Source organism: Enterococcus sp. JNUCC 77 (assembly GCF_054819945.1).
Window position 1 is genome coordinate 1 of sequence record NZ_JBTHIG010000003.1, and the last position, 115,343, is coordinate 115,343.

Annotated in this window: 107 protein-coding genes, 5 pseudogenes and 1 riboswitch; of the genes and pseudogenes, 44 read left to right on the forward strand and 68 right to left on the reverse strand. The window is 34.0% G+C overall.

The window, feature by feature from the left end; genetic code table 11:
- Nucleotides 1-102, forward strand: a riboswitch (M-box (ykoK) riboswitch). This riboswitch is flagged as partial in the annotation.
- 218 nt (nucleotides 103-320) lie between these two features.
- From ACVWNY_RS17900 to ACVWNY_RS17935, 8 genes and pseudogenes are all read left to right on the forward strand, one after another.
- Complete coding sequence (locus ACVWNY_RS17900) at nucleotides 321-923, forward strand: MgtC/SapB family protein (protein WP_461211755.1); 603 nt, start codon at nucleotides 321-323, stop codon at nucleotides 921-923.
- An 82-nt stretch (nucleotides 924-1,005) separates the two neighbouring features.
- On the forward strand, nucleotides 1,006-1,392 hold the full coding sequence (locus tag ACVWNY_RS17905) for a GNAT family N-acetyltransferase (RefSeq protein ID WP_454072425.1): 387 nt from the start codon (nucleotides 1,006-1,008) through the stop codon (nucleotides 1,390-1,392).
- Between the two features lie 167 nt (nucleotides 1,393-1,559).
- Complete coding sequence (gene mgtA / locus ACVWNY_RS17910; protein WP_454072426.1) at nucleotides 1,560-4,247, forward strand: magnesium-translocating P-type ATPase; 2,688 nt, start codon at nucleotides 1,560-1,562, stop codon at nucleotides 4,245-4,247.
- Between the two features lie 317 nt (nucleotides 4,248-4,564).
- Nucleotides 4,565-5,683: an RNA-guided endonuclease InsQ/TnpB family protein gene (locus tag ACVWNY_RS17915; RefSeq protein ID WP_454072468.1), complete on the forward strand. Its 1,119-nt coding sequence runs from the start codon at nucleotides 4,565-4,567 to the stop codon at nucleotides 5,681-5,683.
- A gap of 753 nt (nucleotides 5,684-6,436) precedes the next feature.
- The gene (locus ACVWNY_RS17920) at nucleotides 6,437-7,921 is read left to right on the forward strand and encodes a PTS sugar transporter subunit IIB (protein WP_454072427.1); all 1,485 of its coding nucleotides are present in this window, start codon (nucleotides 6,437-6,439) and stop codon (nucleotides 7,919-7,921) included.
- Nucleotides 7,922-7,975: 54 nt separating this feature from the next.
- Nucleotides 7,976-8,680: a CPBP family intramembrane glutamic endopeptidase gene (locus ACVWNY_RS17925; protein WP_454072428.1), complete on the forward strand. Its 705-nt coding sequence runs from the start codon at nucleotides 7,976-7,978 to the stop codon at nucleotides 8,678-8,680.
- A 318-nt stretch (nucleotides 8,681-8,998) separates the two neighbouring features.
- Complete coding sequence (locus ACVWNY_RS17930; RefSeq protein ID WP_454072429.1) at nucleotides 8,999-10,789, forward strand: heavy metal translocating P-type ATPase; 1,791 nt, start codon at nucleotides 8,999-9,001, stop codon at nucleotides 10,787-10,789.
- Between the two features lie 308 nt (nucleotides 10,790-11,097).
- A pseudogene (locus tag ACVWNY_RS17935) lies at nucleotides 11,098-11,650 on the forward strand (IS6 family transposase).
- 171 nt (nucleotides 11,651-11,821) lie between these two features.
- Here ACVWNY_RS17935 and ACVWNY_RS17940 read toward each other — a convergent pair.
- The 4 genes from ACVWNY_RS17940 to ACVWNY_RS17955 form a co-directional block, all read right to left on the reverse strand.
- Nucleotides 11,822-12,148, reverse strand: coding sequence for a hypothetical protein (locus tag ACVWNY_RS17940; protein ID WP_454072430.1), 327 nt, complete (start codon nucleotides 12,146-12,148; stop codon nucleotides 11,822-11,824).
- Nucleotides 12,149-12,501: 353 nt separating this feature from the next.
- The gene (locus ACVWNY_RS17945) at nucleotides 12,502-13,440 is read right to left on the reverse strand and encodes a hypothetical protein (RefSeq protein ID WP_454072431.1); all 939 of its coding nucleotides are present in this window, start codon (nucleotides 13,438-13,440) and stop codon (nucleotides 12,502-12,504) included.
- Between the two features lie 300 nt (nucleotides 13,441-13,740).
- The gene (locus ACVWNY_RS17950) at nucleotides 13,741-14,013 is read right to left on the reverse strand and encodes an HU family DNA-binding protein (RefSeq protein WP_454072432.1); all 273 of its coding nucleotides are present in this window, start codon (nucleotides 14,011-14,013) and stop codon (nucleotides 13,741-13,743) included.
- A gap of 337 nt (nucleotides 14,014-14,350) precedes the next feature.
- On the reverse strand, nucleotides 14,351-15,142 hold the full coding sequence (locus ACVWNY_RS17955) for a type II toxin-antitoxin system PemK/MazF family toxin (protein WP_454072433.1): 792 nt from the start codon (nucleotides 15,140-15,142) through the stop codon (nucleotides 14,351-14,353).
- Between the two features lie 490 nt (nucleotides 15,143-15,632).
- Between ACVWNY_RS17955 and ACVWNY_RS17960 the strand changes: the two genes are divergently transcribed.
- The 21 genes from ACVWNY_RS17960 to ACVWNY_RS18060 all read left to right on the forward strand — a co-directional run bounded on the left by ACVWNY_RS17960 (nucleotide 15,633) and on the right by ACVWNY_RS18060 (nucleotide 44,598).
- Nucleotides 15,633-16,739: a tyrosine-type recombinase/integrase gene (locus ACVWNY_RS17960; RefSeq protein WP_454072434.1), complete on the forward strand. Its 1,107-nt coding sequence runs from the start codon at nucleotides 15,633-15,635 to the stop codon at nucleotides 16,737-16,739.
- Nucleotides 16,740-17,067: 328 nt separating this feature from the next.
- Nucleotides 17,068-17,742: a winged helix-turn-helix domain-containing protein gene (locus ACVWNY_RS17965; protein WP_454072435.1), complete on the forward strand. Its 675-nt coding sequence runs from the start codon at nucleotides 17,068-17,070 to the stop codon at nucleotides 17,740-17,742.
- A 29-nt stretch (nucleotides 17,743-17,771) separates the two neighbouring features.
- The gene (locus ACVWNY_RS17970) at nucleotides 17,772-18,188 is read left to right on the forward strand and encodes a DUF1149 family protein (RefSeq protein ID WP_454072436.1); all 417 of its coding nucleotides are present in this window, start codon (nucleotides 17,772-17,774) and stop codon (nucleotides 18,186-18,188) included.
- Nucleotides 18,189-18,306: 118 nt separating this feature from the next.
- Nucleotides 18,307-19,737, forward strand: a complete 1,431-nt coding sequence (locus ACVWNY_RS17975) for a M23 family metallopeptidase (protein ID WP_454072469.1) — start codon at nucleotides 18,307-18,309, stop codon at nucleotides 19,735-19,737.
- Nucleotides 19,738-19,747: 10 nt separating this feature from the next.
- On the forward strand, nucleotides 19,748-20,548 hold the full coding sequence (locus ACVWNY_RS17980; protein ID WP_454072437.1) for a DivIVA domain-containing protein: 801 nt from the start codon (nucleotides 19,748-19,750) through the stop codon (nucleotides 20,546-20,548).
- 25 nt (nucleotides 20,549-20,573) lie between these two features.
- A complete protein-coding gene (locus ACVWNY_RS17985; RefSeq protein WP_454072438.1) occupies nucleotides 20,574-21,335 on the forward strand; it encodes a hypothetical protein in 762 nt (253 codons plus the stop codon).
- 59 nt (nucleotides 21,336-21,394) lie between these two features.
- Nucleotides 21,395-27,124 carry a clumping factor A gene (locus ACVWNY_RS17990; protein WP_454072439.1) on the forward strand — a complete coding sequence of 1,910 codons (5,730 nt, stop codon included), beginning with the start codon at nucleotides 21,395-21,397 and terminating at the stop codon, nucleotides 27,122-27,124.
- A 167-nt stretch (nucleotides 27,125-27,291) separates the two neighbouring features.
- Nucleotides 27,292-31,677, forward strand: a complete 4,386-nt coding sequence (locus tag ACVWNY_RS17995) for a MucBP domain-containing protein (RefSeq protein ID WP_461211756.1) — start codon at nucleotides 27,292-27,294, stop codon at nucleotides 31,675-31,677.
- Nucleotides 31,678-31,749: 72 nt separating this feature from the next.
- A complete protein-coding gene (locus ACVWNY_RS18000; protein WP_454072441.1) occupies nucleotides 31,750-32,457 on the forward strand; it encodes a class A sortase in 708 nt (235 codons plus the stop codon).
- Nucleotides 32,458-32,476: 19 nt separating this feature from the next.
- Entirely contained in the window at nucleotides 32,477-34,138 is a 1,662-nt protein-coding gene (locus tag ACVWNY_RS18005; RefSeq protein ID WP_454072442.1) for a poly alpha-glucosyltransferase, read from the forward strand.
- A gap of 22 nt (nucleotides 34,139-34,160) precedes the next feature.
- Nucleotides 34,161-34,442, forward strand: a complete 282-nt coding sequence (locus ACVWNY_RS18010) for a hypothetical protein (RefSeq protein ID WP_454072443.1) — start codon at nucleotides 34,161-34,163, stop codon at nucleotides 34,440-34,442.
- A gap of 17 nt (nucleotides 34,443-34,459) precedes the next feature.
- Entirely contained in the window at nucleotides 34,460-34,840 is a 381-nt protein-coding gene (locus ACVWNY_RS18015; RefSeq protein WP_454072444.1) for an HAD family hydrolase, read from the forward strand.
- Nucleotides 34,831-36,504, forward strand: coding sequence for an aminoglycoside phosphotransferase family protein (locus ACVWNY_RS18020; RefSeq protein WP_454072445.1), 1,674 nt, complete (start codon nucleotides 34,831-34,833; stop codon nucleotides 36,502-36,504). Before ACVWNY_RS18015 ends, ACVWNY_RS18020 begins: the two co-directional genes overlap by 10 nt.
- Nucleotides 36,501-37,265: a sugar phosphate nucleotidyltransferase gene (locus ACVWNY_RS18025; protein WP_454072446.1), complete on the forward strand. Its 765-nt coding sequence runs from the start codon at nucleotides 36,501-36,503 to the stop codon at nucleotides 37,263-37,265. The genes ACVWNY_RS18020 and ACVWNY_RS18025 overlap by 4 nt, the downstream gene beginning before the upstream one ends.
- Nucleotides 37,258-39,054 carry a hypothetical protein gene (locus ACVWNY_RS18030; RefSeq protein ID WP_454072447.1) on the forward strand — a complete coding sequence of 599 codons (1,797 nt, stop codon included), beginning with the start codon at nucleotides 37,258-37,260 and terminating at the stop codon, nucleotides 39,052-39,054. Before ACVWNY_RS18025 ends, ACVWNY_RS18030 begins: the two co-directional genes overlap by 8 nt.
- 12 nt (nucleotides 39,055-39,066) lie before the next feature.
- Nucleotides 39,067-40,563 (forward strand): Mur ligase family protein, encoded by a 1,497-nt coding sequence (locus tag ACVWNY_RS18035; RefSeq protein WP_454072448.1) that lies wholly within the window; start codon nucleotides 39,067-39,069, stop codon nucleotides 40,561-40,563.
- Nucleotides 40,564-40,600: 37 nt separating this feature from the next.
- A complete protein-coding gene (locus tag ACVWNY_RS18040) occupies nucleotides 40,601-41,614 on the forward strand; it encodes a D-alanine--D-alanine ligase family protein (RefSeq protein WP_454072449.1) in 1,014 nt (337 codons plus the stop codon).
- A 180-nt stretch (nucleotides 41,615-41,794) separates the two neighbouring features.
- Entirely contained in the window at nucleotides 41,795-42,526 is a 732-nt protein-coding gene (locus tag ACVWNY_RS18045; RefSeq protein WP_454072450.1) for a hypothetical protein, read from the forward strand.
- Nucleotides 42,527-42,682: 156 nt separating this feature from the next.
- Complete coding sequence (locus ACVWNY_RS18050; protein ID WP_454072451.1) at nucleotides 42,683-43,687, forward strand: hypothetical protein; 1,005 nt, start codon at nucleotides 42,683-42,685, stop codon at nucleotides 43,685-43,687.
- Nucleotides 43,688-44,104: 417 nt separating this feature from the next.
- The gene (gene relB / locus ACVWNY_RS18055) at nucleotides 44,105-44,326 is read left to right on the forward strand and encodes a type II toxin-antitoxin system RelB family antitoxin (RefSeq protein ID WP_454072452.1); all 222 of its coding nucleotides are present in this window, start codon (nucleotides 44,105-44,107) and stop codon (nucleotides 44,324-44,326) included.
- Nucleotides 44,326-44,598: a type II toxin-antitoxin system RelE family toxin gene (locus ACVWNY_RS18060; protein WP_454072453.1), complete on the forward strand. Its 273-nt coding sequence runs from the start codon at nucleotides 44,326-44,328 to the stop codon at nucleotides 44,596-44,598. Before relB ends, ACVWNY_RS18060 begins: the two co-directional genes overlap by 1 nt.
- Before the next feature lie 706 nt (nucleotides 44,599-45,304).
- Here ACVWNY_RS18060 and ACVWNY_RS18065 read toward each other — a convergent pair.
- Both ACVWNY_RS18065 and mazE read right to left on the reverse strand, forming a co-directional pair.
- Nucleotides 45,305-45,646, reverse strand: a complete 342-nt coding sequence (locus ACVWNY_RS18065; protein ID WP_454072454.1) for a type II toxin-antitoxin system PemK/MazF family toxin — start codon at nucleotides 45,644-45,646, stop codon at nucleotides 45,305-45,307.
- 4 nt (nucleotides 45,647-45,650) lie between these two features.
- Nucleotides 45,651-45,875 (reverse strand): type II toxin-antitoxin system PemI/MazE family antitoxin, encoded by a 225-nt coding sequence (gene mazE / locus ACVWNY_RS18070; protein ID WP_454072470.1) that lies wholly within the window; start codon nucleotides 45,873-45,875, stop codon nucleotides 45,651-45,653.
- A 276-nt stretch (nucleotides 45,876-46,151) separates the two neighbouring features.
- Between mazE and ACVWNY_RS18075 the strand changes: the two genes are divergently transcribed.
- The 7 genes and pseudogenes from ACVWNY_RS18075 to ACVWNY_RS18105 all read left to right on the forward strand — a co-directional run.
- Nucleotides 46,152-46,751, forward strand: coding sequence for a tyrosine-type recombinase/integrase (locus tag ACVWNY_RS18075; protein ID WP_454072455.1), 600 nt, complete (start codon nucleotides 46,152-46,154; stop codon nucleotides 46,749-46,751).
- A 445-nt stretch (nucleotides 46,752-47,196) separates the two neighbouring features.
- A complete protein-coding gene (locus ACVWNY_RS18080) occupies nucleotides 47,197-47,382 on the forward strand; it encodes a CPBP family glutamic-type intramembrane protease (protein WP_454072471.1) in 186 nt (61 codons plus the stop codon).
- Between the two features lie 113 nt (nucleotides 47,383-47,495).
- Nucleotides 47,496-49,421 (forward strand): BglG family transcription antiterminator, encoded by a 1,926-nt coding sequence (locus ACVWNY_RS18085; RefSeq protein WP_454072456.1) that lies wholly within the window; start codon nucleotides 47,496-47,498, stop codon nucleotides 49,419-49,421.
- 12 nt (nucleotides 49,422-49,433) lie between these two features.
- Nucleotides 49,434-49,703 carry a PTS sugar transporter subunit IIB gene (locus tag ACVWNY_RS18090; protein ID WP_270501172.1) on the forward strand — a complete coding sequence of 90 codons (270 nt, stop codon included), beginning with the start codon at nucleotides 49,434-49,436 and terminating at the stop codon, nucleotides 49,701-49,703.
- Between the two features lie 21 nt (nucleotides 49,704-49,724).
- Complete coding sequence (gene ulaA / locus ACVWNY_RS18095; protein ID WP_461211757.1) at nucleotides 49,725-51,077, forward strand: PTS ascorbate transporter subunit IIC; 1,353 nt, start codon at nucleotides 49,725-49,727, stop codon at nucleotides 51,075-51,077.
- A gap of 14 nt (nucleotides 51,078-51,091) precedes the next feature.
- Nucleotides 51,092-51,733 (forward strand): D-sedoheptulose-7-phosphate isomerase, encoded by a 642-nt coding sequence (locus ACVWNY_RS18100; RefSeq protein WP_454072457.1) that lies wholly within the window; start codon nucleotides 51,092-51,094, stop codon nucleotides 51,731-51,733.
- Between the two features lie 198 nt (nucleotides 51,734-51,931).
- A pseudogene (locus tag ACVWNY_RS18105) lies at nucleotides 51,932-52,105 on the forward strand (IS6 family transposase); the annotation flags it as partial.
- Between the two features lie 34 nt (nucleotides 52,106-52,139).
- Here the strand turns inward: ACVWNY_RS18105 and ACVWNY_RS19300 are convergent.
- From ACVWNY_RS19300 to ACVWNY_RS18115, 3 genes and pseudogenes are all read right to left on the reverse strand, one after another.
- Nucleotides 52,140-52,289 (reverse strand): annotated as a pseudogene (locus ACVWNY_RS19300) (SAV1803-related protein); the annotation flags it as partial.
- The gene (locus ACVWNY_RS18110) at nucleotides 52,279-52,827 is read right to left on the reverse strand and encodes a DUF1643 domain-containing protein (protein WP_490338467.1); all 549 of its coding nucleotides are present in this window, start codon (nucleotides 52,825-52,827) and stop codon (nucleotides 52,279-52,281) included. The gene ACVWNY_RS18110 and the pseudogene ACVWNY_RS19300, both read right to left, overlap by 11 nt.
- Before the next feature lie 135 nt (nucleotides 52,828-52,962).
- The gene (locus ACVWNY_RS18115) at nucleotides 52,963-54,099 is read right to left on the reverse strand and encodes a hypothetical protein (RefSeq protein ID WP_454072459.1); all 1,137 of its coding nucleotides are present in this window, start codon (nucleotides 54,097-54,099) and stop codon (nucleotides 52,963-52,965) included.
- A gap of 226 nt (nucleotides 54,100-54,325) precedes the next feature.
- Here ACVWNY_RS18115 and ACVWNY_RS18120 point away from each other — a divergent pair.
- The 4 genes and pseudogenes from ACVWNY_RS18120 to ACVWNY_RS18135 all read left to right on the forward strand — a co-directional run.
- A pseudogene (locus tag ACVWNY_RS18120) lies at nucleotides 54,326-54,502 on the forward strand (site-specific integrase); the annotation flags it as partial.
- A 369-nt stretch (nucleotides 54,503-54,871) separates the two neighbouring features.
- Nucleotides 54,872-55,420 (forward strand): hypothetical protein, encoded by a 549-nt coding sequence (locus ACVWNY_RS18125; protein ID WP_454072460.1) that lies wholly within the window; start codon nucleotides 54,872-54,874, stop codon nucleotides 55,418-55,420.
- Between the two features lie 595 nt (nucleotides 55,421-56,015).
- On the forward strand, nucleotides 56,016-56,795 hold the full coding sequence (locus ACVWNY_RS18130) for an SDR family NAD(P)-dependent oxidoreductase (protein ID WP_454072461.1): 780 nt from the start codon (nucleotides 56,016-56,018) through the stop codon (nucleotides 56,793-56,795).
- Between the two features lie 4 nt (nucleotides 56,796-56,799).
- Nucleotides 56,800-57,255, forward strand: coding sequence for a MarR family winged helix-turn-helix transcriptional regulator (locus tag ACVWNY_RS18135; RefSeq protein WP_454072462.1), 456 nt, complete (start codon nucleotides 56,800-56,802; stop codon nucleotides 57,253-57,255).
- 884 nt (nucleotides 57,256-58,139) lie between these two features.
- On the opposite strand, the gene ACVWNY_RS18140 is transcribed toward ACVWNY_RS18135, so the two are convergent.
- From ACVWNY_RS18140 to ACVWNY_RS18150, 3 genes are all read right to left on the reverse strand, one after another.
- On the reverse strand, nucleotides 58,140-60,965 hold the full coding sequence (locus ACVWNY_RS18140; protein ID WP_454072464.1) for a MucBP domain-containing protein: 2,826 nt from the start codon (nucleotides 60,963-60,965) through the stop codon (nucleotides 58,140-58,142).
- 77 nt (nucleotides 60,966-61,042) lie between these two features.
- Nucleotides 61,043-63,988 carry a MucBP domain-containing protein gene (locus ACVWNY_RS18145; RefSeq protein ID WP_454072465.1) on the reverse strand — a complete coding sequence of 982 codons (2,946 nt, stop codon included), beginning with the start codon at nucleotides 63,986-63,988 and terminating at the stop codon, nucleotides 61,043-61,045.
- A gap of 76 nt (nucleotides 63,989-64,064) precedes the next feature.
- Entirely contained in the window at nucleotides 64,065-64,775 is a 711-nt protein-coding gene (locus tag ACVWNY_RS18150) for a winged helix-turn-helix domain-containing protein (RefSeq protein WP_461211759.1), read from the reverse strand.
- Between the two features lie 277 nt (nucleotides 64,776-65,052).
- Between ACVWNY_RS18150 and ACVWNY_RS18155 the strand changes: the two genes are divergently transcribed.
- Nucleotides 65,053-66,159, forward strand: a complete 1,107-nt coding sequence (locus ACVWNY_RS18155; RefSeq protein ID WP_454072467.1) for a tyrosine-type recombinase/integrase — start codon at nucleotides 65,053-65,055, stop codon at nucleotides 66,157-66,159.
- A gap of 782 nt (nucleotides 66,160-66,941) precedes the next feature.
- Here ACVWNY_RS18155 and ACVWNY_RS18160 read toward each other — a convergent pair.
- The 13 genes and pseudogenes from ACVWNY_RS18160 to ACVWNY_RS18220 form a co-directional block, all read right to left on the reverse strand.
- On the reverse strand, nucleotides 66,942-67,235 hold the full coding sequence (locus tag ACVWNY_RS18160) for a bacteriocin immunity family protein (RefSeq protein ID WP_454072358.1): 294 nt from the start codon (nucleotides 67,233-67,235) through the stop codon (nucleotides 66,942-66,944).
- A gap of 374 nt (nucleotides 67,236-67,609) precedes the next feature.
- Nucleotides 67,610-68,197: an Asp23/Gls24 family envelope stress response protein gene (locus ACVWNY_RS18165; RefSeq protein WP_454072359.1), complete on the reverse strand. Its 588-nt coding sequence runs from the start codon at nucleotides 68,195-68,197 to the stop codon at nucleotides 67,610-67,612.
- A gap of 36 nt (nucleotides 68,198-68,233) precedes the next feature.
- Nucleotides 68,234-68,413: a DUF2273 domain-containing protein gene (locus tag ACVWNY_RS18170; protein WP_454072360.1), complete on the reverse strand. Its 180-nt coding sequence runs from the start codon at nucleotides 68,411-68,413 to the stop codon at nucleotides 68,234-68,236.
- An 11-nt stretch (nucleotides 68,414-68,424) separates the two neighbouring features.
- Nucleotides 68,425-68,991, reverse strand: a complete 567-nt coding sequence (gene amaP, locus ACVWNY_RS18175; RefSeq protein ID WP_454072361.1) for an alkaline shock response membrane anchor protein AmaP — start codon at nucleotides 68,989-68,991, stop codon at nucleotides 68,425-68,427.
- Between the two features lie 262 nt (nucleotides 68,992-69,253).
- Nucleotides 69,254-69,418: pseudogene (locus ACVWNY_RS18180) on the reverse strand (DUF1440 domain-containing protein); the annotation flags it as partial.
- 251 nt (nucleotides 69,419-69,669) lie between these two features.
- Nucleotides 69,670-70,719 carry an ACR3 family arsenite efflux transporter gene (arsB, locus tag ACVWNY_RS18185; protein WP_454072362.1) on the reverse strand — a complete coding sequence of 350 codons (1,050 nt, stop codon included), beginning with the start codon at nucleotides 70,717-70,719 and terminating at the stop codon, nucleotides 69,670-69,672.
- Nucleotides 70,720-70,773: 54 nt separating this feature from the next.
- Nucleotides 70,774-72,483, reverse strand: coding sequence for an arsenical pump-driving ATPase (arsA, locus tag ACVWNY_RS18190; RefSeq protein ID WP_454072363.1), 1,710 nt, complete (start codon nucleotides 72,481-72,483; stop codon nucleotides 70,774-70,776).
- A gap of 36 nt (nucleotides 72,484-72,519) precedes the next feature.
- A complete protein-coding gene (gene arsD / locus ACVWNY_RS18195) occupies nucleotides 72,520-72,897 on the reverse strand; it encodes an arsenite efflux transporter metallochaperone ArsD (RefSeq protein WP_454072364.1) in 378 nt (125 codons plus the stop codon).
- A complete protein-coding gene (locus ACVWNY_RS18200) occupies nucleotides 72,875-73,222 on the reverse strand; it encodes an ArsR/SmtB family transcription factor (RefSeq protein ID WP_454072365.1) in 348 nt (115 codons plus the stop codon). Before ACVWNY_RS18200 ends, arsD begins: the two co-directional genes overlap by 23 nt.
- A gap of 245 nt (nucleotides 73,223-73,467) precedes the next feature.
- Complete coding sequence (locus ACVWNY_RS18205; protein ID WP_454072366.1) at nucleotides 73,468-73,992, reverse strand: aromatic acid exporter family protein; 525 nt, start codon at nucleotides 73,990-73,992, stop codon at nucleotides 73,468-73,470.
- A 14-nt stretch (nucleotides 73,993-74,006) separates the two neighbouring features.
- Nucleotides 74,007-74,753 (reverse strand): DNA/RNA non-specific endonuclease, encoded by a 747-nt coding sequence (locus tag ACVWNY_RS18210; protein WP_454072367.1) that lies wholly within the window; start codon nucleotides 74,751-74,753, stop codon nucleotides 74,007-74,009.
- A 141-nt stretch (nucleotides 74,754-74,894) separates the two neighbouring features.
- Nucleotides 74,895-75,050 carry a hypothetical protein gene (locus ACVWNY_RS18215; protein WP_454072368.1) on the reverse strand — a complete coding sequence of 52 codons (156 nt, stop codon included), beginning with the start codon at nucleotides 75,048-75,050 and terminating at the stop codon, nucleotides 74,895-74,897.
- A gap of 34 nt (nucleotides 75,051-75,084) precedes the next feature.
- Nucleotides 75,085-75,309: a hypothetical protein gene (locus ACVWNY_RS18220; protein WP_454072369.1), complete on the reverse strand. Its 225-nt coding sequence runs from the start codon at nucleotides 75,307-75,309 to the stop codon at nucleotides 75,085-75,087.
- Between the two features lie 129 nt (nucleotides 75,310-75,438).
- Here ACVWNY_RS18220 and ACVWNY_RS18225 point away from each other — a divergent pair, with 129 nt between their 5' ends.
- The gene (locus ACVWNY_RS18225; protein WP_461211764.1) at nucleotides 75,439-76,059 is read left to right on the forward strand and encodes a Type 1 glutamine amidotransferase-like domain-containing protein; all 621 of its coding nucleotides are present in this window, start codon (nucleotides 75,439-75,441) and stop codon (nucleotides 76,057-76,059) included.
- 68 nt (nucleotides 76,060-76,127) lie between these two features.
- On the opposite strand, the gene ACVWNY_RS18230 is transcribed toward ACVWNY_RS18225, so the two are convergent.
- The 12 genes from ACVWNY_RS18230 to ACVWNY_RS18285 all read right to left on the reverse strand — a co-directional run bounded on the left by ACVWNY_RS18230 (nucleotide 76,128) and on the right by ACVWNY_RS18285 (nucleotide 83,165).
- The gene (locus tag ACVWNY_RS18230; RefSeq protein WP_454072371.1) at nucleotides 76,128-76,433 is read right to left on the reverse strand and encodes a DUF3850 domain-containing protein; all 306 of its coding nucleotides are present in this window, start codon (nucleotides 76,431-76,433) and stop codon (nucleotides 76,128-76,130) included.
- A 41-nt stretch (nucleotides 76,434-76,474) separates the two neighbouring features.
- On the reverse strand, nucleotides 76,475-76,777 hold the full coding sequence (locus ACVWNY_RS18235) for a hypothetical protein (RefSeq protein WP_454072372.1): 303 nt from the start codon (nucleotides 76,775-76,777) through the stop codon (nucleotides 76,475-76,477).
- A 31-nt stretch (nucleotides 76,778-76,808) separates the two neighbouring features.
- Entirely contained in the window at nucleotides 76,809-77,546 is a 738-nt protein-coding gene (locus tag ACVWNY_RS18240; protein WP_454072373.1) for a DUF2786 domain-containing protein, read from the reverse strand.
- 192 nt (nucleotides 77,547-77,738) lie between these two features.
- Nucleotides 77,739-78,185, reverse strand: coding sequence for a hypothetical protein (locus ACVWNY_RS18245; protein ID WP_454072374.1), 447 nt, complete (start codon nucleotides 78,183-78,185; stop codon nucleotides 77,739-77,741).
- A 12-nt stretch (nucleotides 78,186-78,197) separates the two neighbouring features.
- Nucleotides 78,198-78,413 (reverse strand): hypothetical protein, encoded by a 216-nt coding sequence (locus ACVWNY_RS18250; protein WP_454072375.1) that lies wholly within the window; start codon nucleotides 78,411-78,413, stop codon nucleotides 78,198-78,200.
- A gap of 14 nt (nucleotides 78,414-78,427) precedes the next feature.
- Nucleotides 78,428-78,898, reverse strand: a complete 471-nt coding sequence (locus ACVWNY_RS18255) for a JAB domain-containing protein (RefSeq protein ID WP_454072376.1) — start codon at nucleotides 78,896-78,898, stop codon at nucleotides 78,428-78,430.
- A 556-nt stretch (nucleotides 78,899-79,454) separates the two neighbouring features.
- Entirely contained in the window at nucleotides 79,455-80,780 is a 1,326-nt protein-coding gene (locus ACVWNY_RS18260) for a PcfJ domain-containing protein (protein WP_454072377.1), read from the reverse strand.
- Nucleotides 80,777-81,538, reverse strand: coding sequence for a Cas9 inhibitor AcrIIA9 family protein (locus tag ACVWNY_RS18265; RefSeq protein WP_454072378.1), 762 nt, complete (start codon nucleotides 81,536-81,538; stop codon nucleotides 80,777-80,779). The genes ACVWNY_RS18260 and ACVWNY_RS18265 overlap by 4 nt, the downstream gene beginning before the upstream one ends.
- A 68-nt stretch (nucleotides 81,539-81,606) precedes the next feature.
- Nucleotides 81,607-82,056 carry a single-stranded DNA-binding protein gene (locus ACVWNY_RS18270; RefSeq protein WP_454072379.1) on the reverse strand — a complete coding sequence of 150 codons (450 nt, stop codon included), beginning with the start codon at nucleotides 82,054-82,056 and terminating at the stop codon, nucleotides 81,607-81,609.
- 57 nt (nucleotides 82,057-82,113) lie between these two features.
- On the reverse strand, nucleotides 82,114-82,443 hold the full coding sequence (locus ACVWNY_RS18275) for a hypothetical protein (RefSeq protein ID WP_454072380.1): 330 nt from the start codon (nucleotides 82,441-82,443) through the stop codon (nucleotides 82,114-82,116).
- A gap of 10 nt (nucleotides 82,444-82,453) precedes the next feature.
- Nucleotides 82,454-82,627 carry a hypothetical protein gene (locus tag ACVWNY_RS18280; RefSeq protein WP_454072381.1) on the reverse strand — a complete coding sequence of 58 codons (174 nt, stop codon included), beginning with the start codon at nucleotides 82,625-82,627 and terminating at the stop codon, nucleotides 82,454-82,456.
- A gap of 16 nt (nucleotides 82,628-82,643) precedes the next feature.
- On the reverse strand, nucleotides 82,644-83,165 hold the full coding sequence (locus ACVWNY_RS18285) for a hypothetical protein (protein WP_454072382.1): 522 nt from the start codon (nucleotides 83,163-83,165) through the stop codon (nucleotides 82,644-82,646).
- A gap of 617 nt (nucleotides 83,166-83,782) precedes the next feature.
- On the opposite strand from ACVWNY_RS18285, the gene ACVWNY_RS18290 reads away from it, so the two are divergent.
- The gene (locus ACVWNY_RS18290) at nucleotides 83,783-83,926 is read left to right on the forward strand and encodes a putative holin-like toxin (RefSeq protein ID WP_454072383.1); all 144 of its coding nucleotides are present in this window, start codon (nucleotides 83,783-83,785) and stop codon (nucleotides 83,924-83,926) included.
- Nucleotides 83,927-84,157: 231 nt separating this feature from the next.
- Here ACVWNY_RS18290 and ACVWNY_RS18295 read toward each other — a convergent pair whose 3' ends face one another.
- The 16 genes from ACVWNY_RS18295 to ACVWNY_RS18370 all read right to left on the reverse strand — a co-directional run bounded on the left by ACVWNY_RS18295 (nucleotide 84,158) and on the right by ACVWNY_RS18370 (nucleotide 99,267).
- A complete protein-coding gene (locus ACVWNY_RS18295) occupies nucleotides 84,158-84,565 on the reverse strand; it encodes a hypothetical protein (RefSeq protein ID WP_454072384.1) in 408 nt (135 codons plus the stop codon).
- Nucleotides 84,562-85,017, reverse strand: coding sequence for a hypothetical protein (locus ACVWNY_RS18300; RefSeq protein ID WP_454072385.1), 456 nt, complete (start codon nucleotides 85,015-85,017; stop codon nucleotides 84,562-84,564). Before ACVWNY_RS18300 ends, ACVWNY_RS18295 begins: the two co-directional genes overlap by 4 nt.
- A gap of 51 nt (nucleotides 85,018-85,068) precedes the next feature.
- Nucleotides 85,069-85,236: a hypothetical protein gene (locus ACVWNY_RS18305; RefSeq protein WP_454072386.1), complete on the reverse strand. Its 168-nt coding sequence runs from the start codon at nucleotides 85,234-85,236 to the stop codon at nucleotides 85,069-85,071.
- 35 nt (nucleotides 85,237-85,271) lie between these two features.
- The gene (locus tag ACVWNY_RS18310) at nucleotides 85,272-87,341 is read right to left on the reverse strand and encodes a type IV secretory system conjugative DNA transfer family protein (protein WP_454072387.1); all 2,070 of its coding nucleotides are present in this window, start codon (nucleotides 87,339-87,341) and stop codon (nucleotides 85,272-85,274) included.
- 10 nt (nucleotides 87,342-87,351) lie between these two features.
- Complete coding sequence (locus tag ACVWNY_RS18315) at nucleotides 87,352-88,071, reverse strand: hypothetical protein (protein WP_461211760.1); 720 nt, start codon at nucleotides 88,069-88,071, stop codon at nucleotides 87,352-87,354.
- 608 nt (nucleotides 88,072-88,679) lie between these two features.
- On the reverse strand, nucleotides 88,680-89,243 hold the full coding sequence (locus ACVWNY_RS18320) for a hypothetical protein (protein ID WP_454072389.1): 564 nt from the start codon (nucleotides 89,241-89,243) through the stop codon (nucleotides 88,680-88,682).
- Between the two features lie 246 nt (nucleotides 89,244-89,489).
- Nucleotides 89,490-90,419, reverse strand: coding sequence for an LPXTG cell wall anchor domain-containing protein (locus ACVWNY_RS18325; protein ID WP_454072390.1), 930 nt, complete (start codon nucleotides 90,417-90,419; stop codon nucleotides 89,490-89,492).
- On the reverse strand, nucleotides 90,416-90,724 hold the full coding sequence (locus ACVWNY_RS18330) for a thioredoxin family protein (RefSeq protein ID WP_454072391.1): 309 nt from the start codon (nucleotides 90,722-90,724) through the stop codon (nucleotides 90,416-90,418). Before ACVWNY_RS18330 ends, ACVWNY_RS18325 begins: the two co-directional genes overlap by 4 nt.
- A 67-nt stretch (nucleotides 90,725-90,791) precedes the next feature.
- Nucleotides 90,792-91,412 (reverse strand): hypothetical protein, encoded by a 621-nt coding sequence (locus ACVWNY_RS18335; RefSeq protein ID WP_454072392.1) that lies wholly within the window; start codon nucleotides 91,410-91,412, stop codon nucleotides 90,792-90,794.
- A gap of 21 nt (nucleotides 91,413-91,433) precedes the next feature.
- Nucleotides 91,434-92,585, reverse strand: coding sequence for a phage tail tip lysozyme (locus ACVWNY_RS18340; RefSeq protein WP_454072393.1), 1,152 nt, complete (start codon nucleotides 92,583-92,585; stop codon nucleotides 91,434-91,436).
- A gap of 12 nt (nucleotides 92,586-92,597) precedes the next feature.
- On the reverse strand, nucleotides 92,598-94,457 hold the full coding sequence (locus ACVWNY_RS18345) for a CD3337/EF1877 family mobilome membrane protein (RefSeq protein ID WP_461211761.1): 1,860 nt from the start codon (nucleotides 94,455-94,457) through the stop codon (nucleotides 92,598-92,600).
- Nucleotides 94,458-94,513: 56 nt separating this feature from the next.
- Nucleotides 94,514-97,003, reverse strand: coding sequence for an ATP-binding protein (locus ACVWNY_RS18350; protein ID WP_454072395.1), 2,490 nt, complete (start codon nucleotides 97,001-97,003; stop codon nucleotides 94,514-94,516).
- A gap of 17 nt (nucleotides 97,004-97,020) precedes the next feature.
- Nucleotides 97,021-97,419, reverse strand: a complete 399-nt coding sequence (locus tag ACVWNY_RS18355) for a TcpE family conjugal transfer membrane protein (protein ID WP_438721398.1) — start codon at nucleotides 97,417-97,419, stop codon at nucleotides 97,021-97,023.
- Between the two features lie 15 nt (nucleotides 97,420-97,434).
- Nucleotides 97,435-97,701, reverse strand: coding sequence for a TcpD family membrane protein (locus ACVWNY_RS18360; RefSeq protein WP_454072396.1), 267 nt, complete (start codon nucleotides 97,699-97,701; stop codon nucleotides 97,435-97,437).
- 13 nt (nucleotides 97,702-97,714) lie between these two features.
- A complete protein-coding gene (locus ACVWNY_RS18365; RefSeq protein WP_461211762.1) occupies nucleotides 97,715-98,740 on the reverse strand; it encodes a hypothetical protein in 1,026 nt (341 codons plus the stop codon).
- A 38-nt stretch (nucleotides 98,741-98,778) separates the two neighbouring features.
- Nucleotides 98,779-99,267: a hypothetical protein gene (locus ACVWNY_RS18370; RefSeq protein ID WP_454072398.1), complete on the reverse strand. Its 489-nt coding sequence runs from the start codon at nucleotides 99,265-99,267 to the stop codon at nucleotides 98,779-98,781.
- 233 nt (nucleotides 99,268-99,500) lie between these two features.
- On the opposite strand from ACVWNY_RS18370, the gene ACVWNY_RS18375 reads away from it, so the two are divergent.
- Nucleotides 99,501-99,701 (forward strand): DUF4177 domain-containing protein, encoded by a 201-nt coding sequence (locus ACVWNY_RS18375; protein WP_454072399.1) that lies wholly within the window; start codon nucleotides 99,501-99,503, stop codon nucleotides 99,699-99,701.
- 70 nt (nucleotides 99,702-99,771) lie between these two features.
- Here the strand turns inward: ACVWNY_RS18375 and ACVWNY_RS18380 are convergent, their stop codons facing one another.
- From ACVWNY_RS18380 to ACVWNY_RS18450, 15 genes are all read right to left on the reverse strand, one after another.
- Complete coding sequence (locus ACVWNY_RS18380; protein ID WP_454072400.1) at nucleotides 99,772-100,695, reverse strand: hypothetical protein; 924 nt, start codon at nucleotides 100,693-100,695, stop codon at nucleotides 99,772-99,774.
- 36 nt (nucleotides 100,696-100,731) lie between these two features.
- Nucleotides 100,732-100,938 (reverse strand): hypothetical protein, encoded by a 207-nt coding sequence (locus ACVWNY_RS18385; RefSeq protein ID WP_454072401.1) that lies wholly within the window; start codon nucleotides 100,936-100,938, stop codon nucleotides 100,732-100,734.
- 114 nt (nucleotides 100,939-101,052) lie between these two features.
- The gene (locus tag ACVWNY_RS18390; protein WP_454072402.1) at nucleotides 101,053-101,346 is read right to left on the reverse strand and encodes a hypothetical protein; all 294 of its coding nucleotides are present in this window, start codon (nucleotides 101,344-101,346) and stop codon (nucleotides 101,053-101,055) included.
- 67 nt (nucleotides 101,347-101,413) lie between these two features.
- Nucleotides 101,414-101,737: a hypothetical protein gene (locus tag ACVWNY_RS18395; RefSeq protein WP_461211763.1), complete on the reverse strand. Its 324-nt coding sequence runs from the start codon at nucleotides 101,735-101,737 to the stop codon at nucleotides 101,414-101,416.
- A gap of 413 nt (nucleotides 101,738-102,150) precedes the next feature.
- Nucleotides 102,151-102,492 carry a hypothetical protein gene (locus ACVWNY_RS18400; protein WP_454072404.1) on the reverse strand — a complete coding sequence of 114 codons (342 nt, stop codon included), beginning with the start codon at nucleotides 102,490-102,492 and terminating at the stop codon, nucleotides 102,151-102,153.
- Nucleotides 102,493-102,570: 78 nt separating this feature from the next.
- The gene (locus tag ACVWNY_RS18405; RefSeq protein WP_454072405.1) at nucleotides 102,571-103,941 is read right to left on the reverse strand and encodes a M23 family metallopeptidase; all 1,371 of its coding nucleotides are present in this window, start codon (nucleotides 103,939-103,941) and stop codon (nucleotides 102,571-102,573) included.
- A gap of 29 nt (nucleotides 103,942-103,970) precedes the next feature.
- Nucleotides 103,971-104,942 carry a class A sortase gene (locus ACVWNY_RS18410; RefSeq protein WP_454072406.1) on the reverse strand — a complete coding sequence of 324 codons (972 nt, stop codon included), beginning with the start codon at nucleotides 104,940-104,942 and terminating at the stop codon, nucleotides 103,971-103,973.
- Between the two features lie 118 nt (nucleotides 104,943-105,060).
- Entirely contained in the window at nucleotides 105,061-107,727 is a 2,667-nt protein-coding gene (locus ACVWNY_RS18415) for a VaFE repeat-containing surface-anchored protein (protein WP_454072407.1), read from the reverse strand.
- 77 nt (nucleotides 107,728-107,804) lie between these two features.
- Nucleotides 107,805-108,587, reverse strand: coding sequence for a hypothetical protein (locus ACVWNY_RS18420; protein ID WP_454072408.1), 783 nt, complete (start codon nucleotides 108,585-108,587; stop codon nucleotides 107,805-107,807).
- 125 nt (nucleotides 108,588-108,712) lie between these two features.
- Nucleotides 108,713-109,873 (reverse strand): peptidoglycan amidohydrolase family protein, encoded by a 1,161-nt coding sequence (locus tag ACVWNY_RS18425; protein WP_454072409.1) that lies wholly within the window; start codon nucleotides 109,871-109,873, stop codon nucleotides 108,713-108,715.
- Nucleotides 109,874-109,884: 11 nt separating this feature from the next.
- A complete protein-coding gene (locus tag ACVWNY_RS18430) occupies nucleotides 109,885-110,022 on the reverse strand; it encodes a hypothetical protein (protein ID WP_454072410.1) in 138 nt (45 codons plus the stop codon).
- Between the two features lie 601 nt (nucleotides 110,023-110,623).
- A complete protein-coding gene (locus ACVWNY_RS18435) occupies nucleotides 110,624-111,025 on the reverse strand; it encodes a type IV conjugative transfer system protein TraE (RefSeq protein ID WP_454072411.1) in 402 nt (133 codons plus the stop codon).
- An 805-nt stretch (nucleotides 111,026-111,830) separates the two neighbouring features.
- Entirely contained in the window at nucleotides 111,831-112,970 is a 1,140-nt protein-coding gene (locus ACVWNY_RS18440; protein ID WP_454072412.1) for a replication initiator protein A, read from the reverse strand.
- Between the two features lie 692 nt (nucleotides 112,971-113,662).
- Complete coding sequence (locus ACVWNY_RS18445; RefSeq protein ID WP_454072413.1) at nucleotides 113,663-114,193, reverse strand: hypothetical protein; 531 nt, start codon at nucleotides 114,191-114,193, stop codon at nucleotides 113,663-113,665.
- A 17-nt stretch (nucleotides 114,194-114,210) separates the two neighbouring features.
- Nucleotides 114,211-115,071 (reverse strand): ParA family protein, encoded by an 861-nt coding sequence (locus tag ACVWNY_RS18450; RefSeq protein ID WP_454072473.1) that lies wholly within the window; start codon nucleotides 115,069-115,071, stop codon nucleotides 114,211-114,213.
- Between the last annotated feature and the right edge of the window lie 272 nt (nucleotides 115,072-115,343).

The window sequence follows — 115,343 nt, forward strand, 5'->3', positions numbered from 1 at the left end:
ATGGGTAGAACAGGGATTGTCGAATACAAGGCTTTTCTTAAGGTAGCTAAGATGTTTGTCTTTACGTTGTATAGTGCCAAAACTCAACGATTAGATCGACGTCTTATTTTGTCATGTGATTTGATGATTTTAGAACGGTTTTTCGCGGAGTTTTTGTGCGGAGAACCGTTTTTTTTATTTAACATATTCATTTTTATTTTTGATAACCTAGAGAGGAAGGGATGCTATGGATTTTTAATTATGTTGTTTATGAGTGTACTGGCAGGTGGATTGATTGGAATTGAACGTCAATGACGAAAAAACTAGCTGGAGTACGTACGATGGTTTTAGTTTCACTTGGGGCAACAATTTTTGTTTCTTTGTCTTCGACATTTACGATAGATACTAGCCCAACAAGAATAACAGCACAAGTAGTTAGTGGTATAGGTTTTTTGGCAGGGGGGATCATTTTACGGGATGGTTTTAGCGTTACAGGTTTAAATACTGCTGCGACACTTTGGTGTACAGCTGCAGTAGGAGTAATGATTGGTGCGGGATCGATTAAAGAAGGTTTCTGGGCAGCAATTGTGATCACTTTTGTTAACATTATGATACGTTTTATTTCTCATCGATTTGATCAAATTGCGGAAGTATATCGACCTGATACTATAGATAACGTGCAAAATTCCTTTTCGATCATTATAGGTAAAAATTCGTCCGAAGTTTCGCTGAGAACAGAAACTATCGCTCAATTAGATCGGTATTATTTATCATTCTGTCATTTTGTATGTCAAGACCTTGTCGGAGATATGGTTCAACTACAAGTTGAGCTTGAATCCGCTTCAAATATGGATCTGGCAATGAAGGAAATCATTGCTCATTTATCGAGAAACAAAGAGGTACTTGAAGTTTATCAACTAATAAAGGAGGAAGAAACGCGGTAAAACAGTGTTTACTATAGTTAGATGGGATAGTCGAACTTATCGGGAAGCGATTATTCTGCGAAACGAGTTATTGAGAGCTAGCGTGGGGCAACCCTATTTGACAGCCTCGCCTATTAGTGAGATAAACGACATTCACTTGGTAATCAAGCGGGATGGCGTGACAGTAGGTACTTTACTAATGCATCCTTGTTTTTCAAACTGCATTCAAATAAAGCAAGTGGCTATTCATCTAGATTATCAAGGAAGAAGTCTGGGGAAAAGATTGATTGTGTATGCTGAGCAGGTAGCTAGAAATTTTAGCTTTTCCATCATTTTTTTAACTGGAAGAAAGCAAGCTTGGGGATTTTATGAAAAAATGGGGTATTGTGATTTAATGGATGCTTATTATGAAAATGGGTTGACATTAAAGGTATTTAAAAAAGAATTAGTATACTTTTCGAAAAAAAAGGAGATGAAAACAAATGGATGACAGTAGTTCGAGGCAGTTGGGTTTGCAGAAAAAGATTGAACTAAAAACAAATCAATTATTATTGTCTATTTGTTTTTAGTTCCTGAACTCTCCAAACCCTAGCAAGGAGGAAGTTTTATGAAGATGCTAGGAAATATCATTCTATACCTAATGATTGGGATAGGATTATGGCGAATTTTTTTGGAGAGAAGGAAAGAAGAGTGGAAACTAGAAAAAATGGAAATCATGACGTAAATTATGGTTTAATAGCACGAAAAACAATTGAAAATCTTTTTGATACATTTCAAACATCAAAAAAAGGACTGTCTGAGGGGCAAGCAATCAGAGCAAGAAATGAATATGGGGATAATAAGATTTCATATGGAAAGAAAACACCCTTTTTCATTGAAATAATAAAAGCCTATATCACTCCCTTTACGTTAGTTCTGATTGGATTGGGGATTACTTCTTTTATTACAGATGTTGTTATTGTAGCACCGGAAGATCGGGATTTTTTTGGTAGTAGTATTATTTTCGCAATGGTTTTGATTAGCGGAACAATGACTTTAATTCAATCTGTACGATCAAATCAAGCGGCGGAAAAACTAAAATCGCTTGTAAAAGTAACTGCAACCGTAAAACGGAAGAATAAGTATGATGAAATTCCTATGGAAGAAATTGTCTGTGGAGATATTGTAAAATTATCGGCTGGGGATATGATTCCGGCTGATATCCGACTCATTACGACTAAGGACTTGTTTATTTCACAATCCGCACTAACAGGAGAAAGTTACCCAGTAGAAAAAAGATCAGATATCATTGTTACACAACATAATTCAGAAACTAGTTACGAGAATATGGTGTATATGGGTAGTAATGTTATTAGCGGAAGTGCCGAAGGTGTGGTAATTGGAACTGGTAATCGTACTCTATTTGGAAATGTTGCGGGATCATTATCAAGTAAGCCGATTCAAACAAGTTTCGAAACGGGCATTCGAAAAACTTCTTTTCTCTTTATCAAGTTTATGGCTTTGATGGCTCCAACAGTTATAGTCATCAACGGATTTACTAAAGGGGATTGGATGGAAGCTTTTCTATTTGGTTTATCTGTAGCGGTTGGTTTAACGCCGGAAATGTTGCCTATGATTGTAACAACCAATTTGGTTAAAGGGGCGACAGCTATGGCGAAGAAAGGAACGGTTATAAAAAATCTCAATTCGATTCAAAATTTCGGTGCTATTGATGTGTTGTGTACCGACAAGACAGGAACACTGACACAAGATAAGATCATTTTGGAGTATCATTTGGACTTATCTGGCGAAGAAGACAACCGTGTATTACGCCATGCTTATTTAAACAGTTTTTATCAAACAGGATTAAAAAACTTATTGGACGTTGCTATTATTGATGCGGCAAAAGAGGAACTGGATACGAAAGAAATACATTACAAAAAGGTTGATGAGATTCCTTTTGATTTTGAACGTAGACGTATGAGTGTGGTAGTAGATGACACTAGTGGAAAAACCCAAATGATCACTAAGGGTGCAATTGAAGAAATGTTGAGTATCTCAAGTTTTGTAGATTTTAGAGGGACCGTTACAGAATTGACTGATGAGGTTAGACAAGAAATATTGAAAAAGGTAAGTGAATTAAATGAAGATGGCTTACGAGTGATTGGTGTTGCACACAAGACAAATCCTAGCGTTGTAGGAGAGTTTTCAGTAGCAGACGAATCTGAGATGGTTTTAATTGGCTATTTAGCCTTTTTAGACCCTCCAAAAGAAACAACTAAACAAGCATTAGAGACTTTAAAAACGCATGGAGTTGGTGTGAAAGTGTTGACTGGGGATAATGCCTTGGTAACACAATCAGTTTGTAAACAAGTTGGCTTGGGGGCAGAAAAGTTAATTAGTGGTGAGGATATTGCAAACATTTCAGATCAAGAACTCAGCTATTTAGTAGAAAAATACAACGTATTTGTAAAACTAAATCCACACCAAAAACAACAAATTACGCGGATTTTACGCGAAAATGGTCATACTGTAGGATTTCTTGGTGACGGAATCAATGATGCACCAGCTATGAAAGCAGCAGATGTTGGTATCTCAGTGGATACCGCAGTTGACATTGCCAAAGAATCTGCTGATGTTATTTTATTGGAAAAAGACTTGATGATTTTGGAACGAGGGATTATTTCTGGACGAGAAACATTTGGAAACATCATGAAATATATCAAAGCCACAGCAAGTTCAAATTTCGGAAACATGTTTTCAGTTTTAGTTGCCAGTACATTCTTACCATTTTTACCGATGTTACCTTTACAAATTCTCTTTTTAAATCTTATCTATGATATTTCCTGTGTATCGATTCCTTGGGATCACATGGATAGAGAATATCTAGATGAACCGAAACGTTGGGAAGCTTCTAGTATTGGGAAATTTATGATTTGGTTAGGACCAACAAGTTCCGTGTTTGATATTACGACCTATTTACTCATGTATTTTGTCATTTGTCCGGCTGTTATTGGCGGAGAATTTCATACTCTGACACCAGCTCAACAAGTCGCGTTTATTGCTGTATTCCATGCTGGTTGGTTTGTGGAATCCTTATGGTCCCAGACTTTAGTACTACATGCATTACGGACGCCGAAGATTCCGTTTATTCAAAGCAGGGGTTCATTTATCATGACAGCTATTACTTCACTAGGTATTGCTGTAGGGACAGTCTTGCCATTTACAAACTTCGGACAAAGTTTAGGGTTAGCAGCTTTGCCGACCGATTATTGGTTATGGTTAGCAGCTACTATTGTGGCGTACTTGGCTTTAGTGACCATCGTGAAACGATTCTATATCCATCGTTATAAAGAGTTGTTATAAAATGGATTATCTTACAGTATACAGTCAAGTAGGCAATTTTTCAGATTACCCGTCATCAAAAAAATAGTGTGTTTTTTTTACGAAGGGAACAACGAAAGAAGTGAGAAGAGTGAGATTGTTAGTGGTTTTTATACTTTTCTTGTTGTATATGTGTGTGTCTGTACTGGTCGTTTGTGATTCAAAGCAACAGAAATATTATGAAGACTCCATTTCACAATTTATTTATAATTAATGATTTTAATGGAGACTTGTCAATAATATTCTGGTGAAGAGATCATTAATCTCGAGGGAGGGAAAAAAATGATTCGAGGAAAAAGATAAGGCTATATCCCACGAATGAACAATTAATGAAGCTATGGCAATCCGCGGGAACTGCTCGTTGGGTCTATAATTATACAATAAGTATGCAACGTATGAATTATCGATTTAATAATGGGGGACTTCTTTCCGACCAGATGATTCGAAAACATATTACAAAAATGAAAAAACGACCTAAGTACTATTGGTTAACCCTAGTGTCGAATAATATTGCAAAGCAAGCTGTTAAAGATGCTTGTGATGCTTACAAAAAATGGTTTCATGCAATAGATGGTTCAAGTAATTTATATGTTGAAATTCCGAAATATAAAACTAAGAAGAAAACAACTCCCTCATTTTATAATGATTCAACACGTATAAAGTTTAAGGATAAGTCTGTATTGTTGGAAAAAATAGGTTGGGTAAAAACGAATGTAAATTTGCCGGTGAATAAGAAAGTATATAATCCTAGAATCTCTTTTGACGGAAAGTATTGGTATTTAGCTGTGGGATTAGAAGTTGATCAAATAACTTATCCAATAAGTGGTACTTTGGGAATTTGCTTGGATGGAACTTATCCAGTTGTGTTGTCTACAGGAGAAAAATTTACTTCAATAAACCAAACTAACACAATGAAAAAACTTGAGAAAAAACTAGCTAGGCTAAAACAACAACATCGTCGAAAGATAAGAATGAACGAAGATAAATTATTTGTTGAAAAAAAGAATCTTCACAAGTTAGAGATAAGAATTCAATTGATCTACAGGAAAATTTCAAATATTCGTGAAAACTATTGGCACTATGTTACCACAACCATTCTCAAGAAGCGCCCTGATAAAATAGTGATATCTTATTTACCCCTTCATGAATTAATGAAAAAACAAGAACATCAGAAAAGGTTATCAAAGGAGTGCTATTATGAATTAAAAAGGCAACTCCACTACAAATGTGAAGAACTAAATATTGATTTTACCGAAGTGGCCCCAACTTATCCTTGTAGTAAAATATGTTATAGATGTAAAAGTATGAACTTTAATCTTTTAGAATCTGGAGTTGTATACCAGTGTCTAGAATGCAACAACACAATTTTAAAGGATAGAAACACTAGTTTAAATTTAATCGACTATAGTATTAATTAGATAATGTAGGACGCGTTGCATCCGAATATACGCCTGTGGAGTGTTATGTTTCTATTCGTTTTTATAATTAATAGTTTGGCTTCAACACGATGAATCAGGAAATAAACAGTATTTATATTGAGTTTGATAGATATTGGCAACGACTCCTAGAATGCACGTTAGGGGGCATAATATTATTGTTTATGTATTTATATCAATGATTTTTAGTCAATATTTTTTGGAAAGTATGTAAAAATCATATTTCTATGGTGGGAAAAGATATTTTTATATCTTGTGCAATGAAATATTTTAAAATAATTTCTATTTTAAAACTCAACAAATTATTGCAGTGAAAAAAAGCTTTACTAATAAAAATATGTAGTGAATGGTCAGAAACTTAATGTTTTTGACCTTTCTAATTTACTCCAAATGTATTAGTCTACTCTAGTATCTAAAATTTATGTCCATAAAATAAATTGGTCTTCTTGTAATTATAATGCGGAATTATTAAATAGAAAAAACTCATATGCACCTAAATCTGTATTAGATTAAGAACTATAAACAATGAATTTAAAAGTGTTAGTGAGCTTGCTGTATAGCGTTATTCAGAATTATTTTAATGTAACTTATGTATGAATATTATTTAAAATGGAAACAGTCTATTAGAGTTACGCATATAATGGCTTTTTTAATGAGCTTTTTTCTTTGAAATAAAAGCTTTTCACACTATAGTTACCACATATGGAGAATATAAAAAAATTCGGGGGTATAGTTATGCCAAGTAATTTATTAAACAAGGATGTTGATAGGAGATTGCGCTTGTTAACGATTCTAAGTCAGAATAGGTGGGTTCAAGTTGACTCGTTAGTTTCAGAAATAAAAGCTTCAAAGCAGACAATCATAAAAGATATAACATATTTGAATGATACTTATGCAGATACCTTTAAAATAAGTACTGACAAAAAAATGGGCGTGAAATTTCAAGAATTAAGAAATCAGAATATTCAATCTATTTATATTTCTGCTTATAAAAATTCTAGGAAAACTAGTTTATTAATAGAGTTGCTTTTACAGCCTGTACAAGATTCTGTGAAATGGGAAGAAAAATTATATATCAGTCATTCTACTCTTTATAGAGATTTAGTAGACATAAAGTCTTTTCTATCTAGTCGACAAATTAATATAAACATGGATCCTATTGAGATTATTAGTCAAGATGAACGGCAATTAAGATTTTTCTTCACACACTATTTACTTAATACCACTTCTGAATGGCCTTTTGAGTTAAATGAATCTCAAATTTCAAAATTATCTATAACATTAAGCACACAGTTCAAATTAAATCTTTCAAAATTTGAATTGACAGAATTAAACTATTTGATTGCTTTAACACTGACAAGACAAATGCATGGATATTATATTGATGCTGTTGATATAGAACGTGTTGAGGCTTTTCACCATCGGTATATTTTTAGCGATAAACTAGATGTCTTAATCTTAGATATGATCAATGAATTAAATATTTCTAGAAGCGATTTTAATCTTACTAATTTTTACTACACTGTATTTTGGTGGTATTTTGGATGGGAAAGTGAATTAGAATATAGTAAGTTAGACAGTCAAGCAAATGAATTTATCTGTAGTTTACAAAAAAGATTTGATTGTGAGATGCATGATGGTATAGATACTAATATAAAAAACTACTTCCTTTCTATTTATCTGAAACATAAAATTTATCCCACGGATCATTTAAATTTTTATGATCGACGAATTATGTTTTCTCACTCATTAGAAATAACCTTTAAATCCTATCATGAAGAGATTCTAGAATTGCTACTAACAATGGAAAAAAAATATCATTTTCCTTGGTACACCATGTATAGAAATCAAATGATGGCGTTCATATTTATACATTGGAGACATCTCTTTCTTTATTTAGATAAAGAAAAAACCATCTTGAAGGTTGTTGCTGCGAGTGATCTCGGTGAAGGACACACTCAAATGATTTGTTACTTTTTAGAGAAGCACTTTGGACGAGAAATTCAAGTGACTACCTCTTCTCCAGATGAAATAAAAAGAGTATTGACTGCAGATAATTTTGATGTTTTGGTAACGAATATCAGAGATATCTTTGATATAGATATTAATCTGTATATTATTGATGATGTGCCTACTTTACGTAATCTAGAAAATCTTAGGGATTTATTTACTCAAGTAACATATGAAAAGGCTACTAATCGTTCTTTTTTAGTAGGATAAATACTAGCACGACATATTTAAAATAAAATATTTCTAATAGTGGATGGTGTTTTTATGGCAAATATTAAGAAAAGTGGATTAGTTATTGCAACTGTTATTTTCTTAGGAACTTTATTAATTTTAACTATTGCAAGGAATATTGCAGGAAGTAATCCATATATATATTTCTTATTTCCTACAATATGGTTTCTACTACTATTTATAAGAGATGTACAGACAAAAAGAGATATCTTACTGAAGGATTGGAGGGCGTTTAAATCAAAGAAGTGGGTCAATAGTTTTCTTGTATTAATTATTGTACTATTGCTTTTCTTAATCATACAATTATCTCGTCCTTTTTTTAATCAATTTATTCCTGAAAAAAATATAGAAGCTTATAACTTTTCAGTAGATACAATAGCAGGGTTATTTTTTACTTTCTTAGCTGGAATGCTCAACCTTTTAGTAGCTTTCATTGAAGAAATTACTTATAGATATGAGGGATTATATACTTATAGATCTGACAAGAAGAAAGCAGTATTGATGTTAATTATTTCTAGTATTTTATTTGGTTTTTCTCATTACTATAATTTTAATGCAAGTTTTTTAGCCAGTGGACCTTATGTTCTTGCAGGGTTAGTGCTGGGAATAACATATTTAGTAACTAAAAATATTTGGGTACCGATTTTAGCACATATGTTGTTTAATAGTACGGATGTTATTTCCTCTATTTTTCTGATTGTTTTTAAAATCTTTAATACTATCCGTCATACTTTATAAATTTGTGTTTGTTGTATTTAATTACAATTAAATAATATATAAATTTAAACTGTCCGTTATAGGTGTGCTTATAATGGACTTTTTAAATTGTTGATGGTTGGTGTTGCTTCAGCTTTCACTGTTTATTATAGCTATCTATTAAATATATCATCTTAAGAAATACGAATCACTTAATAGACCAGAATGTAAAATTAAAGTAGTCCCTTATTAGATTGATTCATTCCCTGTTAAAGATTATCGTTATCATTTAAGGTATAAATCACTAGTAATTAAGTATATTGTGCTATCTTATGCATATATAAGAAATTAGGTGATTATATGTCAAACTTAAAAAAATTAATTATTATTTTATTCGTAGGTATTTGTGCATTATTTAGTCAATTTGTATTCCATTCACCAAAGATAGCATATTATATCATTGCCATAGTTGGTGGTATAATGGCCATCATCATGTTTATTTCAATGATTAAGACGATTAAGTCTGGAACGTATGGTGTTGATATTCTTGCGATTACTGCAATTATATCTACTTTAGTGGTTGGTGAATATTGGGCCAGTTTAGTTGTACTAATAATGTTAGCTGGGGGGGATAGTTTAGAGGATTACGCCAGTAAACAAGCCAGCAAAGAACTAACTTCTTTGCTAAATAATTCTCCAGAAATAGCCCATAAAATAGAAAATAATTTTATCGAAGATGTTTCAGTAAATAATATTAAAATTGGAGATAAAATTTTAGTTAAATCAGGTGAGATTGTTCCAGTTGATGGTTATCTTTTAACCGAGAACTTATCTTTAGATGAATCTTCCTTGACTGGTGAATCTAAACCCGTAGAAAAAAAGACTGGAGATACATTGATGTCGGGATCGTTAAATGGTGAGGGTTCATTTACTTATGAGGCGACGAAAACGGCAAAAGACAGCCAATATCAATCACTAGTTCGGTTAGTCCAAGAATCGAAAGAAAAGCCCGCTAAATTTGTTCGTTTGGCTGATCAATATGCAGTACCTTTTACCATTATTGCCTATGTCATAGGTGGAATCTCTTGGTTTATATCGAAAGAGCCTATTAGATTTGCAGAGGTAATGGTTGTTGCTTCCCCATGCCCATTGATTTTAGCGGCTCCCATTGCCTTAGTTGCAGGGATGAGCAAATCCAGCCGTAATGGTATAGTAGTAAAAAATGGGACTGTATTGGAAAGAATGGCTCAGGCAAAAACTGTTGCTTTTGATAAGACTGGGACTTTAACAGAAGGAATTTTAACTGTACAGAACATTCAAACTTATCAGGACTTAATAGAGCCCGAAAAATTATTGCAATTAGCTGCCAGCGCTGAACAAAACTCTTCTCATATTTTAGCAAGGTCACTTGTTGAATATGCAAAAAAACAAAATATTGATCTTTTATCTTGCGATGATTTTGAAGAAACAACGGGGCAAGGTGTTTCTGGTAAAATAAACAAACAAATTATTCGGGTGGGAAAAGCTAGATTTGCATATTTGAATGAAGAACAAGGTGTTAATCAAACAACAATTTATATTGCTATTGCAAATAAATACGTTGGTAAAATAGTGTTTGCTGATACAGTTCGACCGGAAACTAAAGATACCGTTGCAAAGTTAAAACTATTGGGTATAAAAAAAATAATTATGCTAACGGGTGATAACCAGCTAATAGCAGATTCAATAGCAAAAGAAGTAGGAATAAATGAAGTTTATGCTGATTGCCTACCAGAAGATAAAATAAAAATTTTAAATAATATTCCCCCTAATATGCGCCCAGAAATTATGGTAGGTGATGGTGTAAATGATGCTCCAGCATTATCTACAGCAGATATTGGGATCGCTATGGGGGCTCGAGGCTCCTCAGCAGCTAGTGAAAGTGCCGATATTGTCATACTAAAAGATGATCTATCCCGCGTGGCTACTGGTTTAAAAATTTCAAAAAGAACAATGAAGATAGCAAAACAGTCTGTTTTAATTGGTATTCTTATTTGTACTATTTTAATGTTAATTGCTAGTACAGGAGTATTACCAGCATTGCTAGGAGCTGCATTGCAAGAGTTAGTAGATGTTACGTCAATCTTATCGGCTCTAAGAGCAAGAAAATAAAATTAACCATAAAAAAATAAAGCACCGCATAATATTTTACGCGGTGCTTTAACACTATTGTTAATTATTTAGCACTGTAAAAGGCAATACCTTCATCTGTCCAACCTTTATTATACTACCTGCTAGCTTTATTTAGTTCATTATTAGTGGTAGTTATCTTAGCAACTTTTAACAGAATCATTCACTTTCAAGGTTCTATTGCAAAATATTATCTAACCGTTTATCTAGTGTAAAATGGATAGAAATAGAGTATGAGGAGAATAATAATGTCCCATTTTAAAGGCAAATGATCTAAAAATGATATCATAATGAGGCTACTATTGAGTTATCGTGATATTTCAGAAATCCTTAATGATCATGGAATCAACGTTTGCCACGCGACTGTTTATCGATGGGTACAAGAATATATTCAGATTATCAATTGCTTTTGGAAGAAAAGAAATAAATCTGTTGGCGATTCCTGGAGAATGGATGAAACTTATATTAAGGTAAAAGAAAAGTGACATTATTCGTATCGAGCTATTGATTTTTCGGGTATAACATTAGATATTTAGTTACGAAAAAATCCTTGCAAACAAGCAGCCTATGACTTCTCCAAACGTTTAATCGACTTCAATCTCAATCTGAAGGATTGTTTTCTGAGACTGAACATCGAATGAGTAAGTACCTGAGTAACATCATTGAACAGGATCATCGTTTCATTAAGAAAAAATACAAAGTATATCAGTCCATAAGGATTGCCTCCTTGACAATTAAAGGAATTAAAATCATACATACTCTTTATATAAAAAAAGCCAAAGAGAAAGAAATTTCTTTGGCTTTTCAGTAATTAATGAAATGAATACTTTAATAGGCATCTAAGCATAAAATCAATAAAAACTTGAAATCTTTTTTTTAAAACCTTTGCAACAGAACTTTTTTTCTTAATTACCCCAAAATATTTCTATTTTTTTTCTATTATTACAATCACATTTATATCAAATCCTAGTGAGTTAAAAAAAGGGTAAGGAATTATTGGATTCTTTAATTTTCCTAATGTATCTGTTGTGCATTTTTTAATTCCCGCATATTTTTTCGGTAAGTAAGTAATCCTAAAATAAAATAACTAATGAAACCTATAGAAATGAGAATCATTACAATCGTAGTTGGAATAGGTCCAAACTTATCAAAAAACCATTCTAAAATCTTAGGAACAGAATAGTACTGATAACCAAAATAACTTGTTTTATTCATTTCAATTAAATTATCGATACTATAACCTAAAATCATGATACCAATTAACAAAAAATAAGACCGGTTAAATAAATGTTTCCTGAATATTCTTTTCTTCCTGATGACTTCTTCATTAGATATTTCCATTCTTAATTTCCTTTTCATTTAATAGTATTACCAGTAGTATAGTAAATAAATACATTGTAATTAACTGTGCTATTTTACACACTTTGTGCGGCCATGTGTACCTAGCGACAACGTAACTCATTGTGAGATATTATACGGTAGCGTATATGAATTTTTTCATTTCGGATAGTCTGCTTATTGATTTTCATAATATATTATAATTTCTTAGTTCATTTGTTTTTTCTCTGTAATGAGATTTACTCCATTATTGTCATTTATCATTAGATTAAAATACAATTAGTACCGGATAGTTATACTGTTTTATGCTACTATTCATACTAATAAAATAATCTAAGGTAATATAAGTTCCATTCCTACATCGTTATTTCCTCATTAAGTAACTCTACTATAATTTGTTTAAGTTTGTCTTTATCATCTATGCTGGATGGAAGAATATGAATAATATTATCACCTAATCTAATACTACTTTCAATAATTGTCACTGGATAATTATTCGGTATGTCTGTCCTTTTAGTATTATCTGGTTTTTCCATTAAGTCCTTTGAATACACATTGCATTCTGTAATAACCATTCCATAGGGACCTGCTAATGTTGAATCTGTTACTGCAAATTGAATACGTTCACTATCCGGTATAATAAATTTTTTATGAATTTTCTTGAAATGTTTTTTATATTTGTCATAATCACCAATTTTAATACAAGAATCATTCATCAATCCTAAATCAATAAGCCTACCTTTTAGATTATTGGATTTTTTGACTTCTAGGTGCTCTATATTTAGATCCTTTTTTAAGGTTAAAATATCGGTTACTGATTCTAAAATAAGCTGTTTTAATTCTTCCTTACCATTGATTGGTAAAATAGGCTGTAAATAATCCCAATCAAAAGAATTGATTGCTTTATTTATCGCTTTAGTAGCTTCCTCTATTGAGAAATCATAAGGGATTTTTTTAGGAAGAGTGTCTGAAAACATACTAGCTTCAAGAACATAAATTGTATGGTCTGTCACAAAAAAACCTACAGGTTGATTTTTTCTAGTAATTTTATTTTGAGATCTTCCTCCCAAGAATATTAACGGTATCTCATCGTCTAAAAATGAGATTGAGGTAACAGTTTCCTCATAAACTTTAGGTGCGTCTTCCCAAATATCAGGAGAAAAAAAAGCACTGAATATAAATTGGCGTATGTCTGAAGAGTATTCTTCATAATGCATGGCTATTTTTCTACAGTACATTTGTTGTAATTTAATATTTTCTTCACTAAAATCAAGAATTGTTTTTGAATTAACCATTTTTTTACAAACTCCTTTATAGATTTTTGTCATGTTCCTAAATTAATTTATAGAAGTATCAAAAATTCATATCGCAACATGGCTTTTTTCTATATTATTTTTTTCGTTCGAATATATCTGGTGATTACTACATTTAGTTACTAAAAAAAAATAATAGCATACATATAAATGGACAAATTGTTAATAGAATGAGTTGTACCATCCTATGGTTATGCTAGAAATAATAAGTGAAAGAAATCGGATGTTTTTTATAACACATAAAAAATCTCCCGTTTTAAACGAGAGTGAGTGAAGATGTTCTTATTTAACAGAATCCTTTAGTTGTTTTCCTGCTTTAAAAGCAGGAACCTTGCTTTCAGGAATAGTCAGTTCTTCTCCAGTTTGAGGATTCCGTCCTTTGCGAGAAGCCCGTGTTCTTACTTCAAAATTACCAAACCCAATGACTTGAACTTTTTCCCCGTTGGATAGCGCTGTTTCAATAGCTTTAAACAATTCATTGACAACAGCCAATGATTCTTTTTTAGTTAAGTCTGTTTTATCTGCTACATTTGACGCTAAATAATCTTTGTTCATTAATTTTAATTCTCCTTTATAAAAATATTTACGGTTCCTCTATTTTATGAATTATTTTGAGAAAAAGCAATCACAAATTATTTAAAAAAAATTTCAGATGTTCCATCTCTATTTTACTAAATATGTCCATCATAATTATTTAGTAAAGAACTGGCTGCGTTTTAATCAACGATCCTTATTTTATAAGACTAACGATTATATAAGAAAAAAGCCTACTTTAATCAATAAAGTAGGCTTTTGTGTAGGCGCATACGTCCTCATGTCGTTTGTCGGTGGGCGATTCAGACCCTATATATTAGTTATCATATAATGGTTGAGGGAAGTTGTCAAATACTCTTCAGTGCTTGATAAACTTGTCCATAAGTGCCTGGTCAATTTTATCCAATACGTTGGCAGGTGCTTTAATTTGACCCACAGGATCAAATTTATTTAATCGTCGAATTCTATTTTTACTAATCGATTGGATATTCAAAGGCATAATATAGGATTCTTTTGTATATTTCTTGTAAGTGTCAAATACCTTTCTAGACTGATGGATCTCTTTTAACAGCTCATTGGTTTTTTGTTTGAGCTCTTGTGGTGTATAACTAACTAGATTGAGTTTTTGGGCCTTTTTTAGAACGTCTTCTTTATTTAGCGGTGCCCCTTTATCAGCAATATCAATCAAAATAGGTGATAGTTTATTTGGATTTAATAGCCCAGTAGAAAGGGCTGCCAAGATAAGAATACGTAATTTTTCTTGTTGTTTGTCAGAATAGTTAATGACATGGCGGATACTTTGAGTCCCTAGAATGACCCCAACGGGGACATAATTCTTTTTCTCTTTAGAAGAAATAGGAAGCACAGTTAATAAGCCATTTTTAGCATTGTCATAATTATTTAAAATAATCGCAAAATGGTTCCCAGATAATTCATGACCGACATTAATGCCAAAATCTATGTAAACAATGGTGCCTCTTTTATACACTTTGTAATTTTTTTTAGGTTTTATTCTATCATTTGTGAGATATTGACTGAAATTAGTCAGCCATTGGGGGAGATACTTGTATTTAGGGTAGCCAGAAAGAGATTCAGAAATAAATCGTTTATTGGCTTCATTACAAGTATCTTCAACACTTTTTTGATGCATATAAACCTCCATAAAAGATGAATATTATTTAATGCAATGTTATTTTTTTCTGTTAGTAACATAAATTGGATAGTATGAATGATGCAAGATTAGTTTAATAGATTTTTAAAGTAATGTAAAATTACTTAAAATAGTTCATTTTTATCAGAGGGAAACTTTCATATTTTTAGTTATTTAATTAAACTAAATAGATAAATAAAAAAACCTGTTATACAGTCTTCGAGAAATAGAGAAGACGATATAACAAGTTTTTTTTAGTTATCTTATCTTGGTATTACGTATACCAAGTAAACCTAGCGATACCACTACCGATTTTTCTAAAAAATTTTTCTAACACTGTATATATTAAACAATATTCCTTTTTTTTACAAGTTTTTTTCTAAAAACGTTATATTTTTAACGTGAATTCAAAAAAGAAGCAATAAAAATTGAAATATATCGTTGTTTTATGAACCGTCAGATGAGCCGTCAAATAAAGGAGCTGATTCTCATGGCAAAACGAGGCGAAAATATTTATAAACGAAAAGATACACGATGGGAGGGACGTTATAAAAAGGGGTATAAAAGTAATGGATCTATTCATTATGGTTATATCTATGGGAAAAGTTATCGAGAAGTCAAAGAAAAGCTTTACTATTACAAATTAAAGTACCAACAAATTACACAACAAAATGGTCTTTGTGTCCAGTCCTATGAGGACTGGGTCTGTCATTGGTTAAGAAGTAGGCAAATGATGATAAAAGAGAGTACTTATGCCACTTATTTCTATAAATTAAAGCATTATGTCTTTCCTATCATTGGTGACTATCCGCTGAACCAACTAACGACTGAGAGCATTCAAAAATTAATTAATCAATTGAACGAACAACAATTAAAATCTTCAACGATTCATGTCATTTATCAAATCGTAAAAAAAAGTCTGCAAGATGCGTTAGATACTGACAAAATTTTACAACAACCTTGTCAAGGTGTTCAGTTGCCTAAGAAACAAAAAAGTCAGATCTCTTCCCTAACAGAAAAAGAAGAGAAACAAATTGAAGATACAGCTAAAAAAGCCCCCTTAACAGAAGGATTACCAATTATTTTAGCATTACATACAGGTTTACGTATTGGTGAAATAGCCGCTTTAAAATGGAGTGATATTGATTTAAAAAATAGATTGATCCACATTACCCATTCTTACCAAAGAATCCCCCTAAAACAAGGGACAAGACAAACTACGTTAATCTTTACTTCTGCAAAAAGTAAAGAATCTGTTCGTAGAATACCTATTGGTAGAAATCTTTATAAATGGTTGAAGAGAGGGTATAGAAAAGCACGTAGCCCTTACGTTTGTTCCACGCAAACACAGCCTAGAGAGCCACGATTAATCACCTATTATTTTCATCAAATACTCGCCAAAAGTGGATTAGACTCCATCCACTTTCATCAATTACGTCATACTTTTGCCACAAGATGTATCGAAGCCAATGCAAGTATTACGGCTGTAAGTGCATTGCTAGGGCACGCCTCTACTCAAATGACTTTAGATGTGTATACAGATGCTAATTTAGCTAGTCGAAAAATGGCTATTTTAAAGCGAGAACAAATGGCTTAATGTTAATATTCAAATAAATTAAATAAAAAAATGACCAATGGATAAAATGGGTTCCTTTTTTTTCTTTTTTTTGATCAATCAATAGTCCTATACATGTTGTAGAGGGCTATTTTTTTACCTATTTTTCATTTTAATCTCCTTCTATTTATCATTTATAGCCGTCATAAATCGTCAGGTTACTCTCAATAAAGGCTGTAACAGCAGCTTTTTTCAGTGATGCTTGGTATACGTAATACCAAGTAAAAAAGAACGGCATTAGTTTATCATATTTCGTCTATTACATAAATAAAAAGGAAATGAGATTTAGTGGAGAAATGGGGGAAAGTGTATGGTTCGTGTATTGGTTTTAACGAAAAATATTGAGAATGAATTGGACTTGTATCGACAATTACGCAACCTAGGTTATGAAGTTTTTTTATCTAGTGGGTTACTGACTGATTGGACAGAAACTAAGATGTTGCCTTCTTGGACAAAAGGATTTTCTATTGTCATTTTCAGCGAAACATTAATCAAAAATGAAGTTACACAAGTGACTGCTTACTGTAAAAGGCAACAACAACTTTGTTTTTTAAAATTAGATACGCAATGGTCTGAAGAAAAAGCAGATTTTTGGCAGGAACAAGGCATTGAGACATGTTTTTCTAAAGGAATTACCACTTCTGAATTGGGAGAGTTATTGAATAATGTAGAAATTTCCTGTTCTAACGGCACTTTTTCTGAAGTAGTTTCTGTAGACAAATTTCAACTGCAGTTATCTAAAGTAAATAAGCGCTTATTTTCAATCTTACTTGATGAAAAAGGGAACAATATTTCTAGAGAAACTCTTTCGAGAACCTTATGGGGGAAGTCAGATCCTTCCACCCATAGTCAATTATCTTATCGGGTAGGGAAAATTAATCAACAGATATTCACTTCTTTAAACATTCAACCGGGAATAGTGACAGATTGGGGAAAAGGTTATCGCCTAAATGAGGCTTTTTATGAGCTTTGGATGGCTATATAAATAAGTCACCATTGAAAGGATGTGAGGATATGAAAATTAGGAGAAGTCGTTCTGTTGTAGATTGGTTTAAGTTTGAGAAAATAAACCCCTTAAAACAAGAACCTGTAGAAACGACTTTGAAAACAGATGTTGTGCTATTAAATAATGATGTTCGTGACCAACAGACAGTCAACACCATAGGTGTACAGTTAACCTTTTCGCTAGTATTAAAACGTTTTGTGATTACAGGGAAAGTCAGTCAAATCAGTTACATTGTAGAAAAAGAAATCAATAGTGAGGCTGATTTTTCAGAAAAAGAAATGCATGAGTTATTGGCCCCATTATTTGATATGATTCACCGCATGACTTATGAAATTACAGAAATTGCTTTAGATGAACCTGGCACTAGTTTAGATTTTTCACCTATCAAAAAGGAAATAGGAAAGAGGGAAAAAAGTGAGACATAAGCAGGTATATCAATTATCAGAAACAATCAGTGACCCCATTTTATTTAGAACAACCACTAAGAGAAAGAAGAATAGTCTTCATAAAGGGGTTGTTGGGGCAACAGCTATTTTTGGCTCTATGTCTATGATATTAAGTGTGGCTCCTATCCAAACCTTTGCGGCGGTAGCCACTCATCATGAGACAAGTGAAGTTGCCCCAGATGAGGTGAAGGACAAAAAAGAACGCGAGAATGCTTCTAAGGATGAGGCAGGGACAGTTGAAACGACGAATGAATCACCAACAGAAAATACGTCTTCTACCACAGATACCATAAATACAATAGAAAATCCTACGACACCACCTACTGGTGAAAGTACGGATACCGAGAACCCAGGAAATGGGGAAACAGATACACCAAAATTACCAGAAACACCGACAGAAGTACCAAAGGAAGAAGAAACAACGACTGTTCCTCCTACGATTGAAGAAGAGGTACCAGAAACACCAGAAACAGGTGGGGTGGAGACGCCTGTACCAGATACGCCGCCAGCTGTTACTGATCCAGCACCACAGCCTTTGGAGAAAGCTGATTTTAATACTTATTGGGAAAGTAGTCAGACCCCTACAGGGGGCTATACAACGACTGGTTCTATTCAATATGCTAAAAATCAAACGACTGAAGCTTTTATTGAAGAGATTGGTGAAAGTGCAAGAAAAATTGGCCAAGAACAAGATTTATATGCCTCAGTTATGATGGCACAGGCTATTTTAGAGTCTGGCTCTGGTAGCAGTTCTTTATCTCAAGCTCCCCATTACAACCTTTTTGGTATTAAAGGGGCACATGAAGGGGCCTCTGTTTCTTATAGTACGCAAGAAGATGATGGTAGTGGCAATTTAAGTACGATTCAAGCAAGTTTCCGTTCGTATGAAGATTATGAAGATTCCTTCAATGATTATGCCGAATTAATTAAAAATGGTATTTCAGGAAATAGCGAATTTTATTCTGGGGTATGGAAATCCAGTACGACTTCTTACGAAGATGCCACCGCCTTTTTAACAGGAAAGTATGCGACAGATACCCAATACAATCAAAAGTTAAATGGACTGATAGAGACTTACAATTTAACTCAATATGACCGTGAATCAGGGGATGTTACTGTAGGAAACAATACGATTTCTGGTTCAGGTTATATGGTTCCAGTGGGGAACTACACACTCTCTAGTGGGTTTGGTTCACGAGGAGGAGAATTCCATCGGGGATTAGACTTAGCCGCTGCCAGTGGAGAAGCGGTCTCCGCTGCTAAAGGAGGGAAAGTCATTATTGCAGAAGCCCATCCATCATGGGGGAATTATGTCGTGATTCTCCATGAAGATGGATCCACCACATTATATGCTCATTTAAGTGCTTTTCAAACCAGTGTGAATCAGGAAGTGTCCCAGGGACAAGTGATTGGTTTAGTAGGGAGCACAGGAAATAGTACAGGCCCTCATTTACATTTTGAAATTTGTTCAGATGCTTCCTTATTACAAAGTAAGTTAATTGACCCTGCACCGATTTTATTTGGATAGGAGAGAGACCATGGATTTAGATTCAGAGAAAGTCAAACGTGTGACCTTCCCTTCCGCTTCTGTGGGGGGATATAAAAAGCAAGATGTCGATGATTTTTTAAAATTAATCGCTCGAGATTATCACAACTTTGAAAAAAAAGTAGATGAATTACAAGAACAGTGGCAACAGGCGACAGAAAAAGCCGATCGATTAAGAGAAATATATATGAATCGGGAGCAACAATATCTAGATGAGCTGAAAAATAGTCAAAAAGAACTGAAAATATTAAAAGAAGAACGACGTTCTTCAATGACTACACCGAAACCTACGCCACAGGAAACTTCGTTTCAAAAGGCGATCATGATCGCCCAGGATACTGCATTTGAAATTGAAAAAGCAGCTGAGAAAGAAAAAGAACAGATTCTAGAAAAAGCGGCCTTTGATCGGGGTCGGATGATTAAAAAAGCCCGTACAGAAAGTGCAGAAATTCTAGAAAAGGCAAAGCAACAGGAGCAACGAATTTTACAAGAAGCCAACATAGTGAAACAAAATGCCGAAAATCATGCGAGATCTGTAGAAAAGCATTATCAAGAAACGTTACAGGAATTAAGTATGAAGAAACAAAAACAAGAGGAACAAGCCAAAAGTGAACTCTCTAAGTTGTCTTATGAAAAACGTCAGTTGGAACAGGATTTGGTAGCTAGTCGTCAAGAAGAAATGACCTTTTTGGAAAGTCAAATCTATGAGCATCAAATGTCTTTGAGTCGTTTAGACAAACAAAAATGGCAACAATTAGCGAAAGAGCTGACAGATCGATTAGAAAAAATTTAAATGATTCTAGAGAAAGGAGGATCCTATGAACTTTAAAGCGATAGATATTCGTAAATTGACTTTTAAGACGACTGTCGGTGGGGGGTTTAGAAAAAAAGATGTGGAAGATTTTTTATCTAAGGCTGCTTCAGATTATGAAGTCTATGATGAGCGTTTGAGAAAGTCGGCTTTAGAAAAAGATGATTTAGCAAAAGAATATGAAGAACAGTTCCAATGGCAAACAGAGCGGATTACCCGACTAGAAGCTATTAATTCTGATGTGACTGAAGCGAATCAAGAATTAAATGAGGAGAATCAAACCCTTCAAAAGCAACTTTTAGAACTAAAGGAAGTTCAAGAGTTAAATCTTAGTTTTGGCGAAGTGAAAAAATTAAGAAAAATAGCAGAAAATAGCTTATCTGCAGCAGAAAATGCCGCAAACCGTTTGATTGATGAAGCAGAAAATCAAAAGATGGAAATGAAGGAAGAAGCAGAAGACGAAAAGAACCAATACTTATTAAATGCGCAATTGGAAATCAACGAATTAGTGAAACAGCAAGAAGCGAAGGAACAGCAGTTGCGAGACCGAGAATTGGCTTTAGAACAACGTCAGGAGATATTGAATCGTGCAAAAGCTGATTTTCGAACAGAGGTATTGGAAATGACCGAAATGATGTATGGGGTTCAAAAAGAACTAACGGAGGAGTATAGCCAAGAAATCCAGTTGTTGCAAGAGAAAAAAAAGCACTTCAGCAAGACCTCGGTGAGTAATAAAGTGACCTTTCTGACAACGAAGGAAACAGGTTAAACTCCCTAAAGGATAGGGTTTATATAGATAGTTAGGAATGAATAAGGAGGACGTAGCAAATGAGTTCAAAAAATCGGCCATTGATTTATAGAAAAGAGCCAGTGAAGCGTTACAAGATGCATAAAGTGAAGAAACATTGGGTAGTGAAAAGTGGCGTAGCCAGCATGATGACAGTGGCTTCTGTGGGATTGCCAGGAGTGATGAGTACAGCTATGGCTGCAGAGAACGATGTAGACACAGAAATAGTGGATGACACATCCAATGAGAAGAAAACAAAGAGTGCAACAACAGAAGGTCTTTCTACAATATCTGATTCAAATGAGTTAACTGACGCAACACTAGAAACTAGTGATAATACTGAAAAATTAGAAGAAAATAATGGAAATACAGAAGAGAAAACAACGACATCGACTGCTGTAGATGAGACTAGCGATGTGACTTATAAATACACCGCAGGAATTGATGATTCGGTTAATGTTTCAAACTTATCTAGAATTGATACTTCTGGAAACACAGCTCCGAGTGCTTATTCCGGATTATTTTTTGATAATGGACTTAAAATGAATTTAAGTCTAAATACTGATAAAGGTACGTTTAATACGGGAGATCACATAGCTTTAAAAATATATTTTAGGGATCGCCCCTCTGTATTTAGATCTTCAAAAACGAATATTCCAGATATAGGAAATCTAAGTTATGATTTGGAAAATCAATGCTTTGACTTAGAATTGACTAATAATGTTACAGAGAATAAAAATATTTCTATATCTCTAGGAAGTGTAGGGATTGATGGCGGAGACACAGGTAGCTTTTCTATGATTTTTGACAAAACAACAAATAAGCTTACAGGGCAACCTGCAATCATGTGCCTTAATGATATCGACGTTGAAACTGTAAAAACAACTTATGTAAGAAATGTCGATTACAGCAATGGTTATTTTGCGGGTATACTTCAATCAGCAACTGCATCAAAAGCCACTGTTGTTGAGAATTATTATACGTATAATCCCGTTGTATATCCTTCTAATCCATATACAGATGCGGGTAGTTTTGTTCAAATAACGAGATCAAAAATTACAACTGCTAATAGTAATTTGATAGATTACACAGGGAAAAACAAAGAAGATGTTCCTCTTAGTACACAATATTATACTCCTTCTCCTGATGGGAAGGGCATAATAAATTTTGAATCATATTCACAGACCACTTTGTCATTAAAATATGTTGATGTACCTACTGATTCAACGGATCAAGAAATAAGAACTGCTTTGGAAACTGCGGGGGACAATACTTATACTGTAATAAAAAATACAGATGGCACATATTCGACTGCTAGAAATATTGCAACTGTCGGAGAAAACTCAGTATTGTTAAAAAATACTACTGAGTATATTAAATTAGAAGCTACCTCGCCAGTAGATTTTTTTGAAAAGAAATTTGGATTAACATATGAAGAAGATGTTAAAGAAAAAATTAATCAAACATATGAAAAATATGGCATCAGAAGCGCAATGAATAATAACTTTACTTTTTCTGATGACAGTATAGTTAATACGGTTACTCATAGTACTATTAGCTATCCTCATGGATCAAATGGAATAAGCCAGACTCAAAACAATAATATATCTACAAAACCTAATAATGTAACAGTTGAAGGACAATCATATCTGACAGGAGGCTTTAAAAACAAGACCACAGGTGGAACAATTTCTACAGTTGAGCGCTATTATAATTTCCCTACCCAAACAAATGTGATTACACCAAAAGAAATACCTGGATATAAATTTGTAGGGGTTGAAAATGCACCTGAAGGATTCGTAGACAATGGTGATGGTACGTATACCTATACGCAAACAGATGTAAGTACCAACACTGTTGATTTCATGTATGAACCATTATCTTATGAGGTGCCAGTAAATTATGTTCAGAAAAATAGTGATGGTACCACTACGGCATTAGGAAGTGCCACTACTAATTTAAATGGAGTAACAGGGGCAACTTCATTAGTACGGGCAAAAGATTATAGTACATCTAATCATCTAGTATTAGTTGGAAACAATCTGAACAGTTCAGCTACGGCAAATCTCCAATATGCCTTTGGCCCAGATGCACCAAATCCACTAGAATTCTATTATCAAGAAGCCGGTGCGTACACGTATGACACAAGCGCCTATACAGGAACAACCAGTCTACAAGATACGCCATATACGATTAATTCAAATATGACAACAGTAGCTGATTTAACAGTAGCTGACGTACCTGCAGGTTATCACTTAGAAGATGCAAATGGTACTTCTTATAAAAATGGAGATACCGTTAAAGCAACAAGTGCAACTGCAAATACAACGTTAACGCTAGTCGCAAATGATGCAACGATTACCTATAACTTTGTTGACGAAACAGGAACTGCTTTAACAGATGTTGTACCTATTACAGATCAAACAAAAGTAGGCGCAGCAATTCCAGACAAAGCAAGTGTCATTAATGGTTATGTATTAAGAAAAGATCAAACAATCACTACTGGAGCAACCACTGAAAATACAGTAGGAACAGATGGTGCAGTAGTAGTTACTTACACATATGTCCCTACTGGTAAGTATGAAATTTCTAGTACGGATCCTAACTTTACGAATCCAGGGAATATTAATTATACAAACAATACAGAAGATCCAACAAAAGTAACTGATTCTGATGGTACAACAATTATTCCTTATGTGGAAGGCTACACACCATACTACAATGGGGAAAAATTAGAACTAGTTGATCCTTCTGATGAAACTAAGGGCTACAAAGCACCTCAGGTGGATATCGGAGAAGAAGATCAAGATATTAAAATTGACTATGTAAACGATGACGATTCGGATAGTGACGCTGATTCAGATAGTGATTCAGACTCAGACAGTGACTCCGATTCAGATAGTGATTCAGACTCAGACAGTGACTCAGATTCCGATAGCGATTCGGATTCAGACAGTGACTCAGACTCAGATAGCGATTCAGATAGTGATTCAGATTCCGATAGTGATTCAGATTCAGACAGTGATTCAGATTCAGATAGTGATTCAGATTCAGACAGTGATTCAGATTCAGATAGTGATTCAGATTCAGACAGTGACTCAGATTCAGACAGTGACTCAGATTCCGATAGCGATTCAGACTCAGACAGTGACTCAGACTCCGATAGTGATTCGGATTCAGACAGTGACTCAGACTCAGATAGCGATTCGGATTCAGACAGTGACTCAGACTCAGATAGTGATTCGGATTCAGACAGTGACTCAGACTCAGATAGCGATTCAGATTCAGACAGTGACTCAGATTCCGATAGCGATTCAGACTCAGATAGTGATTCGGATTCAGACAGTGACTCAGACTCAGATAGCGATTCGGATTCAGACAGTGACTCAGACTCAGATAGTGATTCGGATTCAGACAGTGACTCAGACTCAGATAGCGATTCAGATTCCGATAGTGATTCCGACTCAGATAGCGATTCGGATTCAGATAGTGACTCAGACTCAGATAGCGATTCGGATTCCGACAGTGACTCGGATTCAGACAGTGACTCCGATTCAGATAGCGATTCGGATTCAGATAGTGATTCCGACTCAGATAGCGATTCGGATTCAGACAGTGACTCAGACTCAGATAGTGATTCCGATTCAGATAGTGACTCAGACTCAGATAGCGATTCCGACTCAGACAGTGACTCAGACTCAGATAGCGATTCGGATTCAGATAGTGACTCGGATTCAGACAGTGACTCAGACTCAGATAGCGACTCGGATTCAGACAGTGACTCAGACTCAGATAGCGATTCGGATTCAGACAGTGACTCAGACTCAGATAGCGATTCCGACTCAGACAGTGACTCAGACTCAGATAGCGATTCCGACTCGGACAGTGACTCAGACTCAGATAGCGATTCAGATTCCGATAGTGATTCCGACTCAGACAGTGACTCCGATTCCGATAGCGATTCGGACTCAGACAGTGACTCAGACTCAGATAGCGATTCAGATTCAGACAGTGATTCCGATTCAGATAGTGACTCAGACTCAGATAGCGATTCCGACTCAGATAGCGATTCAGATTCAGACAGTGACTCAGATTCCGATAGTGATTCAGACTCAGACAGTGACTCAGACTCAGATAGCGATTCGGACTCAGACAGTGACTCAGACTCAGATAGCGATTCAGATTCCGATAGCGATTCAGATTCCGATAGTGACTCAGATTCGGATAGCGATTCAGATTCAGACAGTGACTCAGACTCAGATAGCGATTCAGACAGTGATTCAGATTCCGATAGTGATTCAGATTCCGATAGCGATTCAGATTCAGACAGCGACTCAGATTCAGATAGTGATTCAGACTCAGACAGTGACTCAGATTCGGATAGCGATTCAGACTCGGACAGTGACTCAGATTCCGATAGCGATTCGGACTCAGATAGTGACTCAGATTCGGATAGTGATTCGGACTCGGACAGTGACTCGGACTCGGACAGTGACTCGGACAGTGACTCGGACTCAGACAGTGACTCGGACTCAGACAGTGACTCGGACTCAGATAGCGATTCAGATTCCGATAGTGACTCAGATTCGGATAGCGATTCAGATTCAGACAGTGACTCAGACTCCGATAGCGATTCAGATTCAGACAGTGATTCAGATTCCGATAGTGACTCAGACTCCGATAGCGATTCAGATTCAGACAGTGACTCAGACTCAGATAGCGATTCAGATTCAGACAGTGATTCAGATTCCGATAGTGACTCAGACTCGGACAGTGACTCAGACTCAGATAGCGATTCAGACTCGGACAGTGATTCAGATTCAGACAGTGACTCAGATTCCGATAGCGATTCAGACTCAGACAGTGACTCAGATTCCGATAGTGACTCAGACTCAGATAGCGATTCAGATTCAGACAGTGACTCAGACTCAGATAGCGATTCAGATTCAGACAGTGATTCAGATTCCGATAGTGACTCAGACTCGGACAGTGACTCAGACTCAGATAGCGATTCAGACTCGGACAGTGATTCAGATTCAGACAGTGACTCAGATTCCGATAGCGATTCAGACTCAGACAGTGACTCAGATTCCGATAGCGATTCAGACTCAGACAGTGACTCAGACTCAGATAGCGATTCAGATTCAGACAGTGACTCAGATTCGGATAGTGATTCAGATTCAGACAGTGACTCAGACTCAGATAGCGATTCAGATTCAGACAGTGACTCAGACTCAGATAGCGATTCAGACAGTGATTCAGATTCCGATAGTGATTCAGACTCAGACAGTGACTCAGATTCGGATAGCGATTCAGACTCAGACAGTGACTCAGATTCGGATAGCGATTCAGACTCAGACAGTGACTCAGATTCGGATAGCGATTCAGACTCAGACAGTGACTCAGATTCGGATAGCGATTCAGACTCAGACAGTGACTCAGATTCGGATAGCGATTCAGATTCAGACAGTGACTCAGACTCAGATAGCGATTCAGACTCGGACAGTGACTCAGATTCGGATAGCGATTCAGACTCAGACAGTGACTCAGATTCGGATAGCGATTCAGACTCAGACAGTGACTCAGATTCAGACAGTGATTCAGATTCGGATAGCGATTCAGACAGTGATAAGAAAAAAGTATTACCAAAAACGAATACCAATGACGATACAATGATGTATGCCATTTCTGGTTTAGGTATGGTAGGACTGGGATTGACTTTCTATGATGCTTCTAGAAAGAAACGTAAAAAAGGACACAGTAGTAAATAGGCGTTAAATAAATGAAGTAAAGGCTACACAACTAGATATAACTAGACTGTGTAGCCTTTTTTAATGAAAAAATGAAAAGAGTGAAGACATCATTGAGAAATAAAAAATTAGAATACATCATAGAGGATCCTCAAAAAATCATTTATCGTACTTCGGGGAAACGTTTGATGAAGACGACGAGTCCTTTTTTAGTATTATTTGTTAGTACCATGGGCTTTTCAACGGGACAAGCGGCAACTGTGACAGATGTCACGACAGAAGAGGATAACAATCTTTTCACCTTCCAACAAGTCAGTAATATGACAGACATTGCTCAAATGCAAGCACGATTAGGTATGAGTACCCTATGGCCTATGCCAGAAGGACTATCACCTAATGAACAAAATGTATGGTTGAAAACAGTTGATCCTGCTTTAAGTGATGCGGAACCTTATGACAATGAATCTGCCGTACACACACAAGTAGAAAATTTATTAGCTGCACAAAAAGCAGCTACTTTAGATTTAGATGGTTCAGTGACAGCTGCCAAAAATAGTTTGAATGCTGCTGTTGCACAAGCAAAAACTGCCAGAAATGCCGTAATTTCAAAAGCAGACAATATTCTTATGACAAAGGACAATCGAGATCCTTTTAAGAATGGGTCTGTCACCTATCATGGATTGATGGATGAAGCTTATACGGCTTTAGTAGCGGGGATTTCGGGAGCCACTACGTTACCTACAGCAACAACTACCACGGCTGAATTAGATGCTTTAGCAGATCATTTTGCCGCATTAGGGGATCAAGCATTAGATGATGTCATGAGCAATGATTTCGGTCCAGGCCCTTTATCAGATCAATGGGTAACAGAGGCAACTGTAACGTATAGCTATGTAGATAGTGCCGGTAATAAAATTAGTGAGGATACAATAGCTGAAGCTAAAGTAGGAGAAGCGATTCCTGAAAAGCAACAAGCCATTCATGGCTATACCTTTAAAGAAAAAGCCAGTACTTCAGATACAACAGTTAAAAAAGATGGGACGTCTAAAGTGACCTATATTTATGAAGGGAATGCCGCGACTGTTAGCTATCGTTATGTTAGTGATACTGGAAAAGTACTATTTGAAGATGTGGTAGATGGTTATAAAGTAGGGGAATCTATTATGGATATTCCTAAAACCTTTGACCATTATAACTTTGTGAAGACAGAAACTTCTACAGGTGGAATGATTGTCCAACCGGATAATTCTTCCATCATTACGTATGTATATCAAGGAGAAGCTTCAAAAGTCACCTATAAATTTATCAATCAACATGGACAAGAAATAGCAAATTCTGTAGAAGATACACAGATTTTTGATAGTGAAATTGCAGATAAACAAATAGTAGTTAACGGGTACACGTTTAATAAGGTTGAATCTAATGCAGCAAGCAATACGGTCCTTGCGAATGACACTACAGAAGTGACTTATATATATGAAGGAAATCCTGTCAGTGTAACATATAACTATAAAGATGAAGCAGGAAATACTTTAAAAACAACTGAAACTACATTAAAAGTAGGGGATATGCTACCTGAAAAAATTGAAGTGATATCTGGTTATCTTTATAAAGGAAAACAAGAAAGTTTCTTAGAAGATACAATCACATCTGAGAGTCCAGTGGTGGTGACCTATTTGTACAATACTTTAGGCAAATATCAAATCACCAGTAATGATCCGGAATTTGTGTCACCAGGAGATATTACCTATGGGAACGATGCGACAGATGCCAGCAAAATATCAGATACAACCATTATTCCTTATGTTGAGGGGTATACACCATACTACAACGGAGAGAAACTAGAATTAATTGATCCATCAGATGAAACAAAAGGATATAAAGGACCACAAGTGACTGTTGGAGAAGAAGATCAAGACCTGAAAATTGATTACGTACGGGATAATGAATCCGATAGTGACGCAGATTCGGATAGTGATGCCGATTCGGATAGCGATTCGGACTCAGATTCGGATAGTGATTCAGACTCGGACAGTGACGCAGATTCGGATAGCGATTCAGACTCAGATAGTGATGCCGATTCGGATAGCGATTCAGATTCAGACAGTGACACCGACTCAGATAGCGATTCGGACTCAGATAGCGATTCGGACTCAGATAGTGATTCAGATTCAGACAGTGACTCAGATTCAGATAGCGATTCGGACTCAGATAGTGATTCAGACACAGACAGTGACTCAGATTCAGATAGCGATTCGGACTCAGACAGTGACTCAGATTCAGATAGCGATTCAGACACAGACAGTGACGCAGATTCGGATAGCGATTCAGACACAGACAGTGACGCAGATTCGGATAGCGACTCAGACACAGACAGTGACTCAGATTCAGATAGCGATTCAGACACAGATAGTGACTCAGATTCAGATAGCGATTCGGATTCAGATAGTGACTCAGATTCGGATAGCGATTCAGACACAGACAGTGACGCAGATTCAGATAGCGATTCAGATTCAGACAGTGACTCAGACTCAGATAGCGATTCGGATTCAGATAGTGACTCAGATTCGGATAGTGACTCAGATTCAGATAGCGATTCGGATTCAGATAGTGATTCAGATTCAGACAGTGACTCAGATTCAGATAGCGATTCGGACTCAGATAGTGATTCAGACACAGACAGTGACTCAGATTCAGATAGTGATTCAGACACAGACAGTGACTCAGATTCAGATAGTGATTCAGACACAGACAGTGACTCAGATTCAGATAGTGATTCAGACACAGACAGTGACTCAGATTCAGATAGCGATTCGGATTCAGACAGTGACTCAGATTCAGATAGCGATTCAGATTCAGACAGTGACTCAGATTCAGATAGCGATTCGGATTCAGACAGTGACTCAGACTCAGATAGCGATTCCGATTCCGACAGCGACTCAGACTCAGATAGCGATTCGGACTCAGATAGTGACTCAGATTCAGATAGCGATTCGGATTCAGACAGTGACGCAGATTCGGATAGCGATTCAGACACAGATAGTGACTCAGATTCAGATAGCGATTCGGATTCCGACAGTGACGCAGATTCGGATAGCGATTCAGACACAGACAGTGACTCAGACTCAGATAGCGATTCGGACACAGATAGTGATTCAGATTCAGACAGTGATTCAGATAGCGATTCGGATTCAGACAGTGACTCAGATTCAGATAGCGATTCGGACACAGACAGTGACTCAGATTCGGATAGCGATTCAGACACAGACAGTGACTCAGATTCAGATAGCGATTCGGATTCAGACAGTGACTCAGACTCAGATAGTGACTCAGATTCCGATAGCGATTCAGACTCGGACAGTGACTCAGATTCAGATAGCGATTCGGATTCCGACAGTGACTCAGATTCCGATAGCGATTCCGATTCAGATAGTGACTCAGACTCAGATAGCGATTCAGACTCAGATAGTGACTCAGACTCAGATAGTGATTCGGACTCGGACAGTGACTCAGATTCGGATAGCGATTCAGACTCGGACAGTGACTCAGATTCGGATAGCGATTCGGATTCCGACAGTGACTCAGACTCAGATAGCGATTCGGATTCCGACAGTGACTCAGATTCCGATAGCGATTCAGACACAGACAGTGACTCAGATTCCGATAGCGATTCAGACACAGACAGTGACTCAGATTCGGATTCCGACAGTGACTCAGATTCGGATAGCGATTCAGACACAGACAGTGACTCAGACTCAGATTCGGATAGTGATTCAGACACAGACAGTGACTCAGATTCCGATAGCGATTCAGACACAGACAGTGACTCAGACTCAGATTCGGATAGTGATTCAGACACAGACAGTGACTCAGATTCAGATAGCGATTCGGACTCAGATAGTGATTCAGACACAGACAGTGACTCAGATTCAGATAGCGATTCAGACACAGACAGTGACTCAGATTCCGATAGCGATTCGGACTCAGATAGTGACTCAGATTCAGATAGCGATTCCGATTCAGATAGCGATTCGGACTCGGACAGTGACTCAGATTCGGATAGCGATTCCGATTCAGACAGTGACGCAGATTCGGATAGCGATTCCGATTCAGACAGTGACTCAGACTCAGATAGCGATTCGGATTCCGACAGTGACTCAGACTCAGATAGCGATTCGGATTCCGACAGTGACTCAGATTCGGATAGCGATTCCGATTCGGACAGTGACTCAGACTCAGATAGCGATTCCGATTCGGACAGCGATTCAGACTCAGACAGCGATTCCGATTCGGACAGCGATTCAGATTCAGACAGTGACGCCGATTCGGACAGTGATTCAGACTCAGATCAGGGGACCACAACGCCAACAAACAAAACAAATGGATCAAAAGCTACTGGTGGTACTGGATCAAATAAGAATGGAAAATCTAAAAACGGCACATTGCCAAAAACAGGAGCAGAATCTGGTTTATTAGGAATGCTTGCTGGGGTGCAAATTGCAGGTGCGTCAGGATTAGGTTTAGTGAGAAACTTTTTCAGAAAAAAAGACCGTCATAAGAAAGATAAAAAATAAACATGAATAAAGTGAATGGATGGAGAAGGAATGACCATCCATTCACTACACTTACATAAGGGAGGGCCTACAATGAAAATAAAATTATTAAAAATTATAGGGGTGCTTATTATCCTTGTGGGGCTTCTTTTTTTAGCAAGCAAACCCCTGAAAAATTATTCAATTGAACATACTGGAAAAAAATATGGCATAGAAAAGGTCACAAAAAAGGAATTAGAAAAGAATGAAGCTACAGAGGTAAATTTTGACTTTGACCAAGTTCAGCCGTTAGATACAGCTTCTGTAGCAGCTGCTCAGGCAAGACAACTTAGTGGAGATGAGCTACCGGTCATTGCTAGTGTTGCTATTCCTAGTGTGGCGGTCCGTTTGCCCGTTTTTAAAGGCTTATCTAATGACAATCTCCTTTATGGGGCAGGAACAGTTTCTGCCAATCAAGAAATAGGCACAGGTAATTACGCATTAGCTTCTCATCGATCAGATCAAGCGGCGTTACTATTTACACCTATTGAAAACATGTCTACAGGAGAGCAAATATATCTGACAGATTTAGAAAAAGTCTATGTTTATACGGTGTACAGCGTGAAAAAAGTAGCGCCAACAAGTGTAGAAATATTAGATTACCAGCCAGGAAGTACACCAATGATTACCTTATTCACTTGTGGTGATTTGTATGCCCGTTCTCGTATTGTTGTGCAGGGATCTTTAACAACAGAAGTTCCTATGGCCGACATGACTGATGAAATGGCAAACGCATTTAAATTAGATAAAAATTCGTATTAACTACTTAAGGAGTCCATTTATGACATTAACGAAGATTGCATTACTGGAAAAAATCAAAACAGAGCTTTATCAGCAAGCCCCTCCTGGAGAGGCCCATATATTCGTTACCACTTGCGGGAGTAATAATAGAGGCGTGGTCTGGCAGACAACTGGAGAGACTATTCATAAAGCTTGGGTGAAAGTTGAGAGATATTTAAAGAAATTTTCTGTTTTTCCCAAATGGTTGAAAATAGAATGTATGGATGAAAAACGACTATTGTCTGCAGAAGAAGGAAAAGACCTATTTTTCCAAGTAGAGAGAAATAATTACTTTAGATATGGCATCCAGTTTAAGCAGAGTAAATCATATACTTTTTTACCAGAAGAGATTGTAGGAAATGCTTTATTAAGCCCTCACCCAGATCATGAAGTCAGACGACAGGACGCACGACTACGCTTAAATGAACCAAATATTAGAGGTTATTTAAAAAGAAGAAATAAAATCAATATCTCCAATCCTGTAGCATTTTTTGATAAGCAATGGGTCTTTTTTACAAAAAAAGGCATATTTGTAGAGGAGCAGCAAATCTATCCCTTAGAAACGGAAAAATATGGACAAGGTATGAGAGAAATTACTGCTACTAATCAAGTAGAGAGGTTAGAAGAAGGGATTGAGCGGGGAGCTAGATATTTGATTAATCAGTTAACAGATACTGGAAAATTTATTTATGGCTACTACCCTGCCTATGGAAAAACTTTAACTAGTTACAATAGCGTTCGACACTACTCTAGTTTGTATGCCCTATTAGAAGCGTATGAATATTTAGAAAAGGAAGGAAAAGCGTCGGAAGTATTTTTAGAAAAAATAGAAAAAGGGATTCAATGGGGATTGGAGAATCTCACTTTAGAAAAAGAAGAGAAATATTATGTAATAGAACATTTATCTGATGGTATAGAACTAAAATTAGGTGCCCAGGCAATGGTTATTTTAGCGCTTACTAAATACCAACAGGTAACAAATAATGAAGAAATTTTACCTATTACAGAAAAATTCTTACAGGGAATGACGTCGTTTGTAGCCCCTAATGGTGATACAACCCATGTATTAGATGAAAATCTAGAAGAAAGAGAAGCATTCCGAATTATCTATTACGATGGTGAAGCCTTGTTTGCGATTATGCGGGCGTATCCATTGATTCAGGATACCAAATGGTTGGATCTTGCGGAACTCTTAATGAATCGTTTTATAGAAAATCATTATGAAAAATACCATGATCATTGGTTAAGTTATTCTGTCAACGAATTAACAGCTTACGTACCAAAACCAAGCTATTTTGAGTTTGGTGTAAGAAACGCGCTAGATAATTTAAATTTTATAAAAAATAGAGATACGGCTTATCCAACGATGTTGGAGTTATTGACGGCAGCAGTAAAAATGTTCGATCGTATTGAAGAAATAGCTTTGCCAGAAGAGTTATTTACGAAAGAAGAGCAGAAACATTTGGAACAAACAATGACCCATCGAGCGCTACATGAATTAAGGACAGGCACCATGTGGTCAGAACTAGCCATATTTTTTGCAAAACCAGAGACGATTGAAGGCGGATTTTATTGTCGTCATGATCGTTGTCGTATGCGTATAGATGATGCAGAACATTTTTTATCAGGATTAATCAATTATAAAAATTTGATCGATAAATAAAGTTCATTGAGGAGGATTATCTGTGGATAAATTAAAATTCATTTACGATATTTTTCATGCTATCGGAGTCAGAAAAATTTTATTTATTTTCTTTATATTAATTGTAATTATTCAGTTCTTTAGGGAAAATAAAAAACGAGATTATAGGAATTTAAGTGATACGGAATTAGAAGAAATATATCAGAAAGATGATAATGGGCTATTTCCGTGGGAAGTAGATACAGATGACTCTCCAGATAGAATATCTAAGGATGCAAAAAGACATATATATAAAAAAGCAGGGCCTAGAAGAGGCCGCTGGTAAAAGTAAGGAGATTTATTTTGAAATCAATTGTTTTAGATGTTGATAATACGATTTGCGAAAAAAAAGAAATGAAAGAATATGCAGAATTAAAGCCCTATCCTGAAATGATAGACATGATAAAAGCATACAGAAAAAAAGGATATTATATCATTCTGAATACAGCTCGACAAATGAACACGTATCAACACAACTTAGGAAAAATTAATAAAAACACTTTACCTCAGCTAATTAATTGGTTGGACAAGTGGGAAATTCCTTATGATGAAATTTATGTAGGAAAACCATGGTGTGGAACAGAAGGTTTTTATGTAGATGATCGTGCGATACGACCTAGTGAGTTCTTAGAAATGAGTGAAGGTGAAATTCTAAAGAAAATAGAGGCGGAGCCATGGAGATAGTTCTTTTATTAAATACAAAAAAAATCCCACTAGATATGCAAAATAGGTTTGGAAATATTTATCCTTTAGATATTCCCTTTAAACAAAAAAAAATAAGAGATTATTTGTTTCATCAATACAAAGAGGCGGATAAAATATTTATTGTTAACGAGACTAATAGCAAAGAAGAGTCTCAATTAGTTAAAAAGGTTTCTGATCATCATGAGATATATGAGATTGGATTGCTCCCAAAAGAAAGTGTGACATTGTTAAATGTTGTTACAAATACTCTAAACAATGTTTTGAAATGGCTAGGAACAGATGTTGCAGTTACTATTAATTTTGGAGATACAATTATTCAAAATAGCCCTATAGAAGTGAAGAATGATTATCTGTTTGTAGGAAATAAAGTAAGGCAAACGCCATGGGATAGTGTTTCTCGAGAGAAAGGCAATCTCCTCTTCACCTATAGAAATACCCCTGTCTATAAAAGACAAGAGATGGAAGCAGTTGCAGGTGTTTTTCACTTTACAAGTGGGATTGATTTATTGGAATCTTGTGAAAATATTAGTAAAAAGGGTGATTCTTCATTAGAAGACGAAGATATTCACGATTTATATAGTGCTTTTAGTTTTTATGATCAAAAATATCATAAAATGCAGATAAAAAAAACAAGCGATTGGTTAGATTTTGGTCATACCGAAGAATACTTAGAAACAAAAAAAATTGTTCAAGCACGTTTTTTTAATGAGATTTCAATAGATGAAAAAAGAGGAATTCTTACGAAACAGAGTCAAAATAGTGAAAAATTTATAGGAGAAATCAAATGGTATTTAAATCTACCAAGTAAACTACAATATCTTACTCCTAGAATCTATGACTCTCAAATAGAGGATTCAGTCCCCTCTGTAAAAATGGAATATTATCCATATGAGACGCTTCATAATCTCTATATATATGGACAACTAGATCTTGGTTTTTGGGAACAAAGCATTGAAAAATTATTATTTGTTCAAGATGAGCTACGGGAACATTCTAGAACAAATATTGTCCTAAGCAATAAAGATCTATCAGACATCTATTTAGATAAAACAATTTCAAGATTAGTAGATTTAACGAAATCAAGTCAATTTAGTCATTTAGAACAACAAGCAACTATTATTAATGGAGTGAAATATTCAAGTATATCGGTTATGAAACAGTGGCTACCTCAAATTTTACAACAAAATGCTTTATTAGAGGAACGATCTGGAAAAATTATACATGGTGATTTTTGTATCAGTAATATTTTATATGATGCTGAAAGTAAAATAGTAAAATTAATAGATCCTAGAGGGAAATTTGGAAGTCAGGATATCTATGGAGATGAATTTTATGATATTGCTAAACTTTTGCATAGTTTTGAGGGGTCATATGATCATATAATAACTGATAATTTTTCATTAATTGAAGATTCTCCGGAATCTTTTCAATATGAAATAAAAAAAACACCATTACAAGAAAAAATCACGGAATTAGTGATATCTAAAATTACACGATTTTATGATATCAAAAAGGCTCGTTTGGTGGAGGGAATTCTTTTTTTAAGCATGATTCCTTTACACTCGGATTATCCAGATAGACAAAAAATAATGTATGGACAAGCGATGAAATTGCTACAGCCATACATAGGAGAACTATTATGAAAATAATTATCACAATGGCAGGAAATGGTTCGCGATTTAAAAAAGCTGGATATAAGGGACCAAAACATGAACTATTAGCAGGAAATAATAGCTTATTTTGGTGGTCAATCCAGTCTTTAAAAGCTTTTTTTGAAGATGAATTCTATTTTATCGTGAGAAAAAATAATTTTTCAAAGTATAAATTAGAAACGGAAATAAAAAATCTAGGGATAAAAAAGTTTAAAATTGTCGTTCTACAAGAAGAAACAGAAGGACAAGCATCTACCGTAATGTCAGTAGATGCAATGATGGATAATTCAGACGCTTTTTTAGTATTTAATATTGATACTTCAATAAAATCAAATTATATAAAAAAAGAAGAAATAATTCAGATGTCTGGCTCAATACCACTTTTTTTTACAGAAGGTATACACTGGTCCTTTGCAAAAATCGACGAAAAAACTGGCTTAATTTCTGAAGTAGCTGAAAAAAGACCTATTTCAAATTGGGGTTCAGTAGGCCTCTACTATTTTTCCAATTGGTATGATTACAAAACAGCTTATTATAAAAAGAAACATGAAATACAGGAGGCTTATGGAGAAGTATATATAGCACCCTTGTATAACGAATTAATTCAACAGGATAAACCAATAAAACCAATTATATTGCCTAAAGAAAGTTTTGCCGTTTTGGGAACACCAAGAGAGTTAGAGGAATTCAAGAGAAACCATCTTTCTGAATTCGAAAAAAATCAAAGTAAAGGTGGGTTTGAAGGTGCGTAAGGGAAAACAAGTATGGGCTGTAGTTTGTGGTGCAGTTAGAGACGAATTAGAATTACGGCTAACACTTAATGAATTACTTCAACTAAGAGAAGCGGGTGTCATAGAAGGGATTATCATAAGTACCTGGATAAATGAATTTAATCAATTGACAGATTTAAGAAATGAGATTGAAGAAAATAATATTGAAGTTATTGAACAGCCACCTTTAGAATCGAGGATGAATATCTCTAAAAGTAACTCAGTTAATTATTTCCGACAAGCTTTACAAATGCAGGTTGCGTTGGATAAATTGCCTGAAGACTGTTTCGTATTGAAGGCGAGAACAGATAGAAGCTTGAATCATCTAAAAATGATTCGCCCCTATCTAGATAAGCCTTTAAATAAAATAAAATATCCTACAAAACGAGAAATATTTGGACAGAAATTACCTAAAATATTTGATTATCCCATAGTTATTTTTAATGCCAAGACACAAAGAATTCTTCATTTTAGTGACTTTGTGTTTTTAGGGCATAAAAAAGATATAAGAACCCTTATAAATTTTGATCTTCCAGAATTGTATTTAGGAAGAGATCTTGTAGCAAATACGCAATGGTTCGTTTATCCTTTTTTAAAAAATTTTCCCGTTATAAGAGATTACTTTCGACTAATTAATTTTAGACCTTTGATAAAAGATATGAAGAAACAAATAGAAACCGATTTATTTCTAGATTTACTACCAACATTTTTTTATCGAGCTTATGGGACTTACCTGATGATTCTCAACTATTATTTTGAATTAGTTCCATTAGTAGATTGCCAATTTGATGTGATGAACTATAATTTCAATGATTTATTCACTGATTCTAGAGAAAAAGGAGTATCTTTTACCAATCTAGGAAGTGCTCTTCAGTCCAACCAAGTTGTTCAAAATTTTTTATCTGAAGAAAATTTTGAACATCAAAAATCAACAGGATATTTTTTTGATATTTTAAAAAATCAAGATATTACAAAAGCCTGCAGCAATGAAGAGTATTTAGAGTTAAATAATTTTAAAGAAACAGGATGGTTTAAAAATAAACATTGGCTAAGAGAAAAAAATTGGCAAGAAAAAGTTGAAAATCAAAAAAATATATATAAAAAAAATATGCGTGTGTATTCTTTTCAGGAATTAAATTTGGTAGAGACAGAACTACTATTGAAGGAATTAGAAACTTCTGAAAATAGTGATCGGACATTATATAATTATTGGCTTAATAATTCAAAATTAGGAGCACTTTCAGCAGAGCAAATGGTTTTACCTTTTGCAAGAACACAAAACCAAGATAGTGTGATGCTAGTTTCTAGACTATTACGAATGAATCTCATGAAAAATGAGCAAAATAAAAAAAATATGCAACATCTAATTGAAGTAGTTTCGAATGTTCAACTTCAAAGAGGGACAGCGAATATAAAGACTGTTCAAATGATGTTAAATCTATTATTGTTTCAAAAAAATGATTTTGAAAGTATATATGACGATGTAAAAGGTAAGATTGTACTGAGAAAGTATTTAACGGAAGAAGAGTTTAAAGTAGTTATAACAAATAAATACTCTCAAGAACAGTTAGTAAAATATTTATTGGATTTAGCAAACCACTACGAACATATTGGAAAAAAAGTGCTGGCGCTCCGCTTAAATGAGTTGGCTGCTGAGATAAAGCTATCAAAAAACTCTGTTGAAAAAATAGCTACGATTTATGAATATACAGATAATCATAGAAACTATTTACTAGCAAAAAAAACTATGACTTTTTTCGATAAGCATTAAGGAGATAGATTTATGAAAAGTGTAAGAGAACATAATATTAAGGCTAGGCCTTTAAAAAAAATAGATTTTAGTTGTTTCACCGGAAGGTTCTTAAATGAAGTATTAGCTGAAAAGATATGGATTACAGATTTTGAATACACTGCAGGTGGTGTTAAGCAAACAGAGGACCCTAACTTAGCATTTATTTCAATTTCTGCTGACAGACTTAATAAGACGCTTGGAGGGAACAGAGCCCCGCATGATAATAATGTGGTTGTACGGAACCAACCCAATCGATTTGAATTGCTGGTTACAGAAAAGCCTATAGATGAGCTAATCGATGAAGTTCCTCAGTTTATTGTTCCAAACACGTGGGAATTTATGTATGAAGTCGGCGAATATTTAAGATCCAGCACTAACATTCCAGTGATTGCTATTACTGGATCTGTTGGCAAAAGTTCTACAAGAATGATGATTGAGCATCTTCTAAGTGAAAATTATTCAGTACTATCAAATAAGGGGAATCACAATACACGTTTTGCAATGCCTCTTTATATGACTAGACTAGTGCAATCACCTGATTTATTAAACTTAGAGGTCTCACTAAATGCTTTAAATTATAAAGACAAAGGACCACAGACTACGTTTATAAAACCGACTATTTCTTTAGTCACATCTGTTGGATATGCCCATATGAGTGGTATGAAAGACTTAGACGTTTTAGCGGAATTCAAAGCCAATATATTTAAAGGGATGGAAGAAAATGGTGTTGCAATTATCAATAAAGATATCCCAGAAGCTCCCTTACAAATATTGATAAAGGAAGCTGAAAAACAAACCACTAACATTAGAACATATAGCATGAAAAAAGACTCTTTAGCCGACTTGTATTTAGTTTCTGTAAAAGAAATTAAATATGTTACTGAAGTCACGGTTTCTTTTGAAAATCAATTATATACGTATTATTTAAAAATGCCTAGTTTAGGAATGGTAGAAAACTCTTTAGCAGCACTACTCTCTATTGCTAGCCTAGGACTAGATTTTGAACAATTTTTACCAAAATTTTTAAACTATCAGTCATTACCAAAAGTACTCGAGTTAAAGCAAGGGTTCATTGAAGGTAATAAAGTAGATATATATGACGATACTCATAATGCAGCTATTCCTTCTATGATAAATGCAATTACTAGTTTTACTAATAAAGTACCTTATTATAGTGGCACAAAAATTCTTGTATTAGGCCAAGTAGCTGACTTAGGTAAACATTCGGAACCGCTTCATAAACAATTATTACCGTTCATTAATCACTCAGGTGCAGATGTTTTACTAGGTTATGGTGAACATATGGAAAAGGTTGTAAATGAAGTAGATATTCCTAGTTTTTGGTTTAATAATTTGGAAGAATATCTACAAGCCATTTTATCTAGAGTATCTGAAAATAGTTTAATCTTACTAAAAGGATCAATATCTGGAAGTGATTATAAAGATATTAGTCCTATGCTAGCAAAATTATTAAATAGAAAAAACTAAAATAGAGAAATCACTATATTTAAAAGGAGCCGTTGTTTTGAAAATTATTATCTTAGCGGGTGGGTTAAGCCCAGAACGGAATGTTTCGATCTCATCATCAGTTAAAATACAAGAAGCATTAAATGGAAATGGACATCAAACTATTTTATTAGATATTGCCGAAAATATAAAAGAGTATTCTTCCTTTGAAGAAGCTTATAGCATATATAGTAAAAGAATTTTTAATGTTTTAGTGTCGAAAGAAGAGCCCGATTTAACACAGCTTAAAAAAATTTATCCTAATGAAATTGGACAAAATATTTTATCACTTTGCAAAAAAGCTGATTTATGCTATTTGGGTTTACATGGAGGGATTGGCGAAGGTGGAAAACTCCAAGCCCTATTAGATATTCACCAAATAAAATATACTGGATCAGGTTCTCTAGGTAGTGGTATGGCCATGGATAAGAATATTGCAAAACAAATAATGGTAGCAAATGATATTTTAACACCTCAATGGTGTTTTGTTTCCAAAAATGATATCCCTTCTTATCAATCACCTTGTGTCATAAAACAGGTAGACAATGGGTCTAGCATTGGAGTTGAACTGGCGGAAAATAATCAGGACTATCTATTAGCTACTGAAAAAATAAGTCGCATGGCCAATCAATTGATGATTGAAGAAAAAATAAACGGGCGTGAATTTTCTGTAGGAATCCTTGGATCAACAAAGTTACCGGCAATTGAAATCATTCCGAAAAAAGGATTTTATGATTATTCTCATAAATATCAATCGGGAGCAACAACTGAAATTACACCTGCTAAAATATCAAATGAACTTGCTTCAAAAATGGGAAAGATAGCCTTAAAAACACACAAGATTTTAAAATTACAAGTATATTCACGGATTGATTTTATTGTAACCAATCAAGGAGAGATTTACTGCATTGAGGCAAATAGCTTGCCTGGTATGACACCAACCAGTTTACTTCCTCAGGAAGCCGCTGCTGATGGAATTAATTTCAATCAATTATGTGAAACAATAGTCGATTTATCATTGAATAAATACTGAAGATTACGTTCGGTAGAGTCTAGCCTCACTCTACCGAAAAAATAAAATACTTCATAGAAAACTATTCTTAATTGGAAATTCGATAAAATGCACCAAACATATTAACTGGATATCATCAATAATTACAGATACTGTGTAATTATTTTTTGATACTATAAATACTTTAAAGGAGAAGATTTCATGAAAAAAATTATTTTAGGAACGGGATTAGTTTTAGGAATTGGAACTGGACTAATGATTGGAACAAATGCTGAAGCAACGTCACAACCACCACAAACTGAAAAAGAATTATATCGTGTATATAATCCGAATTCAGGAGAACATTTTTTTACGGAAAACCTGGATGAATATTATTGGTTAACGGAACAAGGTTGGGAACCAGAAGATGTGGCTTGGAATACACCAACTGAAGGGGAGGAGGTTTATCGATTATATAACCCTAATGCTGGGGATCACTTCTATACTAAAAGCATTGTAGAGTATGATTGGCTAAATAAACAAGGCTGGACTCAAGAAGGTACGTCATTCCTTAGCTCTACAGACAAAACAGCTCCGGTATATCGGAGTTACAATAAGAATGCTGTAGCTGCAGGTGCGCATATGTTTACCCTTAGTAAGATTGAGCATGATGGCTTAGTCAATTCAGGCTGGACGAATGAAAATGTTCAATTCTATGCTGTATCTTATGGAAAACAGCTTGGAAATCTCATAACTTACGCTAATTCTTTAGTTGAAACAGATTATGACGCAGCCGAATATGCGCAATTTAAGGCAGTTGTAACAGAAAGTCAAACAGTATTAAATGATGTTGACGCGACACAAGATGAACTAAAAGCACAATTGACTAAGTTGAATACAGCTCTTGAAATCCTGGAAGGAAATGCTCCAGATGTAGATCCAGAAGATTTCTAGATGTGCGTTTATCCTTTTTAACTGGATGCAACATTCGCATAGTTGCTAAACAACAGAAAACAAAAGATATACAAAGTAAACTGTGGGGTCACTGGGTTTAGAGTGAGTGGCCTACACAGTTTATTCTACATGCCTATTGGAATGGAGATTATTACTATGAAAGAAATAGAGTTTAATAAGATATACAAACAAGTGTATACATACGGGGTCCAATCCTTTTGGTATTTTCCTACCGTTTCATTTGTCTGTTTTCTTACGGGGTTGTTTGGATTATGTTATGTAATCACTAGTTTTTTATTTACTTCAATTAGATATTTGAACGGTCAACAATTACTTATTCTATATGAAGTGTCTATTCTTCTTTTAGCCCCATTTCTATGTTATTTGGTCAGACGGTTTTTAATAAAAAAAAGAAGTAGTCGCTATGAAAATCAACTAAATCAGTTGCTTACAGATGAGCAGTTAGAGCATACAGAACTCAAAAAAATTAGTGACAAAATAAGCGCTCAGTTAAGTAAAGATGAAGATCAAATAAAGATGTCTGCGTTATTAATTAAATCAGGCTCTATACTTAGTATGGTTTGTTTATTCGTAGTATTCCCTTATATGATAAAATCTGTAGGTATTTCTGCTTTACTATTTATTTTTTTGGGTCTCATATTGACTTATTTTTTTGATGTTCAGCTAATCAAGGTATTTAAAAATATTTCTACACAAAAAATACATGTATTGTCATTCATTCAATCAGAGTTTTCTTATATAGATGCTGCTTTATTATCGCAGGTTCAACAGCAAAAACTATCAATCGATTCCAAAGGTGACTCTTTAGAATTAACTAGCCATGCAGCTAAGGCACCTCTTGCAAGAATTTGGGATTTTATAGGGAACGAGCCGGTAACAGACTCAGAAAAATCAGAGAACACAGATCACGCGATGATTGGAGAAGGATATATTGAAGAGATAGAAACCCAGAATAAGAATAATCCATCTGTAGAAGTAGATGCAGACGATTCAATGGCCGCTATTGATAATCAAATAAGTGTTTTGGATGAGCAAATTGACACAGATAATTCCTTGATTGATGAAACAACTGATTATTATGATCCTATTTCTCCAGAACAATTAGCTGAAATCCTTGAAAAAGTAAAATTAGAAAAGTAATTAATTTTATAGCAGAGCAGTTTATTTTCTAAATTTTAGTATGAATACGAAGACTTTGTCTATAAGGTAATGGCGTCCTTTTGGATGTTGTGGAGAAGAAGAAATGAAGGAGTGTTGCTTTTTCACGGAAAGAATAGGATATTAATATCGCATACGAAATTCTTCCAATTACAATAACAGCACTTAGAGATTACTTCCCTTTTAGTTTTGCATTACTCAAAACTTCATGAACTGATTAAAAAGTAATGATGCCTATCTGCTTTCCTTAATTAAATTTACAAAAAAAGCTAACCAAATCATTGATGAACTTGTTCCTTTGATTAATGCGATTTATGGTAACTATGAAAAGCTTGACTGTTGTATAGATTTGTAATACAATTTGCTTTGTATAACAAATGTACACAAGGAGGTTTTTTTATGAGTACCGTTACATTTAGAGTTACTGATGAGGAAAAAACATTCATTCAATCTATGGCTGATTTAAATGGGTTGAGTTTATCAGAACTAGCTAGAACTAAATTATTAGAAGGATTGGAAGATCAAATTGATATGGCTTTATATGAAAAAGCCATGAAGGCTCACGAATTAAATGATGAAAGTATTTCACACCAAGATATACTTCTAGAATTAGATTTATGATGGAAAAAAAATATACCGTTCGATATGAAAAAAATGCTCAGAAATCACTAAAAAAAATGGATAAACATCAAGCTAGACTTATTTTGTCTTGGATTTCTAAAAATTTAGAAGGAACTGATTCCCCTAGAAGTCATGGGAAGGGATTAATAGGAAATAAAAGTGGACAATGGCGATATAGAATAGGTGATTATCGTTTGTTGGCAAACATAGATGATGATACTATAATGATTCTAGTTTTAGAAATTGGTCATCGTAGAGACGTATATAAATAAAAGACCTCAAAATTTTGAGGTCTTTTTACTTCGTATAAGTTTGATTATCTTATCTGAGGTTTTGAATAACTTAGATCTAGAAATCTCAGATTATATTTTTCTTTATGAGGAGTAACTGAAAGTAGTTAAATTTGTCTATTCAGTATTCATAAATCGTTGAGGTAGTTAATGAAAGAAGGAATAGACCATCTATTTCATATTAATAAATCTTGGACATAATAGTCAGATATCTGAATATAGGAACTAGGAATGTATATAGTATTTGTAGAGAAAAGAGAAGTCTTAGAGGCCTGCCGCCCCACCAGTTGCTATTTAGCTCCAACACTGTAGTCGCAACAGTGAAAAGAAAGACCACCCTACGGACATAGGGTGGTCTTTTGGTGTTAAAGTTGTTTTAGTTACTTTCATTTCGCAACCACATTGTAACACGTAGAAAAAATTGAAGCAATTTTAGAATTTACACATCTTCTTTGTATAAGTTAGATTGTACAAGTTAAAAGATTAGATAAAAAATCGAACTATGAATTCGATTTCTACTATAGAGATGCCTTATTTTATTACTTTTAAGCCCTCTCTCCCCTTTTCTAATTGTATTACTCAAAACTTCATGAAGTGATTAAAAAATACAATTAATACTAATTATTGACTATCACTACAATATTTCCAAAGAACAAAAAATAGCCTGTGAAGGCTATTTCAATAAAATCTAAAATATATACCCAATAATCTGATCAATTTTGGCCATATCAGAAATGGATAATTTTTCTATATACTCTACTTTATTATTCCTTGTATCTAAAGACTCTAATTGTGGAATCAACACTTGTCCTTTCACTTCTCCAGAGTCTCTTAGGGTAAATCTTGTTGCACCTGGTTGAATGGTTGCAGTAATTGGACAAATCACCACCAATAATGTGGATTGATTAAATTGATTATTTGAGACGACTAATCCAGGTCGTCTTTTTTTATCTTCTTCCGTTGAACCTGCCTTCGGATTCATCCAGATAATGTCTCCTTTTTTTGGTGTATAAAATTCACTACTCTCCATTTACCTATTCCTCCTGTTTATATTGAGATTCGTCTAACTGACTCTCGTTATATAATTCTCCAATGTTAGATGACGCAAAAGGGTTTTCTACTTTTGGAATTAAAGTAATGGTACCATCTTCTTCATATATAACAATGTACTCTTTATTAGCATCTGGTCTCTTACCTTCTCCAACAGGAAGTGTAAGAACAACTGATTTTCCTTGTAACCTTGATTTCGCTAACAACATATTAAAATCACCTCTTTTATATAAAATATAATATATTTCAAAAATAATCAAGTCACGCATGATATTTCTACTTATCTCAACGAGATTATTTCGGGTTTTTCCAAATTATCCAACGTTACACAACCGTGTTGTGTAACGTTCGTCAAAATAGCTGTATCCTTTGCGGCTCTAAGGGAATCATGACATTTTTATCAGAGTTCTTTTTTATATCCGCTTTTAACGTTACATATTATATGATATAATGTATTTAAGTAACGTTAATAGGAGTTGATAAAAATGAAGACAGTTTCACCTATTCGAGATAAAAAAAAAATAGAAGATATGAAAAAAATTTTGCTTAGCACCCCATATGGAGAAAGAAACCTCTTAATATTTTCTATAGGCATAAATACTGCCTACAGGATTTCTGATTTACGTCAATTAAAATTATCTGATGTTTTAGAAGTTTCTCGTGGCCGAATTGTTGTTAAAGATCGATTGGATATGAAAGAACAAAAAACAAGCAAGCAAAACTCTGTATTTATTTCTAATAAATTAAAGAAATTAATTTTAGATTTTGTACAATCAGAATTCCCTAAGGAAATTTCCGATCGTGACTTCGATGTGTTCTTGTTTCAGAGTCGCAATGGACAGAATCAACCACTGAGTCGACAAAGTTTCTGGCGAATTATTCATACTGCAGCTGAAACAATCCACTTAAAAAATATTGGTCCTCACTCTATGAGAAAGACCTTCGGATATTTCTTATATAAACAAGGAACAAGAATTGAAATTATTCAATCTTTGTTAAATCATTCTTCCCAGAGGGAAACCTTACGATACATCGGCATTACCCAGGAAGACAAAGATATAGCAGTTAGAAGCTTAGAACTTTAAAGTGCCTTACTATGACATTGAATTTTTATTACTTGATAAGTTCGTCAAATACAACCTAGGAAGATTGTTCTTTGTTATAATTTTTTCAATTATTTTATAAAGTGGCTTCGTTTATTTCTTTAAACGTTGAAATTTGTTGAAAGAACTGGAATTAAAAAAGTACCATATAAAAAGAGATTGCTATTATTAGTGGCTTCTAGACTAATAATAGCAATCTCTTTTTTATTGTTTTTCATCTCTTCAAATCCAGGAAATCAAATAAACTCCTTTAGTCACTATCTTAGATACCAATAGGGTTATGATTGTTTTTTATATTCTTTAGAATAGTATTCATTATCCCTATCTATAAAAAAATTATTTCCCATATTGTTTTACTTTGCCTTGAAAAAAAAAGGTTGATTAAATCAAAAATAGAAAGCCAAAAAAAAGCTTACTGTCAAGCTACATTCTAGTAAACTCTGTTGTGTTTGCTTATCTACACCATTCTAATTCGATCATTTCATTTTGTATTTTTCTGGTCTTTGGTTTCAGTAGTTCGTGTCTATTCCTTTATACTAAAGAGTTGAAGACCAATATTATTTTGCACCATCTAAATAATCTATTAGCGATTATTGAAACAACAATATCTTAAGCAATAGGACAAATACATTTTACTATGTAAGCACTTTCTAAAAAATGGAAATTTTTTGTGCTTTTTATTTATCTTTACCTACTTCATAATATGTTTGCAGGGAGGTGAGTTATATGCTAAGTGAACGTAGTGATTTTATTCTAAATTTATTATTGGAAAATAGATTTGTTAGCCTTGATGAATTAACTTCGCTTTTAGGTGTCAGTACAAAAACTATTAAAAATAGTTTGAATGAAATAGATTCATTCCTCTTAAATCATGGATTTAGCAATTTAAATAAAAAGTCTATTGTACGATATTCAATTGACGATTCAGTAGAGGAGATAAAAAATCAATTGGATCGTGAAGATAGAGTGGAAAAAATTTTTTGGGAAGAACCAGATTTTAGACAAGCATTTCTTTTTCATACATTATTTTGGAAGGAAAATCGAATTACGGTAGAACTACTAGAAGAAAACCTATTCGTTAGTAGAAGTACTGTAAATAATGATATTAAGAATTTGAAGTCCAAACTTAAAAATTGGAACCTAAAAATTATTTTTGAAAAGAAAAATGGATTCTTTATTGTCGGTCCTGAAGCAGACCAAAGAGACGCTTACTTTTTCTTTATCAATGATCTAAATAATACTATAAATATTGAGTTCCCTGATGAAGACGAACAATTTTTGAATTATTGGTTAACAAGTTTAGAAAAAAAAATCGGAATTGTTTTAACCTACCAAAGTTTTAGGAATTGTTTATTCAAATTGAAGGTAATTATAAAACGTATAAAACAAAAATATACTATACCATCTGAATACTCAATAATTGCAAATAATCCAAACTCTTCAATAAGGTACTCTGCAGAGCGCAATTTATTAGCTGCTTTTTTTAATATTAGAATATCTTTAAATGAATTTGCATTTTTATTTAGGCAGATTCAATCTTCAACAATTTTAAAAAATGAAGTGGTCACTGATGGATATAAATTCGATTTGAATATATTCGTAAATAAACTCATTAAAGAAATCAGTGACAAATTAAACATAAATTTAATGGACAGTACCAAACTACATGAGCAATTGGCTTTACATTTTCAGGGAACCTTATCGTCAAGGTATGAAGAAGTTGTTGATTTGATTACTGAAGAAACATTATTACAGATAATAAATATGTATCCTAAAATTTATAACATTATTGAAGCTAGTATGATTAAAAATACTAGTCCTGAGCTCTCTATCTTAATTAATAAAAAAGAGTATTCCTTTATCACTTTGCATATTGTTTCGGCAATTGAAGAATTGAAAAATAAGATAGAGGAATCTTTGAAAGTCGTTGTAGTCTGTCATATGGGAATTGGAACTTCACAATTTTTAAAAAGTAGACTAGCACATCATTTCAAATTTTCTGCAAAAATAGAAGACAGAATTAACAAGGAGCTCCATAGTGAAGATAATGATTTGATTATCTCTACTATTTTTTTAGAAGATATGAAGGATAACTATGTAAAAGTTTCACCATATCTAAACGAGGTCGATTATCGAATAATAAAAGATACGATTAATAATATAGTAGAGAAAAAATTAAAATCATTGAAACAGAAAGGAATTTATGAACCTATGTTAGATGAATTACTCAACGCTGATACTATTGATATAAACGTAAGAGTAAATAGTTGGGAAGAAGCAGTTCAATATGGAGGTTGTCTGCTAGAGAAAAATCATTCTATAGATGTAAATTATACTAAACAGATGGTTGAAGCAGTAAAAAAATATGGTCCTTACATTGTTATTGCTCCAGGAATTGCTTTGGCTCATGCTAGTTCAAAGGATGGTGTAAAAAAAATAGGCATGAGCTTAATTACCTTGGATAAAGGAGTGAATTTTGGAAATCCTGAAAACGACCCTGTGAACATTGTAATTTGCCTAGCTGCAGTAGATCACAATACCCATTTAAAAGCTCTATCGGAACTGGTGTCTCTATTGGATGATAAAGACTTTGTAAATATGCTTTTGAGCTCTGACAAAGCAACCATTTTAAAGAAAATAAATAAAAATTAAGGAGAATGAATTATGAAAATATTAACAGTATGTGGAATGGGATCTGGTTCATCTTTAATCTTAAAGATGAACGTTGATACCATTATGGATTCATTAAGCATTGACGCTGACGTAGAAGCCTGTGATATTGGTTCAGTCGGAGGTCAAAATGCTGATTTAATTATTTCAACAAAGGAATTTGGGAACCCACTAGATGACTTTTCCGCTGATAAAATACTAGTCTCAAATGTCGTAAATAAATCAGAGTTAGAAAAGCAACTGAAACATTACTTTGACAAATAAAAAAAGGGGGATAACAAAAATATGATGAACTTTATATACAGTTTTTTCAACCAACCAGCTATCATAATAGGATTGATTGCTTTTATTGGATTAGTAGCATTAAAAAAACCTGCTGGCAAAATTTTAACAGGAACCTTCAAAACAATTATTGGATTTGTAATTCTGTCATCTGGAGGAGGAATAATATCAGGAGCCTTAGAAAAACTGTCACCTGCTTTTGAGAGTGCATTCAATGTTCATGGAGTAATACCCTCTAATGAAGCGGTAATAGGAGTTGCCGAAAACCTTTTTGGATCAGAGATGGCTCTAATTATGGCTTTTGGATTTTTATGTAACATTCTAATTGCTCGATTTTCAAAATTTAAATATATATTTCTTTCTGGCCATCATGTATTGTTTATGTCCGCATTGCTATCTGCTGTATTGAGTGCGATAGGTTTTAAAGGAACTGAGTTAGTTATAGTAGGAACTCTCTTAATTGGAAGTTTAATGACAATTTCTCCTGCTGTTGTTCAACCTTTTTATAGAAAAGTTACTGGTAATGATGAAATAGCTATGGGGCATTTTAACGGCTTAAGCTATGCAATTTCTTCTTCTTTAGGTCGTTTATTAGGAAATAAAGATAAATCTACTGAAGACATTAAAATACCAAGTCAATTAAGTTTTTTTAGAGATAATACCATCTCTACTGTAATTATCATGACTATACTTTATGTGGTCACTTTTTTAGTCGCAGATCATTCCGTTACGATTGAGTTATCAGGTGGGGATAATATTGTAATGTTCGCAATAATGCAAGCAGTTACATTTACTGCTGGCTTTGTAATTGTGTTACAAGGAGTACGCATGATGTTAGCAGAAATAGTACCTGCTTTTAAGGGGATTTCAGAAAAAATTGTTCCTAATGCTATCCCTGCTTTAGACGTGCCTGTTCTATTTCCTTACGCTCCAAACGCTGTACTAATTGGTTTTGTGTCTTCAGTTGTAGGTGGTTTTTTAACTTTTTTGATTTTGCCATTTACAAATCTTCCTATCATTATTCCTAATTTAGTTAATCTGTTCTTTATAGGTGCAGGCGTTGGTGTTTTATCTAATGCCGTAGGTGGTTTAAGAGGTACTATCATAGGTGGTCTCTTTAACGGAGGGCTTCTAACATTTCTACCTGCTTTTATGTTACCACTACTAGGACAATTAGGATTTGCCGATTCAACTTTTGGAGATACTGATTTTTCTGTTACTGGTATTGTTGTTGGAAGGACAGGAGAATACTTTGGGAAAAATGGTGTGTACGCTTTAATTGCTTTACTTTATTTAGGTCTAATTATAGGTAGTATTTGGAAAATTAAAAAATCAAAAGATGCACAAAGTGTATAAAAAGGAGTATTATAATGAATATTCATAATCACATAGAAACTCTTAATGAGAGACATCCATTACTCATAAGTTGTCAAGATGACATTATTAATGCTTATAATATTCTCAAAAGCACTATAGAAAAAAAAGGAACTATTTTTTGTTGTGGGAATGGCGGAAGCTATTCTGATAGTCAACATATTGTAGGTGAACTTCTAAAATCCTTCAAAATTAATCGTCCTATCTATAATTATGACAAAGAGCGGCTTATTAATCTTTTTGGTGAACAGGGATTATTTTTAGGGGATAATCTAGAGAGAGGAATCAAGGCTCTCTGTTTAGGTAGTCAATCAGCATTTTCTTTTGCTTTCAGTAATGATGTAGATGGCAGGTTAGTATTTGCACAAGAGCTACTGGCTTTAGGAAATTCAGGAGATACACTTGTTTGTTTATCTTCTTCAGGTAATTCAGAGAATGTTAAATATGCTGCTATGATTGCAAAATATACAGGTATTAAAGTGATATTATTAACGGGTACCAATAATGGATCTATCGATGAATTTAGTGACTGTATTATTAATGTACCTGAAAAAGAAACATATAAAATTCAAGAATTACATTTACCAATATATCATACTCTTTGTTTAGCATTGGAAGAGTGGTATATGAATCAATGAAATATACAATTTAATAGGTGCAAAAAAGACTAAATCAATTTAATTTAGTCTTTTTTATCTTTACAGATATCCTTAATATCATATTTTGGTTCTGTTGCAAAGTTTTCCAAGGAATCTATTTTAGGATAAAATTGAGGAAAAAGATAGACTGGGGGAACGAAGAGGGATCATTTTAAAGGCAAACAATTTCAAAGAGACGTGATTATTGTCGCCGTTGGCTATTATCTTAGCTATCGCTATCGAGAAGTCCAGGAAATATTGTATGACCGTGGCATATATGTGTGTCATACAACCATTTACCGTTGGGTATAAGAATATGGCAAAGTCCTATATCAAATTTGGAAAAAGAAAAATAGACAGTCCTTCTATTCATAGAAAATGGACGAAACATAGCTGATTTTTTTATCTCTCCTCGAAGAAATCGATTGTAGGAATTTTCTTTGAAATAATTATCTTTAACTGTTTCATATTTTTCAATAAGAAAATTTACTAAATCATTATACGATAAGTTTAACAGCTTACTGTAATATTGATAATCTTCCGTTTTATCTTTCATCAGTAGTTATCCTCAATACTTTTTTTATATCGTCTTGATTCATTTTCATTAATTTATTTTTTTCACGACGAGAGGTTGGATGCCTCGGGGAATCATCTGAGGTTTGTCCAAACCAGTAGAGTTTATCACTTTGTTTACTCAGTAACTGATACAATAAATTTTTATAATCTGATAGGCTTTCCCAAGGTACACCGCACCCCCATGCAAGCAATATATAATCCGCTTTTTCAATAGTGTCTTTGATAGTTTTATAATTGCTTATACTGATCAATTTTTTTAGATCATCGCATGAAGCTACTTTTAATAAATTTCTTAATTCTTTAGAATTTTCTGTCCTCTTAGAAAATAAATCCAATTGAATTAATTCACGTAAAAATTCATAACCAAACTCGTTAGAAAACTGATATATTGTATTTCTTCTGGTCGGCTCTAAATTTACTTCTTCGTAATCTTTATATAAATTATTTTTCACTTTATCGTTTAAACAACCTCTTGGATTCATACCTATCGACACAATTGTTTTTCCTGTGCTGTTCAAATAGATAATTGAATAAGCTTAGTCATCATTCTTTGTTTCTTCAACTCTCAAAACTCCAAATTTAGTTTTTCTTTTTTCAATATACATTTCATTTATCACATATAAGCCCTCCTAAAATTCAAATAAATTTGCTATTTATTCATTTAAAGACAGTACATCTTCGTTGGTTGCAATACAGTGTACTCCGCTCGTGTCTTCCCAGTATAATATGCTGGCTTCTTGTTTCTTTTTATGATCAATTTCTTGAAGTTTTTTCATTTCGTGTACGGCAGAACCGAAATCTTCGTTTATTTGATTTTCAATTTCTAGCATTGAAATATACTCTTCCTTGATAGTCTCTATCTTAGTATCATTTATTTTAAATTTAGCTAGTTTACCTATAGGGTTTTTATTATTTGAATTTTCTTCTGTATCATTTAATTTTTTTAATATAGCTTTACTACGATTACGGAAGCTTCCATAAACAAATAGTGTATGTTCTAATATTTTTTGGAAATTTTCTGTAGAATACTTAACGAATTCTGGATTTTCTTGAGTATCTAAGCATAATCTTAAATATCTAATACGTAAAAGCAATAAGCTAGAAAGAAGAGTAAAATAAGCATCACTATTTTTGTATGCAGAAGCTGTATTCTCATTAATGCTGTCAAGAATTTCATAACGAGTTTTTAATTTCCCAGCATCTCTTTCGACCAAAGCCAAACGAATAATCATATCTTGGGAAAAATAACCGATTACTGAGTACTGAGTATATAATTCATCTATTACATCAATAGCAGAAGATAAATCAGCTATACTTGATATCTCTTGACGTAATAAAATTTGATCAATTTCTTTTTGGATAATATCTAATTTTTTATTAACAACCTTGAATTGTTCCATGATAACTAGTGTGTTGATTGCCTGCATAGCAATGATTGGTCCTACTATGGGTAACGAATTTGCTACTGGGATAAAACCAGATTGACCAACAATGCGTCCTCCATCCATAACTGCAGAGCTTACTCCTCCACCAGAAAGTTTCATAAGTAAATCTGGATTTGATGTTGCCATAAATAATTTTGAAGAAAATTGTGTAGAGATAACGGTGAGTCCTACACCACTTGTTACAATTATGTTCGACATGACTGTTGGAGAAATACTTATTTGATTTTTCGTGTATTTTCCTGTCTTAAGATAATTTAGAGATAGTTTTTGAAGCAGCTGCTCTCTGCCCTCTTCAGTTATCTCTAGCAGTTGCATACCTTGATGTTCTAAATTTTTTTCACCCATATTATCCCCAACCCTCTTCAGTTATTGTATTAATCTTAATCTGACTTAATTATAATACATTTTGAAAATCTATAGCACTTACTTTCAGTTAATTACTTTACAGCAAAACCTTCTAAAATAATTAGTTATTTAACGACCTAGTCGACATAATTCAGCTTAACCTAAGCAACAAGCCCACCAAGCTTTTGGTGGGCTGCTTTTGTGAATTTGAATTGGTCTAGCTAGAATCACTTTAAAGAATATTGGTCCTCACTCTATGAGAAAGACCTTCGGATATAAACAAGGAACAAAAATTGAAATTATTCAATCTTTGTTAAATCATTCTTTCCAGAGGGAAACCTTACGATACATCGGTATTACACAGGAAGACAAGGATATAGCAGTTAGAAGCTTAGAACTTTGAAGTATTACGAACCGAAGAATATGTCTGTTCAAAGAGCCGATTTTACTTGATGAACATAACTTTGATATATTAGTATCGACTAATATATCCAGGATAAATACAAAGGAGTCAAAAATTTTTAAGTTTATGACTCCTTTGTATTTAAAGATGGATAAGATAATACACTAAATGTTACTTGATTATTCTTGCGTTTGATCATAAAATAACAGAAAGGCGCTATATACATGTTAATAACAAAATTAAGATTACAAGAAATAATAAATAACTTGTGAATATTTTTAAAGAAGTAAAACCTATGCTTCAAAAGAATGAATGTTCATATTAAGATATATTTGTTACTGAATTGTAAATAGAAGGGAAAAAAGTACGATGAATGACTTAACACAATTTATAATAGATTTAGAAGGTAATTTTTCAAATGAACGTCAATTTAACAAGTTGTCCGAGGAGCAGCGTAAAAAATTTCCTTATGCAGTTCATAGAAATCATATTCTTAATCAAAAAGTGAAAAATAAGCCTAAAAATTTTGAAGGAGTCTTTTTTCATGAAGAAAGCTATTACACTATGAACGATAGTGAACGTTTCAAATCTGATATTTTTCTTTTTGAATTAAATTCAGAAGAGAAAGTAGTTTTATATTCAATCAGTGTACCCAAAAAATACGAGAATAAAAAATATAGTGAAATAACAATGATTGATTTTGAAGACTTAAATGTATCTGAAAAATTTAATCCGATAATTTATGAAAAAAAGGATGGACTATTTATCGGCCAATCTGAGAGCATGTTTACAAGTAGCACAAAATTCATTTTAAAACAAAAAATTTCAAACGAAAAATTAGTTATTAAAGAGGAAATGAAAAAAGGAGATAAACGAATATTTGGTTTTGATGATCCAATTATTTACGAGAAAATATAATTTTTTATTTCAGGACAGAGTGATTTACGTAAACAAAAAAAGCAGACCCAGATGGGTCTGCTTTTTAATATTTGGGATTATGTCACTTAAAGAGATAAAAAACATCTTATCAGTTTTTGATAAGGTGTTCCAGCTAAAATTATATACCAAATAGAAATTGATAAAACAGCTCTGTTATATGATAACATTCTAAAAACATTACCTTAAAATAATGCGACTTATGTTGCTTAACGTACTTATGATATAATTTTGAACGGTAACTTGCCCCTAAAGCGGGGTGCAATAGTGCTTAAATAATTCCTCACGTTGATTATCGTAACAGATGAAAAGAAACCTCGCTCTATTCGCATTAGGTTTTTTTTGTAATAACACTATCCGAATTTCTCACGTTTTGCAGATACTTTGTAACATGTCAAAATAATTGATTCAATTATTTAACTTAACAATTGCTTTAAATAAGCGAGATTATAAAATAACTGACTTACTTTATTTCCACGGTATAACATTTTAAATGGTTGCAATTTTTTTCCCTGTATATTATTATGTGTTCAGACATGCATGATTAGACATGTAATAAAAGGAGATTAATTTTACTATGGAAAAATATACTTTAATTACTGGGGCTTCATCTGGAATTGGGAAATCCTTTGCAAAATATTTTGCAAAAGCAAGGAATAATCTTATCATTGTTGCTCGCTCTAAAGACAAATTAAATGAGTTAAAAAAAGACTTAGAAGGAAAATATCAAGTCAAAATTATAGTTTTAATTTATGATATGACAATTCCTGATATTTCAATAGATATATATAAGGAAATTAGAAATCGAAATATTTTTGTTGATAAGTTAATCAATTGTGCTGGATTTGGGTTAAGTGGAAACGTAGATAACTTAAGCTATGATAAGCAACATAATCAAATTATGATCAATGCTATTGCGCTATTTGATATGACAAAATTATTTCTTGATCCTATGCTGAATAATAATGAAGGTATCATTATTAACGTTGCATCGACTTCAGCATACCATCCAATCCCAACTATGGCAGTTTATGCTGCAAGCAAGGCTTTTGTTTTATCATTTACTGAAGCCCTTGCAATTGAATGTAATGAAAGTAATGTTAAAGTTTTAGCCATAAGTCCTGGGGCTACAGATACAAACTTTTTTTCAGAAGGAGGTGGGGTTTCTTATGGAAATTTGAGAACACCGGATCATGTAGTTTCTGTCAGTATGAAAGCAATTAAAAGAAAAAAGATCTCTAAAATTGATGGTTTAAATAATTATTTTACTAGTACTTTTCTTCCAAGAATACTATCTAGAAAAAAAATGGCTAATATGGTTTATAATATAATGAAAAAGCAAACGGAAAAGAGCTGATATTGTGAATCCCATAGAAGAATTAAGATATTTAGTTAAGGCAGTAGATAAAGAAGGAGAACTGTCTTACTCCAAATTATTAAAGCCATTCAATATTACCCCTAGTCAAAATGAAATACTGAAAATTTTAGCTATTAAAGACGGACTCTCCATTTCTCAAATAGGAGAGCTATTAATTTGTGGTTCTGAAAGTCCAAGCAGACTTGTGGACCGGCTTGTGAAGAAAAATTTAGTTGAAAAAAAGAAAAATATTGATGATACAAGAATAAATAATATATTTATATCTGATGAAGGTAGAATATTATTGAACAAAACATTGTTAATCGAAGAAGATTTTAACAGTCAAATAGAATCACATTTGAAGAATAAAATAAAAGTTGATGACCTAATAGATATATTAGAAGCTCAAGTAAAAGATACCAGGACATTAAAACAAATAAACTTGAAGAAAAACTTTTAGAGTAGTCTGTAAAAGTTTTATGAATATTAAACTTAGAATAATTGGATTTACGTAAATAAACAGAAAAGAGCAGACCCATCTGGGTCTGCTTTTAATATTCAAAGTTATGTTATCCACGTTATTAAATAACGAATACAGTATTACTTAGTAATTTCTAATGAGTTTATCTTATCTGAAATCTTTCACATATAGATAGACAGACTCAATTGCACCTACAATAAAAATAAATGACTGCATAAGTAAATAAATTTGTCGAAAATTTTGAATATTTTTATCTACTAAGCTAATGAACAACGCTGAGACAATCATAGCTGTACCAAACATTGTCCCTGTGATTTTTAGAAATATTCCATTTGTCCGTTCATCAGGCTTTCCGAATCGCTTCCAAACCAATATTAATGTAATTATGGAAACAATAGTTAAAATATTGAATCTTTCATATAATTTTGAAGCATTAAAATTGATAAGGGAAATGTATATGTAAAATTGAAAGTGTAGATCTCCACCAAATTATTGGTTCAAATAGAATATGAAATATAGTTGGTATTATTAGATAGAGCAAAAATACTGAAGCATCATAGATAAGATTAAATATCTTTATCATAGGAAAATAGCTGGTATTCTATAGTGATTACGAATACTATCGTTACTAAAGTCATACTATTGTTCTCATTTTTGATAATACTGTTAGCCAATCTAAATTACTAATGAACAATGTTTAATCTAGGGATAAAAATTATCTCGATGTCTATCCCACATCAAAAAGTCTCTTAAACTAAACACGCGATTAGGTAAAAGAACACCTAATCGCGTAAATTATTCTATTGATTTTCTTTAAGTATTACTAGTTAGTTGTTAATGAAACAAGCACAAGATGAACTTTTTTATCTGATTTTTTTTGGTCTCGAAATAAAAATATATATCCCTATGATTAGAATTATCCCACCAAGTAATGTGAATAATATAGTTTTTGACTCACCGGTTTGTGGAAGAAGTTTCATTGTTGATTTTGGATTAATAGGTATATTTTTTATTAAATTATTATCCGTGGGAGTTACTGAAGGAATCTGTTTATCTGTATAAACATAGGTAACCGTTTGTGGGTCAGCAGTAAATGTTCCTGAAGCAGCTCCTTTAACTTCTTTAAACGTATAACCATCAATAGTTAGTTTCTCTGATGTATAAGCCTCTCCAACATTACCAGATTTAACCACATTAGGGGCTATTGTATTACCTTCTGTATCCTGGTATTGAACAGTTACTCCAGATCCTTTAACAGGATCCTTCGTATAAACGTAGGTAACTGTTTGTGGTTCCGTTGTAAAGGTTCCTGAAGCAGCTCCTTTAACTTCTTTAAACGTATAACCATCAATAGTTAGTTTCTCTGATGTATAAGCCTCTCCAACATTACCAGATTTAACCACATTAGGGGCTATTGTATTACCTTCTGTATCCTGGTATTGAACAGTTACTTCGGCTCCTTTAACAGGATCCTTCGTATAAACGTAGGTAACTGTTTGTGGTTCCGTTGTAAAGGTTCCTGAAGCAGCTCCTTTAACTTCTTTAAACGTATAACCATCAATAGTTAGTTTCTCTGATGTATAAGCCTCTCCAACATTACCAGATTTAACCACATTAGGGGCTATTGTATTACCTTCTGTATCCTGGTATTGAACAGTTACTCCAGATCCTTTAACAGGATCCTTCGTATAAACGTAGGTAACTGTTTGTGGTTCAGTTGTAAAGGTTCCTGAAGCAGCTCCTTTAACTTCTTTAAACGTATAACCATCAATAGTTAGTTTCTCTGATGTATAAGCCTCTCCAACATTACCAGATTTAACCACATTAGGGGCTATTGTATTACCTTCTGTATCCTGGTATTGAACAGTTACTCCAGATCCTTTAACAGGATCCTTCGTATAAACGTAGGTAACTGTTTGTGGTTCAGTTGTAAAGGTTCCTGAAGCAGCTCCTTTAACTTCTTTAAACGTATAACCATCAATAGTTAGTTTCTCTGATGTATAAGCCTCTCCAACATTACCAGATTTAACCACATTAGGGGCTATTGTATTACCTTCTGTATCCTGGTATTGAACAGTTACTCCAGATCCTTTAACAGGATCCTTCGTATAAACGTAGGTAACTGTTTGTGGTTCAGTTGTAAAGGTTCCTGAAGCAGCTCCTTTAACTTCTTTAAACGTATAACCATCAATAGTTAGTTTCTCTGATGTATAAGCCTCTCCAACATTACCAGATTTAACCACATTAGGGGCTATTGTATTACCTTCTGTATCCTGGTATTGAACAGTTACTCCAGATCCTTTAACAGGATCCTTCGTATAAACGTAGGTAACTGTTTGTGGTTCAGTTGTAAAGGTTCCTGAAGCAGCTCCTTTAACTTCTTTAAACGTATAACCATCAATAGTTAGTTTCTCTGATGTATAAGCCTCTCCAACATTACCAGATTTAACCACATTAGGGGCTATTGTATTACCTTCTGTATCCTGGTATTGAACAGTTACTTCGGCTCCTTTAACAGGATCCTTCGTATAAACGTAGGTAACTGTTTGTGGTTCAGTTGTAAAGGTTCCTGAAGCAGCTCCTTTAACTTCTTTAAACGTATAACCATCAATAGTTAGTTTCTCTGATGTATAAGCCTCTCCAACATTACCAGATTTAACCTCGTTAGGTGCAAGGGTATTACCTTCTGTATCTTGATATTGAATAGTTACATTCTCTCCTATTTCTATAGGTTTTTTCAAATATATATCTGTGTTTAATTGTGTACTAAAACGATAATTACCTAATAAGCTTCTAGTAGGTATTAACATATGATATAACGATAAACTAGTACTTAAAGGTTCATCTAAATCAATATCTGATAAATTGATATCACCTTTCTTTAATTTAAAAACCAAATTATCATTTTCTAGATATATAGCATAAACTAACTTTATGTTTTCTTGAGAAACATATACATAATCCAAAAAATTTAACGGATTTTCTGCCTCTTCTGTTGTATCAAAATCATTGTCCCATACTGCTTCTAATGGATCTATGGACAAGATTGCACCACTATATGATTCCGAAAATGGTGTTCCTTTTTGATAAAAATTAGAAATAGGTAGGACTATATTTCTGTAGTCATCAATGGTTGTTTCTAAACGTAAATTAGTTGTTCGATTTATTGACTGACTGTCAGCTAAAGAAAAAGATGAATAAGCATTATCATCATTTAAATAATCCCAAAATAGAGAAAAATTTGTGAATTCCGAGTTATAATTTTCATTAAAAATCGTATGATTTCTTTTTGAATTATTTTTGATATCTAAAAAGTAGGATTGATCTATACTCATAAATGTATTAGTTGTATGATACAAGCTAATATCTACAGTTAACATTCCTGAAATATATTCTAAACCTTTCAAATTTTCTACATAGTAACGTCCGCTATCACTGGCTGTGTTAAGATCATCTGTTAGCATAAGGTCCACATAGGATTCTTGATTATTTTCTAATATTTCTTTTGTTAAATGATCAACATCAACATTATACTTCTCAGCCACTGCTTTTTGTAAATTTTTATCGGGCATCCAGGTATCAATTGTTTCACTATAACTTGTAGTTGTTTCAGCAGCAGCAGAAATCGGCAAAATTAATTGACCTAACAATATTATGATTATACATAATAAACTATATGATTTTTTCATTTTGTTCTCCTATAAATTATTTGGTTAAAACATTTTGAATATCACGTGATTGTGAGATTATATCGGTTAATGTCCAATTATTTTTTCTTTATTTTAAACTTACCATATATCATAAAAACACCAATGATTAGAATTCCCCCGCCAAGTATTGTTAACAGTATAGTCTTTGATTCACCAGTTTGAGGAAGAGTTCTTACTGCTGATTTTGAGTTAATAGGCATAATTTTTAATAAATTACTATCTGTGGGATTTACAGGATAAGTTTTCTTATTCGTATAAATGTAGGTAACTGTTTGTGGTTCAGCTGTAAAGGTTCCTGAAGCAGTACCTTTAATTTCTTTAAACGTATAACCTTCTATAGCTAATTCTTCTGATGTATAAGCTTCCCCAACATTACCAGCTTTAATCACATTAGGCGCTATACTATTACCTTCGGTATCCTGATATTGAACAGTTACTTCGGCTCCTTTAACAGGATTCTTCGTATAAACATAGGTAACTGTTTGTGGTTCAGTTGTAAAGGTTCCTGAAGCAGCTCCTTTAATTTCTTTAAACGTATAACCTTCTATAGTCAGTTTTTCTGATGTATAAGCCTCCCCAACATTACCAGCTTTAATCACATTAGGCGCTATACTATTACCTTCGGTATCCTGATATTGAACAGTTACTTCGGCTCCTTTAACAGGATCCTTCGTATAAACATAGGTAACTGTTTGTGGTTCAGCTGTAAAGGTTCCTGAAGCAGTACCTTTAATTTCTTTAAACGTATAACCTTCTATAGCTAATTCTTCTGATGTATAAGCTTCCCCAACATTACCAGCTTTAATCACATTAGGCACTATTGTATTACCTTCGGTATCCTGATATTGAACAGTTACTTCGGCTCCTTTAACAGGATCCTTCGTATAAACATAGGTAACTGTTTGTGGTTCAGCTGTAAAGGTTCCTGAAGCAGTACCTTTAATTTCTTTAAACGTATAACCTTCTATAGCTAATTCTTCTGATGTATAAGCTTCCCCAACATTACCAGCTTTAATCACATTAGGCGCTATTGTATTACCTTCGGTATCCTGATATTGAACAGTTACTTCGGCTCCTTTAACAGGATCCTTCGTATAAACATAGGTAACTGTTTGTGGTTCAGCTGTAAAGGTTCCTGAAGCAGTACCTTTAATTTCTTTAAACGTATAACCTTCTATAGTCAGTTTTTCTGATGTATAAGCCTCCCCAACATTACCAGCTTTAATCACATTAGGCGCTATACTATTACCTTCGGTATCCTGATATTGAACAGTTACTTCGGCTCCTTTAACAGGATCCTTCGTATAAACATAGGTAACTGTTTGTGGTTCAGCTGTAAAGGTTCCTGAAGCAGTACCTTTAATTTCTTTAAACGTATAACCTTCTATAGCTAATTCTTCTGATGTATAAGCTTCCCCAACATTACCAGCTTTAATCACATTAGGCGCTATACTATTACCTTCGGTATCCTGATATTGAACAGTTACTTCGGCTCCTTTAACAGGATCCTTCGTATAAACATAGGTAACTGTTTGTGGTTCAGCTGTAAAGGTTCCTGAAGCAGTACCTTTAATTTCTTTAAACGTATAACCTTCTATAGCTAATTCTTCTGATGTATAAGCTTCCCCAACATTACCAGCTTTAATCACATTAGGCGCTATACTATTACCTTCGGTATCCTGATATTGAACAGTTACTTCAGCTCCTTTAACAGGATCCTTCGTATAAACGTAGGTAACTGTTTGTGGTTCAGTTGTAAAGGTTCCTGAAGCAGCTCCTTTAATTTCTTTAAACGTATAACCATCAATAGTTAGTTTCTCTGATGTATAAGTTTCCCCAACATTACCAGCTTTAGCCACGTTAGGGGCTATACTATTGCCTTCGGTATCCTGGTATTGAACAGTTACAACAGATTTTGGCTGCCATACGTAGATATCTCCATCACCTTGATAATTATTCATGAGTTCAGAAGAACTCCATATGTTACCGCCATTAGGCTGATATATACTACCTGTAGATACATTTTGCCAGTTACTTGTATAGATTGAATTACTAGAATGTTCTGGCAAATTAGCTCCGGTCTTAAATTTAAAATTTTTACTTAAATGTAGAATTTTTAAACTTGTGGTATTTCCAAACATATCGCCCATAATAACGTTATTATTAATGGCCCATTTAGATATATTTAATTCTTCAAGCAAAGAACTATGAGTAAACATTTCCTTCATATCTGTGACTTTAGAAACATCCCAATTACTCAGATCTAGATTTTCTATTCCAGTACCTGCAAACAAATCAGACATATCTAGGACATTTTGAGTATTCCAAGAACTTACATCAAGAGAATTCAATTTATAGTTTGACATAAAAGTCCCGTGCATATCTGTAACACTGGAAACATTCCAATTACTTATACTAAGTGAGGTAAGATTACTCATATTATTAAAAGTATTATTCATATTAATTACAGATGAAGTATCCCATTGAGATAGATCTAAGGTTTCTATACTTGAACAGTACATAAATAAATTGCGCATACTGTTAACAGAAGAAGTATTCCATGAAGATAAATCTAATTGCTTTAATTTTGCATTCAACGAAAAAAAAGAATCAAGATTCGTTACCGATGAAACATCAATGAGATTAGCATTAGTAATAGTTTCAAGATTATTTAGTCCGGAAAAGAGCCCAGATACATCTCCGGAAAGTTTTAATGTGTCAGAAATGATTATTTTCTTAACTAGTGAAGAGTCAAGAGCTAAAACTTTTGATAATGTAGGTGAATTAACTTTTAGTTCACCTCCTGGAATTGTTAAAACCCCTTCTTGATTTAGAGTAAAGGAAAGATTACCCCAAGTATAATATTTATCTGAGGCAAGTGTATTATATTCAGATGCACGATTTATTTGAGGAGAAGTTAAATCCTCGGCAAAACTTGAAATGGGCATTAAAAATTGTGAAGATAATAATAAGGTAGTTATGAAGATGTTCTTTTTTTTCAAAGTAGTCCTCCTTTTTTTTATTCTTGACGAATAATATAACTGTCAATATAAAATCTATTAAATATAAGTATGTGTACTACAAGTATTCATTTTTGACTATAGTGCTATAGAATAAATCGTTAAAATAATAACCCTTCCTCCATAATGTTTGGATAGCACAGTCAATACCGTATTCGTTAGAAATCTTTTGATTAATTTTACCTATTCGTAATGAGAGTTGACTTAAAGTAGCATTTGTACATTTATGCCACAATACATTTGACAACTCTTTTCTACTAATAGGTCTATCGGTAGCTTTTAGTAATGCAGAAATAATTTGTTGATCTTTGGGAGCCAATTGCTCTTGGAAATTTTTAAAAGGTAATATTAACTGCTTTTTTTGAATATCTGTCTCTTTTTTTTCTTTTGTCGAACAATTAAATATTGTTTCTCTAAGTTCTGAAAAAGATCCTTGAGTTGAAATACAAGCATCAAAACCCTTATCATACAGAACTTCTTCTTCCTCAATAGTTAGTACATCATCGATTTTTAATAAACAAATAGTTCTCCAATTATTTATATATTCAAGAATTTCCAGAGCTTCCTTTTGTGAAATTGTTTCACTAATAAAAATCATTGGAAAATTACTGATCCAATGTGGGAATTTCCCACTCTGCAACCAATTTACATACAAATCACGAGTTATATATATCTCATGATTCAATCGATTTAATTGTTCATGAAGAGTCATCTCATTTTCTATATTATTTGTTATAATAAGGACTCTCATTTTTGCATCCCCTTCCAATTTTTTTCATTCTTAAAAAAAGATAATCAACATATTCGTTTATACTAATTTTGTACTTGGTATAGTGAATACCAAGTATAAATCAATATACACTATTTAAAAGCAAATATAACGCTAGCTTATATTGGTATGTTAACCAAAATTCATATTAATTTCAATCTTTTTTCAAATAAAAATAATTGTTAGTTGAAAATTAACAAATAAATTTGATTTTTTTTGTTTTTTTAATATTTTTAACAACCGTCAATTAAGCCGTCAAAAAAAAGGAGTGTTTTTAATGCCTAAACGAGGCGAAAATATCTACAAAAGAAAAGACTTACGGTGGGAAGGCCGATATAAAAAAGGAATCAAAGAAAATGGGAAAATCCATTATGGCTATATTTATGGCCGCAGCTATAAAGAAGTAAAGGAGAAGCTTTATTATTACAAATTGACTTATCAAAAGGTCTGTCAACAAAATGGGTTAAGTGCGCAATCCTATGAAGAATGGGTCTATCAGTGGCTAAAAGAACGAAGAAAGACGCTAAAGGAAAGTACCTATGCCACATATTTTTATAAGTTAAAGCGTTATGTCTTCTCTCATATAGGGAATATGCCTTTAAATCAGTTAACAAAAGAGAGTATTCAACAAGTTATTGATACCTTAAGTGACCAAAACCTTGGCGCTTCAACCATTCACGTTATCTATCAAATTGTTAAAAAGAGCTTACAAGATGCTCTTACAAAAGGAAAAATTAATCAACAACCTTGTCATCATATAGACTTACCAAAAAAACAAAAAAAGATGATTCGATCTCTGTCTACTGAGGAAGAAGAAAAGGTTGAAATTGCTGCCAAGCAACTACCCCTGTCTAAGGGATTACCTATTATTTTAGCGCTAAATACTGGGTTAAGGATTGGAGAAATATCAGCTTTGAAGTGGTCAGATATCGATTTTAAGGCAAAAACACTTCGTGTTACTCAATCTTACCAACGGGTTCCTTTACAACAGGAACAACAGAAAACAACTTTATTATTTACATCGGCAAAGAGTGAACAATCAATACGGGTTGTTCCTATCGGTCGAAATCTTTACAAATGGTTAAAAAAGGGTGCACGAAAAGCAACGGGACCTTACGTCTGTTCCTCTCGGGAACTACCTCAAGAGCCTAGGCAAATTACTTACTATTTCCACCAAATTTTAACGAAATGTGACTTGAAAAATATTCATTTTCACCAATTGCGTCATACTTTTGCTACGAGGTGTATTGAAGCTAATGCTAGTATCACAGCAGTAAGTGCAATTCTTGGTCATGCATCTACTCAAATGACCCTGGATGTCTATACTGATGCAAATTTAAAAAGTCGCCAACAAGCAATCTTAAAAAAAGAACAAATCGCCTAACGTCATTTTTCTTCAATATTCATTTAAAAAATGAAATGAGAAAACTGAGGGGGGCTTTTTTTGTTTTTTTTTAGATTCTTCCTCTTTTAAGACTGTGACATTTTCCGTTTATATTATCGCTAGCTTTCAAGATAAAAAGCACCTCGTTATTTCGTAATAGCCGTCAATGGTCGTCAATGAGCTTATTAAAAAGCTATTGATATCAAGGTTTATAGTCTTGTACTTAGAATTCACTATACCAAGTTAAAAAGCGGTGAAGAAAAATAAAAAACTTGTACAGGGACCTTCTCTTAGAAAGAGTAGATATCTGTGCAAGTTTTTTTTCGTAGCTATGGTACCTATAAACAGGCTAACTAAATAACCATTGTGATAAATCAACTTCAAAAATACTTATAAAAATCAAACGTAAATCTTACACTATTTTAAATAACAATTAAAAATAGTATAAGGTGACGAAAGGAGTAATAAAATCCATTTATATCAAAAAAAGATGCCTCAAATTTGAATACCAACATTACACACTTGCCTTGTATAGCTTTGGTTATGCCTTTTTTTTCAGAAATTTCTCGGTTATGGTTTGTTCTATCCGTTTTTAATATACGCATATTAAAAAATTTATTTATTTGAAAATTTACATTTAAAATATACGAAGCTGTCTTGATTTAATGAACATAAATTTTGGACACTAGAGTAGACTAATACATTTAGAGTAAAATAAAAAGGTCAAAAACTCTTAAGTTTCTGACCCTGAAATCAATATTTTTTCTTTTTATACAAAGCAACTAGTATCCATATCTTATTTGACTTAGGTCTGAGATATTTTTTAATGATTCTTCATCTTCTACCGATAATTTAATCGAGTATTTCGATAAGCAATTAGATATCTCGATATTAAATCTACTCAAAATGAAAGGAACAGATTCTTGTTTAGTTTCTAATTGAGCTAAATAGTCTCTTATTAATTCTTTTAGTTCTACTTCTGTGGTTTCATTTAATCGCTCACTTAATTTTTTTAGTTCACTTATCGCTTTTTTTCTTCGCTCGTCTCCACCAGCAAACCATTTCAACTTATCCATGATATTTAATTCTCCTCTCTTAAATACACTTATATAATACTCTTAACTCATATATAAATAAATTCTTTCTCTTAATTTAATGTGATATAAGTAAAGAAAGTAAATTTGGAATTTTATACTGGTATATGTGGCTTACCTTCTGAAAAATGTAAAGCCTTTTTTATTGGCATGTATAATAGACAAGATCATTTTGTGTGTCTGTAACAATTTAAAAAATCCATTATAAGTATACCTATAATGGACAGTTTGCTTTCTTAATTAGTATAAAAACATAAAAAATATTTTTCAAATGAGAAAGTGCCGCAAAGAGTCAAAAAAAAGACATGGAAACAAATTTTCCATGTCAACTTACCTGAATTAATACCTAAGCATTTTTATTTTACTCGTGACTCTGTTACATTATCTACAGTCTTTTTAGCTTTAGAAGCTTGATTATTTAATTTATCTCCAGTTTTACTAACCGCTTCTTTTGCATTCTCTGTTTGCTTAGAAACAAATTCTCCAGTAGTTTCTGCAGCATCTGATAATTTATCTTGTACAGTAGTCGCGTCTTTTTCATATTGTTCCTCTGATTTTACATCTACAACATTAACATTTACTTCAATTAAATCCAAACCAGTCATTTTTTTAACTTCACGAGATACTACTTTTTTGATTCTATCATATATATTTGTTATATCTCTACCGTATTCAGCTACAATATCTAAGTCAACTGCTACCTGTTGCTTGCCAACCTCTACATCTACACCAGAGGTTACGTCGTCTGTATTAACAATTTTTCCTGCCAAATTAGAGAAGAACCCTCCATCTACAGTTAAAAGACCATCAATTTCTTCCAAAGCGATACCCACAATTTTTTGTATAACTTTGTCATCAAACGTTAATGTTCCTTTGATTTCATTATCCGGTTCAGGAACTTTACTACCTTCATTGTTCTTCTTTGCTAAATCTTTATTGTCCATTTTTCTTCCCCCTTATATTTGTTTTAATGTACTATATTATCGATCAAAAAAACCTTTTGACCGTAAATAGAATCCTAAGGAAATACCTACACTAGTGAATATTAGAATTAATACTGTTTTTAGAAAACCTAAAGTCATGAAACAGATTGCGATAAGTAGGCCAAGAATACCAAAAATAATTGGAAGTTTATATGTTCTCCAAAGCTCTTGATTCATAATTTATCTCCTTAATTTACTCGTTTTGTCTGTTGATTTTTTTTTGATTTTTTATAATTTTTAAAAGTGACTACTGTTTGGATCCGTTCGTTTATGCCGAATAAATCTTTTATTTTTGTCTCTATTTCAGTTGAAAGATAATTCTTTTTTTCGATAATATTAGTATCGGATCCCCTGATATCACCTTTAATTTTTATTTTTATTTTTTTTGCTTTAAAGATAGTAGTTACAGATGGATTTGCCACAAATTTCTCATCTTTTAAGATACATAAAATGAAGTTATCAATTGCTTTTTTTTGTATTGTAAGAGCTCCTGATTCTGATTTAATTTTCATTTGTTTTCTATAGCTGGGAAAAAAAATAATTACTATTAAAGCAATCAGCAATACGACTAGCCACATTAGGCTTAGCCAAAATAAAATAATTATTAGATAATTATCAAAAAAAGGGTATTCTCTTACATCAATAAGATGGAATGGCAATTTTACAGCTTTTTGTGAAGAAACAAGTGTGAAAAACAAAGGAAAAACTGCCGATAGTGCGAGTAAAAATAAAAAAAATTTAGATTTCTTTTTCAAATTATCCAACCCCCCAATACTTTACTCTTATCATAGAACAAAAACGTTTATTTTTGAAATATAAAGCATTAAATTATACTAAGAAGAAGATCAGCACTAAAGCTTAATCAAGCAAAATTAAGTTGATAAAAATTTTAATTCACTAAAATTCAAAAGTTACATATCTGAAATATTAGAAATAATCAAAAAATCACTGCAAACATACTAAAAAGTGTTACTTATGCGGCTATACATAAGTAACACTTTTATCACTAGTTAAAATTCAAATGTTGACAAGATTTCCTTTTTTGTCTTTTGCAATAATATAGTATACAGTTGCCGCTATAGACCACCCCCATACAATGTGACCTAAAAACTCTGATAAATGTTCATCAAATGGTTGGTTCCATGGAGCGGGGATTGTTCCAAGAGCAGGCATTAGGATGAGTATTTAAATTTCCCCAATGTATAGTTCCAGTTGGGATAAGATGTTTCACAATATCGTACTTGATTAATGCTTTATCTATCAGGATCATATTACGTTCTTTAAATGTCCTTCGAACTAAAAGAATCGATATAATATCCATTCAAAAGTCACATTACTTAGCATTTCTAAAAATTTAGTAGAACAGGATTCTCGAAATAACGAAAAGTGTCACCTGTGGGTATACCCATAGGTGACACTTCTTTATAAAACCTTTATTTGACTTTATTAAAAAATTTACTTTTCATTTTTAAAGCTACATTAACTAAAGCTATTAAAACAGGGACTTCAACTAAGGGCCCTATAACTGCTGCAAACGCTTCGCCCGAATTTATACCAAATACACCTACAGCAACTGCAATTGCTAGTTCAAAATTATTACTTGCAGCTGTGAAAGATAAAGAAGCTGCTACTGGATAGGAGGTTCCCATTTTTTTCGAAAGAATAAAAGAAATAAAAAACATTATTATAAAATAAATTAATAAGGGAACAGCTATTCTAATAACGTCGAATGGTAGTTCAATTATCTTTTCCCCTTTGACTGAGAACATTACAATAATTGTAAAAAGTAAAGCAATCAGTGTTATGGGACTTATTTTAGGAATAAATTTTTTTTCAAACCATTTCTTTCCCTTGAATTTTATTAATAAATATCTGGTAGAAAATCCTGCAATAAAAGGAATTCCTAAGTATATAAAAACACTTTTTGCTATTTCACCGATAGTGATATTTATTGTATGAGTTTCTAAACCCAGCCAGTTTGGTAATAAAGTTACAAAAATATACGCGAATAAAGAGTAGAAAACTATTTGGAAAATTGAGTTAAAAGCTACTAATCCTGCGGTATATTCGTTATCTCCTTGTGCTAGTTCACTCCAAACTATTACCATAGCAATACATCGTGCAAGTCCGATCATAATTAATCCAGTCATATAACTAGGATAATCACGAAGAAATAATACTGCTAAAATGAACATAAGTATTGGCCCTACAATCCAATTCTGAAACAGTGAGAGCAATAATACTTTCCAATCTCGAAACACACGTCCGATTTCTTCATACTTAACCTTTGTTAATGGGGGATACATCATAAGAATTAGACCAATAGCGATAGGTATAGAAGTTGTACCGATCTCAAAATGATTTATCGTTTGTCGGATACTAGGAAAGTAAAAACCCAAACCAATTCCAATCCCCATAGCGATGAATATCCATAACGTAAGGTATCTATCTAGTATAGATAATTTATTTGATACTTTATTCAATTCTCCCAACTCCATTATTTAGTTAATATCATGATAAGTAACGCTTTATTGTCTTTAAAAATTAGGTTCCCACTGTTCTACTGCAAAATGATTATTCGATAATTCAGCTACTTTCTTAATCCATTCAAGTTCATTAAAAGCTCGAGCCTTTAAGATCTTGTTTTCCGTATTCGTAGCATACATACTTTGATTTACTAACCACCAAGTATGTGCAATTTCTGCACGATCTAAATCTTCATCTAAGCGCATCGATTCATAAACAGGTGTAGTTTCTGGTAAAGTTACCATTAAAACTTCAGTTTCTTCTCGGTTCTGAAGTCGAGGCAATAACTTTTGAATAGACAAGGGAACTTCTCCTGAACTTCTTTCCACTTCTTTTGCATAACTTTGTGTGGAATCAAGTAAAAGCAATGTATGACCAGTTGGTGCAGTATCTATCACAACAATTTCAGTTTCAGATTTATCTACAATTTCTGCAAATGCACGAAAGATTGCAATTTCTTGTGTACAAGGTGAACGGAGATCTTCTTCGACGTAAGCAACATCATCTTCATTCATTGTTTCACGGGCTTTAGAAATAACTTCTTCTTTATAATCTTCCAGTTCCTTTTCCTCATCAATATGACTAATTGATATAGGTAAGTCACCTGAAATGAATAAATTTAAGTGATCAGCAGGATCAGTTGTAGCTAAATGAACTTTTTTTCCTGATTTTGCTAGTTTTTCAGCAATTTTAATTGCTACAGTGGTTTTACCAACACCACCTTTACCCATGGTAAAAATGATTTTTTTATTTGTTCGGATAAACTCTTTAACGATAGAATCTAAATTAGGAAAATCAATATTTTCTTGTTTCTGTTGATCAATAGTAGGCTGTTGGTCTCTTAATAAAATTTGAAGTTTGTCTATCCCTGTAACGTTATAAGGTCTAAGAGGAATATAGAATATATCAAATTTAGTTAATTGTTCTGGCATATTATTTAGGTCATTTTTCTGTTCAGTATATATTTCCTCTGAAATAGTTTCATCATGGGTTTCCAGCAGACCATTGACAACTAATTTCTGATTCTCAATTCCTAATTTTAATAGTTCTTCAGAAGCTCTCTCTGCTTCAATTAAAGGCGCATTTTGTGGTCTAGTAACTAGTATCAAGGTTGTTCTTTTTCCATTAGTCAATGTTTCTACAGCTTTTTCATACATGTCTTTTTTGTCACCTAAACCAGATAATTGACCTAGGCATGAAACACCAGTCGTATTCTCATCAAGGAAATTATTCCAAGCAGAAGGCAGTTGTAGCATTCTTAGTGTATGCCCTGTTGGGGCCGTATCAAAAATGACGTAATCGAATTCCTCAGCAACTTTTTTATCAGTTAAAAAGTTTGCAAACTCATTGAATGCGGCTATCTCAACTGTACATGATCCTGATAATTGTTCTTCCATATTTATTAACGCACTGTCTGGAAGAACACCGCGATATGGCGTAACAATACTTTCTTTATATTCTTCAGCAGCAGTAATCGGATCAAAATTTGCAACCATTAAGTTATTGATTCCATTAATTGACGTAGGTTTGTTCGTTAATTTTGTCTGAAAAACATCCTGTAGGTTTGACGCTGGATCCGTACTGACTAGCATAACTTTATTTCCATCTTGCGCTAATGAAGTAGCAGTTGCACAAGCTGTGGTAGTCTTTCCAACACCGCCCTTACCAGTAAAAAAAATATATTTAGTTAATTCCATCGTCTGTGGCGTATACTTTTCCATGAGTTTCCCTCCTTATTTAAGCTAGAAAAGAGGCTGTTAACAACAGCCTTCGTTTCCTATATTTGTGTCGCAACAACTACTAGGATTATTAGTAGGCTGAGGGACAAAGTGAATATCAGCGTATTTTCCAAACTCTTCTAACGAAGGATATTCCCCTTCTTTAACAACTTCACCATTAACCAAGGTAACAGGTAAAATATCGTTTCCTTTTTCTTTCAACATTTTCAAAATCATTGAGTTATTAACAAAAGAATCTGGATCACTTGTTAGATTGTGACGTGAAGCTTCAATAGTATCTAGTTCTTCAAATGTTTCAAAAACAGAAGTTACCATTAGCAATTTTTCGTCGACCGAAGGACCACACACACCTGTTGAGCAACACATTGCCGGTTCAAATAGTTCTAATTTTTTCATTATTTCTTTCTCCTTTGCAATTACAATTTGGTACATTACAAATGCAATTCTCTTCATTAGAAAATAGTTGCACCATGGAACCCATAAATTGATTAACAAAACTATCTGTCAGTTGGTATCTGTGCCATGTGCCATCTTTAGTTACAAATACAATACCGACTTTTTCCAGTATCTTCATGTGATGTGACAGAGTTGGTTGAGTAAAATCAAAATAGTCTAAAATATCACATGCACACAAATTTCCGCAAGACAATAAATCAATTATTTTTAATCGTTTTGGATCAGCAAGTGCTTTAAGCATTATTGATAGTTCGTCATAGTTCATATTTATCCCCCCTATTACATAGATGTTTGTCTATGTAATAATATAGATAAATATCTATGTTTTGTCAATCACTTTGATTCTTTTTAATAATCACAATTAAACTAATTGAATATTCTCTTGTTACTATTTAACTCGCTTCATATCAATCTAAAACTAATAGTTGGAATAAGATTCAAAAAAAGTGTAACTTATGGGTATACCCAAAAGTAACACTTCTTGTCTGAATAGCATATATAGTTTTTTTTTCAAGTATTAGTTCCATATTTTTTTTCTAGATGGTGAAATGTTAAGTTTACTGCTAAAGCAATCATACCACCTATAATTGTTGCTAATAATCTCTCTAATAAATAGACAGATTCAATTGTTGGTTTAACAATGACTAACATATTAATTGTGGTTAAACATGCAGCCATAGCTCCTGCTTTATTTTTTTCAAAGCCACCTACCAGATTTATTGAAAGAAAGATTAATATGGGAATACCTAATAGGTAGTAATTTGAATTATTCCAACCATGAAAAAAATTAGTGATCCAAAAAAATAAAAGTGACAATATACCTGAAATAAGACTACCAGTTAAACGGTGAATGGAGTCTTTAATAATGGCATAACTATCTTGTTGTATAACAAAAATACTTGTATAACATACTATTAATAGAACTTCCTTATCTTCTACGTGAAAAATCAAAAACAACACAATGCTAACTAATAAAGCAATAGTAATTTTTTTAGTATGAATATTAGCCATTAGGAAATTATAGAATTTATTCATAATAGTAACTCCTGCTAGTGTAGTAAAATATTACCAGTAGCATAGTCCAACGTATAACCATCTTCCACATTAAAGATAAAAACATTGTAACTGATCGTGCTATCTTCCACGCTTTGCGCTTCCATTTGCACCCCACGACAAAGTAACTCATTGTCTTTGAAATAAGGCGTCACACGGTAACGTACATGATTTTTCGTCTGTCTCAGATAGTCTGCTACTTGATTCTCATATTGTACCATGGTTTCTTGGTTCATTTGCTCTGTACCAGTGAAAAGGTTCTTCCAGTTGTCATTTACTCCTGTCAGTTGATAACCAATTAAATGTGATCGATTACACAAATATTTATCACTCGATAATTTTCTTTGTTTCCACCCAGTCGGATATACTGACGAGATATCGCCTCTTTCTTCCGTCGGCATTAATTCGTATCCTAACAACGCATTTGCAACACCAACACGATTCAAATTGTCTAAGTCCGAGAAGCTTTGCCACAAGCCATTAGCCAGGGACAAATCTTCCTGATTGAAAGTTGGTTGATTATTATTGATAGTGACGACTTTATTCGTGCCATCATAGTCTAAATTAACAGTTTCTTGGTTCATTGTTGAATTGCTGATCTCAGAGTTGATAGTTGTATTGGTCTGGTCTTTAGGTGTCTCTTCAGTATCTAAGTAATTACTTCCCCATGCAAATAGTCCTACAGCTATTGGGATCAATACACCTAAAAGACCTTTACTGCTCTTTTTTCTTTTCTTTTTCATAGTCAGCTCCTTCCAATGTAAATACAAGGGAATCGCGCATGGTTGCTTAGGCATAAATCACATTTATTTCATTTGCGATATTTATATCATGTTATGACCTTTAACCCCTTCTATACTCACACGTCTCTTATTGCTGTTTTTTTAGATATAATGATCCTCAATTGATAGAATTTCATTCCAGTCACTAACGATCTCTGCGAAACGTTCTTTTGCGTCTTCTTTGCTAGTGGCCGTAATGAGTCGAGGGATTTTTTCATTTCGTTTTCCACTTGTGTACCAAATTAAAAATGTATTCATTTCACCACTTCCTTTATATCCGTCGATTACTATTCTATTTTTTTGAATGTTTATCAATTATTTTCCCATCGATCATTTCATAAGCATCTGCTTGTCTCACAAATGGTGATAAAACTAGTGCTGGATAAAGTTCTGCTCTTTCCATTAGAACGATTGTAGTCGCCTGTTCTATCATATGACTGTTTATCTGCAAGTGAAGAACTGCTTCGTCAGGAACCTCTTTCAACGCTTCTTTAAATTCTTTAACAGTCCATCCCACTATATTTTCTTCCTTTCTGATTCCACAATTTGTTTCTTTTACTGACTCAGCTATATCCGTCGTTTATGGAAAACTCACTGAAATTTTTAACAAATGGTACTTTTATGGTATCTTTATAAAAAAACAGAGGTGACTATATTGAAAAATTTATTTCTATGCTCTTCATTTTCTGATGTTTCAAAAAAATTCGAAAATTACATTGAAAGGTTTCCCCTAGACAGAACTCTTACATTTATCCCTACTGCTTCTTTAGTTGAAGATGTGGATTTTTTTGTAAATGACGCTATACAAGTGTTTGATGCTCTCAATTTCAAAATTGACATTTTAGACATCAGTCGTGCTAGTAAAAGCGACATCAAAAAAATAATTCAACACAATAACTTTATTTACTTATCAGGTGGAAATAGTTTCTTTTTACTAGAAAATCTCAAATCTTCAAATACGGACTTAGAAATAATTAAGCAAGTAAAAAATGGAAAAATCTATATAGGCGAATCGGCCGGCGCAATAGTTACATCAAAAAACATTGAATATATTTCTTTGCTCGACGATAAGAATAAAGCCACTTTGCTTAATTCTTATAACGCACTAAATCTTTTACCTTATTATCCGTTACCTCATTACAAAGAGATTCCTTTTGATAGAGAAACAACTAAAATTTTCGATGATTACAATAAGACTATTGATGTAATACCTCTTAGAAATGAAGATGTGCTAGTTGTTGATGAAATATCTTCAAAAATCTTCTAGAATATTATGGTCTGATTGAAAACTATCTTTTTAGATAGTTTTTTTCTGTAATTTATTTCTTTTCGAGACTAATCGATAACATACCTGCTTTTGATTAATTCAATAGACAAAATTACATAACCGTCTTTGACATATACTTTTTCAGATTCTTCACGCCCAAAAATTCCTACAATGCTAGCAAAAGCAGTGGCACCACTATATTCATTACTAGAACTATTAAAAGCTTGTAGTAGCAACATATCATTTACCTTATAAGGTCTATCATCTTTACGAATTTCAAAAGTTTTACTTCCAAGTTCTAAATCTGTAAAGTACTTTGGGTCTATTTTCAAATCATGTACCATTCTTTGATTCTTATATCTTTTAAATTCCAAATAATACACTCCCTTTTCTGCAATCTGTTTCTTTTGTGGAATTACTCATATTCTGTATCTGTGTTGTAAGAATTGTAGTTTACATTTACATGTTCGTTAACCTCAACATCATCGTTAATCCAGTAAGGTCTTTCGCCATCACGGAGTGGAACACCAATCCCATCTATTTCCGTTGCATTATTGTTAACAACATTAAACGCTATATATTCGGCAATTCCTTGTAATGTGTGATAGTCGTACATATATTTTCTAAATTGTTTAAACCATTCTTCATTAAAATAATTTGGGTCTAGCTCAACTTCTACTTCGTCACGGCGCACCATATTAACTTTTAAACTTTTCATTTTCTATTCTCCTTTTCCGTAAAATCTTCCGTTAACCGACTCCTATATCTTCAGCAAGCGTACTTTTAGTAAAATCTATATCTTTACCATCATTAAAACCCTGCACGTATGCCTCCACAATTTCTGGTTGAGGTGCTGAAAAAGAAACTGCCGCTCCAAAATTTTTCTCCATTTCGGTATACGCTCTTTCAACTCCTTCAGGAATTAAAGAGACTATTTCGTATTTCTCTCTTAATACTGAAACTTGTTCCTCAAAACGTTTTGACAACCCGTTTATAAAACCATCGATATAACTGATTTTTATACTATTTGTCATATAAGTAGTTCTTTTCAAACCTGTAATTTCATAATGATCATTAATAAACTTTTTGCTATGAAAGAGAATCGCGTCATATGCCAAAATATACATTTCTTTGGCCAATTCTAGGTCCCTACCATAACCAAAAAACATTATTTTTCGTTTTCTCTGTTTCCCAATAGTTTTACTGTTTAAATAATTTTTCACTTTAAAATTTTCAGCAATAATTATCGCTAGCTTCCTTTCCCACCAGTATAGACGCTTATAAATGGTTATGGATTCTTTATTCATCTTGTCAAAGTCACTCAAATAATCCGACTCTTCTACTTCTTGACGGTCAAGATCATATTGTATCATCAACTTTTGAGCTAGAATAAATGCTGATTGGCTTTCTTCATCATTTTTTTCATCTTTTGCTATTGCTAGTAGCCCTTTAACTTTTTTAATAATTTTTGCATTTTTATTTTCCATAAGTCACCTCATTTTACCCAATCTCTTTTTTTTACATGAATTATCTTGAAACACGAATATTATTGATTCCAGTAGATCCTTTTTTTCGTTCAAAACCCGAATGATTTTCAGCTTCAGGAATTTCTACCGTTCGTTTTTTTTCTTAATAACAAAACGATTTTCGAATAGGCAATGCTTTTCTCACTTTCACATTCAATCGTTATTAAGCTTTTTATTGAGTTTTTTTATTTTATCAATTTCCATTTGTATTCGTGCAGGATAAACTGCCGGTGGATAGTAGCCTGTTCTTTCTATATAGATATTTTCTATTCTTCTTAACGTGGTTCGCACGTCCTTTAAATCTTTTTTATCTATTTCATCTGCGTTGTTCCGCCCAGCTCGATATATCTTTTGCCTCAATTCACGCTCGAATTTGCGGGCCAATCCCAAATAATTCAACAATTCTACTTCTAAGCAGTCAATGAGTTCTTTCACGCTGGTATAAGCAAAAAATTTAGGATCGTTCGTCAACTCTGGTATCTGTAGTAATTCCCTCCTATTTGCAATGCCTTCTTCTTTCGAAAAAGGCATTTTACAGTAGCTGCAATAATAGTGGTCACCGGTTAAAGTTAGTGTGTAATTACAATATCTACAAATCATCTTTACTCCTCCTTAATTATCAAATAAATAGTCTATTACCTGAAGTATTGAACAATATTCACCGCCGTATTTTATATAAATTCTCGTTTCATAAACCGGCTGCCAATTACCAGTTTCTGTGGCCGTCATAATTAAATCAAACTCCTTTTTTGTCATGTGTACTATGGGTCTATGAAAAGCTAGCAATTCATCTTTAACCATTTGGTACTGTGTACGTGTCTTAGTCATTTTATTTCTCCTTTTTAATAGTTATTTTGAAAGTCGATATCACTAGCACCAATAGACAAATAATTTTCTGCATATGAATAGTATCTGTCACTACCTACAAGGAAGTGATCAAGCATTTCTATATTAAATAAGTTGCAGCACTCAACTAACCGTTTGGTAAATTCCAAATCACTTTCACTCATGTTACCATCATTAGAAGGGTGGTTGTGGGCTATAATTATCTTTTTGGCATTACTAAGCAATGCTCGCTGAATAATTTCTCTTGGTGAGGCTAGTGAAGATACCAGGTCTCCGACGAAAACTGTTGAATAATTGATCACTCGATTTTTGTTATCCAGATTAAACATGACAAGGGTAGTCTGAGTATTATCTCCTATTAAGGATTGGAGCCGTACTCCTACAGAAACTGAGCTCAATGTTCTTGGTAACTCTACAGATTCATTCTCTCTTTCTATTTGCTTCAAACATACGATTTCTTTAGTCATTTCTTTTTCCTCGCTTTTTTCTTATTTTTTATTTTCGTGCTATGCAGTGATTAGTCGAAAAGCTGAATTTTTTGCGTTTCGTTGCGGAGCTTTTACCATTCCATAGATTTATTGCAAGGGTCGTGTAACGACAACGCTTGCCCTTGCAATCAATCGAAGCGTCTTACGAAAAACACGTTGAACCCGCTTGCGGGAAAGCTTCAGCGTGTTTTGCAGTTAGAAAGCGTTGGAAATGGTAAAAATGTAGCACGAAATCAAAAAATTCTTAGTACCTCTATCCTTCCTTTAGTCACTTTTTTAAATCATTTGTGCGTTTTTGTGGTATCACAAAATGAAATTCAATCAATGTGCCGACTTTTTGAGGAACGAAAAAACAAAGGTAAATTTGAATGGTAGAGGAACGAAACCACCGAAAATTTAATTGATTTTATTTCAAGCGCCAATTGAAAAATGTACGTTTTGAAGCAAGGGCTACTGCACCGCAGCGGAAGGACTTTTTTCTTCTTTAAAGGGTGCTGAAAAACCATAATGTTTCATTATGATCTTTCAGCGCCTTTTAAATCTTGTTGACTTTTTCTAGCCACTTGTTAGCTGTTCTTCTTACTTCTTTTGGTATTTCTTCTCGATTCCTCTTTCCTTGTATTTGTTTAATCTGTTTATTGCTGTATTCCATAGTAAAATAAGGTTCTTCTGGTTTATCTGCTCGTCTGATAAAAATAATTGTTGATTTCCCTTTGCTATGAGCTTTTAGATAAGTGCTACTACCAACACAATGACCTAGTGATTTTCCTTCGTTCATAATTTCTTTTAGAGAATGAGGAACGATAAAGCTATAATCATCAAGGGTTAGCTCGTATCGCTTAGTTGCTTTTAGTCGTTTTTCAAGTGCCTTTTGTTCTTCTTTTAACTCTTCTAGCCTTTTTTGTTCCTTCAAATAGTTCAAGGTATCTACACATTCATCATGCTTCTTTTGTAAATTTCTTGGCATTAACACTAATTCACTATCTTTAGGTATCTCTAAATCGTCTACTAATGACAAATAATCGAGGTAGTATTTGAAGCTTTTTTGTTGCTTTATCAACCAATTTTGAAATCGTATCAGTTTTAATTCTTTTGGTATTTTGGCTAGTTCTCTATAATCAATTAACCTTTCAAAGCCTTTTACTAGGCGACTTTTTCTTTCTTCAAAATAATTTCCCATAATTATTTCCCCAAAGCATGAAGGGTTCTTTTTTAATTTGACTTTGTTTTTTTTCAGCCATTTGTCTGTCATGATTCGATTATCAATAGTGATTGATTCATTGATTAAATCACTGGCAATATTTGTTGCTCCAACCTTTTGCAGATACTCAATTTTTGAGCGATATTTAAAACTTTGTCTTAATTGGTAAATATCTATCCTTCCTAAATCAAGATATTTCATGCCTTGGTTATCCTTTAATTTGCGTTGCCAATCGTTCTCATAGAATGTCGTATTTGTATATGCACTACTCATATAACCATAGTTATTTAACAATCCCTCATACCAACAATCTTTCATTTCATGGGCTTTCAAGTGGTGGTCTTTGGCGAAACGTTCTAAATTTCCCATCTCATAATCTAGCTGTTCTTTACCATCTTTAACTACTTGATAATAGCAATGTGATTGTATTTCAATTCTTGTCTTTGACACTAAGACAATGGCAAAAGAATAAAATTTGAAGGGCTTATTTAACTGACTACTTTTTGTCAGACGTTTCTTAATCAACCAACCATGCTCACGATTGCTTGATAAGATAGTTTTTTCTTTGTTTTGCCATTGGTAAATCGGTATTTGATTTAAACACCAGTCATGAAATCTTTGCGGTGCTTTCAATGGTGCTTGTCCTAAATTAATTTTCATGCCATATCGAACAAACTAATTTGTTCTTCCTCCTTTTTTGCTTTTTTAGGTTTTTCTGAGGGTTGTTTCTTAGGCTTACTGGTTTGAAGGGTGGCTTGTATGGGCTTGATTTTCACTTCTTCAAGGGTGAAATAGTCTAAAATCCATTGAAAGCCTTGCTCGTCACTTACCATTACAAAATTATCAGTTTTGATTTCACTTGCTTTATTCATACAAAACTGCATACTTTCAGTGATTGTCCGCTCTTTTTCGAGAATATGTTTAAAAATTATGATATTGTTTTGTTCAGAAATATATTGATAAATCATTGATATTGTTGGATTGTCTGACTTTAAATCTTTTTCTTTTAACAATGCTAAAGCTTTTTCTTTTTGATTATCTGTTTCCGTATTAAAAAAGCGGTCATAATCTTCTTGGGTGCAGGTCACAAGCCATTTTGTTTTGGAACTTTTTTCGCCATCGACGCAAACATATATAGGTGACGGCTCCCCTTGTTGATTCCTCATAAGTATTTGAGCTTCTAAAGGAAATTTATTGAGATAACCAATAAACGCTTGTACGTCATAAAGTTGGTTATTTTCTCGCTGTTTTAAAACGATTTGCTTTGTTTGACAGTTATCTATGGTGACTGGTTCTAATTTAAAACCAATCCCTAAAAAGCCCTGTAATTCATCAAATAAAGCAATCATACAATCTTTAGGGTAATCTTCTAAGGCTTCTAACAACGCCTTAACAGTATTTGCTCCTTGTTGCTTCATGTTTGTTCGCTCCTTTGTTTTGATTTTATATTGAAGGCAAAGGGGACTAGTCCCCTTTGCCTACCTTTTTAATGTGGTAAATCAGCATCACTTGGGAAGTTATTATTTGTTGCTTGATTTTGGTTAGTCCCTTGGTTTTGATTGTTCTGTGGCTGTTGGTTATTTTGATTAGCATGATTATTTTTTCGATTTTCTGACATGGCTTTTGTTTCTAGGTATTCAAAATTGTCAACAATCACCTCTGTTATATATTTAGTTATGCCTTGTTGGTCATCATATTGTCGACTGCTTAGCTCGCCATCAAAACTAATCAGCGTTCCCTTTAACCCGTATTGACCGAAAGACTCGGCTATTTTGCCCCATAAAATACAACGGACAAAGGTTGTTTCTCGTTTCCCATCTTTACCAATATAAGAACGGTCGCAAGCCACCGTAAAGCTCGCTACTGGTTTCCCTGTTGGTGTGTATCGTAAATCTGAATCTTTCGTCAATCGTCCTACTCCTGTAACTTTAATCATGTTTATTTCCTACTTTCTTTTTCTAATTTTATTTTGTGGGTGTTGCTATGGATTCCATTATTTATAGTTTATTTCTTGATAGGCACAACTGTGGCATAAGTAACCTACGCCGTACTGTTCGGGCATTTCATAGAGAATTTTTTGACAATTTTCACAATGTCCGAAATGTTCTTTACCACTAGCAAGGTCAACCATTTTTTGCAAGCTCTCTTTTCCAATAACTAGAAATACGTTTTTCCCTTCATAATTCACTAAAATTTGTAACGTATTGTCTTCTTCTAACAAGTCTAAGGTAACGACTTCCTTAACATCGGGAAAAGCTACACCTTTATACTGAAAAACTGATTTCAATTGATAGACGGTCATTTCTTGTACAGTTTCACTCAAAATAATCACCTCATTTCCTATAATTCAAGAACTCCTCTAATTTTTGTAGCCGGCTTTCTGCTTTTTCCTTTGAGCCATATTTATTTTTTAAGTAGTCGCAATCATTTTGAATGATTGCGCTACTAATTTTTTGGTGTTCGTCTTCTGCTTGTTGCTTGATAATGACTGTTAAAGGTCTACTCATGGTTAACTCTCCTTTCCTAGTAACAACTACTTACATGACCGTTTTCAAGAAAGACAAGTAATTTTTCTATATCTGACGGACTATACAATAATCTAGGTGGCTTCGGTGCTGTGTTACCATGTTTATTTCTCAAATGGATACGATTATCTTTAAAAAATGCAATAGCTTCAATTTCTTCATTTTCAAAGAACGTTTGTCCGTTATAAGAGTCTTCCTTTTCTAATTCAGCATAAATTTTTTCTGCTTTGGGACGTTGCTTTTTTCTTTCTGCAAAGATAACCTCATCATCAAAATTGCAATAAACATAAGTGTTACAGCCTTCTAAAATTTCCCCCTGTACATGTTCGTCATATCGTATGTCACTGTATTCCTTTTGCAACAATTCATTAATTTTGAAAATATCTAGTGTAATATCTTTTAAAGTGACGTTGATTGACATACTGCCATAGCCAAAATGTTCTACGCGACACCGCACGTTTTTGGTATCAATCCCCCTTGATTTCAAATAACGTTTAACCTCTTTAGCGTTTGTTTCCATAATAAAATTCTCCTTCTTAAAATAAATTTTTTTGAAAACCCATTTCGTTTGTAAGATTCTGAAGGCGGAAAAGATTTTGATTTTAAATTTCAATTTTTCAAAGTTCAGAATATTTACAACTGAAAATATGTTGTATGGGTCATTTCGTATTGCTGTCATCTTCGGCGTGACTTCGTTAAACACTAAAATGTTCTGAAATTAAAGGGAGTGCTGTAGTAAAAAAATTGTGATTTTCAATTTATTTACGCCCCTTTTATTTCAGGTTATTTTCGTGTAGAAGTTGGCTTCGCCGTGGGTGACAGCGCCCAATACGAATGATCCATACGTTTTCAAGTAAAAATGAAGTGAAGGAAAATCGGGTTGAAATTTGGGTCTTGACCTTGAACTAGCTTTTTACTTTATCTTTTGACCTAATGTTTTGTTAAACCACTACATAAAATGTTTCTGACGTAGCGGCGGTGGCGGTTGGAGCGAAGGAAGAAATTCGTATTTTATATACAAAAAAACCAGTCAAAAGCCTTAATCAATAAGGTTCTAACTGGTTTTATATGGTATAATATTCATGACAGTAAAGTTTAATGACGGTGGTTTATCCAATCGAAAGTGAGGTGGTGCATATGAATGTATCCACTAAATCTAAAGAAAGGAGAAACCTTTTGCCTATTTCAGATAGTTTGCAACTAATGATTGCTTTTGGTGGCTTTACGCTTACCTTAATCACAACCATTATTGCAATTCTGAATTATAAAGACAAAAAATAGCCGTCAACTTTAGCAAGGGACGACTACTTTTTTAGTTATTAACCTACTACCGTCTTTAACGGTGCTGTCTAAAGGGACGTTGTTGAAGCAACGTCTCTTTTCTATTTCATTATACCACATTTGAGAAAAAAATCGAGTCAAAATGTTTCCACTACTGGCTTTGCCAGCTTTTTTGTTGCCACCTAAACAGTGGTGGCGGTCGGCGTGTGGTGGCAACAAAAAAGATAATAATTAATCATTAGCCCATATATATAATGCACCCAAACCTAATGCAACAACAGTGGCTACCGCTCTTAATATGGGGATCGTAATAAATTTTATTAAAAGTATGACGAAAACAGCAGCAACTACTATATTAATGAGAAAGACTAATATTGATGAATCACCATATATTCCATTTTTTATTCTTAAAAAACTCCAAGCTACAAAAATGCCTCCTATAATTGTTAATGCAACCATCACGCCAAAATACTTACACGGCTGATAATTATTATATATAAGTATATCTATAGCTGTTTCATTTTTCATCTCACTCGTTAATAATATATTTAGCTTGTTCAAATTATACAAGTAAAATATCGTAACAATTCCATATATTGAAATTGGTGATAATTTCGCCAAAAATTCTTTAGTTGTCATGTATCTTCGATATGCCACCCTTGTTCTTCTAATACTACTTTTATGATAAGTAGTTTCTTGTTTTTTATTTTAATTGATCTCATAAAGACTATTAGTAACATTAGTAAGAATATAGTTATGACAACCATAACTATAATACAAATATAAAAAGTAACTTTCATTTGATTTGCCAGAATCCCTACACTATTAAGCATATATTCAATCAACTGTTGAATCAAATTAGAAAATTTTCCCCATATGCTTCCTATTATTAAAATACAAAGAGTTAAACCAAATAAATTGAATCTATTTTTTGCATATTCGTATTCAACCTTAGCTTCAATGTAAAAATATTCCAATTCTTCTCGTGATTTATCTTTAAAGTAGTCATGTTCAATAGAATATTTTTCATATGCACGCTGGTCTCGTTCCTGTCTAGAGATATATCTTAGAATTGAAGTTAAATAGCTCATTTAAATTCTCCTTCGTTGCAATTATACTATAGTAATTCTTAACAAGAAACACTACATTGACCGTTGTCCATTTTCCATATCTTTCAACGACTTCAATTCAGCTTGTATTTTCTCAATATCTTCAGAAATTTTTACTGCCTGTTCCCAACTATCAGCGTAAAAATGATCAAGCTCTCGACTTTCCAATTTTTTTTGTAGTTCTGCGATTACTTTATCCATGAGTAGTGCTCCTTTTTTCATATCTGTCATTTCATTTACAAATCTTCAAAAACATTCCTGGCAAAAACCTTCCCTTTATTATTTTCAGTCAGGTTTTTATTTACATAGTAAAATTGATAATTCGGTAAATATTTAATTTCGTCAGGACTGAAGTTAAATTTGTTTACCTTTCTGACGGTCCCACGTTCACCTTTTGTCTCAAAGCGTGTCAAACTGCCTAATTGATTTTCGGTTATTACCGTTCTGTCAATATCTTTATATGTGCCGATTAAACCGACAATTTCTTCGGTATTTTTAGGACTGTTGGTTCTCCCTAAAATAAAGAGGTTACAGTTATCAATGGTTTGTTCCTTTATGTCTATATTTCTACGTTTATTGGCTAAATCACTAATTGACTGAATCCCCAAAACTGCTCCAAATTTCGCACTTCTAGCTTTTGACAATATATCTAATATATTGTCATTCCCATACGAACCAAATTCATCAAATATACCTAATACACCTTTAAAGCTATCAGTATTTCCATAAAGCGTCGTTGTGACATAGGCGCTATCAGCTACAATAAACCGTCCAATGACAGGAATAAAAGTATTGTAGTTATTACTATCTAAGGAGAATACAATTACGTCACCATCTTTGATAATTTTTTCAATATCAATAGTGTAATTTTCTTTGTAAGTGAAACGTTCTCCTAAATCAGAGTAAATTAATTGTTCTAGCTGCGTCCGCAATCCTTTAATCAGTTTCGCTTGGGAAGAACGTTCTTCCTTCAATTCCTCGATAAATTCTGGGTCTAGATCATCACGATAGAAAAACATACGGATATATTTTTGATATACCGTATTTCTTTTAAGTGTTGGATCAGGAGTAACAGATTTTTTTGTTGTGCTATCTGTTTCACTAGTTGCAGATACTTTATAGTTTCGAATGATAATATCTTCTGATTGTTCTATAAATAAATAGTTAGCTAGTTCCGGTAAATCTAAAAATCGATGAATGGTCTCCAAATTCATAGCTAATGGTTCTCCTTGAACGTCCCTGCGTTCATGGGCCTTTTCTATTTCAATATACTCATGCAAAAATAAAATGATTTGTTGCAACATATTTTTACTTTCATTTTCATAGAAAGACTCGCTCCAATCCATTACAGCCATTAGTCTTTCGGTAATGGCTGTAGGTTTTCCATACATAACTGGATTGTAGTTCCATAATTGACCATCTGGCGAATCACTAGCCTTATCAGAAAAGACGTACAGTCTTTTTCCGTATCTGTCAGCCAGTTTCCGAATCTCTTTCACCGTTTTAGGATCACCTTTACCATCGACAAATAAAGCGCCCAGCCCTTCCATTAAGGCTTCTTCCATTAGGTTATACATCATGTAGGTTTTACCTGTCCCTGTGGTTCCTTGAACCAACGTATGAGTAAATAAATTACTCAAAGGAAATTTCACTGGATCGGCATATATATTAATGCCTAATAATACGTTTTGATAGAGACTTGATTGTATATTATTTTGTCGGTATTCCTGTTGTACATTTCTTAGAATATCAGCTTTATTTCGCTCAATTCTCTTATATTTATCACTATCTAAATAATGTTGTGTCTTTTCTTCTTTTTCATAGGTAAACCAATTGATTTTGAGACGATTAAACATATAGTAACTAATTCCTGCGTAAGTAATACCTAGTAAAATCGTCATAACAATTGTATGGCGATTGACTTCAAAAGGAACCCCCTTTTGAATATGAGCTTCCGCAAAGCCTACTACCTTTGGCAACATTTTTCGCCAAATAGCGAAAAATTGGAGAAAGTCTCGATAGCCCCATGTAACAATTGTTGCGACAAAACCAATAAAGCTGATAAAAGACAGCATGTAAGTAAGTGTTTTTTTCTTTAAAAAGAAAAAAACACCAAAAAAGACCCCACTAATAATGAACACTGGAATATTGATTAATGCTGTTAAAAACATGATCAATAAGAATAACTTAATGACAAAATAGGGGTCTTTACCTTTAGGGTCATTCTGTCGATTTCCTTTGAAGCGTTCATCTACTGAATTACCTAAATTAAAAAATATCTGATCGATTTCATCACTGAATGACATTTTTTCCCTCCTACTGAATTTCTTTACAAATGATTTCCATATTTAGTTGATAGCTGCTTGTTGTAACAAAACTTTCTACAGAGTAATCTTCAAAAAAATATACAATTTGATTGTAATTTCCTTGTGCTTGCATTTGTTTCAACCAGTTCAATTTTGCCATTAATGCCTGTTTTGATTTTCTGGTTAATTCGACTTCATAAGCATTAGTAAGAATTTCTCCGTCTACTGGAAACTCAATAAGAAAATCAGGAATCCGTCTTGTTTCATTCATTTTGATACGACGGATTTGTTTTTTTGTTTGTTGGGAAAAATCAATTGATAAAAATTTATTGGCCAACAATTCTCTTTCAGTAATCACCTTCAGGGGAACGTCTTCCCCTAAAGATTGTCGAATGTCAGAAAACTCTTGAATGACACAATCAACTACCAATAAATCATGGACCAATGTTGGAAAGTAAGGATTCTTACTTTCAGATTTCACATACCCGAAATTGATTAAGCCAACCAAACGACTACCATTTTTGGTAATATAATAGACATTGGCATTTTTAAACTGATAAGAATTTATCAATTTCAAGTTCTCTAAATCAAATAATGCATTATTCAAGTTTTTATTAGTGTAGCTAATAAAATGCCTTATTTGTTTTTTTGTTATAACACCTAAACGATCTATTATGCTTAGTAACAATTGTTTTTTACTACTCAACGCTTTAGTTGCAATATTAATCACCTTCTTCAATTTGAAAATTTACGTGTCCGCTTTTTAAAGGGGACGGTTTTGACTCTGCTTTTGACCTTCAGTCCCCCCAAGGTTTGGTGGGGGATTCAGGGGGTTGTTGCTTTTTAACACAAATTAAGATCATCAACCTATCATGAATTAACTGATTGTTTACAGCTGTCACCGTAACTAGCGGTTTATGCTAGTTACTACAAGAATTTACGTGCCCGCTTTTTAAAGGGGGCGGTTTTGACTTTGCTTTTGACTTTCAGTCCCCCAAGGTTTGGTGGGGGATTCAGGGGGTTGTTGCTTTTTTTCTTTTCTTCTTTTTTTCTCTTTTCTTCTTCTCTCTCTCCTCCTCCCTCTATTATTATGTTATTTATTACTTACTCTACTTACTTACTTTTTCTTTATCCTCCGACCGAGACCCCAATTAAAAATAAGTTTACGTTGTTTGATTGGGGTCTCGGTCGGAGGATATTAGAAAATGTTGTAAGACTGCCGTTTTTTGGCAGTGGTAGGGGGGCACCGGTGACCCCCTATCTGACCCCCTGTTTGACCCCCTAAGAAAAGAGAAAAAAAAAGAACCATTTTCGCCTTTCGGCAACACCGAAGGCTATTTAATTTTTGTTCTTTTTGCCAAAGCGTTTCTTCTTTTTTTCTTGACTCATTAGATAGGTATATTCTAATTTGTCGTACTGATCTGACCATTCTTGGTTCATTTCTTCTAGTGCTTGATTTTTCTTTTCCAGTTGTTCAATGTAAATTTGTTGCTCCTGAACCTTTTTTTCTAAAGAATCAATTTCATCTTGGCTATTAGTATCTTCAATTAATGGTTGTTTCCTCAACTCAGCGAATAATTCTTTGTCTTTGGCATTCAACTGTTGTTGTTGATTTAATAAGGTTTGTAGCCTCTCAATCTGATTGTCCTTTTCTTTGATAGTATCTTGAATAGTTTTTATTAGATCATCTTCTTTTTCTGACGTGTTGGCTTCCTTTTCTACTGGGACAATTTCCTTTCCTGTTCGTTCCATAATTAAATTTTGTCCTTCATCAGTAAGAAAGAGCCTATTCTTCTTTTTTATAATTGCCACTGAGCTTTCTTCTTCTGTTAACAGTTTTCTTAATTCAGGCGAAGTCATGTCCATTTTTTTGGCAAAATCGGAAAGTCTTACATCAGCCAATATTTCACCTTCTTTATTTATCTGTTTTTTTATGGCTTAAAGCCATAAAAAGCCATTGGCTTTTTTGGCGTAATGGCTTGTATTTATCGTTGTTAATTTAGCTTTCTAGTATTTACGCCATGGCGTTTGCCGAAAAAAACCATGGTTTTTTTCGGTTTCGCCATGTTCTTTATTGGCTTTTTTCAATATAAAAATGCCACCAGTAAACTTCACCAGTGACATTTTTATTCCGTTACTTATTCAAAATTAAAGGCTAAATTTTCTTTTTAGAAATACGCCAATGACAGATAATGTCATGAAGGCACTACCCATAATTGCCGTCCATTGGTTGCTGGCACTACCAGTTTTTGGCAAAACTTTTTCCTCGCCATTACTATCTTTTACTACCAATGAACCATCGGCTTGTTTAGTTGCTCCGACAGATTCAGGTGTCACTGTTTTTGTTGTGCCATCGGAATTTTGTACAACCGGATTGCCGTTATCAGTAGAAACAATGGTTTGTCCGCCTTGTGTTACCACCGGTGCAGTTGGCGTTGGATTGGTAGTGACTGGCTTATTATTGCCATTGTCTGTTGGCGTCGTGGTGCCACTATTTCCGCCACTGCCATTGTCAGTTGGTTTATTCGGTTTTTCTGGCTTATCGCCATCTTCGCCATTTCCTTCTGATGGTTTGTCACCACCGCCAGTTTCTCCGCCTCCTTCAGGCGGTGTAGATGGGTCAGTTGGTGTTTCTCCCCCGCCTGTTCCACCACCTCCTTCTGGTGGTGTAGATGGGTCAGTTGGTGTTTCTCCTCCCCCTGTCTCACCACCTCCTTCTGGTGGCGTGGTTGGGTCAGTTGGCGTTTCTCCTCCCCCTGTCTCGCCACCTCCTTCTGGTGGTGTGGTTGGGTCAGTTGGTGTTTCTCCTCCCCCAGTTTCTCCGCCACTTTCCGGTGGCGTCGTTGGGTCTACCACGTCATCATAAGTGGTTACAGCAGTATGCGTTGTCACTGGTTGAATGGGTAAGACATACGCTTGAATAGCTACTGGCGTTTCGGCTACTGCCACTGGCTGAGTCGTGACTGGTGTTTGTTCGCCACCTGTTACTGGTGCCACTTCCTCGGCAAAAACTACGCCTTGGCTTCCGCCAACTAAAAGGGTTGCTGAAAACAATGTGCCTAAGATAATTTTTTTCATGGTGATTCCTCCGATAATATATTTTTTATTTGGTCTTTATTAATTCCTTCATAACGGTTATCTCCATTAATGAAAGTTGGTACCTGTGTTAAATGATAAGTCTGAATATACTTTCTATTCTGCTTGATATTCATATTGATATACGTCACATTTCTATTAAATAAGCTATGACGTGTAATCATTGGTAATACCTTTTGGCAATCGCCACAATCTGGTCGATAGAAAAATAGAATCTGCTTTTCGGCTACTTTCGGCGAAATAACTTGCGGTGTCTCCATCTGGTTTGAGATACGTTCGCCATTCATGGCGAGACACACCATAGACACGAAAACCAAAAACAGACTACACCATACAACGGCAGCTCTTCTTCTCTTATTCAAGCAAATCACCAGACAAACCTGTCGTTACCATATTCATAGCGGTCAACACATTTTCGTTTGTATCATAAGAAACTTGATAAATGGCTCTATTTTTGATTGGTTCTGCCCCTTCGACATTACTTTGAAAGACTAGGACCACTAAGCCATTTAAAGTGGTTCCCTGTACTGATTGATTGTAAATAGTTAAATCTAACAACTCTGACGTGACAGTATTTGAATCGCCGTATTGGCTATTGGTATTAAAGAAACTGTCGTACACGTCACTAGATAAATACTTCTTCGCTTCTGCCTGACGATCTTTGAAGTTCTCTGGTGTAAAGTTATACAAGATATCAAAGACATTTTTTGTCACATCTTGATAGCTTTTATTCACTTCTGCATAGGGATCGCCATTGTTGATCGCCACCTCTTTTTCTTCAACCTTTGATTGTGTTTGAATGAGTTCTTCCTTCACTGTCGCCAATGATTGAAGATTTTTTTTTGTGGCTTTTTTCTGTTTTAAAATGGTGGTTTCCTTTGATTGGATTTCCTGGTGGGCTTGAATATTAAAATAAACAGACCCACCTAAAAGTCCAATCAGTATCACCATCAATATTTTTTTTACAACTGCCATAATGACTCCCTTCTGATGGGTCTACTTTTTAATGGGTCTGGCAAAACAAATATCTCCACCATTCAATAAACTTAAAAATGAATTATTGAAGGTGTCTTCATTGGTAATGTTGCCGTTGCCTCCCATTTGAATAATTTTGGTGTCTTTTCCTCGCAATTTTTCGGCAAGAACGGCTGTATGGCCATTGGCACCTGCACCGCCTCCTTGGTTCACAATTACTATGTCCCCTGCGTCGGCTTCCCCTTCAGATACTTCATTTAACCACTGGTGACTTCCTCTGGCGTCTGCTGTCATTGAACCAGTAAACCACCCCATATTTGGTGGCACTTTGTAGTCGGCATTTTCTAAAGCCAGCCACACAAAACCTGAACAATCGGTGCGCCCTTCCTTATCGGGATTTCGTGGATCACCACCAATCATGGCTAAGTTATGAGCGATTGGGTTAGGGTAATGGAACCAACCAATATATTTTCTGGCACTTGCCACAATATCGCCGTCTGCCCCACCTACACTTGACCCACACTCTAATGTGCTTGAAATAGCTTCCCCACCACTTGCTGTCAGTAAGGCGTTACTAGCAGCGGGATCGCTACTACCTAACTTGGCATACCATTTATTGGCAAAAGTTAAACGATTCCCCATTGCGGGGATTCCTGCTCGTTCAAACTTTATTTGCCATTGTTCTGTGGCTTCTTCTACACTATCCACTTTTAAGGCACTAACAGCGCCCTTTTCAGAACCGTTTAATTCATGGAGAAGAAATTCCAACTGTAATCCCAGGTCTGACCACTCTTTGCCTTTTTCACTGGCAAAGTTTTTAAGATTCGTTGTGCGTCCTGCCGTCCATTGTGCCAAGCCATGACCACTAAGGGGATCATTAGGGCGCTCTATTGCAGCTGGATTTAATTGTGATTCCTGCTCAAAATTAGCAATCATGCCTACTAGCCCCTGCGGTGTAGCCCCTTCAATATGAGACCCCACATAGTCATAAATGACTTTGGCGTTTTCTTCTTTGCTTTTACTATCCACTTGAATACTTGTGTCGGCATTTTGACTGTTTTCACTGTCACATTGGTTTGTGGCTGATCCGCCACCAAGTATCAGTGAAAACATCAAACCAATAACAGTCAATAAGCCCACTATCCACTTTAAAGAACCTGCTTTTTTATTCATGGCAACACCTCGCTATTTCCTAGCACTAGAAGTCACACGATTACTTGCTGGTCTATTTTTAGTGACTGGGTGATTTTGTTGCTCTTCTTGACCCTCTCCACTGTCGATTCCTCCTCTAGCTGGTGAAGGTGGGACATAAACCACTCGTGGCGGATTGGCTTTGTTAGCCTCGGGTGTTTGTTCCTCTCCGCCACCTCTCGCATTGGAAGGCATAACCAAAGTTTGCGGATAAGTTGTCTGATTTGGCGTCTTCTTGGTGGCTTCTAATTGTTTAGGCGTTTCATAACTGGTTTCCAATGGTGGTCTTTGTTGACTATTTGGTGCTTGTTTGTTTGTTGGCACAACCCCCCCGCTAGGGTTTCGGTTTCCTGAAGGTTTCTTGTTGGTAGGAATTTTTTCATTTGTGCCATTTGGCTTTTTCTTGCTATCAGGTACACCTACTGGATAAGGATTTTTATTCCCACCTAACAGCCGTTTCATCATTAAGGTATCTCGCACAATGCCTCTACCTGCTCGTTGAGCTTTTTGTTGCACATTTTGACCTGTAATGACATTTGCCATACCCATTGGCTGACGATTCACCAACATAGAAATCACCATGCCACGGTTTTTCATGAGCCAATTTAAGACAAGAATTTGTAAAACCACATTACTGGCATACTTCCCAACACTAGTTGGCGGTATGGCGTTATTAATGGTGGTAATCACCACATAAACAAGCATAATAAAAAAGGCTGCTAAGCCTTTTGCAAAAATGGCACCTATGAGACCTGTTAAAGGTTTAAACCAACTGTCTTGGAACTTCGGTATGAGACTGACAAAGAAACTCACCACCAGTATGAAGAATAGGATCACCACCATTAACTGAGACAATAAGCTGATAGAGGATATAGCCAGTAGCGGAATCCCTACCCCTAACGTACAAACCAAAGCAAATATGGCATATCCAATTTTTGGGTAAATCCCGATACCGTCCTTATCCATAAAAGCATTTTCCTTCGCTTCTTCTATGACGGCTTTTTTCTTCTTTCCGATTCCTTTTGCAGTCTGATTGTAACTGAGTAATTCATCTACTTTTTTCTCGCCATCTTCAATTTCATTAATGTTTGTCGTCCCATAGTTCATTAACAAATAAGGGCGATAGACCCCTACATCAAAAATAGTGTTCCGCATAATACTAGCAGTGGTATCTTTGGTGGATTCTCCTTTTCCCAATTCAACTTGTCCCACAAGAGACGTGCCAGCGGATAATATCGTTTGTTCAAAAGCAACGCTGGTATCATTTACCATTGAGAAAATCGGTACACTGAAATTTAAAAGCAAACTACCCATGACAAAGATTGCCACAAAGGTAGACAACATTTTAATCCCACCGATCACATCTAACTTGAAAAATACAGTCACTATGAAAAATAATACAAAGATTGAAAAGACTGTAGCCAGTAAATTATCTACTAATGCCTTCCATATTTGCTTGGTGTATCTGCCTACTGTGTTAATTTGACTACTTAAAAAGTCCGTCCCCTGTAATATTTCAATACCTGTATCAAAGCCATTGACGATAAATTTATTCAAAGAAAAAATACCGTTAGCCCCTGCCAACAAACTACCGTTATAAGGAGCGATACTACCAGTGTTGGCGACAGCTTCATAATGAGACATGGGAAATTGCTTGATTTTTAATTCCACGCCTCCCTTACTCACTGATTTTTTCTTAGTGGATTCAGCTTTCTTATAACTTTTTTCTAGTTCTATTTGATTCTGTCCCCACGTTTTCCCTACTTCAAAACCAATTTGATCTTTTTCTGCAAGGGTGATGTTACTTGTTCCAAAATTTAAGAGTGTGGCAAACAAGACGGAAAGAAAAATCACAAGAAAGGTTCGTTTAAATTCAATTTTTTTCTGGATACTCGCCCTCTCCTTTCCAATTAAGACGCAAAGCTTCTTTCCATTTCTGCCGAATGACTCTGTTCAACGGTCTTAAAGGCTTTCGTCCATTCATCAAAAGGACAATCAATACTTAACTGACCTACCGAGCCATACATATCTTTGTAGAAACATTGTCCTTTTTGCATAGCCCCCATTAATTCTCTGTTGTATTCAGTATCTTCTAATCCCACAAATTCAAGGACTTTTTCTCGTTCTTGTGGTTCATCAAAACAATACATCATACCAAAGTTACTAATGGCTTGATTAACGTCACCAACGCTTGGCGTAACCAAGAACAATTGATTACTATAAGAACGTCCGACATTTAACAATTCTTTTACAAGTCGATTTCCCCCATGAGACTTGGTAATCGTCCATGCTTCATCAAAGAAAATCGTGGTTTTCTCATTCTTATCTGCCATACCAAAGGTTTGACAAAACTTCGCTAACGGAATCATTAAGCTTAAACACATTTTGTCTTGATCCGTCATATCTTCTCTGGCTAACTCTTGGTCAGGCAACTGTAATCCTTCAATTTGTAGCACCGTAACCTTGTTTGATACATCTAGCCCTTTTGTTTTTCCATTAGAAAAAGCCAACTCTAAGATTGAACCGTCTACTCTGCGACGCATAAATTCTCCAAACTCTGAAAAATCTTCATCTTCAGAAGCTTCCAAACGCTCCAATAACATTTTTAAGCCTACTTTTTTACCATCTGAGCGTTCCAACATAAGATCATCTAAAATGCGCATGATTTCATTTTCAATCCGTATTTCCGAAATAGTAAATACTTGTTTTAACATAGATAAAATAGTATCTTTTGCCTTCGATCCCTCTAAGAAAGTCAAAGGGTCTAAGACCCCTTGGTTTTCTGACTTGTCAGCGTCTAACGTCACATAATGAATATTCTCCATAAGTTTGACAAACATTGGATAGTTGTTTCTAATTTCTTCGTCTTGTAAGACTTCTTGGTACCATTTTTTGACCTCCGTTTTAGGGTCAATCATTAAGACTTTTCCCTGTAAAAAAGACAGATAGTTGAAGATAATTTTCATCAAGAAAGATTTACCTTTCCCTGTTTGCCCTGAAATCAAGGTATGAGGGCTATCAGTAAGTGATCCTGCAATTCCTTCATTGGCAAGAAAAAAATGATTCAACACAATAAAACGGCTTCCTTGAATGGCACTCATTAAATCAGGATAAATACCATTGGTAATTCGACCAATATACTGACCGATCGACGTACCTAACCGTTGAGAAATGCCAAATTGTAACTCGGCGATGGCCACTGGTAAGGTACTTTGAATCCAGTTTTCCGTCATGGTATTAAAATCTGCCCCTTGTAAATACAAGTAAAACAAATCCAATTGATCGGCGATTGGTTGCGTGCCAATAATGTGGTACTCCTGTTCTAAACTAAGCTTCACTTCTTTGGCTCGTTCAGCGCAAATGTCTTTTGTATCCCCTGTAACCACATAACAAGCCACCCAATTGAAAAATGGCGTGTTTTTGTTGCTTAGTTCATTTCTCAGCTGGTTCAAATCGCTTTTCCCTGTGATTAGTTCTTCGTCTTGTTCGTCACGTTCAGAAAGCTCTCCGTCTGTTTCTGAGAACCGCTTTCCTGTCATGGAAACTTTTCGCTGTACGTCACTTTTACGATAGACTTTTAGTTTCATTTGGACTTCTACTGGAAAAGGGAAATCCTGTGCCGTTCTAAAGATATCCATGTTGGCAATATCTTTTTTCGTTTTTTCAATGGGAATAAAGGAACAATAACTTTCCCCATATTCCCCCTCAATACGGATATATCTAGGTTGTCTAGCAGTGTCTAATAAGGTGTCTGAAATGTTTTCTTTCGTCTTATTACTTTCTGTTAGGTAGTCATGAGGAAGCCCTCTAATGAAGTTATACCGGCAAATATACCGTAGCTCTTTTTCTTCTAAGGGATTAATAGCTATACCATAAAATAAGTCTCTTACGTCACTTTCCTTTTCCTCGAAGGCGTCTTTCTCTTCACTGGTCATCATGCCGATTCCTAGTGCCTTCATGACCCGTCTGTTAATCTGACGAATAATGGTTGCGATCCCTTTTAATCCGCTATCCTTTGTGTGAAAAATTGGATTCTTGATTTTTACCCCTAAATAAAAACGGCTTTGCGTGATTGTTCCTAACTCATCACGTAAAACCGTTATTGCTCGTTGATTATAATAGTGTCCCACATCTAACATATCAGGATCATAATCCTGTTCTAAAACATCAAAACGTTCTTGTAAATTCATTTCCACCGGCAACATAGATAAATGTAAATCTTTGTATTTTGCCAATCGCACCAGTAACATTTCAAAACTGCGCTTATACTGATTGAGTTTATCTTCGTTACCTGCATGAATGTTTTTTGGAGAAAAGCTATAATACGCCCAGCACTCACCATCTTTCGTAAACAAAAGATTTTCATGTATGCTGTCAATGGGGTTTTTATACTTGACCAAAGGCTCACCTCCTGTGATTAGATTTTCGCTTTAGAAAAGCGAATGTTTGGCTCAAGATTGGTGATAATTTGATTATCTGTTAAAACCCGATTCCCTACTTTGATTTTAGTGAAATACTTGATATAGTTCTTCAAAAATAAAATCAAATTTTTATTGTCAAAAATCGTGTATTCATCTGCGAACCAACCAGACAAATAGTAGATACCTACGCCATAATAGATAAAGGAAATGGTCATATTATGAATCAATGGGAAAACGTAGTTTAAGACAAAGCGATTTAGTACCCATAGAATCAATAGTGCAGGTACGGCTAATAAAGCTCGTTTCAACTCAATTGAAAAGGGTAAGATAAAATCGGCAATACTATTAATGATAATCGGTTTTTTGAAAATAGTACGGTAGTTTAATGGTGGCATGTTCTCACCTGCTTTCTACTGTCCGAATAATTCTGCAACGCCTCGTAAAACACCTAAGAAGCTATCTGGACTATTTAAAAACCATGCACAAAAGGCCCCTAGAATTAAAACCCCCGCAATTCTTCCAATAGATTGTCTGGCAAATCCGGTAATTAAAAAAATGACCATAGCAGCAATTAGGACATTTCCCCCTAACTGCAATATCCAATTCTTAAATGCTCCTCCTGTTGGTGCGCTAGCTAAAACGTAATTCATTTTTTGTAACCCAGTTAATAATTTCATTCACTACTTCCTCCTAGTTTTTAATATCGTGGGCCAATTTCTCTACAACAAATTGGTCGTTATCATCTTGTTCTATGATTAGGTGATAAGCATTGTTGTAGTCTTGTGATAGTTGCTTGTCTGTGACAGTCACTATCACATAGCAATCTATTCTCCCCCCTTTCATTGGATAAGCAGCCATTTCTTGAATATTTTTAAAGGTCATGACGCCTCCCAATACTTCGGGATTTTTCATCATGTATTTCACCACTTCTTTATCGCTGGTTTCAACGTACTTAGGAAAGAAGGTGTCCTTTAACCAATTGTTGACGGCAGTTTTTTCTTTCGTGTCGATCTGTTCCTCATTGGATTCTGGTAGATTAGTGGCTTTCGCAATTTTATTGTTGGTCATAACAGCTGGCACCTGTTTATAAGGGATAGACTGAACAAGATATTTTCCTTTCTTCTCCTTTACGTTGTAACAAAATAATTCTTGTCCTTTTTCCTCGTCGATTTGATAATCAATGAGATATTTCACTTGATAAAAACCGTCTTGTTTTTTCTTTTCCCACAATTGAATAGACAATACTTTCTTGTTGCTTTTTGCAGGATCATTCATTGGAATGGTGGTATCTACTGGAAAATATTTCTTTAAAGCATCTTGATAGGCTTGTTGGTCGTCTTTCGTGTTATAAAATTTCATGATAAAAGACCGATTAAACACGTCAAAATTCCCGCTATTTTCCGTATTCTTATTGACTGTTTCAATGATTTCATTTTGTTTTTGGACTTGTTGCTGGAGGTTTTTTAGCTGATTAGAGACCTCCACCTCTTTTAATAAGAAGGTGATACAACCCACCACCAACAACCCAATAAAGCCCCACACAATGACTGAGACTATTTTTTCTTTATAGAAACTGGCGATCTTCCCTTTTTTTTTTGGCTTTGCTTGTTTCTTTTCCTTCTTTTCTTTCTTTTTTTTCGGTGGCTCCTGTTCTTCCACTTTCTCTTGAAAGTCTTGAATAGACACCTTTTTCCTTGATGAAAAGTCCTTTGCCATTACATTCTCCCTTCTTTTTGAGTAAAAAAAATACAAGCTTAATCGCTTGTGTCTTCTTCATTGCTCGTAATTTTTAGTATATTCGATGAATCTTTAGGCGTGTTTTCCAATTCCAATTTCTTATTTAGATTCTTCTGTTCTTCTTTTATCACTAAAAGTTGTTCATAAATACCTGACTTGTCAAATTTTGTAAATGTTTCGGTTTTTAACAGAAATACACTGCCCGAAGCAAACGTAACTGCCAAAAAAATTATAGCTGTTACTATCCATTTTGTACCAGTAATGATTCCTATTAAAGAGACAATAAGTGTTGCCAATAAGAGTCCTAGAAAACAATAAAAACCTTCTTTATTCATATGATACCGATAATAAAATGATCGAACATATTCCTTTTTATCTAGTGAATCTAATAGGAGCTGTTCGGTGTTATTCAATTTTTCTAGTTCTTTTTGATATTGGTTAATCTTCTCTTGGGACTTTTTCTCCAAAACTTCTTCTTGAAGCTTTTGGAATCTTGAATCATTCATAGTATGTCACTTCCTTTTTAGGATCAATACAGATAATTTCTGAATGATTTTTTTCAATAGATAATAATGAATATACAAGATAATTCATCTCCACACCTCTTTTCACAATTCCGTAATCTCCGTCGTTTACCGACTTTATCTAATTGGTTAGTTGTTCCTAATATCATTTTTCACCTATTTTTTTTTTACTTTGTATTGTATAATCAACAAATAAAAAAGGAAGTAGGGATTAAATGTACACTTATAAATCTGAAATATTGTACACAAAAACTAAAATGGCTACGGACAAAGCAGAAGCAAGCGACTTAATTGAACTAGACAATCTTATCAATGAGCGCGCTAAGGAAGGTTGGGAATTAGTAACGTATTCATATATGTCAACTTCTTTCCAAATTAAAGGTGCTACATTGATTACTTTCAAAAAATTGAATTAATTTCTATAACTCATTATTTTCATAATGAGTTTTTTTGTTCTGCAAAATGTTTCGATTGCTGAATGATAGACTATTCTATATCATGAATTTTTCTATCAATAGCAATTTCGTGCATAGAATGAATTTCATAATTTTTAGCTTTCAGTTGTTTCTTTTCTTCTATACGTGCCAAGCTCTGCTTGACCTTATTTTCCGCTCGTTTCTCCATATCCTTTAAATTAATTATTCGATTTCCACTCTTTAATAAATTTTGGAATAACGTTTTATAGATTGCTACTTTTTCCATAAAATCAGGATCATTTGCTCGGTATAAATCGATAGCGCTTTTCTGTAATAAAATGTTGAAAGTTCCTGACAAAGCTATCAAATCGTTCTCAGTTAGGACATATCCACTAAACAGCTGCTTGAAACTATTTTCTGCATGAAACGGACACTCAGTAATGTTCAACATAAACCAATCCAGATTACTTCCAATATCGAAATAATAATCTAAAGAGTCGTCGATCTTTATTGATAGTTTTCCAAGGTCTTTTAGAAATACATTACACGTATTGAATAGCTCGTTCATTAAAGGAAATTGTTTCTTTGGATACAATTTTTTCAAAATAACTCGTCTATGCTTGAATGTTTGTAAGACCCAATAATTTAAATCTTTAGGTTGCAAATTTATTAAATTGACACTTGATCTACTGAGCCCACAAATAATTTTATCTAAATTATCTAATCTCACTTCTGCTTGCTTAATGAGATCAAATTCATTATTTCTTTCGTATTCAATTAATACATATTCGTATAGTCTTCTGTAATCCTTGACCCTTTTTCTAAAGAAATTATCATTGATAAAATAAAAAATTGTTGATTCGCTGAATGTATCACCAATCAATAATTCAATTTTCGAATCAAATTTTGTGATAGGAATATTTCTGATGCTTAAACCTAATCTTATTTTGGGAATCACTGGTTTTACAAAATAATGTTCTGTTGAATAAGCCATGAGTACCTCCTTTCAGGTGTCAGCTATTTCCGTCGTTTATGGAATCCTCGTAATTTTATAATCAAGTAATTGAAATATTTCTTCGAGCTCTTTATCCCAACCTTTAGGCAATATGAAAGAAAAATCCTTTCCATCTAGAATTTCTTTCATAGATTCTTTGATTTTTCCTTTTTCAAATTCGTCATTACTTCGTTTATATAATTGATACTGAGTTCTTAAATATGGTAATGGAGTATGATTCATTTCCGACTCTCTCCCTATTCTCATTTGATATTTCGTTTATAATCTATTGAATATGTCTACCATTTGCGAGATTAGTTCTGAAATGAAGTATTTCGATTATTAACTAATCAAGTCTTAATTAGTAAATTTAGGTACGCCTTGTTCAGAATAAAAATCTTCAGATACACAATAATCTTCACATACAGCTTCAACATGAAGTGTAGCCTCATCAATATTTCTGAATTTCATTTCTTTCAGTTCAATTGCATGGTTTTCTATAAAGACACATTCACCTGAAGCATAGCTAATCAATTCTCCTAATGTGACTGTTTCACCATTAAAATCTATTGTACAGATCATAATTTCAATGATATTTATATTTTCCTTGATACTCGTTCTTAATTTGTATCTTATATCAGGGAATTTCATTCAAAGCGAAGCTCCTCTCCAATTGTAGGTAATTTGTTTCGATCACTGACCTTAATCAGCAATTTTCCTATTTCAAATCAACCATGTTACCAATTCCAGTTTTGGGTGTATTCTCAATTAACATATTATCTAATAATGTGCCTATTTCTTGTTTAGAAAATTTTTTAAATACTTCCGACTTCCAATATTCTATTTTCTTTTGTCGCTCGTATTGGCCCATTGCAGAATAATTCTGTATATCTTCTCTCGTAATTTCGTGGATTGACTCTGCTTCCTGTGTTTCATAATTCAAGGATATATATGTTTTAATCGTAAAAAAGGACCAGATTACCATAGATGTTAAAAATATGACTTTAAGTAAAGTAATACTTTTATCAAAGTCGTTTTTCATAGTTATCACCTCTGTTATCAAGTATTTTTAAAAATTAAAAAAAATGAAATTGTTGATAGGACAAGGTTACTGCTATTTTTCCTTTATTCTTCAATTTTATGTCTTTGTAAATTAACGCGTTGGCTCTATACTTTAGCCAACCTAATAAAACTTATTTTCATTTTTGTGAATAATCACAACTCCTCCTTGAGCAGCCAGTCTTCCCCCTGGCTGTTTTTTGGATTCTACAAAATATTCTTTCACGTAAATTGCAGTAAAACACGAATAATATTGATTTCAGGAGATCTCTTTTTTTCAGTAAAAACCGAATGATTTTTGGCTTCAGGAATTTTTACCGTTCGTTTTTTCCTTAGTTTTTAAATGTTTCAAATATTGTTTTGCTATCTTTCTATGAAATGAATGAATAACTAGAATTACCTTTTCTTAATACCGCCGCTTCTTCCAATATTGCTATGTATCGGATTACTAGGGTCAGCAAAAAAAGTAAAATACCCTTTTTGATTCACTGAATTTGCACCAATTAAATCTTGATAATGGTCTCGCCCATTTACAACCGGCACTGTTACTACTTTTTGATTCGTTAATACTAAATGAATCTGCTCGATATCAAGTATTGATTCTTCATCTACTAGATCATTTAGAACTAATTCCTTATACTTTCGTAAATTAATTTGAATTTGTTTTAGAAAATTGTCTTCAAAAATGATTTTGGTTGTATAATCATCAACCATTAAACCTACTGCTTTATTTTTCATTTATTATTCCTTTCACAAAAAAAAGCTACCTAACAAAATCATTGCTAGATAGCTTTTCTACTATTATTATTTTATTTTTTAAAAAATGACACTGGCAGGATCAATCAACATAGACTGAGACAAACTTGCATCTTTACAAATTTCTAAATGCAAATGTGCGCCTGTACTATCTCCTGTTGAGCCTACGTAGCCAATGATTTGACCTTGCTCAACGTGATCCCCTGCTTTTACTGAATATTGTTGTTGGTGGGCGTATAAAGTGGTCATACCGTCGTCATGTTGAATAACCACATAATTGCCCCAGCTGTAGTGATACTCAGCTTTAAAGACTGTCCCTGCTTTACTAGCATGGATCGGTTCTCCTTGACTGGCTGCTAAATCTAGCCCACGGTGAAATTCACTTCCTCTTGGTCCGAAAGGACTTGAAATCGAATAGTTATTCACTGGTACAGCGTAGCCAGTAGCACTCACTGGCGCCCCTTGTACTTCTTTGTCATACTCAGTCAATTCATAGGTTTCAATTAAGCCGTTTAATTTTTGGTTGTAGCTAGTGTCTGTGGCATATTTTCCTGTTAAAAATGCCGTTGCGTCTTGATAAGTTGGCGCATTGCTTTTCCAAGCGCCAGAATAAAACTCGCTATTGCCTGAAATGCCTTCTTTTAACAATGTGGCATAGTCACTGAAGCTATCTTCATAATCTTCATAGACTCTAAAGCCTGCTTGTGTACTGTAAAGATTGCCATTCCCAAAATCTTCTTGTGTAGCCATAGAAACACTTTTACCATTGTGTGTCCCTTTAATGCCGAACAAATTATAGTTTGGCGCTTGGGCTAACGTGCTTTGACCTGAAGCAGATTCTAAAATTGCTTGAGAGATCATGACTGAGGCATACAAATCTTTTTCTTGCCCTATTTTTCTTGCAGACTCGCCTATTTTGCGAATAAAACTATCTACTGACTCGTCTTTTTCAAAGTGAATACTGCCGTTATCAGTGACCGTTACTGAAGGCACCAATTGTCGCACATCTGTTGTACTTTGCTGACTAATGGCAGCACTTGTTGTCGGTGCTGCTGACGGTTGGTTTGTAGTAGGTTCTTCCTGTTTTGGTTCTTCACTACTTGCCGTTGTCGTACTGCTATCTGTGGTTCCATCTGTCGGCGCTTCATTAGACGTTGAGGTACTTGTTCCACTATCAGTCGTTCCTGTGGTTGACTGACTACTTGAAGTGGTACTGCTGGTACTAGTACTACTTGTTGCCGTACTGTTAGGAGTTGTTGCGGTGGTACTGGTACTACTGGTAGCTTCTTCCGATTCCTGTTCTTCGGATTTTTCTACCTGTTCCGTTTTATCTTTTGAGTGATCTTCTTCTGCAAAAACACTCAAAGGTGTTGCTATAAAGGTTTGAGCTGAGATCAGTAATGCTGATAAAATCTTGCTGAATTTTTTCAAAAATCTATCTTCCCTTCTTGTTCAATTAGCTAGCTGTTTATTCGTTTTAACATCTGTTGGCTAAAAACTAAAAGGAAAATAAATATCCCTGCATAGCCCACCATTAGTTGAATAAACCAATCATTCATCAGTTGAAAGCACACAATACAAAACCGCTGAAGTCCATTGTATCGTGATTCCTTGCTCTCTTTGAACTGATTCTTTTTATTATTACTGTTTTTTAAATTGCTGTTTGGTTGTTGATTATCAGTCGTTTCAGTTGTAGTTTTTGTTCCTGTATCAACTTTTTTGTACAATCCCAATGCTTCTTTTACTTCGAGCGTAGCTTCTTCAGCTGGATAAGAATTGCCGTAATCTCCTTGCACTACTGCTCGATTAGGCGTATTCATACCACCTTCGCAACGTATGAAGGTAATCTTTGCTTTTTCTTCTTCTTTTGGTAGGTCTAAAACTTCACCATTGGCTTGATTGACAACCTCGTTTTTTGTTGTGAAATACTCATAAACATTAGTAAAGTCGGTGGCGTATATGACACTTGATAATTGTGTGTTAGAAATCCGTCCTAAAGCGCCTCCGCCTTCTACAAGGTTATGGGCCAACAAAACGTAGTTGCCTTTGCCTAAAGCTTGGTCCGGATAATAAGTCCCAACGCCCACCATTAGATTTTGATTACTCATTCCTGCTAGAACCTTGGTTCTAATATTGGCACTAGGAATGTATATGGCACCAATTCCCCACTGATTGACAATCTTTTCATAGTTCAGTTGTGCCTTAGCATACTCACTAGGTGACACTGGTTTAATTGAATCCGGGTCAAAATTGGCTTGATCGTTTAATTCTTCTGTTGCTTTTTTTGTTTCCTTTTTTGGTTGTATTTGGTGCGTCATGCTTATGTCGTTATCCGTTGTTTTCAACAAAGAGTAACCGTAAAAACAAAGACCTGCAAAGACTAGACCCACGATAAACCATAAAATAGGTAATATTCTTAAAAATTTTTTCACGTATTCCTCCCAATTGAAAACTAGAATGAGACACAAGAAAAAAGACACATGATAGACACTAGGCGCCTTTACAGGCACCTAGAGAGAAAGTTTGGTTCTTTGTTTATAGCCTTCCCGCTTATTCTTTTACTTCTTTTTTGCGGTTAAGATATAATACAGTTGCAATTGCTCCAACAATTGCAAGCATTACGACAGCAGCTAAAACTTTTTGCATATCGCTTAATGATCCCCATGTTTGAGGGATAGATTTAGTTGGTGTTGTTGGTTTAACAGGCGTTTCAGGGACATTGACGTTTAATTGTTGTTTCACTTCGTCAAGGTTCTTTTCGCTTGTTAGTTCTGTACCTTTAGAAGAAAGTGCTTCATAAGCAGTTATTACTTTACCTGCTGCTTGTGTTAGATTCAAGTCTTTAAATGGCACATCTACATTACCGTTTACTAATTCAACTTCTTCTAATTTAGAAAATTCAGTAGCAGTGTCATTTTCTTCTTTAGTTGCTGTATCGTCGTTTTCTGTTGCGTCTTTGTCAGTTGAATCAGCAGTTGTTGCTTCAAGCGTTTTAGCTTCAACTTTTGAACCAGAATTAACAGTTTCGTTGTCTGCTTTTTCTGTGTCTTTTTCAGCGTCTACTTTGTCGTTAGATTCTTTAGTTGCTTTGTAGTAGTCTTTTGCAAGAACCTTAGAAGTCACAACACCATCTTTACCAGCCACAATGTCTAAAGTTCCTGTTACTTCTTTACCTAAAGGATCGGTAAATGGTTTTTCAGTTTCATTATCCATGATTGATAAATCAATTTGATAAGGCTGACCAGAAATTAAGTTTTCATAATACACACGGTCATAACCGCTTACTTTTTCTAATGGGTCAGGGTTTTTAACTGCATTATTATTGTTGTCAAAGGCGAAAAATTCAGTGTGGATTTTTGGCTCTACAAATTGAATAGATTCTGCTTCATTGTTTAAATCACTATGAGAAGCTACTTTTTCCCATTCTTTAATTGATGGGTTGTAGTATTCTAATTCATTTGTAAATACACCTTTTTTACCATTCATGCCTTCAGCATTAAAATCGTAATAAACATTATGAACAAATTTTGCTTGTTTAGCAGTAAATTCTTCTGTCTTCTTCAATGATTCTTCGCCTAACTGTTTACCAGTTCCAAATTCAACATAATCAGTTGTTAAGCGTAATTGTGCATTTTCAGGCAACTGTTGACCATCAATCATGACTTCATCACGTAGTTTTTGGTCTTTTAACGGATTAACAAATTGCGCACCATCAACATTACTTGCTTGTGAGTCTAAAGCAACTTTCACTGTTGGGTTTTTCACCACAAGTTCGTTTCCACCGTCTTTAATTACAATTGTTCCTTTAGAAGTTGCAGGGTCAATGTAATGTCCTGCGATTGTTGCGATTTCTTCGTAATCAATTTTTGTGCCTTCTTCATAAACAGGTGTTTCAAAATTACCGTTTGCGTCAGTTGTGTAAACTTTTGTTGCTTGTTTTGTACCATCTGGCAAAGTAGGCGTAATGTTGAATTTTGCGCCAGCAATTGCTTTGCCGTTTTCATCAGTTTTCTTTAAAGTAAGTTTTCCTTCTTTGACGATATTCACTTTAACTGTTGAAACAGTAAAGTTAGGGTCTGCTTTACCGGGTGTTGCAACTGTTTGTGCATTAGGAGCTGACCAAATTAATGCAGTTTCTGATCTAGTATTTCTTTTAATGTAACTAATTGTTCCATTTTTATTTGTAGATTCAGTTGCTTTGATTGTTAAATCATTTCCATTTTGTTTTAACTCTACTCCTGTATTGTTTGAAACTAAATCCATATCCTTAAGACTGTTATTAGTATCATTTAAAGTTACTGATTCACCAACTTTTAGGTTAACGGTTTGACCATTAAAAGAAGCAGGTTTATACCATTGTTGCATTTTAGCTTCAACTTCTGCTTGGTATGCTTTGAATCCTTCTAAGTTTCCAATTCCGCCAACTTCTGTCACGTCCCAGCCTAAGCGAGACCATACCAATAGTTGAGTGTATCCTGACGCTACATCATCAGAAGCATCTTGTGCGCCAAAATTTAATACATCATTGATATTTTTGTATGTTTCATTTGAAATATCCATTTCTTTAGAGGTATAGTCCAGACCGTTTCCAAATAAAACGTTGGGGTCAATACAGTACGCATATTTTGAACCAACGTAGTGGTGATTCATAATTGGATAGCGTGAAGTTGTTCCGTGACCAGTCAACACATAATTCATATTAAACGAATTAGAACTAGCAATAGCACGAGTCATAGCTTTCATTTTGAAAGGAATATTTACTTCTTCGCCATTGTCATTTTTCATAGTGACAGACGCACCAGCTGGCTGATATTCACCGAAAATAGCCAATCCTAGTTGTTCAATTTCTTCATTACTTAAACCAGCTGTATTGTATTTCGCTGCTCCTTCGCGCTCTGCCAATTGTTGAATTTGATCTGACGTAAGAGCTTGATTAGCAACACGTTCTACTGGTTGGCTTTCTACAGTTTTTTCTTCTGTAGTTACTTTCTCCTCAACACTATTATTAGTTTGAGATTTAGATTCCTCCGTATTTTTTTTATTTTTGTTCTCCTCTTTTGAAGAACTGTCAACGCTTGAATCCTTTATGGTTTCAGTCGTTGATTGAGTAGTTACTTCTGCTAAAGAAGCAACTGGTGCTACAAAGGTACTTGCCCCAACTGACAATAACATTGCAATAGTCGCCAGTTTGGTTCTTAAAATTCTACCTTTTTTCATTGTGTTTCCTCCATTTCTTATATTTTTATATATAAAAAAGCACCTAGAGTTTTCTCTAAGTGCTTTAAAATATCTGATTATTTAATTTCTTGCCCTGTTGCCGAATCATATAAATAAAATTTAACTGTGTACCAATATTCGCCGTTAGTCATTTTTACAGGTTCAATAATATATGCCCAGCCTTTTGTTGACATAGGATCTTCATGTAAGATAAACCAACCCACATAAAAATCACTATTTGGATCATTCCACATTACTTCTGCTTTATCTCCTGCAGTATCCATATCTTTTTCTAAAATACCGCTATTGCCGATTGGGTCAACTGGTGTCGGTGTTACTGGTTTTTCAGGTTCTACTGGTTTTTCATCAGTCCCACTATAAAAAGCGACACCTTCATACTTCCAACCTTTGCGAACTAAGTAGTCGCATTCTTGCCCATTTGTTGTAAAATGGTGGGTCCCTGTTCTTGCATTAGGATTGTACATACGGAATACTTCTGTTTTTCCGCCTGAATACCATGCTACCCCTTCATAGCGCCAACCTTTGATTTTCAAGTTGTCTCGTTCACTAGCACTTAATGTGTAGTGGTGATCTGCTGTGTTGGGATTTAACATACGATAAACTGGTTCACCGGAACTTGGTACCGCCCATGCTGTCCCTTCGTCTCTCCAACCAAATTGCGAAATATACGGAATTTCAATCGTATTTGTCGTAAATAGATGTTCCCCTGACGTCGGGTTGTATGCACGGTACAATGTTGTTGCCTCTGTTTCTTGTGCGTTGGTACTGGCAAATACTCCCACTGCCAATACTGCGCCTATACCTAAAACAACGTTTCCTAATACTGTTCTTGCTTTCATTTTTTTCTCCTTCTAGCTGAATCCCCAATTTTTGCTTAATTGTTGGAAGATTTGCTGATATAGTTGTTAACAGTTTGAAGCGTTCTAATTATTAAATTATAACAAAATTTCATTTTAAAATGAAATTATTTCAAGCGATACCACTTTGTCGGTGTAGGGCCTGTCCGCCCTTCAATCTGTGTTTCACTTATGCCATTATCAGCTCCATTACAATGAACAATTGTAGTGTTACTGGAAGCAATGCCTGTATGACCTGCTGCACCGTTTGAATTGCCTTGATCACCTGAAATAAAAATGTCTCCCTTACGAACTTCACTTCTTGAAATTTCAGTAAGGACGCTGCCATTTAACCATGATAAGGTACTGGTATTTCCTAGTGTTGTTCCTTGTGGTAAATAGCCTGCTTCAATTAATGCTGAATACACGGCACTTGAGCAGTCATATTGCTTTGGACCATTTCTTTGAGGAATCAACATGCTATAAGTAATACCTATATCTTGACGTACATAAAACCAATCTACTAATTTATCTACTTTGTTTCTTGATCCTACGCTAAACCATGCAATACTTTCACTCCTCCAACCAGAATCCATCAGCCATTTTCGCTCTGACGTATTAGTCGTATAGTAGTGAGATCCAATTCCTTTTGCATTTGGATTAACTAACCGATAAACGGCTGCCCCATCATAAGGCGCATACCATGAAGTACCTTCATCTTTCCAACCTGCTTTTACTAAACCATTTTTTTCTGTAGTTGAAGTGGTGTAATGGTGTTCTCCTGTATTGGGATTGTACACACGATAAACGGCATTTCCAGAGGAGGAGCCATACATGGTGACTCCTTCATCTCTCCAACCTGCCTTAACTAATCCGTCTTTTTCAGCTTTGCTTTGGGTAAAGAAATGTTCCCCACTGTTTGGATTGTAAGCTTGATAGATTGGTAATTGATCTACCGCTCTCGATTGATAGGCTTTAGCTTCTTGTTCTTGTTGGAACTGTTCGCTAGGTTGAATAATGTTTCCGCCGTTTGCATTTGCGATTTCGTCTTCGCTAGGCTGTGGATTTTCACCTTCTGTGATTGGTATGTCAGACACACTATCTGTGGTGTCCTCAACTACGGTTACTGCTGAATCCTGTGTTTGTGTGGGGCTAATTTCGTCCGCCTGTGTGACACTTCCTAGACCTAACAGACCGACAAATACGGTTGCTGCTACAAGCCAACGCTTCCCTGATTTATACAATTTGTATCGCTTTTTTACTTCACCTAAACTAAACTTTTTTCTCATTCCTGTTCCTCCTAATGGTTAAATGGATACCCTGCTCTATGTTCAAAAGTTGCTAGTAACAGCTTTGCTTGTCTCTCTGTTCCATGAGTCAATGATTCAAAACGAACGCCACCATCAACTCCTAAAACTTGTACTACCCAATCCCTCATTGGCTATTTCACCCCTTTACAAGAAATCTTTTGTTGCTAAATAAAACGTGTTTTCTCTTTTTTCGTTTGTTGAAAACTGTAAATCATACATAAATAATTTCACCTAGTTTTTGGCGTCCGTAACTAGTACCCTAAGGAACAACGGTAAATGCTCGATTGTTTTCACAATGTCATGGCAAGTGCTCCAATGTATCTGCGACACACGACATGAACCCTCTTTCCTGTTTCTAGGATTCTATGCGTTTCCTCATTACTGGAAACCCGATCAAATAATTTCATTGATTGTGCGTAAGCCTTTGCCCCCTTAGTAGTCGCGTTGTTTAGGCAAGGCGCTATAAATTGCTTTGAGAATCGTTTTCCTTGGTGTTTACCACTTACTTTTATTGCAAGTGTTCATTGTCGAAAAGTCCTGGATAGTTGCGTTTGCTAAAGGAACCGAAATCCCTTTCCAAAGACGAATACTGCCTGAAATCAATACTGATTATTTTATGCTGTACGTCGTCTAAGCCTACTCCTATTCAATTCTTTACTCTCCAAGTGCCACAATTTCGCCACAAATTTTTCAAGCAAACGAAAAAAGAGAAAATAATTTTTTGATTCTTTATTTTGTTCTAATGTACTTAGTAAACCCTTTACCAGTAATTAACAATGGCTTACCTAGTCCATTTCTTCTAGCAATCAATACCCCATTGCTATCGTAAACATGTTTGATATTTGGATATAATTCCCTTAAAGAGACGGTTTTAACCACTTCTTCATGTTTTTTTCCCTTTATGAAATGACTTTGCACCTTATCACCATTTCTGCCATTCACTGTGTAACGAGCACATTTTATATTCTTATAAGGCTCTTTCGCATTTTTGTTAGCATAATAGCTTTTTTCAAAAACGATTAATCTACTAGCAAAACGGCTAATATCAGCAATCCCAATTTGTTTTCGCATACCAACACCCTTTTTCCTTTCATTAGAAATTTTAAAAATGAACATTATGATTGCTTTCATATCAAGCTTAATCCGCACTATATCGAACATACGTTCTTTTTGTCAAGCGATTTCCTCGACTGTCAAGTGAGAAGTCTTATCAATCATTGCGAGTTTATAAAAATTTTTGACAGATAAAACTTCTATCTCGAAAATATAATCGCTTGTGCTAGACATGAATTTCATTGTTAGACCACAAAAAGAGGCTGACACATTATCGTGTCAGCCTCCTAACTTTGTCACATCTTATTCTGCTTATCTAAAAAATCATAAATTTTGCCTTTGAAACTTTCTGATTTCTTACAAGAACCCCTAAAGAAATATCTAAAAAAAGTATTCTAAAGCCTGTAAATATGATATTATTTAGACTGTTGCAGAGCAATCTGTAACAAAGCGGAGCGTAACCCGATATCGTCGTATCGGCACTTGCTACTTCTATGATCCATTCAGGGATTCCCGTCCTTGTTTGGTAGAGGTAGTAAGGGCTCTGCTATTTGTGATAAACAAGTTACGTCCACCACAAGCGATTATATTTGCAATACAAAAACTATTTTAGTTTTCGTATTTCAGTCGTTTACTTGCCACAAGAATACCACACAAAATTTTTTTTGCAAACAATAAATTTAATTTTCACCGAGGAAACCGATTTAAAATATCGTTTTTCTCTTTTTTTTTGTGTAAAACAGACTATTCTCACCAACAAACAAATTAACAACAATCTAACAATCACTTTCTATCATTATTTTATCATAATACTAATACTTATACAACAATAATAAAAAACAAAAAACATTAGAAAAAACGTTATTCACCACATGATTTTTAATTATTTTTTAATCTGCAGCCAGCTGTCCATACTTACGTCTGGCAAGGATTCTTGGTTTTGATCTTGTTGAATAAGAGCTATTGGTTTTTCAATAAACCAATTACGTACATAAACAAAAATGAGGTTTTGGATATCCTTGACTTTTTCTGTTTTATTTTTCTGATAAGCCTTCAGCAAAGTTTGATATAATCCTTCTTCTGCATTAATCCCTTGTTGTTCTAATTCCTCAAAAACAATTGTTGTTCCAGTTTGTTCTTGTGCTTTGTATTTGGCATTATGAATCGTCTTTACTGTCTGACTTGCAATTTCAACGTTTGGCGAGAAAGTTGCAATGAGTTGTAAAACTTTGTCAGGAATAAACGTTGGTACTTGTGACATATGGCAGGAAGCCACAAAATTATCTAGAAAAATTTGATTTTGTAATTTGTCTTTCTCAGTGTCTATTAAGTGTCTATTAGTGTCTAGATTTTTATTAATATAATACTCTTGTGCGATTTTCGCATTCCCGGTATTATCAAGGGTTTCAGCTGTTTTATTTCGACGTGCGATTTTCGCATTCCCGGTATTATCAAGGGTTTCAGCTCCTACATTTCGGTGTGCGGTTTTCGCATCTCGGAATAAAGTTGATTCTTCAATGTTTTTGACAGAATCAAGGTGCCTTTCTAATTCTACTGATTTTTCAAATTGAGATTGAATAAAAATATCATCTGCCGTAACTTCAGGTTTTAGTAAATAATATTTATTTTTTTCATTTTTCTTTTTCTTGGGATTGAATTCTCCCTTATCAATTAATATCAAATCAAATTTTTCTAGCTGCTCTATGATTGATTTAACTTTGCCTTGATAACAATTAAGTTTACTCATAAGGTCTGCTTGAGTGAATTCGAAATAAAGAATTCCATCAGAATCAACCCAATTTTCGTGTATTGATCGTCGGAATTCATTTTTAAAAAGCATATAAGTAATTTTCGCACTATCACTCATTTTTGAATATTTCTCGTTTTGAATTAAGAAACTAGGAAATTTATAATACTTTTCGATATATGACTCTGTGGCCTTATAACCGTTGTTTTTTATTATTTTCTGTTGTTGAATTTTTTTTTGATCCAAAATTTTCATCGTATTAGATTTATCAGACAATTCAATCCCCCCCTTTTGGCAAAATGATATTATGAATCTTTGATTAGTTGATACTCTGGTTATGATCTCATAATGAAAATACACAAGTATCTCAAATAATACAAGTATAAAAAAAAGAAAAAATAATTATGAACTACCATAAAACGAGATTACGTACTACCTTTAATATCAATTGTGAACTACCATAAATAAGGAGTTACTTAAATTATAAACTACCATAAAAAGAATAAAGGTAGTTTGTAATATGCTTTCTTTAAGCATTACGAACTACCTTTATTTCTCATTATGAACTACCATAATATATCTTTATTTCAAATTGGGAACTACCTTAATTATTTTTCAAAAAAGTCTCTCTTAATAAATTTAAAACCATTTATATAACAGTATTATCATAGTTATCAAACTTAATGACTTTGTTATGACGAGACACTGGCTATAAACTACTACCATAATAAAGTTTTCAAATGAATAAAGAACTATTCGATAACGAATTAAAAACTACCTTAATTAGTTATTATGCACTACCATAATAACTAATTAGTTCTAATTACCTACTACCTTTAATTGAATTACGTACTACTATTATATGATTTTTAAACGAATTATGTACTACTTTTATTTAAAATTAGGGTAGTATTTAATTTAGTTTTTTTCAAAAAAAAAACTACCTTAATTAATTAAGGTAGTCGCAATTATCTTGATTCAATACCCCATCGTATTCGTAGATCATTTTCGGTTTCTGCTTCAATTTCTTCAGCGGTTTTTATTATATTGCCATCATCATCGATCATTTCAATCGTTGGATTTTTTTCTCGATATATATTTAAGTCTCGAGTAACATCTCTCAGTAAATCAATTTTGTCTTCTTTAGTCAGGTTTTGTTTAATATATGAATCTAAAGCTTTTCGTAATAACTCATCTTTATTTAGTTTTGTTTCATATTTTTCAACCATAGATCGAGAAGTTGAGTTTAAAATAGTTGAAAGTTTAATTGGTTGTTTAGAAGCATGAGTTCGATCAAAATTCTTTATAGGTGCGCCTACGGACCTTTTAACTTTTTTTGGTGTTTTTTTTATTGTCTTAATAGCTTGGTGTGAATCAGTGTTTGTTTCTTTATTAGTTGAGGACTGAGAACTATTTATTTTTTTGTCTCGGGCCTTCTTAATTACATCCATACCATTTGTTGTATTGTTAAATATATTCATGTTTTTGATATCAGCCAATTTACATTATCTCCCTTCTATTCATACCAAGTTTTATGAACTTCTAATTCATCGTAAATATCTTTAAAAATTTGATGTGTTCTGCGATCCCAATATTCAATTTTTCCAGTTTTTGTTTTTTCTAGGGTGATCCCTGACCCATCATATCTTTTTAAGCGAGCATTTTTTAGCACAACAGTATTTAGCAAGTGTTGTTGATAAATTTCTTGTGCTTGCTTATACATTTCTTTGTCAACTGCATCTGACGATTCCAACATGAAAGGAATGACGCCGACAACTTTCAAATTGGTATTGAATTCCTCTACGAAATATTCCATGTATTCCATATATTGCATGCCATTACGCATAGATTTTACCTGTGTTTGCAAAATAACGATTACCCAGTCAGCCATATACATTGCAGCTTTTGTGTAAATAGAGATAGAAGGAGGAACATCAAAGTATATACGGTCATATTTGGAAAAAAGTGGAGATAGACGATCTTTTATATAATTGAATTGATCGGTAGATTCTGAGTACTCTTTCTTTACCCAATCATCAAACATTTCAAATGCTATATTTGCGGGTAAGACATCTAAATTGTTAATAACAGGGTAGATAGCTTCTTCCACGGGTAAACCGTACATCAGTACGTCATTGATAGTTTTTTCATAGTCTAACATGGTTCCGTCACCACCACCTTCTTCGAAGCTGTAGTTCATTCTTGTTAGATTCAAAACATCGGATGTGTTTCCCTGCATATCTAAATCAACTACTAATGTCTTAAGACCGCGATCATGCGCTGATTCAAAGCTGAGCATTTGTACTGTGGTAGACTTACCTACCCCACCTTTAAAATTACCAACTACATATTTTTCAGCCTCTTTTTTATTTGTCATTGCAACCATAATTAACCTCCTATAACTTGATTATGTACTATTACAATGAAAGAATAACATACTACTTTAATTCATTCAATAAATATTTTATGAACTACCATAATATACTTTGATAGCTATTACCCCAAATATGGGATTTATAACAAAATGTTACGAACTACTTTAATTAAAAATAAAGGTAGTATTTAATTAGCGAAATAAGGTAGTGTATAATATATCCTTCCTCAAAGTACTTATATATCGGTTTTTAATATATAAAATAAAGAACTACC

Bases quoted from the DNA above. Each gene is read 5' to 3' on its own strand.
- ACVWNY_RS17900 (WP_461211755.1), top strand. From the start codon at position 321: ATGGTTTTAGTTTCACTTGGGGCAACAATTTTTGTTTCTTTGTCTTCG.
- mgtA (WP_454072426.1), top strand. From the start codon at position 1,560: ATGGCGAATTTTTTTGGAGAGAAGGAAAGAAGAGTGGAAACTAGAAAA.
- ACVWNY_RS17920 (WP_454072427.1), top strand. From the start codon at position 6,437: ATGCCAAGTAATTTATTAAACAAGGATGTTGATAGGAGATTGCGCTTG.
- ACVWNY_RS17925 (WP_454072428.1), top strand. From the start codon at position 7,976: ATGGCAAATATTAAGAAAAGTGGATTAGTTATTGCAACTGTTATTTTC.
- ACVWNY_RS17930 (WP_454072429.1), top strand. From the start codon at position 8,999: ATGTCAAACTTAAAAAAATTAATTATTATTTTATTCGTAGGTATTTGT.
- ACVWNY_RS17940 (WP_454072430.1), bottom strand. From the start codon at position 12,148: ATGGAAATATCTAATGAAGAAGTCATCAGGAAGAAAAGAATATTCAGG.
- ACVWNY_RS17945 (WP_454072431.1), bottom strand. From the start codon at position 13,440: ATGGTTAATTCAAAAACAATTCTTGATTTTAGTGAAGAAAATATTAAA.
- ACVWNY_RS17950 (WP_454072432.1), bottom strand. From the start codon at position 14,013: ATGAACAAAGATTATTTAGCGTCAAATGTAGCAGATAAAACAGACTTA.
- ACVWNY_RS17955 (WP_454072433.1), bottom strand. From the start codon at position 15,142: ATGCATCAAAAAAGTGTTGAAGATACTTGTAATGAAGCCAATAAACGA.
- ACVWNY_RS17960 (WP_454072434.1), top strand. From the start codon at position 15,633: ATGGCAAAACGAGGCGAAAATATTTATAAACGAAAAGATACACGATGG.
- ACVWNY_RS17965 (WP_454072435.1), top strand. From the start codon at position 17,068: ATGGTTCGTGTATTGGTTTTAACGAAAAATATTGAGAATGAATTGGAC.
- ACVWNY_RS17970 (WP_454072436.1), top strand. From the start codon at position 17,772: ATGAAAATTAGGAGAAGTCGTTCTGTTGTAGATTGGTTTAAGTTTGAG.
- ACVWNY_RS17975 (WP_454072469.1), top strand. From the start codon at position 18,307: ATGTCTATGATATTAAGTGTGGCTCCTATCCAAACCTTTGCGGCGGTA.
- ACVWNY_RS17980 (WP_454072437.1), top strand. From the start codon at position 19,748: ATGGATTTAGATTCAGAGAAAGTCAAACGTGTGACCTTCCCTTCCGCT.
- ACVWNY_RS17985 (WP_454072438.1), top strand. From the start codon at position 20,574: ATGAACTTTAAAGCGATAGATATTCGTAAATTGACTTTTAAGACGACT.
- ACVWNY_RS17990 (WP_454072439.1), top strand. From the start codon at position 21,395: ATGAGTTCAAAAAATCGGCCATTGATTTATAGAAAAGAGCCAGTGAAG.
- ACVWNY_RS17995 (WP_461211756.1), top strand. From the start codon at position 27,292: ATGAAGACGACGAGTCCTTTTTTAGTATTATTTGTTAGTACCATGGGC.
- ACVWNY_RS18000 (WP_454072441.1), top strand. From the start codon at position 31,750: ATGAAAATAAAATTATTAAAAATTATAGGGGTGCTTATTATCCTTGTG.
- ACVWNY_RS18005 (WP_454072442.1), top strand. From the start codon at position 32,477: ATGACATTAACGAAGATTGCATTACTGGAAAAAATCAAAACAGAGCTT.
- ACVWNY_RS18020 (WP_454072445.1), top strand. From the start codon at position 34,831: ATGGAGATAGTTCTTTTATTAAATACAAAAAAAATCCCACTAGATATG.
- ACVWNY_RS18025 (WP_454072446.1), top strand. From the start codon at position 36,501: ATGAAAATAATTATCACAATGGCAGGAAATGGTTCGCGATTTAAAAAA.
- ACVWNY_RS18035 (WP_454072448.1), top strand. From the start codon at position 39,067: ATGAAAAGTGTAAGAGAACATAATATTAAGGCTAGGCCTTTAAAAAAA.
- ACVWNY_RS18045 (WP_454072450.1), top strand. From the start codon at position 41,795: ATGAAAAAAATTATTTTAGGAACGGGATTAGTTTTAGGAATTGGAACT.
- ACVWNY_RS18050 (WP_454072451.1), top strand. From the start codon at position 42,683: ATGAAAGAAATAGAGTTTAATAAGATATACAAACAAGTGTATACATAC.
- relB (WP_454072452.1), top strand. From the start codon at position 44,105: ATGAGTACCGTTACATTTAGAGTTACTGATGAGGAAAAAACATTCATT.
- ACVWNY_RS18060 (WP_454072453.1), top strand. From the start codon at position 44,326: ATGGAAAAAAAATATACCGTTCGATATGAAAAAAATGCTCAGAAATCA.
- ACVWNY_RS18065 (WP_454072454.1), bottom strand. From the start codon at position 45,646: ATGGAGAGTAGTGAATTTTATACACCAAAAAAAGGAGACATTATCTGG.
- mazE (WP_454072470.1), bottom strand. From the start codon at position 45,875: ATGTTGTTAGCGAAATCAAGGTTACAAGGAAAATCAGTTGTTCTTACA.
- ACVWNY_RS18075 (WP_454072455.1), top strand. From the start codon at position 46,152: ATGAAGACAGTTTCACCTATTCGAGATAAAAAAAAAATAGAAGATATG.
- ACVWNY_RS18085 (WP_454072456.1), top strand. From the start codon at position 47,496: ATGCTAAGTGAACGTAGTGATTTTATTCTAAATTTATTATTGGAAAAT.
- ACVWNY_RS18090 (WP_270501172.1), top strand. From the start codon at position 49,434: ATGAAAATATTAACAGTATGTGGAATGGGATCTGGTTCATCTTTAATC.
- ulaA (WP_461211757.1), top strand. From the start codon at position 49,725: ATGATGAACTTTATATACAGTTTTTTCAACCAACCAGCTATCATAATA.
- ACVWNY_RS18100 (WP_454072457.1), top strand. From the start codon at position 51,092: ATGAATATTCATAATCACATAGAAACTCTTAATGAGAGACATCCATTA.
- ACVWNY_RS18115 (WP_454072459.1), bottom strand. From the start codon at position 54,099: ATGGGTGAAAAAAATTTAGAACATCAAGGTATGCAACTGCTAGAGATA.
- ACVWNY_RS18125 (WP_454072460.1), top strand. From the start codon at position 54,872: ATGAATGACTTAACACAATTTATAATAGATTTAGAAGGTAATTTTTCA.
- ACVWNY_RS18130 (WP_454072461.1), top strand. From the start codon at position 56,016: ATGGAAAAATATACTTTAATTACTGGGGCTTCATCTGGAATTGGGAAA.
- ACVWNY_RS18140 (WP_454072464.1), bottom strand. From the start codon at position 60,965: ATGAAAAAATCATATAGTTTATTATGTATAATCATAATATTGTTAGGT.
- ACVWNY_RS18155 (WP_454072467.1), top strand. From the start codon at position 65,053: ATGCCTAAACGAGGCGAAAATATCTACAAAAGAAAAGACTTACGGTGG.
- ACVWNY_RS18160 (WP_454072358.1), bottom strand. From the start codon at position 67,235: ATGGATAAGTTGAAATGGTTTGCTGGTGGAGACGAGCGAAGAAAAAAA.
- ACVWNY_RS18165 (WP_454072359.1), bottom strand. From the start codon at position 68,197: ATGGACAATAAAGATTTAGCAAAGAAGAACAATGAAGGTAGTAAAGTT.
- ACVWNY_RS18170 (WP_454072360.1), bottom strand. From the start codon at position 68,413: ATGAATCAAGAGCTTTGGAGAACATATAAACTTCCAATTATTTTTGGT.
- arsA (WP_454072363.1), bottom strand. From the start codon at position 72,483: ATGGAAAAGTATACGCCACAGACGATGGAATTAACTAAATATATTTTT.
- arsD (WP_454072364.1), bottom strand. From the start codon at position 72,897: ATGAAAAAATTAGAACTATTTGAACCGGCAATGTGTTGCTCAACAGGT.
- ACVWNY_RS18200 (WP_454072365.1), bottom strand. From the start codon at position 73,222: ATGAACTATGACGAACTATCAATAATGCTTAAAGCACTTGCTGATCCA.
- ACVWNY_RS18205 (WP_454072366.1), bottom strand. From the start codon at position 73,992: ATGAATAAATTCTATAATTTCCTAATGGCTAATATTCATACTAAAAAA.
- ACVWNY_RS18210 (WP_454072367.1), bottom strand. From the start codon at position 74,753: ATGAAAAAGAAAAGAAAAAAGAGCAGTAAAGGTCTTTTAGGTGTATTG.
- ACVWNY_RS18215 (WP_454072368.1), bottom strand. From the start codon at position 75,050: ATGAATACATTTTTAATTTGGTACACAAGTGGAAAACGAAATGAAAAA.
- ACVWNY_RS18235 (WP_454072372.1), bottom strand. From the start codon at position 76,777: ATGAAAAGTTTAAAAGTTAATATGGTGCGCCGTGACGAAGTAGAAGTT.
- ACVWNY_RS18240 (WP_454072373.1), bottom strand. From the start codon at position 77,546: ATGGAAAATAAAAATGCAAAAATTATTAAAAAAGTTAAAGGGCTACTA.
- ACVWNY_RS18245 (WP_454072374.1), bottom strand. From the start codon at position 78,185: ATGATTTGTAGATATTGTAATTACACACTAACTTTAACCGGTGACCAC.
- ACVWNY_RS18250 (WP_454072375.1), bottom strand. From the start codon at position 78,413: ATGACTAAGACACGTACACAGTACCAAATGGTTAAAGATGAATTGCTA.
- ACVWNY_RS18255 (WP_454072376.1), bottom strand. From the start codon at position 78,898: ATGACTAAAGAAATCGTATGTTTGAAGCAAATAGAAAGAGAGAATGAA.
- ACVWNY_RS18260 (WP_454072377.1), bottom strand. From the start codon at position 80,780: ATGAAAATTAATTTAGGACAAGCACCATTGAAAGCACCGCAAAGATTT.
- ACVWNY_RS18265 (WP_454072378.1), bottom strand. From the start codon at position 81,538: ATGAAGCAACAAGGAGCAAATACTGTTAAGGCGTTGTTAGAAGCCTTA.
- ACVWNY_RS18270 (WP_454072379.1), bottom strand. From the start codon at position 82,056: ATGATTAAAGTTACAGGAGTAGGACGATTGACGAAAGATTCAGATTTA.
- ACVWNY_RS18280 (WP_454072381.1), bottom strand. From the start codon at position 82,627: ATGAGTAGACCTTTAACAGTCATTATCAAGCAACAAGCAGAAGACGAA.
- ACVWNY_RS18285 (WP_454072382.1), bottom strand. From the start codon at position 83,165: ATGGAAACAAACGCTAAAGAGGTTAAACGTTATTTGAAATCAAGGGGG.
- ACVWNY_RS18290 (WP_454072383.1), top strand. From the start codon at position 83,783: ATGAATGTATCCACTAAATCTAAAGAAAGGAGAAACCTTTTGCCTATT.
- ACVWNY_RS18295 (WP_454072384.1), bottom strand. From the start codon at position 84,565: ATGACAACTAAAGAATTTTTGGCGAAATTATCACCAATTTCAATATAT.
- ACVWNY_RS18300 (WP_454072385.1), bottom strand. From the start codon at position 85,017: ATGAGCTATTTAACTTCAATTCTAAGATATATCTCTAGACAGGAACGA.
- ACVWNY_RS18305 (WP_454072386.1), bottom strand. From the start codon at position 85,236: ATGGATAAAGTAATCGCAGAACTACAAAAAAAATTGGAAAGTCGAGAG.
- ACVWNY_RS18310 (WP_454072387.1), bottom strand. From the start codon at position 87,341: ATGTCATTCAGTGATGAAATCGATCAGATATTTTTTAATTTAGGTAAT.
- ACVWNY_RS18325 (WP_454072390.1), bottom strand. From the start codon at position 90,419: ATGAAAAAAATTATCTTAGGCACATTGTTTTCAGCAACCCTTTTAGTT.
- ACVWNY_RS18330 (WP_454072391.1), bottom strand. From the start codon at position 90,724: ATGAATGGCGAACGTATCTCAAACCAGATGGAGACACCGCAAGTTATT.
- ACVWNY_RS18335 (WP_454072392.1), bottom strand. From the start codon at position 91,412: ATGGCAGTTGTAAAAAAAATATTGATGGTGATACTGATTGGACTTTTA.
- ACVWNY_RS18340 (WP_454072393.1), bottom strand. From the start codon at position 92,585: ATGAATAAAAAAGCAGGTTCTTTAAAGTGGATAGTGGGCTTATTGACT.
- ACVWNY_RS18355 (WP_438721398.1), bottom strand. From the start codon at position 97,419: ATGCCACCATTAAACTACCGTACTATTTTCAAAAAACCGATTATCATT.
- ACVWNY_RS18360 (WP_454072396.1), bottom strand. From the start codon at position 97,701: ATGAAATTATTAACTGGGTTACAAAAAATGAATTACGTTTTAGCTAGC.
- ACVWNY_RS18365 (WP_461211762.1), bottom strand. From the start codon at position 98,740: ATGGCAAAGGACTTTTCATCAAGGAAAAAGGTGTCTATTCAAGACTTT.
- ACVWNY_RS18370 (WP_454072398.1), bottom strand. From the start codon at position 99,267: ATGAATGATTCAAGATTCCAAAAGCTTCAAGAAGAAGTTTTGGAGAAA.
- ACVWNY_RS18375 (WP_454072399.1), top strand. From the start codon at position 99,501: ATGTACACTTATAAATCTGAAATATTGTACACAAAAACTAAAATGGCT.
- ACVWNY_RS18380 (WP_454072400.1), bottom strand. From the start codon at position 100,695: ATGGCTTATTCAACAGAACATTATTTTGTAAAACCAGTGATTCCCAAA.
- ACVWNY_RS18385 (WP_454072401.1), bottom strand. From the start codon at position 100,938: ATGAATCATACTCCATTACCATATTTAAGAACTCAGTATCAATTATAT.
- ACVWNY_RS18390 (WP_454072402.1), bottom strand. From the start codon at position 101,346: ATGAAATTCCCTGATATAAGATACAAATTAAGAACGAGTATCAAGGAA.
- ACVWNY_RS18395 (WP_461211763.1), bottom strand. From the start codon at position 101,737: ATGAAAAACGACTTTGATAAAAGTATTACTTTACTTAAAGTCATATTT.
- ACVWNY_RS18400 (WP_454072404.1), bottom strand. From the start codon at position 102,492: ATGAAAAATAAAGCAGTAGGTTTAATGGTTGATGATTATACAACCAAA.
- ACVWNY_RS18415 (WP_454072407.1), bottom strand. From the start codon at position 107,727: ATGAAAAAAGGTAGAATTTTAAGAACCAAACTGGCGACTATTGCAATG.
- ACVWNY_RS18420 (WP_454072408.1), bottom strand. From the start codon at position 108,587: ATGAAAGCAAGAACAGTATTAGGAAACGTTGTTTTAGGTATAGGCGCA.
- ACVWNY_RS18425 (WP_454072409.1), bottom strand. From the start codon at position 109,873: ATGAGAAAAAAGTTTAGTTTAGGTGAAGTAAAAAAGCGATACAAATTG.
- ACVWNY_RS18430 (WP_454072410.1), bottom strand. From the start codon at position 110,022: ATGAGGGATTGGGTAGTACAAGTTTTAGGAGTTGATGGTGGCGTTCGT.
- ACVWNY_RS18435 (WP_454072411.1), bottom strand. From the start codon at position 111,025: ATGAAAGCAATCATAATGTTCATTTTTAAAATTTCTAATGAAAGGAAA.
- ACVWNY_RS18450 (WP_454072473.1), bottom strand. From the start codon at position 115,071: ATGACAAATAAAAAAGAGGCTGAAAAATATGTAGTTGGTAATTTTAAA.